Here is a 110,710-nt window from a genome sequence, read left to right on the forward strand (position 1 = left end):
GATCCGCGAAGGCGCACCTCCAGTGGATGGCCGCCTCGAACGGCATCCCGGCCTCCCGGGTGGACGAGGTGCTGCGCCTGGTCGGCCTGTCCGAGGTGGCCAAGCAGAAGGCGGGCGGGTTCTCCCTCGGCATGTCGCAGCGGCTCGGTCTGGCCGGTGCCCTGCTCGGGGATCCCAAGGTGCTCATGTTCGACGAGCCGGTCAACGGACTCGACCCCGAGGGCATCGTCTGGATCCGAAAGTTCATGCAGCGCCTGGCCGCCGAGGGGCGGACCGTGCTGGTCTCCTCCCACCTGCTGTCGGAGATGGCGCTGACCGCCGAGCACCTGATCGTCATCGGTCGCGGCCGCCTGATCTCCGACTCGTCGGTGCAGGATTTCGTCGACCACGCGTCGGAATCCTCGGTCCGCGTGCGCAGTCCGCAGCTCGACGCCCTGCGCAGCGCGCTGACCTCCGCCGGCCTGACCGTGCGCGAACCCAGCGGGGTGGACGAGGTCAAGCCCGCTCTGGTGGTGGCGGATTCCACCACCGAGGCCATCGGCGACATCGCCGCGCGTCACCAGATCGTGCTGCACGAGCTGTCCTCGCAGCACGGCTCGCTCGAGGAAGCGTTCATGAAGCTCACGGGCGACGACGTCCAGTACCACGGCGCGGACGATTCCGCCGGCGCCCGGACCACCACCGACACCATGGGAGGAGCACTGCGATGAGTGTGCTTGCCGCAGAACGAATCAAGCTGACCACGACCAAGTCGCCGTGGTGGTGCACCGTGGCGATCGTCGCCCTCGGGCTGGGCATCGCCGCGATCCTGGGCATCTCCGCCCGCTCGGCGTACGGCTCCTACGAGAATTCGCTCGCCTCGGGCAATCCGCCCGATTTTGAGCCCTTCCTGCCCACCGTCGCCGACAGTGTCACCGGCGTCAGCGGCTTCGGCGTACTGGTGCTGATGATCATGGCCGCCCTCGCCATCACCAGCGAGTACCGCTTCGGTCTGATCCGAACCACGTTCCAGGCCATCCCCTCTCGTGCCTCGGTGCTGGTGACGAAGTCCCTGCTGATCGGCGTCGTCGGTGCGGCCCTGTCCTTCGTCCTCGCGCTCGGTGGCTTCTATCTGGCCAAGTCCTTCGCCGGACCCGACGCCGGCCGGGCCTTGGTGCTCGAGGGCGGCGACGCGTGGCGCTCGATCTACAGCGTTCCGATCTACGCGTTCCTCTGCGTCTTCCTCGCGGTGGGAGTCGGTGCGCTGCTGCGTCAGTCGGCCGCGGCGGTGGCCCTGCTGCTCCTGTGGCCGCTGCTGGTGGAATCGTTGTTCAACCTGTTCGGCAGCATCGGCCGCGACATCATGCCGTTCCTGCCCTTCACCAACGCGAACAACTTCCTCGGCGCCCCCGGTGGGGTGGACTTCCACTGGGGTCCCTGGGCGAGCCTGCTGTACTTCGCCGCCTTCGTCGCGATCGTGTTCGGCGCGTCGATCGTGGTGGTGAACAAGCGCGACGCCTGACGGGCCCGCTCGGACCACCCGCGCGACCGGGCGGACCGCACTAAGGTGACGGCCATGAGGACGCAACGCACCCGGTTCGCGATGTCCGTCGCCGTCTGCGCCGTCGGCGCCCTGACGCTGGCCTCCTGCTCCGGTGAGAGCTCCACCGACGACCCCGCGACCACCTCGGTCACGGGGTCGTCGTCGTCGGCGCAGTCGTCCGGCGCCGCCGCCGACGGTCTCGGCGCCCCGGTCACCGGCGACGCGCTGGCGAACGCGGTCACACTCGACGCCGTCGTCGGGCACCTCGAGGAGCTGACGTCGATCGCCGAGGCGAACGGCGGCAACCGCGCCGCCGGCACCCCCGGATACGACGCGAGCGTGGACTACGTCTCCGGTCTGCTCCGCGACGCCGGGTTCGACGTCGAGACCCCCGATTTCTCCTTCGACAGCTACGACCTGCGCTCGAACTCGCTGCGCGCCGGTGACCGCGAGGTGCCGTCGAACGCGTTCACCTACTCGCCCGCGGGGACCGTCACCGCGCCGCTCGTGGTGGCGCCGACCGACGACACCCCGGGCTGCGAGGCCACCGATTACGACGGGCTGCCGGTGACGGGCGCCGTCGTCCTCGTCTCCCGCGGCAGCTGCCCGTTCGCCCAGAAGGGCATCGTCGCCGCCGACCTGGGCGCCGCGGCCGTGGTCGTGGCCAACAACGAGGACGGTCCGCTCGACGCCGGCACCCTCGGCAGCAAGGCCGACGCCCGCATTCCGGCCCTGGGCGTCAGCCGCGAGGACGGTGCGGCGCTGGCCGCCGGCGGCGGCGAGGTGACCGTCGCGGTCGATTCCGAGACGACCACCACCACCAGCCGCAACGTGATCGCGCAGACCACCACCGGGGACACCGACAACATCGTGATGGCGGGTGCCCACCTCGACTCCGTGCCCGAGGGCCCCGGTATCAACGACAACGGCACCGGCGTCGCCGCGGTGCTCGAGTCCGCCCTGCGCATGGGCGGTGCGCCCCAGACCACCAACGCCGTCCGCTTCGGCTTCTGGGGCGCCGAGGAACTCGGCCTCGTGGGGTCGACGAAGTACGTCGAGGGACTCTCGGACGACGACGCGGCCGCCCTGGCGCTGTACCTCAACTTCGACATGGTGGGGTCCAACAACCCCGGCTACCTGGTCTACGACGGTGACGACTCCGACCAGGAGGGCGCGCCCGCCGGCCCGGCCGGGTCGGACGCCATCGAGCGCACGTTCGAGGAGCGTCTCGCGGCGAAGGACGCCGACGGCACCGATTTCGACGGCCGGTCCGACTACGGGCCCTTCATCGAGCGCGGCATCCCGGCGGGTGGGGTGTTCAGCGGTGCCGACGACATCAAGACCGAGGAGCAGGCGGCCCGGTGGGGCGGCACCGCGAACGAGGCCTTCGATCCGAACTACCACACTCCCGAGGACACCCTGGAGAACGTGAATCGTGATGCGCTGGCGGTGAATTCGCAGGCCGTCGCCTACGGCATCGGCACCTACGCCGAGTCCGTGACGGGTCCGAACGGCGTGCCCGTGGGCGAGCAGCGCACCGCCGCGCGACAGAGCCAGTGAGTCGGGGCGAGTGAGCCCGTCCGCCCGCGAGGCGCTCCGCGCGGTGGTCGACACCGCGCGCACGGTGAACCGGACCGACCGCGTGGTCGACGCGGTCCGGAAACTGCGGGGCGTGCTCCCCGGGGACCCGACGTTCGGCGACCCGTTGTCGACGGCGGGACCGGGGACCGCGCGGTTGGTCGCCCGCGTCACCGACCGTCTGCAGAGCGAGGAACCCGGTGCGGCCAAGGAGGTCTCGCTCGGTGCCCTGCAGGTCTGGCAGGCGCTGCTCGAACGCACCGGCCGCGGTCGGGGTGAGCGCGACGTCACGATCGTGTTCACCGACCTCGTCGGGTTCTCGACGTGGTCGCTGTCCGCCGGCGACGCGACGACGCTGATCCTGCTCAAGCAGGTGGCGCGCGCCGTCGAGCGACCGATGCAGGACCGCGGCGGTCACATCGTCAAACGGCTCGGTGACGGTGTCATGGCGGTGTTCCCGAGTGCCGACAACGCCGTCGGGGCGGTCTTCGACGCGCGGGACGCGCTCGCTCGCGTCACGGTCGACGGGTACACCCCGCGCATGCGCGTCGGCATCCACACCGGTCGGCCGCGCGCGGTGGGGTCCGACTGGCTGGGTGTCGACGTCACCGTGTCGGCCCGGGTCATGCAGGCGGGCGCGGACGGCAACGTCATGATCTCGTCGGCGGCGTTGGACACGGTGTCCCCGGAGGTGCTGGCGGCGCTCCGCCTGTCCGCGAAACCCTATCGGCGGGGGTTGTTCTCGCCGAAGCTCGACGGCGTGCCGGAGGGGCTACGCATCAACCGGCTCGTGCAGGCGCCAGAGCGGTGACACCGGGCCGTGGCCGGCGCCGAGGTCGTAGGCCGCGGCCAGCGACCGGGTGACCCACTCCTTGCCGAACGCGACGGCGTCGGGCACCGACCGGCCGTGGGCCAGCGCGCAGGCGATCGCCGCGGCCAGGGTGTCCCCGCCGCCGTGGTCGTTGCCGGTGGGCAGCCGCGGCGAGGTGAACTCGAGCATGCGGTCGCCGTCGTAGAGCAGGTCGGTGCTCGTGGACGAGGTGCGCAGATGCCCGCCCTTGACCACTGCCCACTGTGCGCCCAGGCCGTGCAGCGCCTCCGCCGCGGCGCGGGCCGTCGCGTCGTCGACCACCTCGATGCCGGTGATGAGCCGCACCTCGTCGAGGTTCGGCGTGACCACCGTCGCCAGGGGGATCAACCGGTGCCGGACCGCGTCGAGCGCGTCGGCGTGCAGGAGCGAATCACCGTGCATCGAGGCGGACACCGGGTCGACGACGAGCGGGACGGCGGTGTCGCGGCCGATGCCGAGTTCGAGCGCCACGTCGGCGACCGCCTCGATGATCTCGGTGGAGGCGAGCATTCCGGTCTTGGCGGCGCCCACGCCGATGTCCGAGACGACGGTACGGACTTGATCGGCGACGATCTGCGGAGGAATCTCGTGGAACCCGCTGACGCCGACCGTGTTCTGCACGGTCACCGCCGCGACGGCGACGCAGGCGTGCAGGCCGCAGAGGGCGATGGTGCGCGAATCCGCCTGGATACCGGCCCCGCCACCCGAATCGGTGCCCGCGATGGTGAGGACGCGACGCGGCGTCTCGCCCGGGGCCGGCAGCGGCAGCAGGTGGGAGGCACTCACACCGCGGACCTTACCGGCGGGTGTTTCCTGTGAGTTCGCCTCGCATATCGCGGAGAGCCCGGCACGCCGACGGATGCTGTGGAATAGTGGTTCAGGTCACACGATCCGTCGTGCCCACCCTCGGCTGCCAGGAGATGCCATGCTGTCCGACGCTCCCGTCACCGAAGTCACGGACAACCCCCACCAGAACCGGTTCGAGCTCCGGCTGAACGGGGATCTCGTCGGCATCGTCGGCTACTACCCGGTGGAGACCGCCGGTCGGTCCCGGCGCGCTCCCGTCGTGAGTTTCCTCCACGCCGTCATCACCGAGGACTTCGGCCACCGCGGGCTCGCCGGGATCATGGTGCGCAGCTCGCTCGACGCCGCCCGGGGCTACGGGTGGAAGGTCAAGCCCGTCTGCACCTACGTGCAGCGTTTCGTGGCGGAGAACCCGCAGTACCGCGACCTGATGGCACCGGAGTAGTCGGCGCGACCTTCCCTGCCGGGTCGCGATTCGGCAACAGTCGTCACTCTGTTCACACAAGCCACAAATCTGTGTTCACAATGGTGTGATGAGTGACAGTCTCGTCGCCGACAATCCGGAACTGTCGCGTGTCGAGCTCACGGTCGACGGCGACCTCGCCGGGATCCTGGCGTACGACGTGATCGGCAGCACCGTGATCCTGCGGCACACCGTGGTCAAGGAGCAGTACGGCGACCACGGGTGGGCGGCCGTCCTGGTCCGCGGCGCCCTCGACATCCTCCGCATGGGCGACCTGCGCGTCTGGCCCGCGTGCGCGATGGTCCGACGGGTCATCGGCGCGGAGCCGGAGTACCTCCCGCTGGTCGCCGATCAGGATCCGGAGGCCGCCGAGGCCGACCGTGTGGCCGAGGCCGCGGAGGCCGACCGTGTCTCGGAGGCCGCCGAGAGGTCCACCACCACGGGCGCGTGATCGCTCGCACCCTTGCCTTTGCGCTCCTGCCGGTCGATCTCCGCGCCGGCGACCCGCGCGGCGAGGGCCGGTGAGGCGAGGACGAAGTCGATGCGCAGACCCTCGCGGCGCGGGAAGCGCAGCTGCGTGTAGTCCCAGTACGTGTAGACGCCCGGTCCCGGTGTGAACGGCCGCACGACGTCCGCGTATCCGGCGTCGACGACGGCCTCGAACGCCGCCCGCTCGGCCGGGGACGTGTGCGTCCGGCCCTCGAACAGCGCGGGATCCCACACGTCGTCGTCCGTCGGGGCGACGTTCCAGTCGCCGACCAACGCCACCTGCGCCTGCGGATCGGCGTCCAACCATGACCGGGCGTCGTCCCGCAGCGCGGCGAGCCAGTCGAGCTTGTAGCGATAGTGCGGATCGTCGAGGGTGCGGCCGTTGGGGACGTACAGGCTCCACACCCGCACCCCACCGCAGACGGCGCCCAGCGCGCGGGCCTCGACCACCGGCGTCTCCGCCGGGTCCTTGTGGAACCCGGGCTGGTGCTCGAACTCCGTGCGCACGTCCGTCAGGCCCACCCGCGAGGCGATCGCGACGCCGTTCCACTGGCTGTGCCCCACGTGGGCGACCTCGTAGCCGATGTCCGCGAAGCGCTGGTAGGGAAACTGCTCGTCCTTGCACTTGGTCTCCTGGATCGCCAGGACGTCGACGTCGGAGCGCCCCAGCCAGTCCACGATCCGGTCGACCCGGGAGCGGACGGAATTGACGTTCCACGTGGCGAGGCGCATGGGCGACAACGGTAGCGGGAACGGTCGGCCGTTCAGTCCGCCGGCTGCGCGTACCGGTAGCGGTGATGGTCGGTGAACCCCAGCCCGGCGTACAGCGCGGCCGCCGCACCGCCCCCCGACTCCACCTGGACGAGCGCGGTCGTCGCGCCCCGCTGCGCTCCCCACGACAGCGCGTCTCGACACACCGCGGCCGCGTGACCACGACGACGAAGGTCCGGACGCGTCGCCACCGCCGCGATGCTCACCACCCGGGTGCCGTCGGGCATGGCGGTGACGGCGGCCCGGGCGACCGCGGCGGTCTCGTACGACCCCTGCGGGTCGGGTCGCGACAGGAACGCGACGTCGCCGTCCCGCACGGCGGTGAGCACGTCCGGGACGTCCGCGAACCGGGGATGGTGGGCCGACCACGCGGCGTCGGGTGTCGCCGCGACGGTGCTGCCGGCCGCGGGATGTACCGTGGCCGGCGCGGTCAGCACCGAGACGTCGGGACCCGCCCGCCAGCCCGCCGGGATGCGCAGGATGCGATCGGGGAGGTGCAGCCGCGGGGTGAGGCCACGGTCGGCGTACCACCGGACCACCGCGGGGAGCGCAGCGAGCAGATCCCCCGTCGCCACCGTCGGATCCACCGGGAGGGCGGAGTTCGCCCGCTGGGACACCCCGTGCCCCGCGCGCAGCATCCAGCCGCCGACGAGGTCCTGCTCGACCCCCGGCCACGCATCGGCCGCAGCGCGCTCGAGTGCGCGGATCGCACTGGCGCGCACGGGTTTCGGTGGGATCGGCTTGCAGACCACGACGTCGCCGCGGGAAATCGCGACGGTCTCGCCCGACTCGCGGACGACGGTGAGCGTGTCCGGAGACAGGTCGGCCAGCACGCCGAGGACGTCGCTCAGCGGCGGCGCGCCCGCCGCGTCCTGCCGCCGGTACCGCACCACCACCCGGTCGCCGACGGAGACGCGCACGTCAGTCGTCGTCGTGACCGAACGGATCGGCGACGGTGCCGGGAACCCAGCTCAGGCCCGGCACGCCCCAGCCGTTCTTCTTGATCGCCTTCTTGGCCGCGCGGGCGTGGCGGCCGACCAGGACGTCGACGTAGAGGAACCCGTCGAGGTGGCCGGTCTCGTGCTGCAGCATGCGGGCGAAGAATCCGCGGCCCTCGACGGTGACGGGGTTGCCCTCCGCGTCCGTGCCGGTCACGCGGGCCCAGTCGGCGCGGCCGGTGGGGTACTGCTCACCGGGAACGGAGAGGCAGCCCTCGTCGTCGTCCTCCGGGTCGGGCATGGTCTCGGGGATCTCCGACGTCTCGAGAACGGGGTTGACGACCTCGCCGCGGCGGCGGGTGACGGTGCCGTTCTCGTCCTCGAAGGGGCAGTCGTAGACGAACATCCGCAGCGATTCGCCCACCTGGTTCGCGGCCAGGCCCACGCCCTTGGCGGCGTCCATCGTCTCGTACATGTCCGCGATCAGCTGCGCGATCTCGTCGGGCGAGGCCGTCACGGTCTGCGTGGGGGTGTGCAGCACCGGGTCGCCGACGATCCGGATCGGGAGGATGGCCATGGGGCAGAAGGTTACCGGCCCACCCGTCGCGGCGTGTTGGGCCCGCCGCGACCGTCGTCGCCGACCCCCGCGTGGTTAGATTGCCACCGAAGATGACACGGGTGTGATTCACCGCCCGTGATGCGGACGGACGAGGAGCGAGATGGACAGCGCTGCTGCGCGTAGTCACGGGTCCGAGGCCCCTGCCGACGAGCCTGACGACGGGCTCACGCGTCGGGAACACGACATTCTCTCCTTCGAGCGACAGTGGTGGAAGTACGCCGGCGCCAAGGAAGAAGCGATCAAGGAACTGTTCGACATGTCGGCCACCCGCTACTACCAGGTGCTCAACGCCCTGGTGGACAAGCCGGAGGCGCTGGCGGCCGACCCCATGCTGGTCAAGCGTCTGCGGCGTCTGCGCGCGAGTCGGCAGAAGGCCCGCGCCGCACGCCGCCTGGGCTTCGAGATCTGAGCCGTCGCCTAAGCTCGACCCCCGTGAGTACCCGCCCCGACGACACCTCCTCCGGCCCGCCGCTGCGGGCCCTGGCGATGGTGCTGCTGTCCCTCGCCGTCGTGTTCGCGGGCATCGGCATCTTCTCGCTCACCGGCTCGGATTCCGAGGACACGGCCGCCGCCCCGGCCGCGGACACGAGCGCCGTCCCGACCGCGACGGCCGCGCCGACGGGGACCTCCGCGCCCTCCGCGACAGCCCCGCCGTCGGCGACCTCCGGGTCGCCGACGACGACCACCACCGCGACGACGTCCGGATCGGCGTCCGGAGCGTCCTCCGCGAGCCCCATCCGCGTCCTCAACAACAGCGAGGTCTCCGGGCTCGCGGCCGAGACGGCCACCCGGCTCGAATCGGCCGGCTTCGCGGTCGGGGAGACGGGCAACTACTCCAGTGGAGTCATCGCCGCGTCGACCGTCTACTACGACCCGGCCGTTCCCGGTCAGCAGGCGCAGGCCGAGCGCATCGCGCGGACACTCGGTTTCGGGTCCGAGCCGCGCTTCGCCGGCATCGCGAACGCGTCGCCGGGGATCGTCGTCATCGTCACTCGATAGCGCCGACTAGAGTCGTCGGCGAGACCCCCGGGTACCAGACGGGGAACCGCACCACCGCCCGTTTCGTCCGGACGCAGGAGAAGAGTGACCATGGCCAGCTGGAAGCGCACAACGATCGTGGCGACGCCCCTCGCCGCCGTCGCCGTCCTCGCCCTCGCGTCGTGCAGCGCGAACGAGAACCCCAGCGACGTTCCGGGCACCACCCCTCCCGTCTTCACCAGTTCCGCACCTCCGGCCGACTACGCGGCGGAGCACGGCGGCGAGTCCCACGGTGGCGAGTCCCACGGCGGCGAAGGCGAGGGCGGGGACGCGACGGCGTCCGCCGACATGACCGGTGACCTGCGTGATCCGTCCGGCGCCTCCGTGGGCACCGTGTCCTTCACGGAGGAGGACGGGCACCTGAAGGTCACCGTCGAGGCGGAGGGCCTGACCCCCGGCTTCCACGGTCTGCACATGCACCAGAACCCCGTGTGCGAGCCGAACTCCGTCGCTCCCACCGGCGGCGAGCCCGGCGACTTCCTGTCCGCGGGCGGTCACCTGCAGGTGGGCGGCAACACCGGCCACCCCGCCAGCGGCGACCTCACCTCGCTGCAGGCGCGCGAGGACGGCACGGCCACCCTGACCACGACCACCGACGCGGTCACGCTCGACGACCTGTCCGGCGGCGTCGCGGTGATCGTGCACGCGGGTGCGGACAACTTCGCCAACATCCCCACGCGCTACACCCTCCCGGACGGTGCCGCGGTGCCGGACGCCACCACGTTGGCCACGGGTGACGCAGGCGGCCGTGTCGCCTGCGCCGTGGTCGAAGCCGAGTAGAGCGGCCGGTCCGGTCGAGGTTCCGTTCGTCGGGTCGGCGCGGTCGACCATCGGCGTGGAATGGGAGATCGCGCTCGTCGACAAGCAGACGCGCGATCTGTCCAACACCGCCGCCGAGGTCATGGACGGGGTGGGCGCCCTCGCCGAGAACCCCCGTGTGACCAAGGAGTTGCTGCGCAACACCGTCGAACTCGTCACCGACGTCTGCGACACCGTCGGCGAGGCGATGGACGATCTGAGCGAGTCGCTCGACCTCGTCCGCCGCGCGGCCGACCCACTGGGTGTCGACCTGTTCTGTTCCGGCACCCACCCGTTCGCCGAGTGGTCGTCGCAGCAGCTCACGCGGTCGCCGAACTACGACGAGCTGATCGAGCGCACGCAGTGGTGGGGTCGGCAGATGCTGATCTGGGGGGTGCACGTCCACGTCGGCGTGCGGTCCGCGGACCGGGTGTTCCCCATCCTCAACGCGCTCCTGCTGCAGTACCCGCACCTGCTGGCGCTGTCGGCGTCGTCGCCCACCTGGGCGGGCTCGGACACCGGCTACGCCAGCAACCGCGCCCTGATGTTCCAGCAGCTGCCCACCGCCGGACTGCCGTTCCAGTTCGAGACGTGGTCGCAGTTCGAGGGCTTCGTGCACGACCAGATGAAGACGGGCGTGATCTCCCAACTCGGCGGGATGCACTGGGACATCCGTCCGGTGCCGCGGCTGGGCACCCTCGAGATCCGGGTGTGCGACGGCGTTTCCACCAAGCGCGAACTGGCCGCGCTGGTGGCGTTGATCCATTGCCTCGTGGTCGATTACGACCGTCGGCTCGACGCCGGGGAGACCCTGCCGACCATGCCGCCGTGGCACGTCCAGGAGAACAAGTGGCGCGCCGCTCGCTACGGACTCGAGGCCGAGATCATCCTCGACGCCGACAGCAACGAGCGGCTGGTCACCGACGACCTGAACGATCTGCTGGAGCGTCTCGCCCCCGTCGCCCGCTCGCTCGGGTGCGCCGACGAGCTGGCTTCCGTCGCGGACATCCCCCGCCGTGGTGCGTCGTACCAACGCCAGCGCGCGGTGGCGCGGGCGAACGGCGGCGACCTGACCGCCGTCGTCGATTCCCTGATCGACGAGCTGCGTCAGCCCTGACGGTCGGTGTCGGCGGGGTCGTCGGCAGCGTCCCGGTCGTGTCCGTCGGCGTTCTCGGCCTTCTCGGCACCCTGGGCCTCGAGCTCGTCGACCATGAACAGGTCGGACCGCATCCGCTGTTCGCGGTAGGCGACCCGGCCGACCGTGTGGGCGATGATCGGGGCGGTGAGCACCGTGAAGATGCCCACGAGCGCGATCATCCAGATGTCCACGTTGCCCCGCAGGCTGTTGAACGCGCCCAGCAGGATGAGCACGAGCCCGACGACCTGAGGCTTGGTGGCGGCGTGCATCCGCGACAGTGTGTCGGGAAAGCGCACCACTCCGATCGCGGCGGTCAGGGCGAGCAGCGACCCGAGGAAGATCAGGGTTCCGGTGACGATGTCGGACAAGGTGCTCATCGGGGCTCGCTCTCGTCGGACCGGTCCGCGGAGTCACGTACCGGGGGATGGACGGGACGCCGGGCCGCTCGTGCCGTTTCCGGGGTGTCCGCCACGCGGAACCGGGCGACGCTCACGGAGCCGACGAAGCCCACGACGGCGAGGGCGACGATCGACGGGACCAGCGTGGTGTCGCGGCTGTAGACCGACCACACCATCACCCCGCAGATCACCAGGGCGATGAGCGTGTCGACGGCGGCGAGGCGGTCGAGCGAATTCGGTCCGGCCAGCAGGCGGTACGCCACGATGAGGCCGGCGACCGCGAGCATGACACCGGACACCGTGAGGACGACGGTCATCGGCGATCCTTCCCGTCGGGTCCTGCGGAGTAGTCGGTGGTGATGTCGTGCGCGGTCTCGACGACGGTGTCCTCGTCGTCTCGCGTCGTGTGCACCACGGCGGGGTGCCATTCGGAGTCACGCTCGAACGCGCGGATGAACGCGTCCTCGTAGACCCGGACGATCGTGCGGAACTGGTCGATCGCGTCGGGCTTGGCGACGTCGAGCACGTGGATGTAGAGCACGCGCTCGGCGCGGTCGATCTCCAGGACCAGGGTGCCGGGCACCATGTTCAGCGAGTCGACCATGAACGTGAGCACCAGGTCGGACTTGATGCGGACCGGGTACCGCAGGACGGCGTTGACCGGGTTCGGACCCGGACGGACGGCGGCCCAGGCGACCTGCACGCTCGACACCAGGGCGTAGTAGACGAGAACCCCGACCAACCGAACGACGGAGAGCGGATGCACGCGACCCTCGACCGGAACCGTGGGCAGGGCCAGCACGGTGGTGACGAACAGGGCGACGACGATGCCACCGGCGATGTTGGCGACGGACACGTTGCCCCAGAGGAGCACCCACACGGCGGTGAGCCAGGTGACCAGAGCTAGCTTGAGTGCGAGTTCGCGGTGCATCAGCGTCATCGTGGTTCCTCCCCGGTCGCGTAGGTGACGGGATCGTCGGTGCCGCCGAGGACCGCAGTGACGTAGACCGAGGGTGCGCGAAGCTCGTCGGCGGCGCGGTTGCTGATGCCGATGAACGGTCCGGCGAAGACCGTCAGGGAGAGGCCGACGGCGACCAATGCGATGGTGGGGGCCAACATGCCGGCGGGCATCCGACCCGGATCGTCGCGACTTTCGAACTCGACGTCGGTGGCGTTGTCGAGCAACGCCGTCGGCGAGTTGTCCGAGAGACCGCCCTCGGGGGCGTCGGCCCGCGCACGCCAGAACGCCTTGGTCCACACGCGGGCCACCACGTACAGCGTCAGTAGCGAGGTGACGACGCTGCCGGCGACGAGGATCCAGGCCAGGGCGGACGCCTTGTCCACACCGGCCTCGAGCAGCGCGACCTTGCCCACGAACCCGGAGAAGGGCGGGATGCCACCGAGATTGAGGGCGGGGATCAGGAAGATGATCGCCAGCAGGGGACTCGCGGCGGCCAGACCACCGAGGCGGCGCAGCGACGACGAGCCCGCCTGCCTGTCGATCAGGCCCACTACCAGGAAGAGCGTGGTCTGCACGAGAATGTGGTGCGCGACGTAGTAGACCGCGCCGGCGAGCCCCGCGGTCGAGGAGAGCGCCACGCCGAAGATCATGTAACCGATGTGCGAGACCAGCGTGAAGGACAGCAGACGTTTGATCTCGCTCTGCGCGATCGCACCGAGGATGCCGATCACCATCGTGAGCAGTCCGGCGATCATGAGGACGTTGTCCATCGACCCGTCGGTGAACAGCAGCGTGTGGGTCCGGATGATCGCGTAGACGCCCACCTTGGTGAGCAAGCCCGCGAACACCGCCGTCACGGGCGCAGGTGCCGTCGGATAGGAGTCCGGGAGCCAGGCGGACAGCGGGAAGACGGCCGCCTTGATGCCGAAGGCCACGAGCAGAATGGCGAAGAGGGCCATCTTCGTACCCTGCGGAACGTCGGGCAGGCGAAGGGCGAGCTGGGCGAAGTTGAGCGTTCCGGTCGCGGCGTAGACGACGGCGACACCGATGAGGAACACCATCGACGAGACCGCGGAGACCATCACGTACGACACACCGGCACGGACCCGCTCCGCGCTGGCACCGAGCGTCAAGAGGACGAACGACGCGACGAGGAGGACCTCGAAGCCGACGAAAAGGTTGAACAGGTCGCCGGCGAGGAACGCGTTGCAGACACCCGCGGTCAGGGCCAGGTAGGTGGGCAGAAAGATCGACACCGGCTGTTCGGCGTCACCGTCGCGAATGCCCTGACCGACGGCGTAGACGATGACGGCGAGCAGGACGACGGCCGACACCACCAGCATGATGGCCGACAGGCGGTCGACCACCAGAGTGATGCCGAACGGCGCCTCCCAGCCACCGATCTGCAGCGCGCTGGTGCCGTCGCGGTCGGCCAGGAAGAGCAGGAGCACGGACACCACGACCACGCCGACGAGGGCGGCGATGGTGACCGCGCGCTGTGCGCGCGGCTTGCGCCCCAGAATGAGCGTCAGGGCCGCGGCCAACAGCGGGATCAGGACGGGAAGGGGCGTCAGGGGACCCACCCACGAGGACGGCACGGTCATCGTCGTCCTCCGCCGGTGGTGGTGTCGTCGTCGTCTCGGAAGTGGCCCTCGTGCAGGTCCTCGTAGGCCACGAGGTCCTCGCGGTTGGCGATCTGATCGAGCGGAATGGGGTTACCGTCCTTGTCGAAGGCGTCGCCGGCCTCACCGGGCTCGCCGGTGACCGGGTCGTCGGACTTGTCGCGGTCGGGCGCTTCGGCCGGGCTGCGCCGCTGCGACACCTTGGTGTCCTCGGGGTCGTTCTCGACCACGTCCGCGACGTTGATCGTGTACGACCGGTAGGCGAGAGCCAGGACGAACGCGGCGATGCCCATCGTGATGACGATCGCGGTCAGGATCAGGGCCTGGGCCAGCGCGTCGGCGTCGCCGTCGGCGACCTCCGAGATGCGGCCGACGACGGGCGGATTACCGCCGGGGCCGCCGGAGGCGAGGATGAGCAGGTTGATGCCGTTGCTCATCAACAGCAGGCCGAGCAGCATCCGCACGATGCTGCGTTCGATCATGAGGTAGACACCGGTGCCGATCAGGACGGCCACCAGTGCCAGGACGGCGAGGTTCGCGCTCATTGCTGGCTCGTTTCGATCTGGGCGTCGAGGCGCGCGCCGAGGCTGCGCAGCACGTCGAGCACGAGGCCGACGACGATGAGGTACACACCGGCGTCGAAGAACAGGGCCGTGACCATCTTGATGTCGCCGAGCAAGGGCAGCGTCGCCTCGAACGTGGCCGAGGACAGCGCAGGCGCGCCCAGCAGGATCGAGGCCAGCGCGGTGCCGCCGGCGAAGAGCAGTCCGATGCCCAGAATCTTCCCGGCGTCGAACGGCAGGGTCTCGCCGAGCTCGTACCGACCGCCCGCCAGATAGCGCAGAACCAGCGCCAGACCGGCCGTCAGGCCGCCGGCGAAACCGCCGCCCGGCGCGTTGTGTCCGGCGAAGAAGAAGTAGATGGACAGCACCATCACGGTGGGGAAGACCAGGCGGGTGGTGACCTCGAGCACGAGCACACGGTGCTTCGGATCGATGAGGTCGCTGCCGGAGAGCCAGGTGATCTCGGAGGCCGCCTGGCGGGAGTCCATCGACGCGGGCGCGTCGGAGACGCGGGGTGCGCTGCCGAAGCGGCGATTTCGGAAGACGAGGCTCGCGACGCCGGTGGCGGCCACCAGCAGCACCGAGATCTCGCCGAACGTGTCCCACGCGCGGATGTCGACCAGGATGACGTTGACCACGTTGTTGCCGTCGCCGAGGTCGTACGCCAGATCCGGGAAGTAGTCCGCGATCGGGCGAGTGGTTCGGCCGTTCATCGCGAAGGCGCCGACGGCGGTCACCGTCAGACCCACGGCGGCGGCGAGCAGGATGCGCAGACCCTTGTGGCCGAACGAGCGGCCCTCGTCGATCTCCGCAGGAAGTTTGCGCAGCACCAGGACGAAGACGACCAGCGTGAGGGTCTCGACGAGGAACTGGGTGAGCGCGAGGTCGGGCGCGCCGTGGATGGCGAACAGCAGGCCGGCGCCGTACCCGGTGACACCCACGAGCAGGACCGCGGCCAGACGGTTCCGCATCACCGCGGCGCCGACGGCTGCGGCGATCATGATCGCGCCGATCACGAACTGCAGGGGTGAGTCGGCCAGTCGGGTCTCGATGCCCGTGCGGGTGTAGACCAGCAGCGAGATCAGCGGGAACAGCGCGAGCGTGCCGAGGATCAGCGCCTGCGTCCCCGGCAGTGAGCCGCGCTGCGTGGATCCCGTGATGCGCAGCGACAGCGAGTCCATGAGCTGCAGCGTGCGGTCGTAGATGCGGTCGGCGTTGAGCGGCGAGGGCGGCACGGCACGGGCGATCGACTTGTGCACCTTGTACAGCGCGATGCCCACCACGATCACCACCGCCGTCATGTACAGCGGGATCGAGAACCCGTGCCACAGCGCGAGGTGGTAGACCTTCGCGCCGTACGACGGCAGCGTCTCGGCATAGGGGGACAGCAGCCGGTCCATCACCGGCGCGGCGAGGCCGGCGGCCAACCCCAGGGCGGCGAGCATTACCGGCGGGGTGAGGAAGAACGCGCCCGGAGTGTGCATGCCCGCCACCGCGGCGCTCGGCGCGCGCAGCTTCTTGCGGCCGAAGGCGCCCCAGACGAAGCGCAGGCTGTACGCCACCGTGAGGATCGATCCGAGCACCATCACACCGAGGACCACCGCCGACGCGCCGGGACTCATCGCGTCGGAGTCGATGGCCGCTTCGAAGGCGGACTCCTTGCCGACGAACCCGAGGAACGGGGGCAGGCCCGCCATCGAGGCCGCGGCGACGACACCCGTCACGCAGAGGACCGGCGCCCGACTGCCCAGATGGGCGAGCTTGCGGACGTCGCGGGTACCGGTGTTGTGGTCGATGATGCCGACCACCATGAACAGGGCTGCTTTGAAGAAGCCGTGGGCCATCACCATCGCCAGTCCGGCGAGCATGGCCGTGCGCGTGCCGATGCCCACGATGGCGGTGAGGAAACCCAGCTGGCTGACGGTGCCGAACGCGAGCACCAGCTTGAGGTCGTACGCCCGAAGCGCGCGGTAGCCGCCCACGATCATCGAGGCCAGGCCGAGCGAGACGATGGTGACGCGCCACGGACCGGCGTCGGCGAACCCCGGCGCGAGCCGGGCGACCAGGTAGATGCCGGCCTTGACCATGGCCGCGGCGTGCAGGTATCCGCTGACGGGCGTGGGCGCGGCCATGGCGCCGGGGAGCCAGAAGTGCAGCGGCACGATGGCCGATTTGCTCAGCGCGCCGACCAGGACGAGGACCAGGCCCACGCCGGCGAGCCACCCGCGCGGCGCCGCGGCGACGACGTCCGAGAGGTTGTAGCTGCCGACCATCTCGCCCAGCACGATGATGCCCACGAGCATCGCCAGGCCGCCGGCGGTGGTGACCAGCAGGGCCTGCGTGGCCGCGCGGCGCGAGGAGGCGCGCTCGGCGTAGTGGCCGACCAGCAGGAACGACAACACCGTCGTCAGTTCCCAGAAGATGTACAGCATGAGCATGTTGTCGCTGGTGACCAGCGCGAACATGACGCCCGCGAACGCGACCATCTCGGCGGCGAAGATGCCGAGGCGCGGCTCGTCGTCCTCGAAGTAGCGAGCGCAGTAGACGAGAATCAACGTGCCGATGCCGAGGATGAGCACGCTCATGACGGCGGCGAGAGAGTCGAACCGCATGTCGATGTCCATCGACAGCCCGGGCACCCACTCGATGTCGAGACGCTGCTCGGTGTCCCAGTTCCCGATCACCCAGCCGAGGGCTGCCGCCGGCACCAGAGCGAGGGCGAGGAAGGCGTTGCGCCCCCACCACCGGACCAGCAGGGGGGCCACGACCGCGGCGACGGCGTGGGCGACGAGAACAGCAAGCAAGTGGCACTCCGTCGGTAGCGTGGGGGCGGCGGGGTGTCGGACGAATCGATGGCGCCGTGAGAATCCGGCGTTCCGGGACGACCGTGCAATCCCATCTTACGTGCCCGGTGACGGTGCCGTTCCGGCAGGGATACCCACGGGGGGTAGGGGTATACGGGCGATCAGCCGCGTCGGGACAGCGTGACCAGCCGTAGGACCGCCACCGCCGACACTCCGAGGAGTAGGTAGGTGGAGGTGGGGTCGACGGTCAGAAGTGTGTCGAGGCTGTTGTAGCCGAGGAGGCTGACACTTCCGGTTCCGTCGTCAGACTGGGAGATGGATGCGCCGAGAGACTCGGCGAGCTCGAAGTCGATCACTTGCCGCGGCACCGGCGCCGCCGTCGACAGCAGCAGCGCGAAGCCCGGCAGGGCGAGGGCGAGGGGCCGGACCGTCGGGTGTGGTGCGTGCGAGCCGGGTGACCCCGCCGCGCCGACGAGCAGGACCGGCAGGGCGACCGCCACGACACCCAGGGCGACGGCCGGGGCGGGCTCGACGTCCAGCAGGCCGGCGGTGGCGGGAGCGGCGGCGAGCGCCACGGCGGCGATCCACGACATGATGCGCCCGACCGGCAGCAGCCACGCCACGAGCGCCCCCACCACGAGCCCGGCGAGACCGACGGCGAGCAGCGCGGTGACGGACGACGCCGTTCGGGCCAGCGTGTTCCACAGGGCGACAGCAGCGGTCGTGGCGAGGACGGTCGCGACGACGGTGCGGGCGTCGGCTGCGTCCCAGCGGGCGGCCACGCGGTCGATCACGACGAGGGCGACGACCAGCGCGGCGATCGCGTAGGCCAGGGAGTACTCGCCGGCGCCCACGACGTCGACGCCGACCCGGCACACGACGGCGACGAGAACGGCGTAGAGCACGAGCCGGAGAAGGTCGCGGTTCGGCGCGTCGGGCACGTCGGGCACCGTCTCGGTCCGTCGCAGGTCCGGCCCCGGCAGGGTGGCGGCGGCGACGGCCGCGGCGACGGCGGCGCCGACGAGCCACCAGGCGGGCTCACCGAACACGCTGCTGCTGTCGATCCGCAGCGCCACGAAGCCGTCGGTGGTGGCCCGCGTCGAGGCGACGGCCAGTGCCGTCCCGCCGAGCAGGCCCGTCGCGAGTGCGAACCAGCCGAGGCGTGACCGGTGCACCCCGTGGAGGGCGAGTCCGAGCAGCACCCCTGCGGCCACGGATTTCACCCCGTGCAGGGCGATGAGCACGGACAGGCTCGCGGACTCGGGGATGGCGACCTTGGTGAACGCGAGCAGCACGATCGCGACGACGGCGAGGATCCACGGCAAGCGCCGCGCGCGTCCGGCGACGGCGAGGAACAGTGCCGCGACGACCACGGCCAGGACCTGGCCGACGATCGTCGCCGTCGACTGGGCGGACTGCCAGCGGAGGAGGTCGTCGACGCCGGCGGCGAACGGCCACTGCGCGGTGCGGGGACCGGACCATGCCACGGCGACGAGCGCACCGGACGCGCACGCGGCGACAGCGGGAACGGCCCCGGCGGCGGGGAGGTCGGCGCGCAGTCGTCTCACTGCATCGAACCTATCGGGTCCCGCTCGGCGCACCGGGAATGCGCGTCGGGCGGAGGGGGTTCGTACCCAGCATGACGACACTCGCGCAGAAGGCCACCACGCTCCTCGACCTGCACGTTCCGGGCACCCCGGTCATCCTCCCGACGGTGTGGGACGCCTGGTCCGCGAATCTGGCGGTCACGGCCGGGTTCTCGGCGTTGACGGTGGGTTCGCACCCCGTCGCGGACTCGGTGGGCAAGTCCGACAACGAGGGCATGACGTTCGAGGATCTGCTCACCCGCGTCCGACAGATCACCGCCGCGGTCGACGTCCCGATCTCCGTCGACATCGAGTCCGGCTACGGCGAGGACCCGACGCGGCTGATCGAGGGCCTGATCGACGCGGGCGCCGTCGGCCTGAACATCGAGGACACCGTGCACGGCGAGGGCGGCCGACTCCGCGAGGCGCAGGAGCACGCCGACCTGGTGGGCGCACTGCGCGCCGCGTCCGACGCCACCGATGTGCACGTGGTGATCAACGCCCGCACCGACCTCTTCGTCAAGCAGGTCGGCGACGAGAACGACCGCGTCGACCGCGCCATCGCCCGGATGAAGCTGGCGGCCGCGGCCGGCGCCGACTCCCTGTACCCGGTCGGGTTCCACTCCGACGACGACCAGAAGCGCCTCACCGCCGAGCTGCCCCTGCCGGTCAACGCCATCGGACACCCGGTGAAGAACACCCCGTCGGCGCTCGCTGCCCTGGGTGTCGGCCGGGTCAGCTTCGGTCCGCTGTTCCAGGCGGTGCTCGCCGAGCGCGCGACCGAGGTGCTCGGCGCCTGGCGCTGATCGCGTTCCTAGCGAGAGATGCTGTACGCCTGCAGCGCCGCGACCTGAGCGGCGTCCAGTGACGGCCGGACGGCGTCGCACGCCCGTGCGACGTCGTCCGCAGTCACCACGGCGGCGTCGACGTCGCGGCGCATCGCGGTGAGCGCAGCTTCCCGCAGCAGAGCGGCGCAGTCCGCGGCGGAGTAACCGTCGAGATCCTCGGCGAGAGCGCCGAGGTCGACGTCCTCGGCCAGCGGGACCGAGCGGCCTGCCGTCGCCAGAATGGCCCGCCGCGCGTCGGCATCGGGCGGCGGCACGAAGACCGCCTTCTCCAGTCGGCCCGGTCGCAGGAGAGCGGGGTCGATGAGTTCGGGCCGGTTGGTCGCCCCCAGGACGACGACGTCGCGCAGCGGCTCCACGCCGTCGAGCTCGGTGAGCAGCGCGGCGACCACGCGGTCCCCGACTCCGGAATCGCTGCTCTGGCCACGGCGAGGCGCCAGCGCGTCCACCTCGTCGAGGAAGATCAGCGACGGCGCGGAATCCCGTGCGCGCCGGAACAACTCGCGCACCGCCTTCTCCGACGAGCCCACCCACTTGTCCATCAGCTCGGCGCCCTTGACGGTGTGGACGCTGAGCTGGCCGGAACTGGCGAGAGCGCGCACCACGAAGGTCTTGCCGCACCCGGGCGGACCGTAGAGCAGAACACCACGCGGCGGCTCCACGCCGAGGCGGGCGAACGAGTCCGGGTGACGCAGCGGCCACAGGACCGCCTCCGTCAGTGCCTGTTTGGTCTCGACCATGTCGCCGACGTCGTCGAGCGTGAGACTCCCGACGACCAATTCCTCGGTGCCCGAACGGGAGAGCGGCCTGATGACGGCCAGCGCGCCGACGAGATCCTCCTGCGTCAGCACCGGCGCTTCGTCGGAGCGATGCGCGCGAGCTGCGGCCTGCACCGCGGCCTCCCGGCAGAGAGCAGCGAGGTCGGCCACCACGAAACCCGGTGTCCGGAGCGCGATCTCCCCCGTCGCAATCTTCTCGGTCGGCACGTCGCGCAACAGCACGTCGAGCAGGCGGGCGCGGCCGGCCGAATCCGGCAGGGGCAGTGTGAGTTCCCGGTCGACCAGCTCGGGATCGCGCAACCGCGCATCGACGGCGTCCGGGCGAGACGTCGTGCACACCAGGGCTGTTCCCGGTGAGTCGACGGCAGCGCGCAACCGGTCGAGCAGCAGCGTCGAGACGGGCTCGGTCTCGGTGGGCAGCAGCGCGTCGACGTCGGTCACGAGCAGCACGGTGGGTTCCCCCGCGGACCGGGCCGTCTCGATCACGCGGGAGACCGCGGCCAGCCGATCGTCGGCGGCGGTGGATCCCACCGAGGGGCCGTCGATCTCGACGATCCGGCGCGTCGCGGCGACGGCGCGCACCATCGTCGCTTTCCCGACGCCGCCGGGACCGGTGACCAGCACGCCCAGCCGCGCGGAGGCGCCCAGGGTGCGCAGCAGGTCGGGCCGGTCCAGCGCCAGTTCGAGCCACTCGCTCAGGGTGGCGGCCTGCTCCCTCGCTCCCACCAGATCATCGACGGCGACGGGTGGTTCCGACGTCTGCGGTTCGGGTTCGACGGCTCGGCCGGGCCGTGCGTCCGACGAACCGGACGGGGACGCCGCACCCGCACCTCGGGTCACCGACGTGTTCGGTTGGATGCTGACCGGCCCTGCGGGATCGGTCGAGGTCACCGTGAGCAGCTCGGTGGTCCACGCGACGCCGACGGTGCGCGCGAGTGTCGTCGAGACGGACGCCGTGGACGTGCCGGGGCCCAGGTCGCGGGGCAGGAGGGAGACCGCGTCGCCCGCGGTGACCACCTTGCCGAGCAGGGCGCGTCGCAACGTCACGTCGTCGAGCGCGGCCACAGCTGTCCCGCCATGCACGGTGACCGTGGTCCCGCCCGCCACCCGGACGGGACGGACGACCACGGTGGCGTTCTCGGTCAGGCCGGTGTTGGAGAGCGTGACGTCGTCGAGCAACGCGATCCCGCTGGTCGAGGCGGTGCTCGCGGCGACTCCACCGATGGCGCCGGCCGTCGCGGCGACTCCACCGATGGCGCCGGCCGTCGCGGCGACCACCACGGCCGTCCGGCGGGATCCGACGAGTTCCACCGCATCCCATTCGCGCAGCCCCAGGGCCGTCAACGCCTCGGGGTGGAGACGGACGATGCCGCGACGCGCGTCGGCGGCCGAGGTGGTGAGCCGGACGGTCAGGGACAGCTCGGGGGTGCTCACCGGTCGTCCCGCGGAACCGGTGGGCGCAGCCGCAGCCGCGCCGAGCTCCGACCGGCGCGCGCCGGGCGGCGTCGACGCACGATGCCCGGCCGTTCCCGACGCGCGGCCCGACGCACCGCGCGGCGCTCGGCGGGCTTGGCCTCCCACGTCTCCGGACGCGCCGCGACCCACCGCTTCGAGCGGATCGCGAACGGGATGTGCGCCAGGTACATCGCGATCAGCACGATGAGCAACACGAACGGGAAGGTGATCAGGGCTGCGCCGGCGACGCCGACCGCGACGAGCAGGATGGCGGCCATGCGCGGCGGCACGGACACGCTCTTGAGGGCCAGGGTGGGAATACGACTGACGATGAGCAGCGCGGACAGCACCACCCAGGTGGCGACGACGTAGTACGAGGACCACCACCCTGTGCCCCACTGTTGTTGCACGGCAAGCGGAGTCAGCGCGATCAGCGCCCCGGCGGGCGCGGGGACTCCCACGAAGTACTCCCCGGCGAACGCGGGTCGGGAGTCATCGTCGATGAGGGTGTTGAACCGCGCGAGGCGCAGGACGATCGACACCGCGTAGATCAACGCGATGACCCACCCGCCGCTGCTGCCCTCGAGCAGCGTCACGTACAGCACCAGGGCCGGGGCGACGCCGAAGGAGATCGCGTCGGCGAGGGAGTCGAGTTCGGCCCCCATGCGCGACGTCGCGTCGAGCATCCGCGCGATGCGTCCGTCGAGCGAATCGAGCACGGCCGCGGCGCCGATCATGGCCAGCGACAATCCGAGTCGGCCGTCGAGGCCGAATTTCACCGCCGAGAGCCCGGCGCACAGTGCGAGAACGGTGACCGCGCTCGGCAACAGCCGAACGGGGCCGGTGCGCCCACCCTCTCCGTCGGAGACGGTGGACTCCGCGGCGGCGATCACGGCAGTTCGGCGAGCACGGTCTCGGCGCCGACCGCGCGCTGGCCCGGCAGCACCGCCAGGCGGGATCCCTCGGGGAAGTAGGTGTCCACGCGGGAGCCGAAGCGGATCAGCCCGTAGGTGTCGCCGATGGTCAGGGTGTCACCCGCCGACGCCTGGTTGACGATGCGGCGAGCCAACAGGCCGGCGATCTGCACGACCGCGAGATCGTGTCCCGCCGGGGTCCGCAGGTGCATCGAGGTGCGCTCGTTGACCACGCTGGCGTCGGCGAGGTCCGCCGAGAGGAACTGGCCCGCCTTGTGGACGACGTCGATCACCTCGCCCGACACGGGGACACGCTGGACGTGGACGTCCAGCACCGACAGGAAGATGCTGACGCGCGGCAGCGGCTCGGTCCCGAGGTCGAGTTCCGCCGGGGGCACGGCGACGTCGACCAACGCCACCTCGCCGTCGGCGGGAGCGACGACGACGCCCGCCCGGTTCGGGGGCACGCGCGGCGGGTGACGGAAGAAGCCGGCCATCGCGCCCGCGGTGAGGAGCGAGGCGGTGCGTACCGCGCGGCGACGACGGCCGAGTGCGGCCACGGCGAGCGGTGCGGCGACGAACGGGGCGCCCGCAGGATGCAGCGGCGGAATCGACGAGCGGATCAGATCCACGACGTGGCCGAGACCGGTCGGTTCGGGGGTGCCTGCTGGGACGGGGCGTCGGGCCACGATCTCCTCTTACGTCGAACGGATGTGCCGGAGTGGGAAACCGACCGGGCCGCGGAGACGGCTCGGGGCCCCTCACGAGGTTACGTGAGGGGCCCCGAACGGTCCGGAGACGGATCAGACGCGCGAGCCGCGTCCGGTGACCGCCTTGACGATGAACAGCAGGATGCAGGCGCCGATGAGGCACGTGACGAAGCTGAAGATGATGCCGCCGCCCTTAACGTCGACACCGACCGCCTGCAGCAGGAATCCACCGAGCAGGCCGCCGATGATGCCGACGACGATGTTCAGGATGATGCCCTGCTGGGCGTCGGTCTTCATAATCTTGCTGCCGATCCACCCGGCGAGGCCGCCGATGATGATCCAACCGATGATGCCCAGACCCAACATGATGAACCTCTTCCGACTCGGTGACCGACCCGAGGTCCGGGTCGAACGTCGGCAATCGGCTACCCGAGCCCCCGTCCGGTGAAACGCAGCGCCCGGCCCGGGGGCATCACGATCGAGCCTCGAAACGGTCTCGAGGTCACGTCTGCGGAGCGACCAGCAGGACGGAATCCGTTTCTCCGTTGTCCGTGGTCACGAGCAACGTGCCGTCGGGCTGCGCCGAGACGGTCCGGATCCGACCGAACTCGCTCAGTTCGGGCAGGGTGGTCTGCTCGGTGACGGTGGTGCCGTCGTCGGACAGACGGAGCAGCAGCACCTGCTGACCCTTCTGCACTCCCACGGCGAGTGCCCCGTCCCAGGCGCCCCAACCCGATCCGGTCAGGAACGTTCCGGACGCCGTCGCCACGGTGCTCGGCCCCGAACTCCACACCGCGCCCAGCGCGCCCGGCACCCGGTCCGGATCGGTCATGGGCACCGACTCGTCGTACCCGGATCCACTGCGGTCCGGCGACCACCCGTAGTTGCCGCCGGGGGTCAACAGATTGACCTCGTCGTCGCGTGAACTGCCCTGCTCCACCGAGTACACCCGGCCGGTGCCGGGCTGCTCCGCGAGTCCCTGGACGTTGCGGTGACCGAGCGTGAACATCGGCGACGCCGGATCCGGATTGTCGGCCGCCGGCGCACCCGTGGCGGCGTCGACACGCAACACCTTGCCGCCCAACGAGTTCCGGTCCTGCGGAACCGACGGCTGCGCCGCGTCGCCCGTGCCGATCAGCAGCGTGCCGTCGTCGGCCGGGAGGATGCGGCACCCGCCGTGCCGACCCGTCGACACCGGGAACCCGTCGATCACCGTGCGCTCGCGGGTCAGGCCCGACCAGTCGGGGGCGACGGTCCACGCCACCACTCCGACGGAGCGGCCCCCGCCCGACTCGATGCCCTGGCACGTGTACGCGGTGCGGTCCTGCTCGAACCCGGGGGACAGCGCCAGCGCCATCAACCCGGTCTCCGACGACGCGACGAGGTCCGACAGGTCCGCCGACATCGGCGTGGGCTCCGCCCCCGGGCGCACCGCCGTGAACGAGCCGGCGCGCTCGGTGAAGAGGATCGTCCCGTCGGGCGCCTTCGCCACGTCCCACGGATGGTCGAGCCCGTCGGCCACCACCTCCACCGACACCGGCGGCGGTGCCGTGTCCGCGATCGGCGGCGCGGTCGTGGTGGCGGGACTGCTGTCCGCCCCCGCCTCCGAAAAACTGCACGCGGCCGAACTACACGCGGCTGCGGCGAGTCCCGCCGCGAGGGCGACGGCGGTCAGGGCGGCCGGTCGGCGAGTCATGCCTCCACCGTACGGACGCGACGCCGGATTCGTCCCGATCGCAGCGGTTACGACTCCGCGGCTGCCTTGATCTTGGCCAGCGTGGCGTTCATCCCCCGCTCGAGCTCACCGTCGAAGTTGCGCTGGCCACCGAACGCGACCCGGATGAGCAGGTTGGACACCGCCGTCGTTCCGCCCGGTGCCTCACGACGCTCGGTGACGCGGGTGCCCGTCTCCGTCGGCTCCAACTCGTAGGACCAGATCGTGTGGTTCTCCGTCACCCGGAACGCCAGCCGGCGCTCCGGCTCGAACCGGACCACCTTCGCCGACGTCGGCCAGACCAGGGGACCGCGCTTGTTGAGGTTGATCGTGCGGGTGCCCAGCTTCGGCTCGCCGCCCAGCACCGCCATCTTCTTGCACTGCGGGCTCCACTCGCCCATGCGCTTCAGGTCGGAGACCACCGCCCACACCGCGGCCGGTGGGGCCTGGACGTCGATGGTGGCGGACAGAGAGGTGGACATGGCGAATCGGTCCCGTCGTCGGTGTCCGTGACCGGACGTCACGGCATCGACCGCACTGTAACCGGACGCGAAGCCCGCGGGTGCGAACGTCAGGGCGCCACGACGTCGACGACGTGGATCCGCACGTTGCTGGGCGACACCCGGACCCCCACCACCTCGGCCAGGGCGTCGACGACGCGGGTCTCGATGGCCACGACGAGCTCGTCCAGGTCCTGCAGGTAGGGGATGGCGATGTCGAGACTCGCCCCGATCAGTCGTCGGCCGTCGACGTCGAGTTCCACCGCGCGGACCCGACTGGGCAGGCCGCCCAGAGCGCGGAGGACGGCCAGCCGGACCACGTGATCGCCGATCCGCAGCGTGTCGCCCGCGGCCTCGGACGGGAAGGCGGCGTCGATCGGGGTGGTGCGCCGAGTGGTGCGCCGGAGGGTCTCGAGGATGGCCGCGCTGACGGTCACCCAGGACGGGGTCTCCTCGTCCCGCAGCTCGCGCGCCGCGCGGTCGAGGATCGGGTCCGCACCGGCGCCGTCGTCGAGTGTCACCGCCATGGGGCCATCCTTTCGCTCAGAGTTCGTCGAGCACGGGTGACCTGTCCGCGGACCGCGGACGGGGACATCGACAGCGTCTCCCCGATCTCGACGTGGGTCATTCCCTCCACTTCACGGAGCAACCAGCACGATCGCTGGACTTCCGGCAGATCCGACAGCGCGCGGCGGAGAGCGACGAGGAAGTCGGAGCCGGTGGCGACCGAGGCCGGATCGTCGGCCGCGACGGCGTCGCCCACCGCGTCCTCGAACAACCAGTCCTCCGCGGGACGCGGCACGCGACGCCGCGTCGCGTCGATGGCCTTGTGGTTGACGATGCCGAACAGCCAGGTCCGCAGCGCCGATTCCGACCGATAGTGCTCGAGGCTCTTCCAGGCTGCGACGAACGCGTCCTGCACGATCTCCTCGGCCAGCCCGTCGTCACGCACCATGTTGCGGGCGAAGCGATACATCGCCGGGCCGTGGGTACGCACGAGAGTCTCGAACGCCGCCCGATCGCCGAGCGCGGCGGCGTTCACGAGGCCGGCGGAATCGTCGGTGCTCGCGGCGGCAGCGGAGTTCGTCGCCTGCATGCCCCCTATTCGGTTCCGCGGCGTCGTGGGACCTATCCGAGGGTTGAACGACGCTTTCTGTGGCATACGTCACACGGGTGCACGCTTTCCCGATCGAGCCGCGACCCACTCCCGACACCAACGACCTGAAAGGATGATTCGGAGATGACTGCATCGACCGGCTCGACCACCTCGGCGGCGAACTCGACCCTGGACAAGTCCACGAACGCCTCGTCCAGCGAGGGAACGGGCGCACTGGTCGCGTCCGACGGCCGCACCACCATTGCCGACGTCGTGGTCTCGAAGATCGCGGGCATCGCCACCCGTGAGGTCAACGGTGTTCACGCTGTCGGCGGCGGCGCCACCCGCGCCATCGGCGCACTGCGCGAGCGCATCCCCGGCGCCCGCGTCAACCACTCGCAGGGCGTGTCGGTCGAGGTCGGCGAGCGCCAGGCCGCCGTCGACATCGACATCGTGGCCGACTACGGCGTCTCCATCGCGGACCTCGCCGCGGGCATCCGCCGCAACGTCATCGACGCCGTCGAGCGCATGACCGGCCTCGAGGTCACCGAGGTCAACATCACCGTTCACGACGTCTACCTGTTCGAAGAGGACAACGACGACGACGAGCCCGCTCCCGCGCGCGTCCGATGACCGGCGCAGCTCCGGCAGGTGACGACATCGCCGACCGCGTGGCTGCGGCCGTGATCGCGGTTCCCGGCGTGGCGTTTCTGCACGGCGGCGTGTTCGGCGAGATCGGGACCTACCTGCCGGGGCGTCGCGTCGCGGGCGTCGCCGTACGGGACGACGCGACCGAGGTGCACATCGCCGTCACCACCGACGCGGTCGTGCGCGACACCGCCGACGCGGTGCGCAGAGCGGTGCGCGCCGTCGTCGACAAGCCGGTGAACGTCCTCGTCGAGGACGTCGTGCCGGTCGACTCGCCGCAGGCCGGGTCGGACCCGTCGGAGTCGAGCGAACCCGGCGGGGGTACTCCCGCCCCGTGACCGACGATCGACGACCGACGCACGACGAGCGCGCCTACCGGGACGCTCGTCGTGCGGCGGTTCGGGAGCATCACCCCGACGCGGGCGGCGACGCCGACGTCCTGATGCGAGTGCTCGCCGACATCGACCGACGATTCGGCGTCGGGGGCGAGCGGACTCGGCCGGCTCGCCCGGTCGACGTCGTCGTGGTCACCTCGACTCCCCGCCGGGTCCTCCGGCTCGTCCGCCGGGCAGGCAAGGCGCTCCCGCGCCGACGGACGTACGTCGACATCACCAGCCCCCAGCGCCCCTGAAATACCGGCCACGAGAACACCCGCACGGCCAACCGAGAACCGCCCCGCCCAGCCCACCCGAAATCCTCCCGCCCAGCCCACCCGAAATCCTCCCGCCCAGCCCCCCACCCCTCCACGATCGGAGCACCATGACCTCCTCCACCATCGGTTTGTTGGCCGGCTTGCTGCTGGCCGTCGCGGCTGCCGCCGGCGGGTTCACCGGTTTCCTGGTCGCGCTCGTGCTCGGGGCCATCGGCTTCGCCGTCGGCGCCTACCGGGACGGCAACTTCGATCCCGAATCCCTGCTACGCGGCCGCGGCCGTGGCTGATCGGAACGACGCGCGGAGTACGGGGGCGGACGTCGCCGACGCCGACCGGGCGCCCCTCGCCGAGCCCGGCGAGCGCGGGTCGCTCACCGTTCTCGACCGCGCGATCGAGCGCATCGCCGACGCGTCCCTCACCCGAACGTCCGGCATCGTGTCGGGCGGCGGCGCCTTCGGGCGCCGCCCGTCCCAAGTGAAGGTGACCCAGGAGGGTCGCGTCGTCCGGGCAGCGGCCGACTGCACCGTGAGCTGGCCGCGACCGGCCGTCGCCGTGGCCGACGACCTGCGACGCGACATCGCGCGCGGCATGACCGACTCCGGTCTGCACGCCGAGTCCGTCGACGTGCGGGTGAGCGACTTCGCCGCGCCCGGCGACCGTGACCTCGTCGCCTCCGCCGGGTCCACCGCCGACCTGCTGCCCGCTCCGCGACCGCTGGCCGCGCCCGCAGCGACGCCCTGGGCGTTGCTGTGGACCCTCGCGCTGCTCGCGGGAGCCGCGGTGCTGATCCGCGACGCTCTCGTGATGTGGAACGCCGTGCCCGGCGAGCCCTGGACGGCGACCGCCCTCGACTACCTCGACGGACTCGGGCCGCAGTCCTGGATGGTGCCGGCCGGCATCGCCGCCGCGGTCCTCGGCGTCCTCATGATCCTGGCGTCGCTGAAGTGGCGCGGCCGCCGGTACCGCCCCAGCGGCATTGCCGACGACGTCTGGATCCACCGCCGCGACCGCGCGAAGCTGACGGCATCGTCCACGGAGCCGTCGACCGGTACGACGTCCGCCGATGCCGATTCCGGTACCCCGACGGTCGCGGGTACGTCGTCGGCCGAGACCAAGGAGGCGACGTCGTGAAACGGAGCACCGCGTTCTTCGATCGGCTCGGCGTGTTGATTCTCGGGGCGGCTCTGGTCGCGCTCGGGGTGGGTGCGGCCCTGTGGCAGCGGGGGTCGTTGCCGTTCACGCTGGACACCCTGGACGTCGGCGTGGTCGCCGACCGTCAGCAGGACGCGTGGTGGCCGTGGGCGTTGGGCGGCGCGGGTGTCGTCCTCGTGCTGATCCTGCTCTGGTCCTTGCTGCGCCGACTTCCCTCGTCCGCCGGGCGCGACCTGACGCTGAGCGCGGACCCGTCGGTGCCGGGTTCGGTCACCGTCGATCTGCGTGCCGTCGCCAAGCAGGCCGCGGACGTCGCACGGGAACTCCCCGGGATTCGGTCGGCGCGGCCCCGCCTGCGGTGGGAGCGAGTCGACGGGACGCGCGTCCCGGTCGTCTCGATCATCGTGCGGACCGACGCGGAGGCCTCGCCGGCCGCTGCCGCGACCGAACTCGCCACGGTGCGGCGGCACGTCGCCGCGGTGGTGGGCGACGGCGCCGTGGCCGTGCGGATCCTGCTCTCGACCTGATTCGGACCGGTCCCGTCAGATCAGAGTGATCGCCGCCGCGACCACGGCCACCGCGCTGGGACCGCCCTGGATCGCGGCGGGACGGAGGAGCGCGCGGTCGGTGGCGGCGAGCACCGAGGCCGCCCCGGCCATCGATCCGCACGCGAAAAGCACGAGCGCGGCGCCGACGTGCCCGTCCCCGAACGCGAGCACCAGCGCGCCCACGGCAGCGCCGACGGCGAGGAACAGGTTGTACCAGCCCTGATTGAAGGCCCAGCGGCGCACGATCCGGGCCTCGGCGTCGTCGCGGACGCCGAACACGCGCCGTCCGGCGCTCTCGAAGGTCACGGACTCGAGGACGAAGATGTAGGTGTGGATCGCGGCGGCGACCAGCGCGGCGATCGTGGCGAGGGCGGTCATCTGCGCAGTATGCGCCCCGACGGCCGCCGACACACCGAGTCCGACACGCCGAGCCGCACAATGGTCAAACAATGGTTTGCGGGAAATTTTGTGGAGACCGTACAAACGAAACGAACGGTATCCATGACATTCGTGTTTGTGGCAGGTCACGAATTGTTACGAGGGTCTGCGTAATGGCTCGGGGCGGCGTACGCTCTCGTCAACGACCGGGATTGTTGTATCGCTCACGTTCCCGTACTCGTTACACCCAGTTTGGACGGCGTCCACGCGGCGCCTCGTATCGGGGAGATGCGGATGTACGAGCTACTCGAGAACCGACGTCCTACGGTCAACCCTGGCCACACCGACCTGGTGCGCGCCGTCTTCTGCGACGAATTCGAGGCCGGCGTGGACCGCGCCGCGCTCGAGTCGATCGACCACGGCGACATCGACCGGTGGGTCACCGACCTGCGCTACACCGGGCTCCTGCTGCCCGACGAGGTGGCCGCCATCGAACGCCAGTGGCTCACCGATCCCGCGGGACTCGTGTCCGCGCTGGTCGGTGGACTCGACGAGGTGTCCGCTCGCCGGACGGCACACCAGGACGCGCGCGTCAGCTTCGCGCGTCGTCGCTCCGCCGCGGTCTGAGTCGACGCGGTCCGATTCGGCGCGGGCTCGGCTGTGGTCGGGCCCGACCCGACCTGCCGGGGTGCGGTCAGCGGTTCTTGGGTGGCCGGTTGGTGCGTTCGCGCCGCTCGATCTCCTTCTCCTTCACGCGAGTCGCCTCGCGCTGGACCTCCACCAGGTTCGCGCGCTCGCGGATCAACCACTCGGGTTCCTCCCCGACGAGTGCGTCGATCTGCTCCTGCGTCATCGCGTCCGACACCCCGTTGCGGGCCAGCGCGGTGTTGGTGACCCTGAGTTTGCGCGCGACCACGTCGCGCGGGAACGGGCCGGTCGCCCACAGTTCCCGCAGCCACTCCGGCGGATCGGCGCGGAGCGCGTCCAGGTCCGCCCGACTGATGCTGCCGGAGCGGAAATCCTCCGGCGCCGCCGGCAGGTAGATGCCGAGCTTGCCCGCTGCGGTCAGCGGCTTCATCGTCTGGGACGCGTCTCCGGTGCTCACGGCACCACCCTATCGGGGTGCCGGTCCCGAGCGACCCATGCCTGTCGTACCGGTGACCTACCCTGATCGGGTGAACGATGCGACCGTCCTGCGCTGGTTCCTCGCGGTCGCCGAGATCGGCGCCTTCGGTCGCGCGGCGCGTGCGCTCTCCATCTCCCGGCAGCGCCTCAGTGCGGCGATTCGAGACCTGGAAGCCGACGTCGGAGAGCGCGTGTTCGTCACCGACGACGCCGGAACCCGCCTCACCCCGACCGGCGAGTCCCTCCTCGCTCATGCCCGTGCCGTCGTCGCGGACGAGGATCGACGACGCGCCGAGCCGGCCCGCGAGAGTCGGCGCGCGCTGCGTATCGGTTTCGTTTCCGGCGTCACCGTGACGAAGTGGACCCGCATCTGGGCGGAGCGATTCCCGGACACGGACCTGACCACCGAGGTGATCGAGCAGCCCGACCAACTGGCCGCGCTGCGCGACGGGCGGGTCGACATGTGTTTCGTCCGCGAGCCCGCCGGGCGCGAGGGTCTCCACGTCGTCCCGCTGTACGCCGAGGTGGCGGTGGTCGTCGTGCCGAAGGACCATCCCGTCGCGGCCTACGACGAGATCGCGCTCGCCGACCTCGACGGCGAATCGCTGCAGGACGCGGGTGACGACGTCGCCGTGACGCTGGAGATGGTCGCGGCCGGGGTCGGTCCGGTGGTGATTCCGCATTCCCTGGCCCGCCTCCACAGCCGTCGCGATCTGGTGTTCCGGCCGGTCACGGACGCGCCGTCGACGCAGGTGTTCCTCGCCTGGCCCGTCGACGACGACCAGGACGACACCGATCTGCGCCAGGAATTCCTCGGCATCGTGCGCGGCCGGTCCGCGCACTCCTCGCGCGCCGCCGCCGAGCGGACGGCGACGTCGCCGACCCACAGCGCTCGCGGACCGCACCGCGCCGGCGGCGGACGCACGACTGCCCGGCCTACCCCTCGGCGAAAGCGAGCACGATGACCGCGCCGAAGCCCGTGTTGCTCACGGTGGACGACGATCCGTCGGTGTCGCGGGCCGTGGCGCGCGATCTGCGGCGAAAGTACGGCGAGGGCTATCGCATCGTGCGCGCCGAATCGGGGGAATCGGCCCTCGACGCCCTGCGCGAGATCGCGCTCCGCGGTGACCAGGTGGCGGTGCTCCTCGCCGACCATCGGATGCCCGGGATGAGCGGGCTCGAGTTCCTCGAACAGGCCATGGACGTCTTCCCGCATGCGCGCCGCGTGCTGCTGACGGCGTATGCGGACACCGACGCCGCGATCGAGGCCATCAACGTCGTCGACCTCGACCACTACCTCCTCAAGCCGTGGGACCCGCCCGAGGAGAAGCTGTACCCGGTGATCGACGCGCTGCTCGAGTCCTGGCGCGGCGCGGATCTGCGACCGGTCACCGAGACCAAGGTGATCGCCGGCCGGTGGGCGTCGCGGTCCAGCGAGATGCGAGAGTTCCTCGCGCGCAACCGACTTGCGTACCGGTGGTTCCTTGCGGACGAACCCGAGGGCGCTCGGCTGCTCGCCGCCGCGGGCCGCGACGACCGCACGCTGCCCGTGGTCGTCTGCGCCGACGGGTCGTTGCTCGTCGATCCCACCGACACCGAACTGGCCGAGTACTTCGGACTGGGGACGACTCCCACCGAGGACTTCTACGACCTGGTCGTGGTCGGCGGCGGACCGGCCGGCCTCGGCGCGGCGGTCTACGGAGCGTCCGAGGGGCTGCGGACGGTCCTGGTCGAGCGCACCGCCACCGGCGGGCAGGCCGGACAGAGTTCCCGCATCGAGAACTACCTGGGATTTCCCGACGGCGTGTCCGGGACGCAGCTGGCCGAACGGGCCCGTCGTCAAGCGGTGAAGTTCGGCGCCGAACTGGTGACGACGCGCGACGTCGTGGGCATCGAGGTGGACGGGCCGGCCCGCGTCGTCCGGTTCGCCGACGGCGCGTCGATCGCCGCGCACGCGATCATCCTGGCCACCGGGGTCGCGTACCGGCGTCATCCCGCGCCCGGCGTCGACGACTTCGCCGGTCGCGGTGTGTTCTACGGCTCGGCGACGACGGAGGCGGTGGCGTGCTCGGATCGAGACATCTACGTCGTCGGAGGCGCAAATTCGGCAGGTCAGGCGGCGATGTACCTGTCTCGCTGGGCACGGTCGGTGACCATCGTCGTGCGGGCGCAGTCGCTCGAGGCGTCGATGTCGCACTATCTGATCCGGCAGATCGAGCAGAACCCGACCATTCGGGTGCGGGCGTGTACGGAGGTGGTGGGCGCGGAGGGCGACGGTCACCTCGAGCGCATCACGCTCCGCTCGGTCGACGGCGAGCACGAGACCGTCGAGACCGGCCACCTCTTCCTGTTCATCGGGGCTCAGCCGCGCACCGACTGGCTGGGCGAGGACGTGGTGCGCGACCGGCACGGGTTCGTGGTCTCCGGTCAGGATCTGACGGTGGACGGTGCCCGGCCCCGCGGATGGACCGCCGATCGCCCGCCGCACCACCTCGAGACCAGCGTGCCGGGAGTGTTCGCGGCCGGTGACGTCCGCGCCGACTCCGCGAAGCGCGTCGCGTCCGCCGTCGGCGAGGGCGCGATGGCGGTCATGCTGGTACACCGGTACCTGGCTCAACCCTGACGGACACCGACGGAAGGCCTGCGATGAGCGACGTCGTCGACTGCGATCCGGACGAGCTGCAGAGCCTGTTCCTGTTCGAATCGCTCACCGCCGAGCAGCGGGAGCAACTGTGCCGGTGCGGTCACGTCGAGGTCGTCGATCCCGGCCCGGTCTACGCCGAGGGTGACGACGCCACCTGCTTCTACGTACTGCTCGACGGCGAGATCACGCTGTCCAAGCTCTCCGGCGGCGAGGCCATCGAGATCAACCGGACGTCCGAGCGCGGCGTCTACGCCGGTGCGTGGCAGGCCTACCTCGGCGATCGTGCGCCGCAGCGGTACATGGCGTCGATGGACGTCGTGCGGCGATCGCGCTTCTTCGTGCTGGACGCCGACGTGTTCGGCGCCCTGATGCGCGAGTGGTTCCCCATGGCGGTCCACCTGCTCGAGGGGCTGTTCTTCGGGCAGCAGAACACCAAGGCCGTCATCGACCAGCGTGAACGGCTGCTGGCGCTGGGGTCGCTGTCGGCCGGACTCACGCACGAGCTCAACAACCCCGCCGCCGCGGCGGTCCGGGCCACCGCGGCTCTGCGCGACCGGGTCTCCCACATGCGTCGCAAACTGGCGGTGATCGCGTCGGGCAGCTACGACACCGACGCCCTCACCGCCCTCATGCGGCTGCAGGACCAGGCGGCCGAGCTGGTGGGCAAGGCGCCCGACCTGACACCGATGGAGACCGCCGACCGCGAGGACGAGCTCGGTGAATGGTTCACCGACCACGGCATCGCCGACGGGTGGGATCTGGCCCCGACCTTCGTCGCCGCGGGGTTGGACGTCGCCTGGCTGGACCGGGTGGCCGCGGACGCGGGCGACGGACTGCTCGAGAGCACGGTGCGGTGGTTGAACTACACCGTCGAGACCGAATTGCTCATGTCGGAGATCGCGGAGTCGACGACACGCATCTCCACGCTGGTGGGCGCGGCCAAGCAGTACTCGCAGATCGACCGAGCGCCCTTCACCCGCGTCGATCTGCGGATGCTGCTGAAGAGCACGTTGGTCATTCTGGCCGGGCGACTCGGCGACGGAGTCACCGTCGTCAAGGACTTCGACCCGGACCTGCCGGAGGTCGCCGCCTACGCCGCGGAGTTGAACCAGGTCTGGACCAACCTGATCGACAACGCGGTGGCCGCGATGGGTGGGACGGGCACCCTCACCGTGCGCACGCGGCGGGACGGCGACAACGCCGTCGTCGAGATCCGGGATTCCGGGCCGGGGATTCCCGCGGAGGTGCGGAACCGCATCTTCGAACCGTTCTTCACCACCAAGCCGGTGGGCGAGGGAACCGGGCTGGGACTGGACATCTCACGGCGCATCGTGGTGAACAAACACGGCGGCGACCTCTGGGTGGAGTCGGTGCCCGGAGACACCGCGTTCGTCGTCCGGTTGCCGCTGAACGGGCCACGTGGTCTTCCGGGCGCGGGCCCGGTGGAGGAGACGGAAGGCGAGGGGACATGAGCGAGCGGGCGATCGATCCGACGGTTCCGCCGAGCGGGCCGGGGTGCGTGGAGTGCGAGGCCGGCGGCGGGTGGTGGGTGCACCTGCGACGGTGCGCTCGGTGCGGGCACGTGGGCTGTTGCGATTCCTCGCCCGCACAGCACGCGAGCGCCCACGTCGCGGCGACGGGACATCCGGTGGTGCAGTCCTACGAACCGGGCGAGACCTGGTTCTGGGACTACCGCCGCGAGGTGATGACCGCGGGACCGGAACTTGCTGCGCCGCATCATCATCCGCGCGAACAGACCGTGCCCGGGCCGGCCGAGCGGGTGCCGGCGGATTGGCGCGATCACGTGCACTGACCCCGTCGCCGGGTGCGTACCGAATCGTTACGTCGTGCGTCCCTCGCGGCCGGGACGGGGCCGGTATGGTTCGCCCTGCACGTCCGCCCGCGGGCGGATTCTCTCGCCGTTGTTCAGGAGTACTTCGTGACGCTGTTCGCTGCCTTCTCGTCCGCCCGTTCCTCCCGCGTCCGCCGCGCCGCCGCTGCCGTCGCCGCCACCTCGGCCGTCCTGTCCTTCGGTGCGGTGCTCGGCACCTCGACCGCCGTCGCGGCTCCCGTCACGTGCGTCTCGCCCCCGTCCGCCAACGACATTCGCGTCGACGGGACGGCGAGCTGCGGGGCCAAGGCCACCGCGCCGGGCGTCGCGCGGTCGGACGCGAGCGACAGCGGCACCGCGGTCTCCGTCGCCGACGGCGGCGCGGCGAACGCGACGGCCACCGGCTTCGGTACGGCGCTCAGTGCGGTCTCCGGCGCCGGCACGTCCTACGCGTTCGCGCTCGGCGGCGGCATCAGTCGGTCGGCGGCCTCGAACGGTGGGACGGCCATCGCCGTGGCGGGCTACGGCGGCGGCGCGAGCGCGTCGACCGAGACGGGTGTGAACTGCGCCGGCCTCAACTCCTTCGCGCTGGACCTCTCGACCGGGCGGGCCTGCGTCGCCGGATTCTGACGGCGCCTCGAGGGCTTGCACTCGGCAGGGTCGAGTGCCAGAATCGGGCCTGGCACTCGTGTAGTGTGAGTGCCAGGTCGAAGAGGTGAGATCGGGAATCGTCGACACCCCTGGTCGTCCGTCGCGGGCACCGACTCGGCCGGAATTGGAATTGGAGCGGCCCCAACCGCGGTCGCTTCGCGTGTCACCCCCAATCCGGAGGATCACTTCGCAATGGCCAAGATCATCGCGTTCGACGAAGAGGCACGTCGTGGCCTCGAGCGTGGGCTGAACAGCCTCGCCGACGCAGTCAAGGTGACGTTGGGCCCCAAGGGTCGCAACGTCGTGCTCGAGAAGAAGTGGGGCGCCCCCACGATCACCAACGACGGCGTTTCCATCGCCAAGGAGATCGAGCTCGAGGACCCGTACGAGAAGATCGGCGCCGAGCTGGTCAAGGAAGTCGCCAAGAAGACCGACGACGTCGCCGGTGACGGAACCACCACCGCGACCGTCCTCGCTCAGGCACTCGTCCGCGAAGGCCTGCGCAACGTCGCGGCCGGCGCGAACCCGCTCGGCCTCAAGCGTGGCATCGAGTCCGCCGTCGCCGCCGTCACCGAGTCCCTGCTGAAGTCCGCCAAGGAGATCGACACCAAGGAGCAGATCGCTGCTACCGCCGGTATCTCCGCGGGCGACGCGTCCATCGGCGAGCTCATCGCCGAGGCCATGGACAAGGTCGGCAAGGAAGGCGTCATCACGGTCGAGGAGTCCAACACCTTCGGCCTGCAGCTCGAGCTCACCGAGGGCATGCGCTTCGACAAGGGCTACATCTCGGGCTACTTCGTCACCGACGCCGAGCGTCAGGAAGCCGTCCTCGAGGATCCCTACATCCTCCTGGTCAGCTCCAAGGTCTCCACGGTCAAGGACCTGCTGCCGCTGCTGGAGAAGGTCATCCAGTCCGGCAAGCCGCTGCTGATCGTCGCCGAGGACGTCGAGGGCGAGGCCCTGTCCACCCTCGTGGTCAACAAGATCCGCGGCACCTTCAAGTCCGTCGCCGTCAAGGCCCCGGGCTTCGGTGACCGCCGCAAGGCTCAGCTCGCCGACATCGCCATCCTCACCGGTGGCGAGGTCATCAGCGAAGAGGTCGGCCTGTCCCTCGAGGGAGCCGGACTCGAGCTGCTCGGCCAGGCTCGCAAGGTCGTCGTCACCAAGGACGAGACCACCATCGTCGAGGGTGCCGGCGACGCCGACGCCATCGCCGGTCGCGTCGCGCAGATCCGCTCGGAGATCGAGAACTCCGACTCGGACTACGACCGCGAGAAGCTGCAGGAGCGTCTGGCCAAGCTGGCCGGCGGCGTCGCCGTCATCAAGGCCGGTGCTGCCACCGAGGTCGAGCTCAAGGAGCGCAAGCACCGCATCGAGGATGCCGTGCGCAACGCCAAGGCCGCCGTCGAGGAGGGCATCGTCGCCGGTGGTGGCGTGGCTCTGCTGCAGTCGTCGCCGGCTCTGGACGGACTCACCCTCTCGGGTGACGAGGCCACCGGTGCCAACATCGTGCGCGTCGCCCTCGAGGCACCGCTGAAGCAGATCGCGTTCAACGCCGGCCTCGAGCCCGGCGTCGTCGCGGAGAAGGTCCGCAACCTCCCCACCGGCCACGGCCTCAACGCCGCGACCAACGAGTACGAGGACCTGCTCGCTGCCGGCATCAACGACCCGGTCAAGGTCACCCGCTCGGCCCTGCAGAACGCAGCGTCGATCGCGGCTCTGTTCCTCACCACCGAGGCCGTCGTCGCCGACAAGCCGGAGAAGGCCGGAGCGCCCGCGGGCGATCCGACCGGCGGCATGGGCGGCATGGACTTCTGAGTCCTGCTCCACTCGTTCGACGCCCGGTCCACCTTCGCGGTGGGCCGGGCGTCGGCGTGTGTGTGGTGAGTTCTTCGCCCGGGCGCGGTACACCCGGGTGGGGATGGCGAGGGCGCGAGTTCTGCCGCACGATCGTGTGTGAATCTGCGGATCCGCGGGCCCGGGCCCGATCGTGTGGGAAAACTCGCGCCCGAGGTGGCATCAGCCACGCGCCAGCGACCGGCGCCGCCGCACGACGGCCATGACCTCGTCGGCGACCGCATCGGGGGTCGCCAACACGGTCGCGACCGAGTACCTCAGCACCAACCACCCGTCGAGCACGAGGGCGTTCTGACGTTTCCGGTCGCTGGTGAACACCGCGGCCGCAGTGTGGAATTCGCGTCCGTCCACTTCCACGATCACGCGGGCTCGTCGGCAGACGAGGTCTCCGTAGAACGGGCCGACGGCGGCGTTGATCTCCATTCGGAAGGACCGGGCCGAGAGGGTTCGCGCCAGTAGCCGCTCGGCTTCGGACAGCGTTCCCGGGCAGGCGCGTCGGAGTTCCTCACGCAGGACCCGCATTCCGGCCTTGCCGCGGGCCTCGTCGCACAGGGCGGCCAGTGTGCGCCACTGAATCTTCAGGCTGAGCGCCCGGTCGATGATCTTCTGAAAATCCCGTCGGCTACGAGTGGTCGCCAGATCGAGGATCGCGTGCTCCGGAGACACGAGGGGAGTGTCACCGAGCAGTCGAACGTCGGTCAGGAGGCGTCGGTGAATGCGGACCCACGGCGGTCCACCCGCCGTCCCGGACGGGGGAACGGTGGCGTGGACCAGGTCGGGTTCGTCGTCCACCAGGCCCCACCACCAGGCGGCGGTGTCGTGGCTGAGGACGGCGTCCGGCTTCCAGAGGACGACTGCTTCGCAGCGTCCGCGATAATCGGGAGGCTCGGTGGAGTACACCCCGGGGAGCAGGCGGTGCAACGTCCCCCTGGCCACCCGCCGGTGGACGGTGGATTGATGCAGCCCTCCGGCGACGAGTTGAGCTCTGGTGACGACCCCCATGACCGAAGTGTGCTGCGGCGCTCGGGGCGCGAGGCCGCTCGTGTCGGAGCCCGGGGATGGTGCGACCACTGTCCCCGGGGCGCAGCAGAGGGGGTTGCGTGCCGCGGACTACACGCGAGTTCTGCCACACGATCGGGGCGCGGTCCGCGAATCCGCGGAACCGGTGACAATTCTGCGGGAGAACTCGCGCGGTCAGCGGCCGGGAACGTAGTGCCGGGGGCTGTCCCGCCGGTCCGGCAGGGGGAGGTTGCGGTCCGGGGTCTCGGGCAGGGGGGCGTCGGCGGGGAGCCGCCCGGCGGCGCGGTCGACACCGGCTCGGGCGCGGGGGTGCAGGCGACGGCGGGCGGGGACGAGGCGAAAGACCAGCTCGACGGCACGGCAGACGCGGCGGAACCAGCGCTCGTCCGCCGCGGACCAACTGTAGCCCAACAATTCTCGGACCGAGGGGTCGTAGAGCCCGACGGTTAGACGCACGGCGGACCGCGCGACGGCCGGCCGCAGCAGGGCCCACACGCGGGCCGGCAGCCAGGGCAGGAACGGTGGGCGCGGGAGCTCGGAGAGGTCCAGCACCACGCGGGCCGCGGGCGTGTCCTCGAGCACCTCGCGGCACATGTGGTCCCAGTAGCGTTGGAAGTCCGCGCGGGTGGCGGGGACGGGGCGCATGCTCATGCCGTACAGGGCGTACCACTGCCGGTGTTCGGCGAAGAGCTGCTCGTGCTGCGCCTCGGTGAGTCCGCCCATGAAGCACTCCGCGGTGCGCAGCGTGCCGACGTAGAAGGTCGCGTGGGCCCAGTAGAAGGTGTCGGGGTCGAGGGCGTGGTAGCGGCGACCCTGTGCGTCGACACCCCCGATGTCGTTGTGGTACCGGCGTATTCGGGCTGCTGTGTCGGCCGCACGTGCACCGTCGAAGACCACGCCGCCGATGGGGTAGAGCGAGCGCATGACCCGCTCCCACCGCTCGAGTTCGAAGGTGGAGTGTTCGGTGACCGCGGCGCCGAGGCCGGGGTGCATGTTCTGCATCGACCCGGCCCAGGGCCCCTGCAGCATGCCGCGCCAATCGCCGAAGTACCGCCACGTGAGCGAGTCCGGCCCGAGCGGCTGACTACACATGTTGTCACCGTAGAGTCGGGGCGCACGGCCGTCAACGGTGAGGACGAGGGTGGACCTGGAGGCGAGACGCGCGCGCCGACGTGAGGCGCTGCGGGCCGCGGGCGTGGAGCTGCTCGGGGCGGCCGAGGGGCCGTCGGTGAGTGTGCGTGCCGTCTGTTCGCGCGCGGGCCTCACCGAGCGGTACTTCTACGAGAACTTCGCCGACCGCGATGCCTTCGTGCGGGAGGTCTACGCCCTGGTCGCCGACCGGGCGCAGCAAGCACTGGTCTTCGCGGTCGGTCGGGCGCGACGGCCGTCGGAGCGGGCTCGCCGCGCGGTGCACGCCTTCACCGACCTGGTGCTGGACCGCCCCGAGTACGGGCGCGTGCTGCTGTCCGCCCCGTTCGGCGACAGCGCGCTCGGCCGCATCGGCACGCGCACCGTGCCGCACTTCGTGGCTCTCGTGGAGGCGCAGCTGCCGAGGGAGACGGACGCCGCGACCAGAACGCTGACGGCCACCGCCGTGGTGGGCGCGCTGACCTCGCTCTTCACCGCGTTCCTGGACGGTGACCTGCCCGTCGACCGCGCCCGCTTCACCGAGCACTGCGTCGCCGTGGTTGCCGCCGCGGGCCGCGGGGAATGGTGACGAGCATGGTGGCTGCGGGCGTCCTCGACATCGCGTTCGACCGGTACGGCGATCCGTCGGGCCGGCCGGTGGTCCTGCTCCACGGCTTTCCCTACGACACCCGCTCGTACGACGACGTGGCCCGCCTCCTCGCCGAGTCCGGTCACGACGTCGTGGTCCCGTACCTGCGCGGCTTCGGCGCCACCCGGTTCCTGGACGACGCCACCCCGCGCTCCGGGGAGCAGGCGGCGCTGGCGCACGACCTGCGAGAGCTGATCGCCGCCCTGGGTTTGGACCGCCCGATCGTGGCGGGCTACGACTGGGGCGGCCGGGCCGCGTGCGCGGTGGCCGCGCTGTGGCCCGACGAGGTGTCGGGCCTGGTCAGCGCGTCCGGCTATCTGATCCAGGCGGGCGCACTCGCGACGCCGGCACCACCGCACCTGGAGAAGCGGTACTGGTATCAGTACTACCTCCATTCGGAGCGGGGTCGGGCGGGATTGACCGCCTACCGTGCCGAGATCGCCCAGACGTTGTGGACGGACTGGTCGCCGACGTGGCGGTTCGGCGACTCCGAATTCGCCGCCACGGCATCGTCGTTCGACAATCCGGACTTCGTGGACGTCGTCGTGCACAGCTATCGGCACCGGCACGGGATGGCCGAGGGGGACCCGGCGTACGTGGCGACGCAGGAGCGCCTGGCGGCGGGTCCGTCGATCGACGTTCCTACGGTGGTGCTCGATCCCACGGAGGACACCGTCGCCGCGCTTTACGGGACTCTCGATCACGCCCGGCACTTCACGCACCTCGTCGACGTGCGCGAACTGGACTGCGGCCACAACCCGCCGCAGGAACTGCCCGGCCGGTTCGCGGACGCGATTCGTGCTCTCGACGAGTCGCTGACCTAGGCTCGGGCGATGGCGGCGTCTCCGGCGATCGAGTTCGAGGTGGGCGGCCGCACGGTGCGGGTGTCCAATCCCGATCGTGTCTACTTCCCGGCCAGCGGGGCCACCAAGCGCGACCTCGTGGAGTACTACCTGTCGGTGGGCGACGGCATCGTCACCGCGCTGCGCGAGCGTCCCTGCATGCTGCACCGATTTCCCGACGGCCTCGCGGGCGAGAAGGTGCACCAGAAGCGGTTGCCCCGCGGTGCCCCGGACTGGATGGAGACGGTGCGGGTGACGTTCCCGCGGTACAACCGCACCGCGGACGAGCTCTGCGTGACCGAGTTGGCGCACGTGATCTGGGCGGTGCAGATGTCCACCGTCGAGTTCCATCCGTGGAACAGCCGTCGGGCGGACGTGGAGAGCCCCGACGAGTGGCGGATCGACCTCGATCCCATGCCCGAGTGCTCGTTCGACCGGGTGCGGCGGGTGGCGGGGGTGGTCCACGAGGTGCTGGACGAGCTCGGCGCCGTGGGCTGGCCGAAGACTTCCGGTGGTCACGGGCTGCACGTCTACGTGCGGATTCGGCCGGACTGGGGATTCGGCGACGTGCGTCGGGCCGCATTGGCATTCGCCCGCGAGGTGGAACGACGTGCTCCCGACGACGTGACGACGACGTGGTGGCGCAAGGACCGGGACCCGTCGAAGGTCTTCCTGGACTTCAATCAGAACGCCCGCGATCACACCATCGCGTGTGCGTACTCGGTGCGCGGCACCGAGCGGGCGACGGTGTCGACGCCGGTCCGGTGGGACGAGATTCCCGATGTCTCGCCCGACGACTTCACGATGCACACGGTGCCGGCGCGGTTCGCCGAGCTGGGCGACCTTCACGCGGGAATCGACGACGCGGTGTACGACCTCCGGCCCTTGGTCGAGTGGGCGGAGCGGGACGAGCGGGCGGGACTGCACACCCCCGAGGAGTGAGATCGGCACGTCGCGAACCGGGCGTACTCACGCGTCCTCGGCGCGATCGTCGTGACCCCTCACCAGCGCGTTCGGTCTGTTTTCGTCATCCGTTCGGACGGTTCTTCGACGCGAAACCGGGCGCATAACCTGTTTCTGTGGCAGAATGCGTACAAATCGTACAAATGCAGTCAAGCGGTTCGTTACGGCGTCGGGGGATGCGAACGGGTCCGGGTCACGACGCCGGGCCGGCACGTGTCGTGAGAAGCCACCGACTGCCGTCCCGAAGGAGTGCCGAAAGTGCTGTGTCGCCTCTGCGGGTCGCGTGACCTCGAGAGCGTCCTCGACCTGGGTGCCACCCCGCCGTGCGAATCGTTCCTCACGGCGGACCGCCTCGACGATCCCGAGCCCACCTACCCCCTCCACGTCCGCGTCTGCCGCGACTGTCTGCTGGTGCAGATCCCTGCCCTGGTCAGCCCGGACGACACCTTCACCGAGTACGCGTACTTCTCGTCCTTCTCGTCGAGTTGGGTCGAGCACGCTTGCCGTTTCGTCGACGAGGCGGCCGAGCGGATGGCCCTCGGGGTGCGCGACGACGCCTTCGTGGTGGAGGTGGCCAGCAACGACGGCTACTTGCTCCGGCACGTCGTCGAGCGTGGAATCCGGTGTCTGGGAATCGAACCCAGCGTCAACGTCGGTGCCGCGGCACGCGACGCGGGGGTCCCCACCGAGACGGCGTTCCTGAACCCGGAGACCGCCGCCCGAGTGCGGGCGGACCACGGGCCCGCGTCGTTGGTGGTGGCCAACAACGTCTACGCCCACATTCCCGACGTCCGCGGTTTCACCGAGGGGCTGCGCACGCTGGTGGCGGACGACGGGCTCGTCTCCATCGAGGTGCACCACGCACTGAAGCTCGTGGCCGAGGCGCAGTTCGACACCGTCTACCACGAGCACTTCCAGTACTGGACGGTGCTCACGGCCATGCGCGCCCTGGAGAAGGGCGACCTGACGGTGATCGACGTCGAGTCGCTGCCGACGCACGGTGGATCGATCCGCCTGTGGGCGACACCGTCCGCGAACGCCGGCCCGCCCAGTGAGCGCACCCTGGAGATCCTGGCGGAGGAGCGACGGGCCGGTCTGCACGCGGTGGAGGGTTACCGCGGCCTCGAGTCCGCCGCCCGCGATGCCCGCGCCGCCGTACTGGGGTTCCTGCTGGAGTGCCGTCGTCGGGGCGAGCGCGTGGTCGGCTACGGCGCACCGGGCAAGGGCAACACGCTCCTCAACTACTGCGGCGTCCGCCCCGACCTGCTCGAGTACACCGTCGACCGGAACCCGTACAAGCACGGCCGCTTCACCCCGGGCACCCGCATCCCGATCCACCATCCGGATCGGATCGCGGCCGACCGCCCCGACGTGGTGCTGGTGCTGCCGTGGAACCTCGAGCGCGAGCTCACCGACCAACTGCGATACGTCGGCGAGTGGGGCGGCCGGGTGGTCTTCCCGCTGCCGACCCTGCACACCGCCGATCTCTCCCGCGTCACCCTGCCCACCGACGAGCCCGTGGAGGCACTGTCATGAAGGTCGTTCTGTTCTGCGGCGGATACGGCATGCGGATGCGCAACGGGGACGGGGACACCATCCCCAAGCCCCTGCAGATGGTCGGTCCGCGACCCCTGCTCTGGCACATCATGAAGTACTACGCGCACTACGGGCACACGGAGTTCGTCCTGTGCCTGGGCTACGGCGCCGCGGCCATCAAGCAGTTCTTCCTCGACTACCACGAGGAGGAGTCCAACGACTTCGTGCTGCGCGACGGCAAGGTGGAGCTGCTGGCCACCGACATGAGCGACTGGTCGATCACGTTCGTCGACACGGGTGTCGAGTCGCCGATCGGCGAGCGTCTGCGCCGGGTGCGCGAGCACCTCGGGGACGACGAGTACTTCCTGGCCAACTACTCGGACGTGCTGACCGACGCCCCGCTCGACACGATGATCGAGAAGTACCACGCGTCGGGTGCGGTGGCGTCGATGTTGGTGGTGCCGCCGCAGTCGAGTTTCCACTGCGTGGACGTGTCGGAGGCCGGCGAGATCAAGGAGATCGTGCCGGTCAGCCGATTCCCGATCTGGGAGAACGGCGGATATTTCGTCCTCAGCCAGGCCGTGTTCGACCACATCCCACCGGGCGGCGATCTGGTGGGCGACGCGTGCATGGCGCTCGCCGGCCGGGGGGAGCTGTTCGGCTACCGCCACGACGGCTTCTGGAAGCCCGCCGACACGTTCAAGGAGCGCGCGGAACTCGACCTCGACTACGGACGCGGCATCCGCCCGTGGGCCGTGTGGGAGCGATCCGCACGGGCGTCCGCCGACGTCGCATGATCACGCTCTCACCGGGGCCGATTCGATCGGTGGCCGTGGTGGGCGCCCATCCCGACGACATCGCGATCGGCGCGGGCGGCACCCTGTTGACGCTCTGCGCGTCGTCGGTCACCGAGGTCCACGCCCTGGTGCTCACCGGCGGCGGAACCGACCGTGAGGACGAGGAACGGGCCGCGTTGGCGGACTTCTGTTCCGGCGCCACGGTGCACCTCACGGTGCTCGGCGTGCCGGACGGGCGGTCACCGCAGCACTGGAACACGGTGAAGGAGGGCCTCGAGGCGTTCCGACGCACGTGCGAGCCGGACCTGGTGCTCGCCCCCCAGCGTGCGGACGCGCACCAGGATCACCGCCTGCTCGCGGAACTGGTGCCCACCACGTTCCGGAATCATCTGGTGTTGGGCTACGAGATCGTCAAGTGGGAATCGGACCTGCCGAGCACTCCGGTCCTGATTCCGTTGCAGGACAGCGTGGCTCGGCGCAAGGTCGAGCTGCTGGCGGCGCACTACCGCTCGCAGCACGGCCACGACTGGTACGACGACGAGACCTTCCTCGCGGTGGCGCGGCTCCGGGGCGTGCAGTGCCGTAGCCGGTACGCGGAGGGATTCGTCGTGGAGAAGATGCTGCTGACCGTCGGCGGCGCAGGACATTTCGAGGTGGAGCGGTAATGCACGTACTCGTCACCGGACATCAGGGGTATCTCGGCACGGTCATGGTGCCGCTGCTCATCGAACGCGGTCACACCGTGGTCGGTCTCGACACGGGCTGGTTCGCCGACTGTGTCCTCGGCCCGGCGCCGGCGGAACCCGACGTGCTGCGGCTCGATCTGCGGGACGTGACCGTCGACCACCTTCGGGGATTCGACGCCGTCGTCCATCTCGCGGCGTTGTCCAACGACCCCCTCGGCACGCTGGCGCCGGACATCACGCACGACATCAATCACCATGCGTCCGTGCGGCTCGCGCGCGCGGCCAAGGACGCCGGGGTGGAGCGATTCCTGTACGCGTCGACCTGCTCGGTGTACGGCGCCGCCGGCGCGGACGCCGTCACCGAGGACGCCCCGCTGCGTCCGCTCACGCCGTACGCGGTGAGCAAGGTGCGCGTCGAGGACGACGTCGCTGCGCTGGCCGACGAGGGTTTCACGCCGGTGTTCCTGCGCAACGCCACGGCGTTCGGCTTCTCGCCTCGACTGCGGGCGGACATCGTGGTCAACGACCTCACGGCGTCGGCCGTGCTCACCGGCCGGGTGGTGGTGAAGTCCGACGGCACCCCGTGGCGTCCGCTGGTGCACGCGCGCGACATCGCGGCCGCGTTCGCCGCGGCTCTCGAGGCGCCTGCAGCGCGGGTGCGGGGTCGGGCGCTGAACATCGGGACCGAGGCCAACAACGTCACCGTCGCGCAGATCGCGGAGACGGTCGCCGAGGTGACGGGTGCGGAGGTGGTGATCACCGGCGAGTACGGAGCGGACCCGCGCTCGTACCGGGTGGACTTCTCCGCGGCGCGGCAGATCCTGCCGGAGTTCGTGGCCCACTGGGGCATTCGCGACGGCGCGGTGGAGTTGGCCGAGTCGTACCGGCGCCACGGTCTCACGGCGGACGCTCTGTCGAACCGCTTCACGCGTCTGGCGCGCATCACCGAACTCCAGCGCGTCGGCGAACTCGACGCGACCTTGCATCGCACCGCCGCGGCGACATTGCATCGCACCGCGATGGCGGCGCGCCATGGCTGACCCGAGGCCGCACCGGTCAGCGCGCGAGCAGATCCGCCCACGAGCCGGCCGCCGCATCGCGGGCGCTGAGCGACTCGGGTGCGGCGCGCCAATCGATCGCGAGCTCCGGATCGTCCCAGCGCACCCCGACGTCCTCGGTGGGATCGTGCGGCCGGTCGATGCGGTAGCAGACGTCCGCGGTGTCGCTCAGCGTGAGGAACCCGTGCAGAAAACCCGGTGGCACCAGCAGGTGCGCGAACTCGACGTCGTCGAGCACGACGGTGTGAGACCGGCCGCGGGCGGGGGAGTCGGGCCGCGCGTCGACCACGACGTCCTGCACGGCGCCGTGAGCGCACCGCACCAGCTTGGTCTCGCCGCGGCCGCCGCGACCGTGCAGTCCCCGGAGAACGCCGCCGGCGGAACGGGATTGGGAATCCTGGCGGAAGTCCGCCGCCCGGACGGACAGGCCGGTGTGTTCCGCGACGGCGGCGTCGAAGATCGCCGTGTCGAAGGTCCGCGTGAAGAAGCCGCGATCGTCGCGGTGGGGAGTGGGCAGGAAGACCAGGACGTCCGGCAGGGGCGTGGTGACGACGCGCATGTCTCCAGTCTGACCCGGGTCGACCGAACGGTCGCGTCGTGACCGCGTTCTGCCGAGTCTGCGGCGCGGCGGACCCCACGACGGTGCTCGATCTCGGGACGGTGCCGGCCGCCGATCACTTCCCGCCCGCGGAGACCGACCCCGAGACGGATCCGCGGCACGTCCTGCAGCTCGCTCTGTGCACCGCGTGCGGTCTGGCCCAGCTGCCCGGCGACGACACGACGGCGGACGAGCCCCGGGGGGTCGAGCCGGACGCGGTGCGTATTGCCGGCGAGCGAGCCGTCGAGGAGATCGCGGCGCGCGGCTGGCTCACCGAGACGACAGTCGTGCGGGAATACGGCAGCCCGCACGGTGGATCCTGGCTGCCGGGCCTGCGAGCCCGCGGCGTGCGCGACGCGCTCCCGGCCTCCGCGGACGACGCGAAGGCGACCCTGATCGTCGACGGTCTCGGCCTCATGCACGAGGCGGATCAGGCTGCGGCTCTCCGGGAACGGTCGGCTCGGCTCGCGCCCGGCGGGGTGTTGGTGCTGCAGATCCATTCGCTCGGCACCATCCTGCGACAGCGTCAGTGGACGTCGGTGCGGCACGGCCACTTCGCCTACTGGTCGCTCACCGCCCTGCAGCGGGCGCTCTACGCCGCGGGGCTCGTGCCGACCGGCTGCTGGGAGTCCGAGCTGTACGGCGGCACGCTGCTGGTCACGGCTCGACCGATCGACGCCGACGTGCGCGCCGTGGGCGCCGATCTCGCGTGCGCTCGCCGCGTGCTGGCCGACGAGCAGCTGCTCGGCGTGACCGATCCGGCCGCGCTGGCCGGGCTGGGCGACGCCCTGATCGACGAGGTGTCGGCGCTGCGTCGGGCGGTCGACGACGCCGCGTCCGCCGGGGTGTCGGTCGCCGCCTACGGCGCGGCGTCCCGCGCGGTGGCCCTGTTCGCGCTGGCGGGTGTCGACTCGTCCACGATTCGGGCGACGGTCGACGCCTCTCCCGCGAAGTGGGGTCGGCGCATGCCGGGGACGACCGTGCCGATCGTCGGTCCCGACTGGTTGGCGACGACCCGGCCGGACCGCGTCGTCGTCACCGTTCCGGATCTGCTCGCCGAGGTCTCCGCCGCGCATCCGGACGTGGCGTTCGTCGACCTCGCCCTCCTCACGGAAGGACGACGCGCATGACCGCACCGCTGTCGGTCTGTATCCCCGCCTACCAGGCGGGTCGAACGCTGGGCACCACTCTGCGTTCGGTTCTCGCCGAGGACGTCGACATGGAAGTGCTGGTGCTCGACAACGCCAGCACCGACGACACCGGTGAGATCGCCCGCTCGTTCGACGATCCGCGGGTGCGCGTGGAGCGCAACCGTCGGCTGTTGTCGATCGGGGACAACTGGAACGCCGTGGTCCGGCGATCGACCGGGCGACTGGTCAAGGTGGTCTGCGCGGACGACGTGCTGCGTCCCGGCGCGCTCGCCGGGCAGCAGGCCGTGCTGGACGACCCGGCGGTGTCGGTGGTGTCCTCGCGGTTCGAGGTGATCGACGAGGACGGCGCGGTCAAGGAGACCGGGCTGGGGCTGCCCGGCCTGCTCGGCCGCCGGCCCGGCAAGGACCTGGCCGGGGTGATCGTGCGGCGTGGGCCGGCGGAGTTCGGACCCACCGCGGCCACGATGTTCCGGCGGGACCTCTACGACCGCGTGGGCGGATTCCGCGGTGATCTGGTCTTCCCGATGGACGTCGATCTGTTCGCACGCATGGGCGCGTTCGGTGACTTCCACGGCGTCGACACGGTGGACGCCGCCTGGCGGGACTCGACGTTCAATCTGTGCAGCCGCACGTCGAGCTACAGCAAGCTCAGCGAGTCGATGCGCATGCATCATCGTCTGGCGCGGGAGATGCCGGACTACGTGCGGCCGAGCGACGTGGTGGCCGGGGATCGACGGATCCTCGGTGCCGTGCTCACGCGGGTGCAGGTGCGCGCGGGAGCGGTGATCCGCGGACTGCGGCGGCGCTGACGGTGCGACTGCTTCGCGACGTCCTGCTCGTCGGCTTCGGCACGTACGGGCAGTTCCTCGTCACTCTGATCACCCTGCCGCTGACGGCCCGACTGCTCGGCGCCGAAGGGGTCGGGCTGGTCGCGGTGGGTATGTCGGCCTACTTCCTGGGGTCGGTCCTGGTCGATCTCGGTGCCACGCAGTACTTCTCGGCTCGGGTGCACGATGCGGACCTCCCGCGTGTGCGCGGTGCCTACGCCGTGGTCCGCACCGCGATCTTCGGGGCGTTGGTGGTCGCGCTCGCCGTCGGGTGGTCCGCCGGCCTGCACGGCGCTCCGCGCATGCTGCTGGTGGGGGCGGTGGCGGGCGGCATCTGGTCGTTGTCGGAGGACTGGCTGCTGATCGGCCACGGACGTTTCGGTGCCTCGACGGCCTATCAGGCCGCCGGTCGGGTCACCTATCTGGTGATCCTGCTGCTCGCCCTGCCGCGGTTCCCGACGCCGGAGGTCGCGCTCGCCTGTCTCGGTGCGTCGTCGTCGGTCACCGTCGCGGCGACCTGGATCGACGCCGAGCGCCGCATCGGGCGACTGCAACCGACTGTCGCCGTCGGGTCGGTCCTGCGCACGGCCGCACCGGTTCTCGCGTCCCGGCTGCTGCTCACCGGGTACGGGCAGGGCGGGGCCGCCGCCTACTCGGCGGTGCTGAACGCGGCGTCGCTGGGCGTGTTCTCGGCCGCGGACCGCCTGGTGCGCGCCGGGCAGTCGGTGCTCGACCCCATCGGATTCGCCCTGCTGCCCCGCATGGTGCGGCGCAGCGGCGACGCCGACTTCGACCGCCGCGTCCACCGCGGCGCGGTGGGCTGCGTCGCGGTGGCCGTCGTCGCGGCCGCGGCGATCACCGTGGCGGCGCCCCTGGCCGTGCGCGTCGTCTACGGTTCCGGGTTCGAGCAGGCCGTGGACCTCCTGCGCATCATGGCGTGGATCCTGCCGGCCACGACGCTGACCTCGTACGTGACCACGGCCGTGCTGCCCGCGCGGCGGCGGACGTCGACGGTGCTCACGGGCGCCGTCGTCGGCGTCGCCACGGCGGGCACTGCCCTGGCGATCACCGCCGTCACCGGATCCGTCCTGACGATGGTTCTGGGGGTGCTGGTGTCCGAGTGGGCGGTCGCCACCTGGTTCGTCGTCACGGCACTGCGGTCGCCCCGGCCCCCCTCCACCCCGGCGGTCGCCCCGACCCACCCGAATTCACCCGGCGCCCCGCCCGTCCCGACGACCCGCGAGGTGTCCCGATGACTCTCCCCCGTTCCACGGAACTGCAGGACCGACTGCACCGCCTCGTACCCGGCGGCGCCCACACCTACGCCCGCGGCTCGGACCAGTACCCGGAAGGACTGGCTCCGGTGCTGACCCGCGGCGCGGGTGCCCGCGTGTGGGACGTGGACGAGCGGTGCTACGTCGAGTACGGCATGGGTCTGCGCTCGGTGACCCTCGGCCACGGGCACCCCGGGGTGGTGGCCGCGGTGACCGAGGCCGTCGCGGCGGGGACCAACTTCTCCCGCCCCACGGCCCTGGAAGTGGCTGCGGCGGAGGACTTCCTACGAACGGTTCCCACGGCCGAGATGGTGAAGTTCGCGAAGAACGGCTCGGACACCACCACCGCGGCGGTGCGCTTGGCCCGCGCGGCGACCGGCCGCACCGACATCGCCGTGTGCCGGCAGCCGTTCTTCTCGGTGGACGACTGGTTCATCGGTACCACCGAGATGAACGCCGGCATCCCGGCGAGCGTGGTGCACCGATTTCCGTACAACGACGCGGACACGCTCGATCGGCTGCTCACCGAGCACGACGTCGCGTGCGTGGTGATGGAAGCGGCCGGCGCGTTGGCCGAACCGGAGCCGGGGTACCTGGAATCTGTTCGTGCCCTGTGCGATCGGCACGGTGCGGTGCTGGTGTTCGACGAGATGATCACCGGATTCCGGTGGTCGGCGGCGGGTGCGCAGTCCGTGTACGGCGTGACCCCGGATCTCTCCTGCTGGGGCAAGGCGATGGGCAACGGTGTCCCGATCTCGGCACTCGCCGGTCGACGCGACCTCATGCAGCTCGGCGGGCTGGACACCGATGCCGATCGCGTGTTCCTCCTGTCCACCACGCACGGGCCGGAAACGTTGGGGCTGGCCGCCTTCCGCGCCGTCGTCCGGACCTACGAGACGGAGGATCCGGTGGCGGCGATGGAGCGGGCGGGCGCGCGACTCGCCGGGGCCGTGACGGACGCGTGCACCGAGGCGGGCATCGGCGACCACGTCCGCGTCCAGGGCCGACCGAGCTGCCTCGTCTTCACCACCGCCGACGCCGACGGTGCTCCCTCCCAGGCCTTCCGAACGTTGTTCCTGCAGGAGCTGATTCTCCGTGGCGTGCTCGGGCAGTCGTTCGTGGTGTCCGCGGCGCACACGGACGAGGACGTCGACCACACCGTGGACGCCGTCCGCGGCGCCGCCGAGGTGTATCGCCGCGCGCTCGAGGCCGGGACGGTCGACGGCCTGCTGCGCGGCCGTCCGGTGGCGCCCGCGATTCGGCGCACCGCGGCACCGCGCCGCCTGCTCGACCGCTAGATCCCGGCCACCGCGGCGCGGCCGGCCCGCACCGCACCGTCGAGGTAACCCGGCCACCGGTCCGCCAGATCGGTTCCGGCCCAACGGATCCGCTCGGACTCGAGGTCGGCGGCCCGGAACCGCCCGCCCGACGGGGGCAGGGCGGTGGGAGCGCCGCGCAGCCACGGCTCGGCGGACCAGGTGATGTCCGCCGTCTCGCGGGGCCGGGCTGCGGCGTCCCCGTAGAGGCGGACGAGTTCGCGGAGCACGATGTCCCGCCGGTCGGGTCGGGCGAAGAGCTCCGCTGCTGCGCGGCCGCCGCTGAACGCGACCAGAACCCCGACGTCGGACCGGTCCGGGTGGCCGTCCACCACCATCTGCAGTGGGCCGGACGTCAGCAGAGCGGTCCCGGTGAGTCCCGCGCCGCGCCACCAGGGCCGGTCGTAGACGGCCACCGTCTTGGCGTACTCGCCCATCCGGCTGTGGGTGAGGCGTAGTCGAATCACCTCCGGGAGTGGAGGATCGAACTCGACGGCCGGAACTTCGGGTAGCGGAAGCGCGAGCACCACGTGCGACGCGCGCACCGTCCGGCCGTCGGCGTGGACGGTGACACCGTCGTCGTCGTGCTCGATCCGACGAACGGGGGCGCCCGTGACGACGTCACCGCGGATACCCGCGGCCACCGCGTCGATCAGGGCGGTGGTCCCGTCGACGAAGAAGCGTTCCTGCGCACCGTCCCGCACCGACGCGATGGACCGCAGCCCGTCCGCGGCGGCGAGGTAGTCCAGGACCGCCTGTGCGGGGACCTGATCCGGGTCCGCCCCGAAGATCAGGCGGAAGAACGTCAGGGCGACGCCCTGCGCGACGGGGGTGCGGAACCACCGTTCGGTGAGGGGCAGCGCGGTCTCGAGCGGGCTGGGCCGGTCCCGCCGCACCGCGAGGGCGAGGCGGGCCACCCCGACGCCCACCGCCGCGAGGTCGCGCGGCGGCAGCAGCGGCAGCTCGAGCGCGTGCCGCCGCACCCGGTCCGCGGTGGCGAAGATCTGCCGGGACCGGCGGTTCGGCAGCGGCTCGGCGGCTGTCGCGATGCCGAGCTCCGCGGCGAGGGTGAGCACCGCGTCCTGCGACCCGCCCACCCAGTGGGCGCCGAGATCGACGTGCGCGCCACCGATCGTCCGGCCGAGAACTTTGCCACCCGTACGGTCCGCTGCCTCCAACACCGTCACGGCGATTCCGCGCCTGCTCAGCTCTCGGGCCGCCGTCAGTCCCGACAGTCCGGCCCCCACCACCACGACGTGCGTCCCCATGGGCGGACCCTACCGCAGCGACGCCGTGCGCCGATGTCGGGAAACTCCGAACGTGCGTGCATGTCATTGTGGTGCAGCACTTTTCGTTCGTAGCGTCGGTGCTGCCGGGCGCACGATCGCGCCGGCGTCAGGCATACGACGACAGGAGGAACCATGCAGGCACGACGACGATCGACCCTCGGCGGTGGTCTCACCGTCGCCGCGATCGCGTTCGGTGTGTGGAGTACGGTCGCCGCGGGCACCGCGTCCGCCGAAACGGTGACACCGCCAGCGATCGCGCAGGCACCATCGGCCGAGTACACCGTCCCCGAGTACACCGCGGCCGGGTGCATTCTGAGCAACGACGACGGGGGCTGCGTCGGATCGGGCGTGTATTCGCAGATCACCAGCGGTGGATCGAAGGGCGCCGCTGCGGGCGCGGTGGGTGGGTGCGTCACCGGGGCCGCGGCGGGTGGAGTGGGCTGTGGCCCGGGTGCCCTCACCGGTGCGACGGGTGGACTTGTGGCCGGAGCAGTAGGCGGCGTGTTGGGAGGGTTGTTCTGATGGAAACGGTACTGACCGTGGTGATTCCGTTCGTGGTGGGGGCGCTGGGTGTCCGTCTGAACCAGCGTCACCGGGCGGGCGACTTCTGAGCGCCGTGCCGACGGACTGCGAGCCGGTCACGTGGACGGTCCGCGTCGGTCTCGACGTCGCGGCGGACCGATTGGCCGCCCTCACCGGCGGTCACCGTCTCATCGTCCGGGACGGTGAGATCCAGCTCCGTCTCGGCAGCGTCGTGCTGTATCGGCTGCTGGGCGTCCGTCTCGTGGCGTCCCGCTTCCCGGTCGAGGTGCGGGCGACCGCGTCGGGCGACGGGGTGCGGGTCACGGTGCGCAGCCGCGACCCATGGACCCCGGTCCGCACGGACCGTGAGCGGCGGGCCTACGCGGATCGGGTGGCGGCCGTCCGATCCGCGATGATCCGGTGACGCGGGAGCCGGGGCCCCGGTTCGACGAGACCGTCGTGCTGGCCGTCCGGGACCTGACGCTGCGGGTGGGCACGCGCACGCTCGTTCGCGGCCTCGACCTGACTGCCCGGCCCGGTGACGTCGTCGCCGTGACGGGTCCGAACGGGACGGGGAAGTCGACCGTGCTGCGCACCCTGGCGGGACTGCGGCGGTCCGAACCGGGGGCCGTCGCGTACGGGCCTGCCGTCACCGAGGCGGCGGGCGGTGATCGCAATGGAATCGGTTACGCCGCGGCGAGCCTCTCGGCACCCGGCGCCCTCACGACCGTCGAGTTCCTGCGGTTGCTGGCTCGACTGCGTGGGGTACGGGAGACGGCGCCGGACGCGTTCGGCCTCGGCGCGTGTGCCGCGACGCCGATTGCCTCCTTGTCGACTGGAGAGCGGAAGAAGGTCGGCGTGGCGGCCGCAGTGCTGCACCGGCCGGCCCTCGTGATCCTCGACGAACCGTTCGAGGCCCTCGACGAGGACTCCATGGACGTCGTCACCCGGCAGATCGAGGGCGTCCGACGGCGCGGCGGCGCGGTGGTGCTCTGCACGCACCGCGCCGAGCGCACCACCGACGTCGCGACGAAAATCCTTCGGCTCGGTGAGTCGGGGTCGAGCCCCGACGCGGACACGACATGACGGTGACCGCCGCCGCGGCGATCGTCGCCGCGCACCACCCCGGGGCACGTCGCCCGATCGCCCGCAGTGTGGCGTGGTTCGCGGCCGAATTCGTGGCCGCGGCGCTGACGACGGCGGTGCTTGTCACGGTCAGGATCCCGTCGTCGGACGCCGTCCGTCTCACGCTGCTGACGGTCGCGGCGTGGCCGTGGTGGTCCGCCCTCGCCGGATCGACGTTCCCGCCGGCGCCGAATTTCGTTCTGCCGCAGTATCTTCGTGGCGTGCCGATCTCCGGCCGGGCGTTCGTCGCAGGTGCGGTGACGGCGCGGCTGTGGGCGGCTGTGCGCGGCGGCCCGGCGGTGGTGCTCGGTGCGGGCGCCGGGGCCTCGGTCTCGCTCGGGTCGGCGGTCCCCGTGATCGTCGCGGGCGCGGCGGTGTCGATCCGGGCCGTGACGGCCGTCGCGGCATTGCTGCCCGGCCGCGCGCCGCGCCTCGTCCTGGCGGTCGGCGCGGGGGTCGTCACCGCGGCGGGTGCCAGGGGCCCCGTGATGGCGATTCCGGTTTCCGTGGTGGCAGCGACGATCGTGACGGCCGTCGCGATCCGCCGTACCGACGCCGTGTTGAGCAGTGTTGACGACGGAGGGACCGAGGTGCCCGGCGAGGTGCGGTGGGGCAGATTCCCCGTGATGCGGGCCGTCGTGATCGAGCTGGTCCGGTCGCGGCGGTGGGGCGAGGTGTTCCCGCCCGCTGTGGCCACGGCGGGCGTCGGGGCGGCCGCGCTGACCGGAACCGAACTGGTGTCGGTCCTGGCCGTTCCCGCGGTGCTCGCGACCACGGGCCTCGCCCACTGTGTCTGGACGTGCCCCGAAACGGTCGGCGCCATCGTGACCGTGCCCGACGGTCTGCGGCGCTACCTGTCCGCGCGCGCCGCGGTGGCGTCGGTGCTCGCGGCGCCGTGCGCGATCGCTGCGGCCGTGGCGATCGGACGCACCGACGGGGTGGCGAGCGGCGTCGTCGTGATCGCGGTCTTCGTCGGGTGTGCCCTGCGGGCCGGGTGGCGCGCGCCGACCACGCGGGGCCCGGCGGCGCGCCCGATCTTCGTGGACCTGCTCGTCACGGCGGTGGCGTCGTCCGTGCTGCTCGGACTGGCGTCGTCGACACCCGCGACGACGGGGTGGGCGATCACCGCGACCACCTGCGTGTCGGTGGCCGCGGCCGCGGTGATTCTTGCTCGTCGCCTGCGCGACGGGGGTGCGGCGTGGCACGCGGCGGTCGCGTGAGCCGCACCCCCGGCCGTCGTCAGAGCGTGCGCGTCAACCGATCCGCGAGGAGTTTGGCGAACGACGCCGGGTCCTCGAGCTCGCCGCCCTCGGCGAGAAGGGCCGTGCCGTACAGCAACCGGGCGGTCTCGGTGAGCTGCTCGGTGTCCTTCTTCTCCGCGTGCGCCTTCTCCAGCGCGGTGATGAGGGCGTGATCCGGGTTGATCTCGAGGATGCGCTTGGTCTTCGGTACGGCCTGACCCGATGCGCGGTACATCTTCTCGAGGGTGGGGCTGAGGGAGAAGTCGTCACCGACGATGCAGGCCGGCGACGTGGTCAGGCGCGTCGAGAGGCGGACCTCCTTGACGTCGTCGGACAGGGCCTCGGCCATCCAGGAGGTGAGGTCCGCGAACTGCTCCTTCTTCGCGTCCTGCTCCTCGGACTTCTCGTCGTCACCGAGATCGACGGCACCCTTCGCGATGGAGCGGAAGGCCTTGCCGTCGAACTCCGGCACCGAGCCGGTCCACATCTCGTCCACCGGGTCGGTGAGGATCAGCACCTCGAGGCCCTTGGCGGCGAACGCCTCCATGTGCGGGGAGTTCTCCACCTGCTGACGGGTCTCGCCCGTCATGTAGTAGATGGTGTCCTGGCCGTCCTTCATGCGAGAGACGTAGTCCGCCAACGTGGTCGGCTTCTCGTCGCTGTGCGTCGAGGCGAACGACGACAGGCCCAGGATGGTCTGCACGTTGTCCGGATCGGAGAGCAGACCCTCCTTGAGCGCGCGGCCGAACTCCGACCACAGCGTCGCGTACTTCTCGGGCTCGTTCGCCTGCAGGTCCGAGATCGTCGACAGGACCTTCTTGGTGAGGCGACGACGGATCGCGCGAATCTGCCTGTCCTGCTGCAGGATCTCGCGGGAGACGTTCAGCGACAGGTCGGCCGCGTCGACCACACCCTTGACGAAGCGCAGGTACTCGGGGACGAGCTCCTCGCAATCGTCCATGATGAAGACGCGCTTGACGTAGAGCTGGATACCGATCTTCGACTCGCGCATGAACAGATCGAACGGCGCCCGCGTCGGAACGAACAGCAGCGCCTGGTACTCGAACGTGCCCTCCGCCTTCATCGGGATGACCTCGAGCGGCTCGTCCCAGGCGTGGCTGACGTGGCGGTAGAACTCGGTGTACTCCTCGTCGGAGACGTCGTCCTTCGAGCGCGTCCACAGCGCCTTCATGGAGTTGATCGTCTCGTCCTCGAGGGTGGTGGTCTTCTCGTCACCCTCGCCGGTGGTCTTCTCCACCTGCATGCGGATCGGCCAGGCGATGAAGTCGGAGTACCGCTTCACCAGCTCGCGGATCTTCCACTCGGACGTGTAGTCGTGGAGGTGGTCCTCCTCGTCCGCGGGCTTGAGAGCGAGCGTCACCGACGTGCCCTGCGGGGCACCCTCGACCTCCTCGATGGTGTACGTGCCGGCGCCCGACGACTCCCACTTGGTGGCCGTCGTCTCGCCCGCCTTGCGCGTGACGAGGGTGACGGTGTCGGCGACCATGAACGTCGAGTAGAAGCCGATGCCGAACTGGCCGATCAGCTCCTCGGACGCGGCGGCGTCCTTGGCTTCCTTCAGCTTGGCGCGGACCTCCGCGGTACCGGACTTGGCGAGCGTGCCGATGAGGTCGACCACCTCGTCGCGGCTCATGCCGATGCCGTTGTCCCGCACGGTGAGCGTGCGGGCGTCCTTGTCGATCTCCAGATCGATGTGCAGATCCGAGGTGTCGACGCCGAGGTCCTTGTCGCGGAACGCCTCGATGCGCAGCTTGTCCAACGCGTCGGACGAGTTGGACACCAGCTCACGGAGGAACGAATCCTTGTTGGAGTAGACCGAGTGGATCATCAGGTCCAACAGCTGCCGGGTCTCGGCCTGGAACTGCAGTTCTTCGACGTGCGCGGTCACGGATCTTCTCCTGATCGAATGCCGGGTGGACGGGGTCTGACCGGCACATTCTAGTGCGCCCGGCCGGACGCCTTCCGCCGTGCCTCGGCCAACCGGTGGCCACTGGCGATGATCCCGATGTGGCTGAAGGCCTGCGGGAAGTTGCCCAGGAAGGACCCGTCGGTGGGATCGATCTCCTCGCTCAGGAGACCGAGATGATTGGCCCGCGCGCACAGCGAGTCGTACAGCTCCTCCGCCTCGTCGAGGCGGCCCTGTCCGGTGAGGTTGTCGACGAGCCAGAAGGAGCACAGCAGGAACGCGCCCTCCTTGCCCGGCAGGCCGTCGGACGATTCCTCGTGCAGGTAGCGATAGAGCAGACCGTCCCCCGCGTCGAGCCGGCGGCGGACCGCGTCGACGGTCGCCACCATGCGGGGATCGTCGAAGTCGACGATCCGGCGCAACGGCAGCGCCAGGAGCGACCCGTCGAGCCCGCCGCGTCCCTCCCCGTCCGTCGCGAGCTGTTCGGTGAACGTCTCCCCGTCCGGGTCGAACGCCCGCTCGAGCAGGGTCTCACGGATCTCCGATGCCGCCTGCCGCCAGCGGTCGAGATCGGCGTCCCGGCCGGCGATCTCGGCGATGCGGATCGCCCGGTCGACCGCGACGTGGCACAGGGCGACCGAGTACGTGAAGGGGCGTCCGGAGTCGCGGATCTCCCAGATGCCGTGATCCGGGACCGTCCAGTTCTCGATGGCCTGCTCGGTGAGCGAGGTGAGGATGCCCCACAGGTGATCGTCGATGGGCCCGCCTGCGCGCGCCCACTGGAAGGCGACGTCGAGAAGCTCGCCGTAGACGTCGTGCTGGGTCTGCCCGGCCGCGCCGTTGCCCCACCGCACCGGCGCGCTGCCGCGCCAGCCCCGCAGTCGTTCGTCGGAGGTCTCCTCGGGCGGCTGACCGCCGTCGAGGGCGTACATGATGGACGGTCCGCCGTCCCGGTCCGCACACGCCAGCGTCCAGGACAGGAACGCGTCCGCCTCGCTGGTGAGTCCGATGCGGCGGAGCGCGTAGGTGGAGAACGCGGCGTCGCGCACCCAGGTGTAGCGGTAGTCCCAGTTGCGCACGCCGCCCACGTGTTCCGGCAACGACGACGTGGCGGCGGCCATGATGCCGCCGGTGGTCGAGTGGTCCAACAGCTTGAGCGTCAGCGCGGACCGGCGCACCAGCTCCCGTTGCGGCCCTTCGTACGTGACGTGCCGCATCCACCGTCGCCACGCGGCGGCGGTCTGGTCGACGAGGGAGGACGGGTCCAGCACCGTCCGCAGTCGGGTGTCGCCGGACCAGTGCAGGGACACCACGACGATCTCGCCCGCGTGCCGTCGCACGGTGGTGCCGAGACCACCGTCGTCGTCCGTCTCGAGGTCCACGGAGCACAGCACGCGCAGCGGAAGATCCGGATGCGACTCGGTGTTCACGGCCCACCCGCCGGCGTCGGGCCGGTAGCGAGTCGATGCGGTGGGCTGCAACCGAATTCGCAGGTCGACGACGCCCGAGGTCACGCGTGCGACGCGCAGCAGTTCGCCGCGGGAGGCCGAGGCCAGCTCGGTGAGGTCGGCCCCCGACCGCAACGTCATCGCGTCGGTGACCTCCACGGTGCCCTCCGGCCCGACCAGGGTGGTGACGAGCACGCCGGTGTCCTCGAGGTACCGCTGCCCGCCCTCGACCAGTCCCACCGGGTCCACGTCGAAGGATCCACCGCGCTCGGCGTCGAGGAGGCGCGCGAAGAGCGGCGGACCGTCGAAGCGCGGCAGGCACATCCACGGAACGGTGCCGTCGCGGGCCACCAGGGCGCAGCTCTGCCCGTCGCCGATCAGGCCGTGGTCCTCGATGGGCAGGTGGCCCTGCTCGGGGGCGAACGGTGCGGTGGGCGGGGAGCCGAACGGGGCGGTGGGCGGGGAGCCGAACACGGTCACGGTGTGGCCTTTCCGGTGGGTGTCTCGGGTGGGTCGGTCGGCTCGTGTGGGTCGAACTGCTCAGGTGGGTCGAACAGCACGACGAGCAGTGCGTCGAGGTCCGCGAGTTGCTCGCGGACGGGCATGTCGCGGTGGAGCACGTGGACGTCCAGCCCGGTCGAGGTGAGATCGACCGACAGCGAACCCGGTGTGAGAGAACCGAGGTCGGCGAGCAGGACGCGGCCGAGCGGGGACGCGACGCGGACGGGGACGTGATCGTCGACGGGATCGATGTCGAGACGGCGGCCCAGTACTCGGCGGCCCACGTCGAGTCCGCCGGTGACGGAATGGACCAGAAACCAGCGCAGCACGCCGACGCCGGCGCGCAGCCGTGCGGGCCAGGGGTGGCGGTCCCGCCGCGTCGGGCGGGTGAGCGCGAGGGACACCGCGGTGGCCACCACGACGACGGGAACGCCGTAGTACCAGAGTCCGTCGCCCTGCGTCATCAGCCACCAGACGAGCGCGAGCACGCTGCCGCGCAGGAGGAGTGCTCGGATCGCGGTCACGCGATCACCACCAGCAGGACGGCCAGCGCGGCGACGGTGACGACGGCCGCGCCGGAGATCGCCCACCGCGACAGTCCCCGTTCGGCGTCGTCGACCACCGTGCTGCGCCGGAGCGGACCGACCGCGTCGACGAGGCGGGCGCCGACGGCGGCAGAGCGGCCCGCCCCCACGGTGACCAGCGCTCGGGCGGCGCGGCCGGCGATGCGTTCCTCGGGGACGGCGAGGTCCCCGGCGGGAATCAGGCTGCCATCGGGGTGAGCGAGCCTCGGCGGCAGGAACTCTCGTTCCGCGAGGATGCCGACGACGGCCGCGATCACCAGTCCGATCAGGATGGGCCACGTGGCGTCCCACAGGGTCACGAGGTCGAGGCCGGGCACGGTGACCACGTCGGACCACCTGTCGGCGAGGGCCCAGGTGGCCACCGTGCCGGCCACGGTGAGCAGACACCAGGAGACGAGTGAGACGTCGACTCGGCGGGCGGGTCCGGTCCGGCCGCGCAGCAGGACCCAACCCGCACGGGCGAGCAGCAGGGTGGACACGGTGCCGACCCAGGGCAGCAGATCGACCAGTTCCACGCCGCCGAGCGAGGCCGGGGCGACGGCCTCCTTGGCGGCGTACTTGGCCACCGAGCCGGATCCGAACGGGGCGCCCGCGACGGCCAGTGCCAGCACGGCCAGGACCGCCAGGACGAGCGGTCGGGCGCGACCGGCGCCGTGCCGCTGCCAGACCGAGACCCCGAGGAACAGGCCACCTTTCGCGACGCCGTGATGCACCGCGTAGACGACGGCGGCCAGGGCGCAGACGTCGGCCAGCTCGGGCTGGGTGAGGGCGATGCCCACCAGTACCGCGAGGAACCCCATCTGCGAGATGGTGCTGTAGGCGAGCGGGACCTTGGGGTCGGCGTGCAGCACCCCGAGGGGGAGCGCGGCGAACGCGCCGACCAGTGCGAGGACCACCAGCGTCGTGCCCCACCCGGGAAGCGCGACTTCGCCCAGCGGCAGGAACGTCAGCCAGCCGAACAGTCCGGCTTTCACCATCGCCCCGCTCAGCACGGCGCTCGCCGGTGGCGGCGCCGCGGGGTGCGCCAGCGGGAGCCAGACGTGGAGGGGGACGGTGCCTGCCTTGATCCCGAAGCCGATCAGCAGCAAGGCGAGGATCGCCGGCCGGTGCTCGGACGCGGCGACGGCGGCCGGGGCGTCGACCACCTCGCGGCCCCCGGCGTTCACCACGAGCACCAGTCCGCACAGCACGGCGAGCTCCGAGAGCATCGTCAGCGCCAGGTAGACGCGGCCGGCTCGGCGCGCGGACTCGCTGCGGGTGTGGACGACGCAGCCGAACGCCGCGACCGACATCAGCGCGAAGGACAGATAGAAGGTCACGGTGTCGGCGGCGACGAAGACGCCCGCGTTGCCGACGAACGCGACCAGCAGGAAGCCGGTGAGCAGATGCCGTCGATCGGGTCCCCCGGCCGCGACCGCCGCCAGGGCGCCGGCGTAGAGCACCACGGCCAGCAGCAGCAGCGGCCGACCGAGCGGCGTCACGGTCAGCGAGGTGCCGAGCAGCAGCCACGGCACGTCCACCGACCCGGCGGACGGACCGAGCAGAGCGAGCAGCCCGGCGGGAGCGACGGCGATCGGCGCGACGGTGACCAGCGGCCGGCGCCGCCGGACGGGTGCGACCAGCAGCGCGAGCACCACCAGGGCCGGGAGGGAGACGGCGGCGATCCAGAGGACGGCAGCGAGAGTCGACACGGGGGTCACAGGCACGGAGGTCACAGGCCGTAGATCCCTTCCGTGATGATGCGCGCGAGGTTCAGCGGCGAGTAGATCCACCCCGCGACCAGGCCCACCACGACGGTGGCCACCGCGGTGACGGCCGCGGGAACCAGCAGGGTCGGCGGTGCTTCGATGCCCGTCACGCGCTCGTGCTCGCCGGTCTTCCACCACAGGCGGTAGACGATCGGGAAGAAGTAGGCGGCGTTGAGCAGACTGGACGTGACCAGGACGCCCAACACCCAGGGTTGCCCGGCCTCGACCGACCCGACGGCCAGGTACCACTTGGACAGGAACCCGGCCATCGGCGGAATCCCGATCATGCCCACCGCCGCGACGGTGAAGGCGGCGCTGGTGACCGGCATGCGACGGCCGACGCCGTCGAGCTCGGAGATGCGGGTGATGCCGAGGACCACCGCGAACAGGCCCGCGCAGAAGAACATGGTGATCTTCATCAGGCCCTGATTGACGATGTGCGCGATGCCGCCGGTGGTCGCCGTCGCCGAGACGATCGCGACGCCGAGCGTCACGTACGCGACCTGACTCACCGTCGAGTAGGCCAGCCGGGCCTTGATGCCGTCCTGCCGCAGCGCCATCACCGAGCCGTAGACGATCGTCGCCGACGCGAGCACCGCCAGCGGCGTCAGGACACCCAGCCGCTCGGCCACCTCGACTCCGTAGGTGTAGTCGACGAGCAGCACGATGCCGAACACACCGGCCTTCACCACCGCGACGGCGTGGAGGAGAGCGCTGACCGGCGCCGGCGCCACCATCGCCCGCGGCAGCCACCCGTGGACCGGAATCAGGGCGGCCTTGACGGCCAGTCCGGCCACGATCAGCGCGAAGATCGCCGTGGCCGCGACGGGCTCCCGGGCGGCGAACTCCGTCATGGCGTCGCTGCCCCGGTCGGCGAAGTCGATCGAGCCCACGCGTTCGGTCAGCCACACCACCCCGATCAGCAGGGGAACCCCGCCGATCAGGGTGTGGATCAGGTACGTGCGGGCACCGGCGATCGCGGCGGCCGACCGCTCGTGCACCACCAGGGGGTAGGTCACCAGGGTCAACAGCTCGTAGAAGATCACGAAGGTGACGGGATTGCCCGCCAACGCAATTCCCGTGGTGGCCACCACGCACAGGCTGAAGAACCCGAAGAACCGGCTCCGTCCGGGAGTGTCGCGGAAGTACCCGACGGCGTAGATCGTCGTCACCAACCACAGCACCGAGGACAGCGCCAGGAAGTAGAGAGCGAACGGCTCCACGCGGAGCACCAGGTCGACCCCGGGGACGAATTCGCTACGCCACTCGAAGCGCTCGCCGTCCACGGCGGCCGGGATCAAGGCGGCCACCAACGCCACCTTTGCCGCCGCCCCACCCAGGTTGAGCGTGGTGCGCCACCGCGTGGCGTCGTCGGGCAGCAGGAAGATGACCACCGCGGGAATCAACGACGTCGCCAGGACGGCGAACGGAATCAGCCCGGCGGACATCAGAAGACGCCCACCGTCGTCGTCGCGAGCCATCCGGCGGACGCGACACCGGCGATCCCCGCCGCGACGGCGGTGCCGAGCGTGGCGACGGTCATGCGGACGGGGACGGGCGTGTCGGTGTCGGTGTCCGTGCCGGCGCCGGTCTCGCGCTCGGCGAAGAACACCGCGAGGACCCGCACGGTGTAGGCCGCGGTGAGGAGTCCGCCGCCGAGCAGCGCGATCAGCCACCACCACTGACCGGACTCCAGCACGGCCGTCAGCAACTGCCACTTGCCCGAGAACGCCAGTGCGGGAGGAAGTCCGGCGAGCGCGACACCCGCGACGCCGAACGCGAGCACCGCACCGGGGTTCGTGACGACGGCGCCGCGCAGCGCGGTGATCTCGTCGGTCCCGCGGGCGTGCAGCAGGCATCCGGCCGCCATGAACATCGCCGACTTCGCCACCGCGTGCGCCGCCACCATGGCGACGGTGCCCTGGACGGCGAGCTCGGCGACGGCACGCGCCGCGTCGTCGGCCTCCGGCTGAAGGGCCGGAACCAGCAGGGGCAGAAGCAGAACGAAGTATCCGACCTGCGCCACGGTGGAGTAGGCGACGACGCGTTTGAGACGGGCCTGGCGCAACGCGGCGAGCGAGCCCCACAGCACGGCCACACTGCCCACCGCACCGACCAGGCCGGCGAGGGCCGTGGTGGCCGCGTCGGCCGGCAACGACGTCCACAGTCGGTACAGCACGAAGATCGAGGCCTTGATCACGACGGCGGACATGAGCGGACTCACCGCCGCGGGCGCGCCGGCATGGGCGGGCGGCAACCACGCGTGCAGCGGCACCAGCGCGGACTTCAGAGCCAGGCCGACGGTGGCGAGGATCAGGACGGTGGCGACGAGGGTGCCGTCGTCGGTCGGATCGCGCAGCGCGTCCTGCACCAGACGGAGGGAGAGGGTGCCGGTGCGCGCGTACAGGAGGGCGACGGCCAGCAGGAACCAGAGCGACCCGGCGACGGCCACCAGCAGGTACCGAAAGGCCGGGGCCGCAGCGCTTCTGCCGCCGAGGGCCACGCATCCGACGGCGGCGACGGTGACCAGTTCGAGAGCGACGTAGGTGTTGAACAGGTCCGCCGCGACGTAGACCGCGTTGAGCCCCGCCCACAGCGCCTGGGACAGCGCCCAGAAGAACGGTGTGCCGCGGGCGGCGGACGACCCCGAGGCGAAGACGGTCACCACCAGCACGACGACGGCGGTGACGAGGACGAACGCCGCCGAGAGACCGTCCGCGCGCAGGGCGATGCCGACGGGCTCGGCCCACCCACCGAGCTCGACGACGACGGGGCCGTCGGTGGAGACCTGCAGGGTCAGCGCCACCGCTGCGATCACGCCGGCGAGCGCGGTCACCCCGGCGGCGACCGCGCCGAGGCGGGGGACCACGGCGACGAGCGTCGCGACGAGGGCGGGGACCACGACGAGGGCGGGGAGCAGGGACGTCACGGCGCGCTCCCGTCGTCGTCGCTGCCACCGTCGTCGAACCGACGGACGAGCACCAGCCCGAGGCCCGTGACGGACACGGCGATGACGATGCCGGTGAGGACCAGCGCGTGCAGCACGGGATCCGGCGGATCGGTGCGTGCCGCGAGGGCGATCAGCACCAGGAAGACCCCGGCGCCCGCGATGTTGAGGGCCACCAGTCGGGTGACGGTGTCCCGCACGAACAGCAGGCGCACCGAGCCCAGCGCGAACACCAGGAGGCCGAGCGCGACGAACCACTCCGGGCGCGTCATGCTCGCGTGCTTCCGGCCAGCGCGAGGACAGCCAGGCAGACGCCGATGGACACCGCGAGCACCGCCTCGAGAGCGACCACCGCCGTCCCTCCCCAGGGATTCTCGAGGGTGAGCCAGCCGGTGGTGAGGGCGGTTGCCAGGGCCACCACGAGGAACACGGCGGACCCGACGGCCAGCAGCAGGCGTGTGGTCCGCGCCGAGGGAAGGCGGACCGTCCCGGTGAGCACCGTCAGCAGCACGATACCGGTGACGACGGCGCCGGACTGGAACGCGCCGCCCGGTCGGTCGCTGCCGGCGACCAGCAGCCAGGCCGCGAGGACGACGAGCACCGGAGTGAGAACGGCCACCGCCACGGTGAGGACGGGGCGTCGATCGACGGGCACGGCCAGCGCGGGCGCCGCGTCGCGCAGGGTGGACACGGCGGCCAGGGCGGCGACGGCGAGAACGACGATCTCGAGCATGGTGTCGTAGGTACGGAAGTCCAGCAGCACCGCGGTGACCGGGTGTGCGACGACGCTCTCCGGCAGGGCCCCGGTGGCCGCGTCGCCCGTGAGTGCCGGCGCAGCCGACCGCATCGCACCCGTGGCGACGGCGGTGAGGGCAACGCCGATGCCCACCGCCAGAGCGCCTTCCGCGACGTCGACGGCGCGGTGGGATCGGGGCACCGGCGTCGCCCTGCGGGTGCGTCCCGCGACGACCGTCGCCATCAGCGCGCCCGTCACACCGGCGGCGAGCGCGGCTTCCGCCAGGGCGACGTCGGGAGCTCCCAGGCGAGCCCAGAGCGCGGTGAGCAGAACGCCGAACCCCAGGAACACGGTGACGGACGCGGCGCGGTCCCGGTGCCAGAGCGCGACGACGGCTGTGACCAGCACGCCCGCCGCCAGAAGCGCGTCGAGGACGACGGTCGGGCTCATCGGTCCTCCGTCCGATCGGAGGCCAGCAGTGCCGCCGTCGTCGCGGACGCGCCGAGGGCGAGGATCCACACCGCCACCATGAGGAGCGCCGACGCGACCGATCCGCTGACCAGCGCGAGTCCGAGCACCACCAGGCCCAGGCCGAGGTTGTCCGCCTTGGTCAACGCGTGCAGTCGACTTCGCCTGTCCGGCAAACGAATCAGACCGACGGTCCCCACCGTGAAGAACGCGACCCCGACGGTGACGAACATCGCCGCGACGACGTCGAGAACCACACTCACGCTCACGGTCGGCCCCGTTCGTGCACCACCAGGGACACCACGATCACCGGCGCCAGCGCCACGGCCACGGCGGCGACCACCCGCAGCGCCGGCTCGTCGACGGTGTGGGCGAGCACCAGCAGCACCGCTGTTCCGGTGGTGGACAGCAGGATCAGACCGGCGATGCGATCACGGACGTCGGGGCCGCGGGACACCCGAAGCACACCGACCAGAAGGTTCGCCGCGAGCACGACGGCCGCGACGGTCAGGAACGTCTCCAGGGCGTCTCCTCGGTCGGGCAGCGGACGGAATGCACACCGTATTCGATGCGGGTCCGAAAAGGGACGGACACGACATCGGGTCGACGGCGTGCGTCCGTCTCGGCGCCACGACCGGGCGTGGTTGCCCACAGGTCGCCCGTCCGGACGGGATCCCGTCGATACGGCCGAGTTGTGTGCACCCGCGCCCACTCCATCGGGCCCGGCGCGAGCTCAGCGCACCTCGACGGTGGTCCGCACGGCCGTCGAGGAGGGGGCTGCGGGCGTGGAGCCGAATCCGAAGCGCACCGGCGGTTCGACCCGGGTGAGACCGCCCAGGTCGTCCCCGCGCCAGGACGCGGACGCCGACACGATGCGGTGCTGGCCGCGCGCGCCGTAGAACTCGCGCCGCCCACCACCGGCGGTGCCCCGGGTGCGGACGCCGGACAGCAGGACGCGCGCGATCGGGTCGCTCAGGGTGCAGAACCACGGGGCGGTGACGACGGCGTCGGGCATCACGGCGAGCAACCGACCCAGCAGGGTGACCGATCCGACCGTGAACCCGAGTCGGAGGTCACCGGCCTCGACGCTCACCCGGTCGTCCACCCGCCGGTGGACGACGTCGACGATCTCGTGCCGATCGAACGTGTAGGTGGCGGTGACGAAGTCGCGGACCTCGGGGGACGGGGCGAGCAGCAGGCGCTCGCCGTCGGCGAACTCGACCATGACGTCGGTGAACTCGCCGAGCGGCGACGCCGTCCAGTGCCCCACCACGAGGCGGGTGCCGCTCTGGGTTCCGAAGCCCGAGATGTCCCCGTCGAAGACGTACCTGCTCACCGCAGTGAGCGTAACCACCCCACGGCAGGTTCGGTTTTCGACGGAACCGGGCATCCCCCGCGCATGGCTGACTCCGGTGCGACCACCCCGACCGTCTTCGTTCTCTTCGGCGCGACGGGTGACCTCGCCAAACGCATGGTGCTGCCCGCCTTCTACGAGCTCGCGCAGGAAGGTCTGCTACCGGACGACTGGGCCCTGATCGGCAACGGGCGCGGCCGGAAGACCGACGACGAGTTCCGCGCCCACGTGCGCGACGCCCTCGAAAAGTTCGGCCCCGGAGAGGGTGTCGAGACGATCGACGAGACGGTGTGGTCGGACTTCGCGGAGCGCGTGCGCTTCGCCGGCGGCGGCTTCTCCGTCGACGACGCGGGCGATCTGCCGTCGGTGGTCTCCGACGTGACGGACGAGCTCGGCGGAGACGTCCAGCTGGTTCATTACATCGCGTTGCCGCCGTCGACCTTCCTCGACTACACAGCGGCACTGGGGGAGCACGGACTGGCCGAGGGTGCTCGGGTGGTCTACGAGAAGCCGTTCGGCACGTCGCAGGAGAACTTCGAGAAATTGGATGCGGCGGTGCACGAGGTTCTCGACGAGAAGCAGGTGTATCGCATCGACCATTTCCTGGGCAAGGAGAACACCCAGAATCTGCACATTCTGCGATTCGCCAACGGCATGGTCGAGGGCATCTGGAATCGCGAGCACGTCGAGCAGGTCCAGATCGACGTGCCGGAAACCCTCGACATCGACGACCGCGCCGAGTTCTACGACGCCACCGGCGCCGTGCTGGACATGCTGGTGACCCACCTGTTCCAGGTGGCGGCCGAGGTGGCGATGGAGCCGCCGCCGAGCCTCGGCGCCGACGATCTGCAGACCGCGCGGGAATCGGTGATCGCCGCCTTCCGTCCGCTGGACCCGGAGGAGGTGGTGCTCGGTCAGTACCGCGGCTACACCGAGGTCGAGGGCATCGCGGACGACTCCACCACCGACACCTACGTCGCGGCGCGGCTGTGGGTGGACACCGACCGGTGGCGGGACGTGCCGTTCCTGCTCCGCACGGGAAAGATGTTGGGCACCAGCACACAACGCGTGTCGCTGGTGTTCCGCCGCCCCGACGGTCCGGTGAAGCACCTCCCCGAGGACGGCGCAGTGCTGTCGTTCGACCTCTCCGGTGACGGCCGCGTGGACATCGCGATGACCGTGAAGGAGCCGGGCCCCGGCGAGGATCTGGGCATCGGCCGCATGTCGCTCGACCTGTCCACGGTGTCCGACGCCGAACCGCTCTCGCCCTACTCGCGCCTCATCCTCGACGTGCTGGACGGCGACCGGTCGCTGTTCACCCGCCCCGACGGACTCGCCAAGGTGTGGGAGGTCGCCGCGCCTCTGCTGAACGCGCGCCCGGACGTCTCCCCGTACGAGCCGGGGTCGATGGGCCCGGACGAGGCGACGGCCCTCGCGACCCCGTGCGGATGGCTGGTCGACGAGACGAGTTGATCGACCGACCCGTTCGGCGCCGCGGAAACGGTGATTTCGACCGCCAGAAGGCGTGCACCGAGAATGGTGACTTTTCGGACGAAAGGGCGTTCGCGATGCGGCCGATCGTGATTGATTCGAAGGCGTTCACAGGTTGCCCGCATCCGGCGCGGTGATCGCCTCCGAGAAAGGAACGAACGGCAGATGGAATTCCTCGACACTCTTCTCGAGACCCTGTCCGGCGGATTCGACGCGATCTTCGAGAGCTTCTTCGACAGCATCGGCGACCTGTTCTCCGGCCTGCTCGACGGCGCCGACACCGGAAGCGGGAGCAGCAGCAGCGGCGGCGACCCGACCTGACCCGACGGGCGATCACGCCCCACGCGAGCCCCGCCTGACAGAGGCGGGGCTCGCGTCGTTCACACGGCCGTCACCGCGTCGTTCCCGGCGGCTCGTACCGTGCCGGGCGTGACCGATCCGTCGACGCTGCTCGCCCGCCCCGACGCCCCGTCCGCCCCGTCTGCCCCGTCCGCCTGGTCCGTTCGCGACGACGACGACGACGATCCCGTTCTGGTCGCGCCGGACGGCCGCGCCGTCGACACGTGGCGCGAGGGATATCCGTACGACCACCGCCTGCCCCGCCTCGAGTACGAGGGCACCAAGCGTCTGCTGCAGATCGAGCTGCTGAAGCTGCAGAACTGGATCAAGGACACCGGCGGCCGACACGTCATCGTCTTCGAGGGTCGCGACGCCGCCGGCAAGGGCGGCACCATCAAACGTTTCACCGAGCATCTCAATCCGCGTGGGTCGCGAGTGGTCGCGCTCGAGAAGCCCTCGGCCCGCGAATCGACCCAGTGGTACTTCCAGCGGTACGTCACGCATCTGCCCGCCGCCGGGGAACTCGTCCTGTTCGACCGCTCCTGGTACAACCGCGCCGGCGTCGAGCGCGTCATGGGCTTCTGCACGGACGAGGAGTACCGGCGCTTCCTCGTGCAGGTCCCGCTGTTCGAGCGCATGCTCGTCGACGACGGCATCCATCTGACCAAGTTCTGGTTCTCGGTGTCGCAGTCCGAGCAGCGCACGCGGTTCGCCATCCGACAGGTGGACCCGGTACGGCAGTGGAAGCTCTCCCCGATGGACCTCGCGTCGCTGGACAAGTGGGAGGCGTACACGCGGGCGAAGGAGGACATGTTCCGCCTGACCCACACCGACCACGCCCCGTGGATCACGGTGAAGAGCAACGACAAGAAGCGCGCCCGACTCGAATCGATGCGCTTCGTGCTCGACCGGTTCGACTACGCCAACAAGGACCACGAGGTGGTGGGTCGGCCGGACCCGTCGATCGTGGGCCCGGCCGATCCCGACGCGGATTGATCGCCCGACGCCCGACCGATCAGGTCAGCATTCGCCACAGGAAGGTGAAGGCGAGGGCCGAGGTGAAGGCGAGCTGCGCGTTGTCGGCGGCGCCGCCGTGGCCGCCCTCGATGTTCTCGTAGTACGAGACGTCGTGGCCGTACTCCTCGAGACGTGCGGCCATCTTGCGGGCGTGGCCGGGGTGGACCCGGTCGTCCCGCGTGGACGTGGTGACGAGCACCGGCGGATACGTCGGGCCGGACTCGCCGGGGCGCCGCACGTTCTGGTAAGGCGAGTACTCGGAGATGACTGCCCAGTCGTCGGGGTCGTCCGGATCGCCGTACTCCGCCATCCACGACGCGCCCGCGAGCAGCAGGTGATAGCGCTTCATGTCGAGCAGCGGAACCTGACACACGATGGCGCCGAACAACTCCGGGTACTTCGTCAGGGCGATGCCCATGAGCAGTCCGCCGTTGCTGCCGCCGCGTGCACCGAGGCGGTCCGCGGTGGTGATGCCGCGGTCGACGAGATCCCGGGCGACGGCCGCGAAGTCCTCGTGCACCTTGTGCCGACCGGCCACCCGGACGTCGGTGTGCCACGCCGGTCCGTACTCGCCGCCCCCGCGCAGGTTGGCGACGACGTACGTGCCACCGCGTTCGAGCCAGGCGGCGCCGACGATGCCGCTGTACGACGGCGTGAGCGACACCTCGAAGCCGCCGTACGCGTAGAGCAGCGTCGGCCCGGGTGCCGGCTCGGTCTCGCTCGGATCGTCGGTCCCGGCGTCCGGGCGCGCCCGGTGGACGACGAAGTACGGCACGCGGGTGCCGTCCTCGGACGTCGCGAAGAACTGGTCGACGGTGAGCCCGTCGGCGTCGAAGAAGGCGGGGGATCGCCGTAGCACCTCGCGCTGTCCCTGCACGGTCCCCCACACCAGAGTCGACGGCGTCACGTAGTTGCCCACGTCGAGGAAGAACTCGTCCCCACCGTCGTCGGGATCGGTGCCGACGATGCTCACCGACGCGTTCTCGGGCAGGCCGGTGAGGCGCTCGGTCTCGAGTCCGTCGTCGTTCAGCGTGACGACGACGACCGCGGACCGCACGTCCTCGAGCACGACGAGGAGCAGGTGGTTCTCGGTCCAGGCCACCTGGTGCAGCGAGGTGTGGGCGTCGGGTCGGAACACGGTGCGCACCCGACGGTCGCCGGCGATCCAGTCGTCGATGCGCGCGACGAGCAGCGTGCCGGCCGGGTGCAGGACGCCGTCGAGCGTCCATGCGGTGGTGATGCGGATGGTCAACCATTCGCGGTGGAGCGACACCGACGCGTCGGTGGGGGCGTCGATACGGATCGGTCGATCGTCGGGGCCGAGGACGGAGACCTCGCTGTCGAAGAACCCGGTCGCCCTCGAGACGACGGTGCGGGTGTGACCCTCGGTGGGGTCGAACCACACCGACACGGCGACGTCGGTGGGGTCGCCCTCGACCACCACGGGCGCGTCGTGCAGTGGCGTGCCGCGCCGCCACCGTTGCGCCCGGCGGGGATAGCCGGACGTGGTGAGGCTGCCGGGCCCGGTGTCCGTGCCGACGTAGACGGTGTCGGCGTCGATCCACCCGATGTCCGTCTTGGCCTCGGGAACGGTGAAACCGCCCTCGGAGGCGGGGACGAAAGCCCTTTTTTCCAGGTCGAATTCACGGATCACCGTGGCGTCCGCGCCGCCGCGGGAGAGCGCGATCAGGGCGCGGTCGAAGTCGGGCCGACGAACCTGCGCGCCGGACCACACCCAGTTCTCGTCCTCGTCGGCGGCCAGGGCGTCGAGATCGAGCACGACGTCCCACTCCGGATCGTCCGTGCGGTATCGCTCGAGGGTGGTCCGCCGCCAGAGCCCGCGGGGGTGGGCGGCGTCCTTCCAGAAGTTGTAGAGATGCTGCCCCCGGCGCCGGACGTACGGGATGCGCGCATCCGTGTCGAGAATGTCGCGCAGGCGCTGTTCGAGGCGGGCGAATTCCGCGTCGTCGGCGAACTCGGCGAGGGTCCGGCGGTTGCGAGAGGTCACGTGTTCGAGCGCATCGGCGCCGGTCACGTCCTCGAGCCAGAGGTAGGGGTCCGTCACCGGCCCCATTGTGCCCGGCTGTGGGCGGCCACACCCGACTGCGAGAACCGTCCGTTGATCGAACAATGGCAACAAAAACGGGGAAATGGTAGGTTTGAGCCACAGAACAGCCACGCCCGCCCTGTCACGGCCGGGCCGACCGGAGGTCAACCCCATGTCCGTGTCTCACGAGACGGCTCACGAGACGGCTCACGAAACGACGCGCGAGACAACGCGCGAGACGGCGCGTCCCCGGCCGTTCGGAACGACCGCTCGGGCCTCGTCCGTCGTACGCCAGTCATTCGAACCCCTGTCCGTCGAACCCTCGAGCGCGGGCACTCTGGTCTGCGTCGCCGCCGATCGCGCCGGGTCTCAGGCCGTTCAGGACGCCGTCCGCACCGTTCTGCCGGCCGCCACCGTGCGGGCGGTCACGGGTGCGAGCACCGTCGACGTGCTGGGCTTCGATCGGATCGTCGTGGTCGACGATCCCGGTGCGGACCGGCACTGGCGCGCCGCGGACATCGCTCGACTCGTCACGACTGCCGACGGTGTGGGCGTGGGCATGGTCGTCGGCACGCGGCGCGGCCGACGTGGCCTGCGCCTGCTCGCGGACCGGGTGGCGGCGTCGATCCTGCGGTCACCGGTGTCCGATCCCGGGTCCGGCCTGCGCATCTACTCCGGCGACGCGGTCCGGTCCACCGGCGCCACCACCGTGCCGGTCGGCGACCTGCGTGGCCGGCTCCGCTTGGCGCGGGAGATCCATGCCCGTCACTGGATGGTGCACGGCCTGGCCGTCACCACGGCGTCGACCTCGCGGCCGGCGGCGGCGGAACTCGTCCGCGCCGCGGTGGGAGTCGACCGGGAGCGCCACGGGTAGCGAGCGGGAGCGCTGTTCGGCGTCGTGACATGCTGACCCACCATGCGCCTGTGGGAACAGCACACCTGCCTGCCGCTCGACCCGGAGGCGGACATCACGCCCCTCACCCGGTACGGCACCGGCGCCTACCTGTCGGTCAACGTCGGTTACTCGCCGCAGGACCGGGCGGCGAGCACCGCGATGATCTCGGCGTGGACGGACCGTGCATCCCGCGATCCACGCTTTCGTCTGGTTCACACGGTGGACGACGTGGACCGCGCGTGGTCCGACGGTGTGCTCGGGCTGGCATTCGACCTCGAGGACTCGGCGCCGCTGGACGGTGATCTCGACAACGTCGCGTACTTCGTGGGCCTGGGCGTGCGGTCCCTGCTCCCGACCTACAACCACGAGAACGCCGCGGGCTGTGGGTGTCTCGACGCCGTCGACACCGGTCTCACCGCCCACGGACGCGACCTCGTGCGTGCGATGAACGCGGCCGGCATGGCCGCCGACGGCTCGCACTGCTCGCGTCGTAGCGGACTGGACATCGCCGCGATCACCGAGCGCCCCATGATCTACAGCCACTCGAATTTCGCTGCGCTGTGGGAACACCCGCGCAACATCACCGACGACCAGGCGCGCGCGTGCGCCGACACCGGCGGCGTCGTCGGCATCAACGGCGTCGGAATCTTCCTCGGTGTCAACGGGATCGACGACGGCGCCGCGCGGGTCGAGGCGATGGCGGACCACGTCGAGTACGGCGTGGAGCTCCTCGGCATCGACCACGTGGGCGTCGGGTCGGACTTCTCGTTCGACCACGAGGACTTCGTCGCCGAGGTGGCAGCGCACCCGGACGCCTTCGGGCCCGAGTACACCGCCTACGGTCCGCTGCAGTGGGTTCCGCCGGAGGACACCCGCACCCTGCCGAACGTTCTCCGCTCGCGAGGGTGGGACGACGCCGCGGTCGACGCCGTCGTCGCCGGTAATTTCCGGCGCGTCGCGGGCGAGATCTGGGTCTGACTCCTCAGGACACCGGCGTCAACCGGAAGATCGGGAATCGCCGACCCTCCGCCGTCGTCAGGTAGTCGAGGAAGCCGCTGGACGCCGCGGTGAACCGGTCCCACCGCTGCGTCCACGCCGACGGGTCGGACCCGTCGGCGTCGATCTCGGTGACGTCCACCTCCACCGTCCGCACCTCGTCCGTCCCGGGCGTCGCGCCGGGCACCTCCATCTCGATCCGCGGATGCGCGCGGAGGTTGTGCACCCACGCGGGATCCTTGGGCGAGCCCGCGGCCGACCCGACCACCAACCACGAGTCGTCCTCCCGCAGCGCGAACAGCGGGTTCAGCCGGACCTCGCCGCTGCGTGCGCCGATGGAGTGCAACACCACCAGGTTGTCCCCGAAGCCGGCGGTGGACACCCGGCCGCCGTTCTCCCGGAACTCGCCGATGATCTGTTCGTTGAAGTCGGTCATGCCGTCATCATCGCGCCCCGCGGCCGGTCGCGGGGCGTGATCACGGGGACTCCGGGGTACCCGAGCAGTACCGCAAGTCGAGACGAGGAGTTCCCACGATCATGAGTGCAGTTCCCACCGTGTCCCTGAACGACGGCCGCAGCATCCCCCAGCTGGGCTTCGGCGTGTTCCAGATCGAGCCCGAGAACACCGCCGACGCCGTGCGGACCGCCATCGAGGTCGGCTACCGGCACCTCGACACCGCCCAGATGTACGGCAACGAGGCCGAAACGGGGCAGGGTGTGCGCGATTCCGGCGTCGACCGCGACCAGGTGTGGATCACCAGCAAGCTGAACAACGGCTTCCACCGCCCCGACGACGCCCGCCGCTCCTTCGACGAGACCCTCGAGAAGCTCGGTACCGACTACGTCGACCTGTTCCTCATCCACTGGCCGCTGCCCACCCGCTACGACGGCGACTACGTCTCCACCTGGAAGGTGCTCGAAGAGTTCCAGCGTGACGGCCGGGCCCGCAGCATCGGCGTCTCCAACTTCCAGGTGCCCCACCTCGAGAAGCTTGCCGCGGAGACCGACACCGTGCCGGCCGTCAACCAGATCGAGGTGCACCCGTACTTCGGCAACGAGCAGGTGCGGGCCTACGGCTCGGAGCACGGCATCGCCACCGAGGCGTGGTCGCCCATCGCCCAGGGCAAGGTGCTGGACGATCCCGAACTCGAGCGCATCGCGAAGGACGTGGGCAAGTCCACCGCCCAGGTCACGCTGCGGTGGCACATCCAGCGCGGGGACATCGTCTTCCCCAAGTCCGTCACCCGCGAGCGCGTCGAGGCCAATTTCGACATCTTCGACTTCGAGCTCGACGACCGGCAGATCCAGGAGATCTCCGCGCTCGACAAGGGCGAGGACGGCCGCACGGGTCCCAACCCCGACACCTTCGACATGATCCCGGACTGAGCCGAGCGAGGAAACACTACGAACGAAAACCCCGCTGGTTGGACCGCGCCTCGTGTGTCGGAGGCAACGGGACTAAGGTGAGGCACCGTGACCTCACACTATGACGTCGTCGTCCTCGGAGCCGGTCCCGGTGGATACGTCGCTGCCATCCGCGCGGCGCAGCTGGGCCTGAAAACCGCCATCGTCGAGCAGAAGTACTGGGGCGGGGTGTGCCTCAACGTGGGATGCATCCCGTCCAAGGCTCTGCTCCGCAACGCCGAACTGGCGCACCTGTTCACCAAGGAGGCCAAGCAGTTCGGCATCTCCGGTGACGTGTCGTTCGACTTCGGCGCTGCCTACGATCGCAGCCGCAAGGTCGCGGAGGGCCGCGTCAAGGGCATCCACTTCCTGATGAAGAAGAACAAGATCGACCAGTTCGACGGGAAGGGCTCGTTCACCGACGCCAACACCATCTCCGTCGAGCTGAGCAAGGGCGGGACCGAGACGGTCACGTTCGACAACGCGATCATCTCCACCGGCAGCACCACCAAGCTGCTGCCGGGCACCTCCCTGAGCGAGAACGTCGTCACCTACGAAGAGCAGATCATGACCAAGGATCTGCCGGGGTCGATCCTCATCGTGGGTGCCGGCGCGATCGGCATGGAGTTCGGCTACGTCCTGAAGAACTACGGCGTGGACGTCACCATCGTCGAGTTCCTCGACCGTGCGCTCCCCAACGAGGACGAGGACGTCTCGAAGGAGATCGCCAAGCAGTACAAGAAGCTCGGCGTGAAGATCATGACCGGCGCCGCGGTGCAGAGCATCGACGACGACGGCAGCAAGGTCACCGTCGCAATCAAGAACAACAAGTCCGGCGAGACCGAGACGGTCACCGTGGACAAGGTCATGCAGTCCGTGGGCTTCGCTCCCCGCGTCGAGGGCTACGGCCTGGACAAGACCGGCGTCGAGCTCACCGACCGCGGCGCGATCGCCATCGACTCGGTCATGCGCACCAATGTCCCGCACATCTACGCGATCGGTGACGTCACCGCCAAGCTGCAGTTGGCGCACGTCGCCGAGGCGCAGGGCGTCGTCGCCGCCGAGACCATCGGTGGGGCCGAGACGCTGCCGATCGACGACTACCGCTTCATGCCGCGCGCGACGTTCTGCCAGCCGCAGGTGGCCAGCTTCGGTCTCACCGAGGCCCAGGCCAAGGACGCGGGCCACGACATCAAGGTCGCCACGTTCCCCATGACGGCCAACGGCAAGGCGCACGGCCTCGGCGATCCGACGGGCTTCGTCAAGCTCATCGCGGACACGCAGCACGGCGAGCTGCTCGGCGGCCACCTCATCGGCCCCGACGTCTCCGAGCTGCTGCCCGAGCTCACGCTCGCGCAGAAGTGGGATCTGACCGCCACCGAGCTGGCCCGCAACGTCCACACGCACCCGACGCTCAGCGAAGCCCTGCAGGAGGCCATCCACGGTCTCGCCGGGCACATGATCAACTTCTGATCGTCCGACGTGAACACCCCGGCCGCTCGCGAGCGGCCGGGGTGTTGCCGTTCCCGCTACGTGTAGTCGCGGGGAATACGCAGGGTGCGAATCGTGGTGGCGAGCCCGTCGTACTGCGTCACCAACAGGACGAACTCGATGCGCTGACGGTCGGTCAGGTACGCCCCGAGCCGCGTCCACGTGGCGTCGGCGAGGTCCTGCTCGACGAGGAGTTCGTCGACGGCGGTCACGACGGTCCGAGCCCGCTCGTCGAGGTCCCCGTGCGTCCCGGCGTCGGTGTGCTCCAGTGCCGCGATCTCCGCGGCGGTGAGGCCGGCCCGCCGCCCGAGCCGGCGGTGGTGGTCCTGCTCGTACCCGCACTCGCGGACGGCGGCCACGCGGAGGATCACCGTTTCCGCGTCCCGCCGGGCGAGCGTGCCGAAGGGCATCAGCCGGGCGCTGTAGACCAGCCACGCACGGAACAATCCGCGGGTCTGCCCGAGCGTGGAGAACAGATGCATGTCCGGTGCCCCCACCACACGGCTCGCGAGGCGCGCGATCGCGAAGTTGATCGGGCGGAGCGTGGACAGCGTGCCAGCGGGGATGCGACCGGTCATGCGGCCGACGCTACGGGACCGGCCCGTCACCGGTCCCGCAGAACGTACGGTGACACCGAACTGCGATGGGCGTCGATGTCGAGCGCCTTCCCCAGCGGCGGGAACGCGCGCTGGGGGCAGTGCGCGCGTTCGCACACCCGACACCCCGCGCCGATCGGGGTCGCGCCGCGCGCGGTGTCGAGGTCGAGGCCGTCGGCGTAGACGAGTCGCGACGCGTGCCGCAGCTCGCACCCGAGGCCGATGGCGAACGTCTTGCCGGGCTCGCCGTACCGCGCCGCGCGTCGTTCCACGGTGCGGGCGATCCACAGGTAGCGACGCCCGTCGGGCATCTCGGCGATCTGCGTCATGATGCGGCCGGGGTAGGCGAAGGTCTCGTAGACGTTCCACAGCGGGCACGTGCCGCCGCTCGACGAGAAGTGAAACCCGGTGGCGGACTGGCGTTTCGACATGTTGCCGGCGCGGTCGACGCGGACGAAGGAGAACGGCACGCCGCGTAGCGACGGACGCTGCAACGTCGAGAGTCGGTGACAGACGGTCTCGTAACTCACGGCGTAGTAGGCCGACAGCCGCTCGATGTCGTAGCGGAAGTCCTCGGCCACCTCGTGGAACCTGGTGTAGGGCAATACCGTCGCCGCGGCGAAGTAGTTCGCCAGCCCCAGGCTCGCGAGCGCGCGGGACTCCTCGCCGGAGAAGTTGCCCTCGTCGACCAGACGGCGGATCAGATCGCCGTTCTCCAGGTAGGCGAGCTCGGCGGCGAAGCGAAAGACCTTCTGCCCACCGGACAGTCGCGGCGAGATCTCGAGCAGCCGGGTGCGGGGATCGAACCGATGCAGCACGCCCTCGCCGAGGTCGATGCGCTCGACGATGTGCACGTCGTAGAGGTTGCGGAGCCGCTTGGCGATCTCCGCGGCGATGTCGGCTCGGTGGAAACGCAGCCGGTTGGCCAGATCCTCGGCGGCGGTGTCGAGTTCGTCGAGATAGTTCTGGCGCCGGTAGAAGTAGTCCCGGACCTCCTCGTGCGGTTTGGAGATCGCCCCGCTGCCACTGCCGTCGGCGAACCGGTCCTCGGTGGCCGCCGCCAGCTGTGCGGAGGTGTTGCGGTACCGGCTGTGCATGTCCACCATCGCCCGCGCAAGGCCGGGATGCGCGGAGACGAACGCCGCCAGCTCGTCGACGTCGGTGGGCACGGCGACGTCCTGGTCGAGCGTGACCTCGCGGAGTTCGGCGATCAACCGCGTGTCGTCCTGGGTGGAGAAGAACGTGGTGTCGACGCCGAACGCCGTCGTGATGCGGGTGAGGACGGCGGCGGTGAGGGGCCGGACGTCGTGCTCGATCTGGTTGAGGTAGCTCGCGGAGATGTCGAGGCGCGCGGCGAGGGCGGCCTGGGACAGTCCGCGCTCGACGCGCAGCTGGCGCAACCGCGCGCCGACGTACGTCCGGGCCATGGACCGAGCCTAGAAGCCCCGCCGACGGGGGCAAACAGTACGAACGTACGGTGACGTCGGTCACAGTGCGCGCCGGCGCCGAGTGCGGCGCCGGCGACGGCATGGGGCCCGCGCGCCGCCGACGGACTTTCGTTCATTTCGTTCCCGACGTGCGACGATGCGGTTACCGGCGGGTAGGTCGGCGGCGTCTTGGCGACGCCGATCTTCGCAACATTCGCAGTATGCTCGTACTGCTTAGCCGAACTTTACAGTCTCAGCAGGTAGACACCATTTTTCGCCTGTGCCATCGTGGTCTCGTACATCCGATCCGCCTGACAACCCTGCGAAGACCCTGCGGGGTCGGCGCACGTGGCCGTCGGCGGACGAAACCGAAGAGACGGAGCTGTCGATGTCGACCACCGGTACCCCCAGGACCACCGAAGAGATCCAGAAGGATTGGGACACCAACCCTCGCTGGAAGGGTGTCGAGCGCAACTACACCGCCCAGCAGGTCACCGACCTCCAGGGCACGGTCGTCGAGGAAGCGACCCTCGCGCGTCGCGGCTCGGAGATCCTCTGGGACCTCGTGAACAACGAGGACTACATCAACTCCCTCGGTGCCCTCACCGGCAACATGGCCGTGCAGCAGGTGCGCGCCGGCCTCAAGGCCATCTACCTCTCCGGCTGGCAGGTCGCCGGTGACGCCAACCTCTCCGGCCACACCTACCCGGACCAGAGCCTCTACCCGGCCAACTCCGTGCCGTCCGTCGTGCGCCGCATCAACAACGCGCTGCTCCGCGCCGACGAGATCGCCAAGATCGAGGGCGACACCTCGGTGAGCAACTGGCTCGCCCCCATCGTCGCCGACGCCGAGGCCGGCTTCGGTGGCGCGCTCAACGCCTACGAGCTGCAGAAGGCCATGATCGCCGCCGGCGCCGCCGGTGTGCACTGGGAGGACCAGCTCGCCTCGGAGAAGAAGTGCGGCCACCTCGGTGGCAAGGTGCTCATCCCGACGCAGCAGCACATCCGCACCCTGACCTCGGCTCGCCTCGCGGCCGACGTCGCGGACGTCCCGTCGGTCATCATCGCCCGCACCGACGCCGAGGCCGCCACGCTCATCACCTCCGACGTCGACGAGCGCGACCGCGAGTTCCTCGACGGCACCCGCACCGCCGAGGGCTTCTTCGGCGTCAAGAACGGCATCGAGCCCTGCATCGCTCGCGCCAAGGCCTACGCCCCCTACGCCGACCTCATCTGGATGGAGACCGGCGTGCCGGACCTCGAGGTCGCCAAGAAGTTCGCCGAGTCGGTGCGCGCCGAGTTCCCGGACCAGCTCCTCGCCTACAACTGCTCGCCCTCCTTCAACTGGAAGGCGCACCTGGACGACGCCACCATCGCGAAGTTCCAGCGCGAGCTCGGCGCGATGGGCTTCAAGTTCCAGTTCATCACCCTCGCCGGCTTCCACTCGCTCAACTACGGCATGTTCGACCTGGCCCACGGCTACGCCCGCGAGGGCATGACCGCCTTCGTCGACCTGCAGGAGCGCGAGTTCAAGGCCGCCGCCGAGCGTGGCTTCACCGCCATCAAGCACCAGCGCGAGGTCGGTGCGGGCTACTTCGACCGCATCGCCACCACGGTCGACCCCAACACCTCGACCGCCGCCCTCAAGGGCAGCACCGAAGAGGGCCAGTTCCACTGAGCTGAGCCGCCTCTCCGAGGTTTCTTCGCACCAGTCAGGCGGTCCGCAGCTTCCGTTGCGGGCCGCCTGACTCGTACCCATGGGCTTCGCCCGTACCCCAGCAGAGTTACCCCCCACCTCGCCTGCCGCCGTCGTCGCGTTCGCGTTCACGGCCGACGGCGAACGAAGGAGTTCGTAGTGTCCAGCGAGAAGATCGAGCGCGTCGGCATCGTCGGCGCCGGGCAGATGGGTGCCGGCATCGCCGAGGTGTGCGCGCGCGCCCGCGTCGACGTCCTGGTGTTCGAGAAGACCGCCGACCTCGTCGACGCCGGTCGTGCCCGCATCCGCAAGTCCCTCGACCGCGGCGTCTCCAGCGGCAAGATCACCGAGCGCGAACGTGACCAGGCCGCCGACTGCCTGCGGTTCACCACCGATCTCGCCGACTTCGCCGACCGGCAGATCGTCGTCGAGGCCGTGCTCGAGAACGAGCGCATCAAGACCGAGATCTTCGCCGAACTCGACCGGGTCGTCACCGACGCCGACGCCGTGCTGGCCTCCAACACGTCGTCGCTCCCCATCACCCGGATCGCCACCGCCACCACCCGTCCCGAGCGCGTGGTGGGGCTGCACTTCTTCAACCCCGTACCGGTGTTGCCGCTGGTCGAGCTGATCCCGTCGCTCGTCACGTCCGACGCGGTGGTCGCCCGCGCGGAACGCTTCGCGGCCGACGTACTCGGCAAGCAGGTGGTCCGCGCGACGGACCGATCCGGCTTCGTCGTCAACGCGCTGCTGGTGCCGTACCTCCTCGCCGCCGTCCGGATGGTGGAGTCGGGCTTCGCCACTCGCGAGGACATCGACAAGGCGACCGTGCTCGGCCTGGCCCACCCGATGGGACCGCTGACCCTGTCCGACCTCATCGGTCTCGACACGGTGAAGTCCATCGCCGACTCGATGTACGAGGAGTACAAGGAACCGCTGTACGCCGCTCCGCCGTTGCTGCTGCGCATGGTGGAGGGCGGTCTGTTGGGCAAGAAGACCGGTCAGGGCTTCTACACGTACGAGAACGGACGCATAGTGTCCTGACCGGCGACGATCGACACCCTCGCGGACACCTCACGACGGCCCGACCCCCCGTTCCCACCGACTCGGTGGGAAGTCCCGGGGGGCCGGGCCGTCGTCTGTATCCCGTCACGGAACCCCGCGCAAACCGACCTCGATCCTGTTTCGGGCCGCTACGTTTTCGGAGGTTCGCGGAAGGGTCGCGGACCGGGGGGAACAGCACACACCGGGGGGTCACCATCGCCGGCACCGAAACCAGGTCACGGTCCGAGTCGCGGGCAGGCACGTGGGCGCGATCGCGCGTCGTCACCAGCATGCGCACGTTCGGACGGTTCGCCGACCTGACCGCCGCCGCGTTCGGCTATCTCGCCCGCGATCTCGTGGCGCTGCGATTCGCCTGGCGGGAGGCGCTCGATCAGGCCTGGTTCATGGTCACCGTGACCGTGCTGCCCGCCGTCCTGGTGTCCATCCCGTTCGGCGTCATCGTCTCCGTCCAGGTCGGCAGCCTCACCTCGCAGATCGGCGCCACCTCCATCTCGGGTGCTGCGGGCGGACTGGGCGTCATCCGTCAGGGCGCGCCGATCGTCACCGCGCTGCTGCTCGGCGGGGCCGCCGGCTCCGCCATCGCGGCGGACCTCGGTGCCCGCACCGTGCGCGAGGAGATCGACGCGATGCGCGTCATGGGCATCGACCCCGTCCGCCGCCTCGCCGCGCCGCGACTGGCCGCGATGATCGTCGTCGCGCCCCTGCTCTGCTCGCTGGTGATCTTCATCGGCCTGGTGTCCGGCTACGTGGTCAACGTCGGATTCCAGGGCGGGACGCCCGGCAGCTACCTCGCGTCGTTCGCCTCCTTCGCCTCCACCACCGACCTGGTGGTCTCGATGGTCAAGGCGGAGATCTTCGGCATCATCGTCGTCCTCGTCGCCTGCCAGCGCGGGTTCGAGGCCACGGCCGGACCGCGCGGCGTCGCCAACGCGGTGAACGCGTCCGTCGTCGTCGGGGTGATCGCGGCCTTCGTCGTCAACGTCCTGGCCACCCAGTTGGTGACCATGTTCTTCCCGCAACGGCTCGGGTGACGCGATGACCGTCGCACGCTACTCACCGCTCGGCACCTCGGGCCTGCGCCGCTCGGGCGCCCGCGTGGTCCGCATGCCCCTCTCGGCCGCCGAGCACCTGGGCCATCAACTCACCTTCGTGTGGCAGGTGCTCGCCGCCGTCCCGCACACCCTGCGCGCGTACCGCCGGCAGACGATGCTGGTGCTCACCGACATCAGCTGGGGCAGCGGCAACCTGGTCGTCGGCGGCGGCACGGTGTCGGTGCTGGTGATCCTCGGTATCGCCGTGGGGTCGTCCATCGGCATCGAGGGATACAACGCGCTGAACCTCGTGGGCATGGGTCCGCTCACCGGATTCATCTCCGCCTACGCCACCACCCGCGAGCTGGCCCCGATGATCGCGGCCATCGGCTTCGCCTCGCAGGCCGGGTGCCGCATGACCGCCGAGATCGGCGCGATGCGAATCTCCGAGGAGATCGACGCGCTCGAGGTGGTCGGCATCCGCTCGATCCCGTTCGTCGTGACCACCCGCGTGATCGCCGGCGTCCTCACCATCGTGCCGCTCTACCTGCTGACGCTGGTGCTCGCGTACGTCTCGTGCGCGCTGATCGTGAACCTGTTCGGCAACCAGTCGTCCGGCACGTACGACCACTACTTCTCGACGTTCCTCAGCCTGCCGGACCTCGGCTGGTCCCTGCTGAAGGCCACCGTGTTCGTCGCGGCCGTCATCCTCATCCACGGCTATCAGGGCTACTACGCCACCGGCGGTCCGGAGGGTGTCGGCCGTGCGTCGGGGCGGGCCATCCGTGCCTCGCTCATCGTCATCGTGGTGCTCGACATGATCATGACCGTGGTCATCTGGGGTGCCGACGTCGGCATCAGGATCTCGGGGTAGCGGCATGGCAGTCTTCGACGACCTGTCCAAGCGGTCCGCCGGACCAGGGGCGCTGCGCCTGCGCGGCCTCGCCGTCGCGGTGGTGCTGGTGCTGCTGGGCGTGGTTCTGACGAACTACGCACGCGGCGAGTTCGAGTCGCGGTTCGACGTGACCTTCGACAGCACGAGCATCGGCGACGGCCTCGCGGTCGGATCCGACGTCAAGTACCGCGGCCTGCCCGTCGGGCGGGTCGACGAGATCGAGGCCGTCGGCTTCGGCCGGCAGCGCGTGCACGCCCACCTCGAGCCCGACGTCGCCGCGGTGCTGACCGACGACCTCACGGCACGGTTCTCCTCGGCCACGGTGTTCGGCGCGACGGTCATCGAACTGTTCTCCGAGGGGGAGGGACGGCCGCTGACGGCGAACGCCACCGTCGAGCTCGGCGAGGACAGCGAGACCGCCACCGTCACCGGCGTGTTCCGCCGCCTCGCCACCCTGACCGACGTGCTCGATGCCGACAACACCAACCGGGTGGCCGACCTCGCGTCGCGGGTGTCGACCAACTTCGGCGACGGCCTGAAGCCCTTCTTCGACACCGCGCAGATGATGGCCGAGACGCAGCGGTCCCCGCTGTCGTGGAAGCTCGTCCGCGGCGCCGAGCTCGGCGACGGTCTCCGCGAATCCATCGGCCCGTTGGTCGACGTGATCGCGCAGGTCGTGGACTCGAGCGAGTACTTCGAGAATCCCGTGAACCGGGACCGGGCCATCAAGGCGATGAACGGTCTCGGCGGCGGGCTGAGCATTCCTCTGGGAGATCTGTTGCGGGAGAACCAACCGTATCTGGCGCCGCTGCTCGACACGTTGCTGGACGTCCTCATCCCGGTGGCCCTGTCCGCCGGCACCCTCGCCCCCGCCTACCAGCGGGTGCCGAACGTCCTGCAGGGCGTCGAGGACGCGTTCCCGACGGTCGACGGACGCACCCAGCTTCAACTACAGGTGATCGTGAACTCGATGCCGACGATGGCGGGACCGGTCGAGGCGTTCCTGGGCCGGGCGGGGGCGACGCCGTGAGCCGGTCCTCCGCCGTGGGCTTTCCCGTCGCGACGGTGGTCAAGCTCGCCGTGTTCGCGCTGGTGGCGATCCTCTGCCTCGTGCTGATCGGGAACGCGCTCGGGGGCAGTACCGGCCCCGACCGTGCGCGATTCGATGCTCGGTTCGACGACGTCTCAGGCCTGTACACCGGCGACGACGTGCGGCTGTCCGGCGTGCTGGTCGGTTCGGTCACCGGGATCGACCTCGACGGGGACCGCGCCAGGGTGAGCTTCGAGGTGGACGGCAACCGTCCCGTCACCAGCACCACCAAGGCCGCGGTGCGTTACCAGAACCTGCTCGGTCAGCGGTACCTCGAGCTGATCCAGGACGACACCGCGGGGACGCCGCTCGCGTCCGGCGCGTCGTTCGCGCCCGAGAACACCGTGCCCTCGTTCGACATCACCACGCTGTTCGACGGCTTCCAGCCGATCTTCGAGACCATCGACACCGAGCAGGTCAATCGCTTCACGCAGAACGTGCTGGACCTGGTGCAGGGCGACGGGGCCGGACTAGGGCCGGTCCTGCGGGATCTCGACGGCCTGACCACGTACGCGAAGGAGCGCGAGCAGATCATCGTGCTCCTGGTCCGCAACCTCGGGGCGATCTCCGGCGTGGTCGGTCAGCGGTCCGAGCAGCTCGGCCGGCTCTTCGCGGAGCTCGATCGCGTCGTGTCGACCTTCGCCGACAAGGCGGACACGCTGATCGCCAATCTCGACGACATCAACGCGGGGCAGGGTCCGTTCCTGAACATCGCCGAGCAGCTCCGAGACACCTACGACTCCGAGTACGGGCCCGTCGACTCGGTGTTCCGTCGGCGGGTGCCGGGGGCGAAGCAGATCGTCGACCTGCTCGCGTTGGTGCCGAGTCTCCTGCGCGGGGTCGACCGGTCGCTGCAGTCCGGTGGCGCCGAGGGGCAGCCGACGAGTGGCCCGGGCGAGGTCTACGCCTGCTCGTCGGGCCAGGCCGACATCCCGGGCATCGGCTCGGTCGTGCTCGGCACTCAGCGATTGGTGGTGTGTCGATGAGTTCGCTCCGAGCGGGCAGTCAGACGGTGTGGGGCCTGGTCGGTGTGGTGGTCGTGGTGCTCGCCGTGGTCGCGACGACGATCGTCTACGTCCTGCCGCTGGGTCACCGGACCTATACGGCCGCGTTCGAGAACACCGGGGGAGCCCACGCCGGCGACGACGTCCGCATCGCCGGAATCTCCGTGGGCACGATCACCGGGATGCGGCTGGCCGACGACCACGTCGAGGTGTCCTTCGAGGTCCGCGAGGACGTCGAGCTCGGCGACGCGACGTCGATGGGCGTCCGGCTCCTCACGCCGGTGGGCGGTCACTACTTCGCGCTCCGCCCCGGCGGAACGGGCGAGTTGCCGGACGGGCGCATCCCGATCGAGCACACCACGGTGCCGTTCTCCCTCTCCGACACCGTGGAGGCGGCCACGCCCATCCTGCGCGATCTGAACGGAAAGACGTTGCGCGAGAACATCGTCGAGCTCGACGCGGCCGTGCAGGCGCAGCCCGAGTCGATCCGCCGGATCACCGACAACCTCACGTCCCTGACGGCCGCCCTGGCGGACAGCCAGGACGATCTGACCCGCGGCCTGAACGTCACCGACGAGTACCTCGGTGCCCTCGCCACGGACCGGGAGGTGCTGCTGTCCTTGCTGAACAAGCTCGCCACCATCACCTCGAAGCTCGGCGCCAAGCGGGCCGACGTGGTCGCCGCGTCGGAGAAGCTGCGACGCCTGTTCACCCTGTTGCACCGGCCGATCGTCGCGCTCGACCAGGGGCTGGGCCCGACCATCGAGGAACTCGAGGCGCTCGCCGCGACCCTGCGCGAGCAGACCGTGACGCTCGACGACGCCATCACCGCCGGGCGCGAGTTCACCGATTCCATGTCCGAGATCTTCGCGACCGACGCCGGCGCCGTCGTCGATCGCGGTGACGACGTCATCACGGGCACCACGCTGTGCGTGCCCGTGCCCGGAAGGGGGTGCTGACGTGGCCGGAACACGCAAGGTCGTGATCGTCGGTCTGGCCGCCGTCCTGGTCGTCGGAGCCGGCACCGCGGCGTCGTCCGCCGCCAGGCTCGTCACGACCACCCGCACCGAGATGTGCGCGGACATGACCGACTCGGTGGGCCTGTACGAGGGCAACAACGTGACGATGCTCGGCATCCCGGTGGGGGAGGTCCGCCGCATCGAGCCACGCGGCGACCACGTCCGCGTCACCATGGCGGTGGACGAGACCCTCGCCCTGCCGGCGGACGTCGGCGCCGTCACGCTTTCCGACTCGATCGTCACCGACCGTCGCCTCGAGCTGACCACGCCCTACCGGGACGGCGCGCGATTCGACCGCGAGACGTGCATTCCGCTCGACCGCACGCGGACGCCGATCGGCATCAGCGACACCCTCACGGCGGTGAACGATCTGGGGGCCGAGCTGCTGGGGACGACCTCCACCACCGATCCGGTCGCGCCGCGGCCGCCGGAGGAGCAGTTGCTCGGCGACACGCTCCGGGCCCTGGACACCGCGCTCGAGGGCAGCGGGGACGAGTTGGGCACGGCGCTGTCGCAGATCTCGGCGCTGGTGGGCAATCCGGCGAACAAGGACACCCAGGTCCGCCGGATGATGGACAACATCGACCTGCTGACCACCACCCTGATCGAGAGGTGGCCCGACATCGCGCTGCTCGTCGCGAACCTGAAGCAGGGACTCGGTGCGGCGGGGGAGTTCTCGGAGAACTTCGCCACGGGCATCGACCGCACGGTCGAGTTCCTGCCGATCCTCGAGCGCGTGCTCCCGAAGGTCGCGCCGACGCTCTACCGGGTGCTCGACGTCGTGATCCCGATTGTCGCGATCGTGGTCAACCGAGCCGGCGACATCGCCAGCATCCTCTCCCGCGTCCCGCGGGCCGCCGAGCAGACGGCCTCGCTCACCGACCCCGCCACCGGCGCGGCCCGGTTGACGTTCGTTCCGCCCGAGGTCGCGTCCGCCGACGGGACTGTCGCCGTCGACCTCGTCCCGATGATCCTGGGAACGGCAGGCACCCGATGACACGACACTCGAGATTGCTCCTGCGCGCGGTCGCCGCGGGTATCGCCGCCGTGACGGCCTTCTCCGTCGCCGGCTGCGGCGCGTCCATCGCGGACCTGCCGCTGCCGGGCAGCTACGTGCCCGGTCCGACGTACCGGGTGGACATCGAGTTCTCCTCGGTGCTGAACCTGCCGGACCGCGCCAAGGTGGTGCTCGACGGTGTCGACGTGGGACTGCTGAACTCGGTGACGTTGGTCGGCAACACGGCCGTCGCCGCCGTCGACATCGACCGGACCGTCGACCTGCCCGCGGCCACCCGGGCGGAGCTGCGCCAGGGAACCATCCTCGGCGAGATCTACGTCTCGCTCCAGCGACCCGCGCCGGATGCCCCGCAGGGCGGCACCCTGCAGGACGGGGACACCATCCCGCTGGAGCGGACGGACCCGGCGGACAACGTCGAGGACGTCCTGCGCGGGCTGTCCGAGGTGGTGGCCGGCGGCAACATCGTCGACTTCCAGCGGTCGATCGACCGGTTCAACCGCGCGATCCCCCCGCCCGAGACGGTGGATCTCATCAACGAGAAGGCGCGTCAGGCGCTCACCGACCTGTCGAACGGCGACGCGGAACTCGACCGCATCCTCGGCGCTGCGGAGACGGTGTTCGACTCCTTCCAGGCCCGGACCGACACGCTCGACACGATGCTGACCACCGGGCCCGAACGCGTTGCCGGACTCGCGGACTCGCTGCTCGTCGTCGTCGACTCCCTCATCGACCTCGGCTACATGTCCCGGAGCATCGGGGGCGTGATCAACCCGGTGTACGGCGACCTCCGCTCCGTCATCTCGACGATCCAGCCGATGGTGCGCACTCTCGCCACGGCCGACCTGACCGCGCCGATGCTGGCGTCGCGCATGGACGCCCTCCTGCGGGAGCGGTTGGTGCCGTTCTTCTCCGGAACGCCGAACGTGCGGATCACGTCGGTGTCCGGTCCGCCCGCACCCGGCGCGGCGCCGGTGGACCGGGCGAACGAGATGATCGCGGTCCTCCGCGGGATCGGATTCGTGCGATGAAGTCATTGTTGTCCGTGGGCGCGTTGACGGCGGTCGCCGTGCTGGGCGTCGCCTATCTCGCGCTCGGAGTGCTGGACATGGATCCGCGGCGGGACCACCTGAGCATCACCGTGCCGCTCACCACCTCCGGTGGCCTGATCGACACCTCGCAGGTCACCCTGCGCGGTGCCGCGATCGGACGGGTCGAACGCATCGACGCCGGCCGCGACGGTCTCGAGGCCGTGGTGCGGGTCGACGCCGCCGAGCCGATCCCGCAGGACACGGAGGTGCGCGTGTCGAACCTCTCCGCGGCCGGCGAGCAGTTCCTCGACTTCCGTCCGCGTACCGCCGACGGGCCGTACCTCGCCGACGGTGACACGGTCGACACCGGCAACGTGGTCGTCTCGCCGAGCGTCAGCGACACCCTGGCCGTGGCCGAGGCGCTGACTCGGGAGATCGACTCGGAGGCGATCGGCGGCATCGTCGACACGCTCGACACCGCGACGCGCGGACGGGAGCCGGAGATCGACAACATCGTCGAGGTCCTGCGCCTGCTCTCGCTCACCCTGCGCGACAAGCAGGACGTGGCCCGCAGCCTGTACTACAACCTGCAGGTTCTCGGCGAGAACGCCTACGCCGACTCGTTGGGTCCGCGCCTCGCCGACATCGTGCCGGAGCTCGAGCTCTCGGGCAGCGGACTCGAGCACCTCATCGGCTCCTATCAGGACTACTCCTACGTGGGCGAGACCGTGTGGGACGGCGAACTCGCCCGACTGGTGCCGAAGATCTCCGAGTACCTCGGCCCGCTCCTTCCCGACATCGGGTACATCGCCACCGTTCTCGGCCCGGCCACCCGGACCATTCGCCCCGTGCGCGTGGACGCGGGTTCCCTCGTGACCATGCTCGAGCAGGTGTTCCCGCGCGGTGGTCCCGCCCGCGTCGCGGTCACCCTGCCGCCGAACTGACCCACCGCAGACGTGATCCGGCCGCCCCGTTTCCGGATCGAAAGGACAACCATGACCACTCGAGTCGACACCGACCTTTCCGAGTCCGACTTCGTCGACCGCGACGGCGCCGGGGAATCCACGGCCGAGTCGGCCACCGAGTCCGGCATTCCTGCCGAGTCGACCGGCGGTCCGACGGGCCGCACCCGCGGGGGTCGTCTGACCGTGGTGCTCGCCGTCGTCGCCGTGCTCGCGGTGATCGCCGCTGCGCTCGCCGCCTGGCAGTGGCGGTCGGCCGCGGGAGCGCTGGACGCCGAGCGGGCGGCCGACGCCGACCGTGCCGCCGCCGTGGACGTGGCCCGCGGGTACACCGAACGGTCCCTGACCTACGACCACACGAACGTCGACGGCTTCTTCGCCGGTGTCGAGGAGGGCACGACAGACGCGCTGCGAGAACGCTTCGACGGCGTGCGCGAGGTCCTGACGCAGATCATGACCGACTCGCAGGTGGTGGCCTCGGGAACCGTGAACGCCGCCACGGTGACCGCGCAGGACGGCAACGTGTACACCGTGAAGGTCTTCGCCACGCAGACCACGCAGAACCTGCAGCAGCCGGAGCCGGGCGCCGTCCCGACCCTGCTCACGGTGACCGTGGAGAAGAACGGCGATCAGTGGTTGGTGTCGGACTACGGGGCGGACACCGGAGCGGCGTAGCCGCGACCGTGTCACCGGAGCGGCGTAGCTACCTCTTGCGGCCGGTGACGAACTGCGCCGCGCCGTGGATGCGCTGCTCCACCGCCTCGAAGCCCGCTCGGTGCAGCACGTCGGTGAAATCGTCGGCACCGAACACCGTGAGCCCGCTCGGACGGACCGCCGTCGCCATGGCGTCGGCCACCACGGCGGGACCGCGGCGCACGGTGGTCATGACGGCGAGGCGGCCACCGGGCCGCAGGACACGCACGAGTTCGGCGAACACCCGCATCGGTTCGGGGACGAGGTAGAGCGCGGCGTAGCAGCAGACGGCGTCGACGGAGCCGTCCTCGAAGGGCAGCTCGCGGGCGTCGCCGAGGACGTAGGCGACGTGGTCGGCGAGATCGGTGCTGCCGGTGCTGTCGGTGCGCACTGTGCGGGCCGTGTCCCGGGCGGCGCGGGCCAGCATCGGTTCGGAGGCGTCGAGGCCGACCACCAGGGCGTCGCGGCGGCCGGCGTCGGCGAGGGACTCGGCGAGGAACCGGGTGAAATTGCCCGGTCCGCAGGCGACGTCCAGCACGACGCGCGTGCCGTCGTCGACGAGTCCCAGATCGCGGACGGCGAACGTGCGCTCGACGTCGACGGTGGGTCCGCTCACGCCCATCCAGAGACGGAAGAGCGGGCGCCAGGCCCGTTCGTAGATCGTGGCGAGGGGACCGAATCGCATGAGGCGCTGGGCGGCTCGTAATTCGGTGGGGCCGTTCTCGGGTCGGCGGACGTCGAGGACGCCGTCGGCGCGAAGGGTGCTCGGGGTGTCGGGACGGAGTAGCGATCGGGTGCGGTCCACAGCGCGCGCGTCGGCCATGAGAACACGGTAGGTGGGGTACTACAGTTCGGCCATGGCATCCATCACCCTCCCCACCGTCGCCGGAGTCGCGTTGGCGGCGACGGGCGCAGCGCACTTCGTGGCTCCCGACGCCTTCCGTCCGATCACCGAGCCGGTGTTCCCGGACGACACGCGGACGTGGACCTACCGAAACGGGGCGTCGGAACTGGCGATCGGGACGGCGATCGCGATCCCCGCGACGCGGAAGATCGGTCTGGTGGGCCTGGCCGTCTACGTCGGCTTCCTGGGATTCCGCGCCGCCACCGCCTGACCGGACAGAACCGCGCGGTACCCCAGCGACCGACCGGACCACACCGCGTCGACACGCGGGAGTTTTCGGACGACACGGACATTCCGAGGTGACCCTGGCCCGGTGTTGTTTACGAGTCAACGATGCACGGGTAGGCATGTGGACATGTCCACAGCTACCGCTTACCAGGCCACCGCACCCGATGCTCCGCTCGAGAAGACCACCATCGAGCGACGCGAGCTCGGCCCGCACGACGTCCTCATCGACGTCAAGTTCGCAGGCATCTGCCACTCCGACATCCACACCGCGCGCAACGAGTGGGGCGGCACCACGTACCCCGTCGTGCCCGGCCACGAGATCGCCGGCATCGTGGCCGAGGTCGGCTCCGAAGTCACCACCCGCAAGGTGGGCGACCGCGTCGGTGTCGGGTGTTTCGTCGATTCCTGCGGCAAGTGCGAGGCGTGCCAGGACGGGGACGAGCAGTACTGCACCAAGGGCGTGGTGCAGACCTACAACTCGGAGACCTACGAGGGCGAGTTCACCCACGGCGGCTACTCGACGCAGATCGTCGTGACGGAGCGCTTCGTCCTCGGCATCCCCGAGGGCGTCGACCTCGACGTGGCCGCGCCGCTGCTGTGCGCCGGCATCACCCTGTACTCCCCGCTCAAGCACTGGGGTGCGGGCCCGGACAAGAAGGTCGCCATCATCGGCATGGGCGGCCTGGGCCACATCGGCGTCAAGATCGCCCACGCCCTCGGCGCCCACGTCACCGTGCTCAGCCAGACGCTGAGCAAGGAGGAGGACGGCAAGCGCCTTGGTGCCGACGAGTACTACGCCACCAAGGACACCACCGCGCTGAAGGATCTGCGCGGGAAGTTCGATCTGATCCTGAACACCGTCTCGGCCAACCTGCCGATGGGCGACTACCTGGGACTGCTCGCCCGTAACGGCACTTTGGTCGAGCTGGGCGTGCCGGAGAAGCCGCTCGAGGTGCCGGCGTTCAACCTGCTGGCCAACCGACGCTCGTTCGCCGGCTCGATGGTCGGCGGCATCGCCGAGACCCAGGAGATGCTCGACTTCTGCGCCGAGCACCACATCGGCGCCGAGATCGAGGTCATCCCCGGCGAGAAGATCAACGAGGCCTACGACCGCGTCGTGAAGTCGGACGTGCGCTACCGCTTCGTCATCGACACCGCGACTCTCTGATCGCCCGTAGCAACCGCGACTCTCTGATCGAACCGTTCGAAGGCAGCGCCGTCAGCTCTCCCGGAGCAGGCGGCGCTGCTCTTCGACGTCGAAGTCCGCTGCGGGCCAGTCGAGGTCGAAGCCGTGCAGGGCTTCGACGAGCAGTTCGGTGACGGCCACCCGGCTGTACCACTTGCGGTCGCAGGGCACCACGTGCCACGGCGCGTACTCGGTGGAGGTTCGCTCGAACACCGCGTCGTAGGCGGCCATGTAGTCGTTCCAGTAGCCCCGCTCGGCGACGTCCGACGGGTCGAACTTCCAGTACTTGTCCGGCCGCCGCAGGCGTCGCGCGAGCCGTTCCCGCTGCTCGTCCTTCGACAACGCCAGTGCGACCTTGATCAGGGTGGTGCCGGACTCGACCACGCGCTTCTCGAACGCGTTGATCTCGTCGTAACGGGTCTCCCACACCTCGCGGGGCACCATGTCGTGCACCCGCACGATGAGCACGTCCTCGTAGTGCGAGCGGTCGAACACGCCGATCTGTCCCGCGCGAGGCAGCGCCTTCTCGACTCGCCACAGGAACGGGTGGGCACGCTCCTCCTCCGTGGGCGCGGCGAAGGACGTGTGGTCCACACCCTGCGGTTCCACTTGCCCCAGAACGTGTTTGACGATGCCGCCCTTGCCGGAGGTGTCCATCCCCTGCAGCACGAGCAGCACGGAGCGGTGATCGCCGGAGCGTCCGTTCGCGTACAGCTTCTCCTGCAGTTCGCGCAGATCGGTGGCGCGCGAGCCCAGCCACGCCTTGCCGTCCGATTTCGAGCCGGTGAACCCCGGCTTGGCGTAGGTGTCGACGTCGGCGAAGGACACCGACGGGTCGACGCGCAGGATCTCGGTGGCCGATCCCGACCACCCGGTGCTCGCACTCATGGCGAGCACTGTAGGGCGCGCGACCCGCCCGGTGCAGTTCTTCGCGCGGTTGCGCTAGTGCAGCTCTTCGCGCAGTTGCGCGAGCGTACGAGCGAGCAACCGCGACACGTGCATCTGCGAGATGCCCATCTTGTCCGCGATCTGCGTTTGCGTCATGTTGCCGAAGAACCGCAGCAGCAACACGTTTCGCTCGCGCTCGGGCAGCTTCTCGAGCAGGGGACGGAGCGCCTCGTGGTTCTCGACGTTCTCCATCTCCTTGTCGTAGTCACCCAGGGTGTCCGCGAGGGAGAGTCCTTCGGAGTCGCTGCCGCTCGACGCGCTGTCCACGGACAGGGTCTGGTACGCGTTGCCGGCCGTGAGACCCATGGCGACCTCGTCCCGGTCCAGATCCAGGTACTCGGCCAGTTCGGACACGGTCGGGGACCGGCCCTGCGTCTGCGACAGATCCGCCACCGCCCGCGAGAGCTGCAGATGCAGTTCCTTCATACGGCGGGGCACGCGGACGGCCCACCCGGCGTCGCGGAAGTGACGACGGACCTCGCCCATGATCGTCGGCACCGCGAAGGACACGAAGTCCGAGCCGCGCTCGACGTCGAACCGGTCGACCGCGTTGACCAGGCCGACGCGCGCGACCTGCACCAGATCGTCGTGCGCCTCGCCGCGGCCGTCGAAGCGGCGGGCGATGTGCTCGGCGAGCGGGAGGCACCGGGTGACCAGCTGATCGCGGAGGACGCGACGCTGCGGGTCGCACTCGGGCAGAGCGCCGATGGCCGAGAACTTCTCCGCGACGTCGGCGTACTCGTCGGCCGACCGGCGGGACTTGCTCTTGCGTTCGCTGGTCGTCACTCGTCCAGGCCGTGCTTGCGCTTGGAGAACTCGATGGTCGTGGACACCACGCCCTCGTGTTCGGTCTGGGAGGTGGACACCGTGTCGGTCAGCGCGTTGAGCACGTGCCAACCGAAACCGCTGGCGTCGAGATCGGCGCCGGGTTCGGTGGTGGTGGTGACGGCGACCTCGAGCACGTCGGGACCGGGCGTGAACGCGCAGACCAGACGGGCACCCGGCGTGGCGCGGACGATGAGGCGGCTGCACGACTCGTCGATGGCCAGGCGGATGTCCGCGATGCTGTCGAGGTCGAAGTCCTCCTGTGCCGCGAGGGCCGCAGCGACCGCACGCGTGACGGAGAGCTGGCTCGGGTCGGCGAGCACTCCCAGCTCGATGGTCGACGCCGACCCGGCGGAGTCGGGGTCGGTGGTGATGGCCCGTGTCATGAGGTTTCCCGCTTTCCGGTCCCCCGCGCGGACGGTGCGCGGCGGACGCTCTGCTGCGAATGTATCGGTGGCCGACCGGTGCTTCCTCGGCGGGTACCCACGGTGGACGACAGGCCCACCGCGACGGAGTACCGGGAGGGGCTACCCGCGGCCCCGAATCGGGAAACCGGTTGGCATCGAGTTCCAACCGGCGTAGGTTCGTCAGCAGGTTGAGTCAGCAGCCGACGTACGAAGCACCGTCGATGGTTGCCGTAGATCCCTTTTCTCGAGTCCCCCGCCTTTCTCTCGCGGCCGGACATCTCCCGCCGGGACTGCTCTTCGCGCAGTCCACTCCGGGCGGCACCCGCAGATCCGTGCTCAGCAGCTCGATCGGCACTTGGAGTCACTCATGACCGTTTCGACGATCGCATCCGATCCCCGTACCACCGTTCTTCCCCTGTCCGACGGAACCCTCACCGTCAGCCGCACCGACACCACGACGACGTACCGGGTCGGCGGCAGCATCGACCTTGCCAACGCGGCCGACCTGCGTGACGCCCTGCGCGACGCGCCCGCCGACGACGTGGTGCTCGACCTCACCGCCGTCGACTTCTTCGGCACCGCCGCGCTCACGGTCGTCGCCGCGCTCGACATGGCGTGCGAGGACCGGGGCAGCCGTCTGACGCTGCGGGTCGGCGACGCCGTCGCCCGCGTCATGGGGGCCGCTCGGTGGGAGCCGTCCGCTCACGTGGTCGACGTGCGCGGATAACGCGCCGGCAGGACCGACCCGTGGCCCCGATCGGATTACTCCGGTCGGGGCCACGGGTAGTCTCGGCCCATCATGAACCCCGATTCGTCGGACCCGGTCGTGGCGCTCCGCGAGGTGGCCTTCTGGCTCGAGCGCGCCCGGGCGGAGACGCGCCGAGTGAAGGCCTACCGCAACGCGGCCGATGTGCTCGCGGCCCTGACCCCCGAGCGTCGGGCGGAGATCGCGCGCCGGGGTGACTGGACGTCGCTCCGTGGTATCGGACCGAAGACGGCCGCCGTGGCCGCGGCCGCCGCGGCGGGGGATGTGCCCGACTATCTCGCGGAGTTGCGGGCCGACGCCGAACCGATCGGCCCGCATGCCGGCGGCGAGTTCTCCGCCGCGGCGATCGAGCTCGCCGCAGCGGTCCGCGGTGACTTGCACACGCACTCGAACTGGTCGGACGGGGGCAGCCCGCCGGCGGAGATGGCGGCGACCGCGCGTCGCCTCGGCCGCGAGTACTGGGCGCTCACGGACCACTCGCCGCGCCTGACCGTCGCGAACGGCCTGTCCGCGGACCGCCTGCGAGACCAACTCGAGCTGCTCGCGGATCTGGCGCTCGAGGTCGAGGCGGACGACGACACGCCGTTCCGCATTCTCACCGGGATCGAGGTGGACATCCTCGACGACGGCGGGCTGGATCAGGAGCGGGACCTGCTCGTCGACTTGGACGTGGTGGTGGCCAGCGTGCACTCGCACCTGCGCGCCGACAGCGCCACCATGACCGCGCGCATGATAGCCGCGGTCACCGACCCGGACGTCGACGTGCTGGGCCACTGCACGGGCCGGTTGGTCGAGGGCGGACGCGGTACCCGGCCGGAATCGACGTTCGACGCCCGAGCGGTGTTCGAGGCCTGTCGCGACGCCGGCACCGCCGTCGAGATCAACAGTCGGCCGGAACGGCAGGATCCACCGGAGCGGCTGATGGAACTCGCGCTCGAGATCGGCTGCCTGTTCGCGATCGACACCGACGCGCACGCGCCCGGCCAACTGGACTGGCTGGGACTCGGCTGCGCCCGGGCGGCGGCCGTCGGCATCCCGCCGGAGCGCATCGTCACCACCTGGCCGGTGGACCGGTTGCTTGCCTGGACCGCGGACCGACCGTGACCGACGCGCTGGTGGCGGCCGTCGCCGCCGTGGCCGACACCGCCGCCAACGGGGTGATGATCGTCGAGTCCGGCGTGCTCCGCTACGCCAATCTCTCGGCGCGGGACTCGCTGGCGCCGGGAGCGGACGCGATCTCCCCGGTGCTGGCCGGCATCGTCGACGCGGCCCGCCGCAGCGGCTTCTGGTCCGGCGCCGTGACCGACCCCGCGGAGGTTCCGGGCGAGCTGGTCGCGTCGGCCTGGATGGTCGACGCCGGCCGGGGATCCGACATCGCGATGGTGGTCGTCAGCCGCACCTCCGTCTCGCCCGACCCGCCGGGAGAGGTCGACCTGCAGGACGTCTCCGGCGACGTGCGTCGACGCGTGCAGGAACAGCGGGTGGTGTCCGCCCTCCATCGCATCTCCGTCACCGGCAGCACGGACCACCTGGCCAATGCGATCCTCGAGACGGTGCCGCCGTTGTTCGACGCCGAGCACGTCCTCATCCTGCGGCCGAGCCCGGACGGCGAGAAGATGGCGGTCCTGGGCGCGACCGGCCGCACCACCGAGGATCTCGACGGGGTGCAGGTCCGCGCGAGCGGGATCGCCGGATACGCGATGCGCGAGGGTGGTCCGGTCGTGTGCGTCGACACGGCCCGCGAGACGCGATTCGACACCTCCGAGATGCAGCAGTTCGGCCTGCGCAGTGCGGCCGCCGTTCCGGTTCCGGGGTCGCCCGAGAACTGGGGCGTCCTCGCCGTCTACCGCGAATCGACCGGTGTGGTGACGCCGGACGCGCTGACGGTGCTGATCATCCTGGCCGACGTGCTGGGGGCCGCCGTGCACCGCACCGACCTCGAGAACCGACTGCGGCACCGCAGTCTGATCGACCCGGTGACCTCGCTGGACAACCGCACGTCGGGATACCGCCGTCTCGACGACGCTCTCGCCGTCGGACGGGCCGACGGTCGTCTGACGGCGGTGGTGCTGATCGACCTCGACGGGTTCCGCAGCGTGAACGAGACCTTCGGCTTCGCGGCGGGTGACGCCCTGCTGGCCGCCGTGGCGCCCGTCCTCAGCGGCGCCGCACGACCGGGTGACGCGGTGGCCCGACTCGGGGCGGACCAGTTCGCGGTCGTCTGTCCCGGCCTCACCAGCACGTTCGACGCGACCGCGCTGGCCGCGTCGATGCTCGCCGTGTTCGCCGAGCCCATCTCTGTGGACGGCCGCGACACCGTTGTCACCGCGTGCGCCGGCGTCGCTGTCGGGCACGGCCACCGAACCGCCGCCGACCTGGTCCGTGAGGCGGACATCGCCGTGAGTGCCGCGAAGCGTCGCGGACCGGGCCACGTCGAGGTCTTCGACTCCGCGGCCGGTGGCGCGTTGCAACGACGCTGGGCCGTCGCGACCGACCTGCGGGCCGCGATCGACGCGGACGAGATGACCGTCGTCTACCAGCCGGTGTTCGACATCGAGATCGGCGTCCTGGTCGGCGTCGAGGCGTTGGCGCGGAGGACGTCGCCGACACTCGGTCCGTTGGGTCCCGACGAGTTCGTGCCGGCGGCCGAGCAGGCCGGGCTGATCGCGGCGCTCGGGGAGCGGGTGTTGCGGCGCGCATGCCGAGATGCCGCCGCGTGGCAGCGCCTGCTCGGCGCGGGCGCGGAGCGCAGACCGCCCTCGGTCGACCTGCGGGTGAACGTCAGCCCCCTGCAGCTGCGGATGCCGGGGTTTCTCGCCACCGTGGACGACGCGCTGGCCGACTCCGGACTCGATCCGTCCACGTTCGGCATCGAGATCACCGAGTCGGTGTGGCTCGAGGACAGCGACACCGTGCGGGCGGCGCTGCGCGGCCTGCACGAGCGTGGGATACGAATCCTGTTGGACGACTTCGGTGTCGGGCAATCGTCGCTGGGCTCGGTGACGCGCTTCCCGCTTCTCGACGGCGTGAAGATCGACCGATCGTTCGTCGCGGGACTGCCGGTGGCGCGATCCGAGGCCGTCATCGGGGCGGTGGTGTCCGTGGCCGAGGCGTTCGGCCTGGACGTGATCGGGGAGGGCGTCGAGACGCCGGAGCAACTGGCGACCCTGCTGCGCTGCGGGTGCCGACGCGCCCAGGGCTATCTGCTGGGTCGCCCGACCGACGCCGACTCGGTCGCCGAGCTGGTGCGCGCGGGCGGGATGCTCGCCGCCTCGAACCCGTCCCCCTAAGCTCGGGGCATGGCACGGAAGTACGCGACCGCCGAGCGCGTCGACCTCGAGACCCTGCACCGCTTCGTCGCCGACCGGCATCGGGCGACGCTGGTGACCCATCGTCGGTCCGGTGGCCTGCAGATCTCGCCGGTGACGTGCGGTCTGGACGACGCCGGGCGCATCGTGATCTCCACCTACCCGCAGCGGGCCAAGACGGTGAACATCCGCCACTCGTCGTCGGTGACGCTGTGCGTCCACTCCGACGACTGGGACGGACCCTACGTGCAGATCGACGGCACCGCCGAGGTGCTCGACCTGCCGGATTCGGTGGAGCCGCTGGTCGATTACTACCGCTCGATCGCCGGCGAGCATCCGGACTGGGACGAGTACCGCGAGGCCATGCGTACTCAGGGCAAGTCGATTCTGCGCATCTCCATCGACACCTGGGGGCCGGTGGCGACCGGAGGTTTTCCGGCCCCCACCGACGAGTCCTGAGTCAGGCCCCGCTCGGACGCCCCTCCGCCTCGGCCACCGCGGTGACCAGGGCCTTGCCGAACGCCGGCAGGTCGTCGGGGTTCCGGCTGGAGATCAGGTTGCCGTCCACCACGACCTCCTCGTCGACGACGGTGCCGCCGGCGTTGCGAATGTCGGTCCGCACGCTCGGGTAGGACGTCAGGGTGCGTCCGCGCACGACGTCGGCCTCGACCAACGTCCACGGCCCGTGGCAGATGACGCCGACCGGACGTCCACTGCCGACGAAGTCCCGGACGAACGCCACGGCGTCGGCGTCGGTACGCAGGGCGTCGGGATTGGTGGTGCCGCCGGGCAGCACCAACGCGTCGTAGTCGTCGATCGACGCGTCCGCGACCACGGCGTCGACCGCGAAGGTGTCCGCGGGGTTCACGTCGGACTCGTAGGCCTGGATCTCGCCGTGGGTCAGAGAGATCAGCACGGTGGTGGCGCCGGCCTCCTCGAGGGCGGTCCGGGGATCGGTGAGCTCGGCCTGCTCCACACCGTCGGTGGCCAGGAAGGCCACGGTGCGGCCGGTGAGCGAGGGGGATGCGGTCGATTCGGTCATGTCAGCAGAGCTACCCGGGCGCGGGGGACCGGAAACGGCGCCTCGGCCCGGCCACGACCGTGCCGCCGCGGGTGACTCCCGCCACCTCGGCCGGTGCGGAGATTGAGGCCCCGCCCCGTCGGGTACCGGGATGGCGAACGCCGAACGCGACACGAATGAGGACTTCCCGTGAACGAGGACCCCCGGTGACGACCGTGCCCCCGCCGGTAGAATCGTCGGCCCGAGCGGCGGAGACGGCCGAGGCCACCTGCCTCTTCGAATCCGCCGGCGCGGGCGCCGTCGTGCTGCTCGCCCTGTGCGTGGGCATGGCGCTGTTCGTCGCCGCTGCGCTGAGCTCCGTGGCGCTCGGCGCACTCGTCGGAGTGCTCATGATCGGCACGGCCGGGGTCATCGCCGTGACCGTGCCGATCGACAGGACCGGCTAGACCGGACCGAACCGCCGCAGTGACCGGACGAGCGAGAGGAGCGACCCCGTGACCCAGCCGACCGAGAACAGCACCGAACTGCCGATCGAGGATGCTCTCGAGCAGCAGCGAGACCTGACCCCCGACGCCGCCGACCTGCCCGGGTCGCTGTCCCGGCTCGAGGTGTCGGACGCGGACTTCGTCGAGCAGAATCTCGACGTCCCGCTGGACGACGACGACTACGACCGGGGCTGACCCGCGCTGTCGTCGACGGCGCGGTCCACGAGCGGGTGGTCGACCGAGTTGAACCGTGCCGGCGACCCGCCCGCGGCGGCGACGCCATGGATGCCGCCCCACACCATCATCGTGAGGTAGTCGATCAGATCGGTCGCCGACATCGACCGGTTCGAGATCCACCAGTGCGTGGCCAGCTGGACGCCGCCGACGATGCCGTAGGCCCACGGCAAGGACCCGCCGGAGTCCATGTCCATGCGGCGCAGCCGTTCCCCGAGCACGGTCGAAAGCAACTCGGCGATCATCCGCTCGGACTCGGCCACGACGTCGCGGTTCGGGCCCGAGCTGGTGCTCATCGCGTAGAGGTAGACCTCGGGATCGTCGGCGACGGTCTCGACGTACGCGGTGACCACGCGACGGGTCAGGTTGTACTCGTCGACGTCGACGGCGATCGCCTCGTAGATGCGGGGCGCGAGGGTGGTCTCCACGTACCGCTCGAGCGTGGCGTTGGTCAGATCGTTCTTGTCGGTGAAGTACCGGTAGAGGACGGTCTTCGAGATGCCGATCTCGGACGCGATCTCGTCCATGCCGATGGACCGCCCGCGGGCGCGGATGGCGGCCAGGGTGCCGTCGACCAGCTCTTCCCGGCGCGCGATCTTGTGCTCGCGCCACCGGCGCTTGCGGCCGTCCGGCTTTCCGTCCCCGTCGTCGGCCTCGGCTGCCGATCTGCTCGCCACGCGTGGTTGCTCCGTCCCGATCCGACGCACTCATCCGATCCGGTCGGGATCGGCGCACGTGTTCGACGCTCACGGCCCTGGTCGGGCGCGCCCGTCCAGTTTAGTGCCCGCGGTGACGGGCAGAATGGGCCGGTGCAACTGATGAGCTTCGACGAGGACGTCAAGCGGCGGGATCTCCGCAGAATGAAGGGCGTCGCGACGGGCTTCCTCGTGTTCGCCACCGTCGTCTACCTCTACTGCCGCTGGCAGGAAAGTCGCGGCGCGGGCGACTGGGTGGGCTACGTGCGCGCCGCCTCCGAGGCGGGCATGGTGGGTGCTCTGGCGGACTGGTTCGCGGTGACCGCCCTGTTCCGGCATCCGCTCGCGTTGCCCATTCCGCACACCGCGATCATCAAGCGCAAGAAGGACCAGCTGGGCGCGAGCCTCGGCTCGTTCGTGGGAACCAACTTCCTCGCCGTCGACGTCGTGACGCAGAAGGTGCAGGCCGCGCGGGTTCCCTTGCGGCTCGGGACCTGGCTGGCCGAGAAGAAGAACGCCGAGCGCGTCGCCGAGGAGACGGCCACCGTGCTGCGCGGCGTCCTCGACGTGCTCGACGACGAGGACATCCAGCAGGTCATCGACAACACCATCGTCAAGCGACTCGGCGATCCGCAGTGGGGCCCGCCGATCGGGCGAGTGCTCGCGTCGTTGCTCGAGGAGAACCGGCAGAAGCCGCTCGTCGACCTGCTGGCCGAGCGTGCCCACGAGTGGGCGCAGAACAGCCTGCCGACCATCGATCGGATCGTCAGTCGCGATTCCCCGTCGTGGTCGCCGAAGTTCGTCGACGTGCTGCTCGGCGAGCGCATCCACCGCGAACTCGTCGACTTCACGTGGAAGGTGCGCTCGAACCCGCAGCACGAGTTGCGTCTGGCGGCCGACAAGTTCCTCGTCGACTTCGCGAACGATCTGCAGCACGATCCGGAGACCATCGCCAAGGCCGAGTCGATCAAGTCGGAGATCATGGGCCGCGACGAGGTCACCGGGCTGGCCGCGGCGTCGTGGAAGGTGGCCAAACGGCTCATCGTGGACTCGGTCGACGATCCGAACAGCACGCTGCGCGCGACCATCGCCCAGAACGTGCAGAAGTTCGGGCTGCGGCTGCGGGACGACACCGCCGTGCGGGAGAAGGCCGACGGGTGGTTGCTCGCCGGTGTGCGCTACATCGTCGAGAACTACACCGACGAGATCACCACCGTCATCACCGACACGGTCGCGCGCTGGGACGCCGACGAGGCGTCGCGGAAGATCGAACTGCAGGTCGGGCGGGATCTGCAGTTCATCCGTATCAACGGCACGGTCGTGGGGTCGCTCGCCGGACTGGCCATCTACACGGCGTCGGACCTGCTCTTCGGGCACTGACGCGCCGGTGTGATCGGCGTTACGTACGCACTGCTAGCAAAGTGCTTGCTCTTGCTAGCACCCCTCGTTATCGTGGTCTTCGCACGGCACGGCCGATCACGGGAGGTGCAGCGATGGCGAACTCGGACACCGACGGCGGTGGCGACGCGCAGTCGTCTCCCGGCGATCTCGCGGCGCGAGTCGTCAGCACCGCGACGTCGGACATCGGGAGCTTCATCCGGTCGCAGCGGGAGTCGGCGCAGGTGTCCCTGCGTCAGCTCGCCCAGACGGCCGGTGTCAGCAATCCGTATCTGAGTCAGATCGAACGTGGGCTGCGCAAGCCGTCCGCGGAGGTTCTGGCCTCGATCGCGAAGGGTCTTCGGGTGTCCTCGGAGGTCCTCTACGTGCGCGCCGGTCTGCTCGAGGAGCGGCCGCACAGTCCCGTCGTCGACGCTGTTCACGGCGACGAATCCATCACCGAACGGCAGAAACAGGTGCTGCTGGAGATCTACTACTCGTTCCGGCGTGAGAACGACGCCGGACCCGAGGACGAGACTCCCGGCCGCACCCCGATGACCCCAACGACCACAGGAGAGTGACATGACCGATCCCAAGTTCGACAACGTCAAGACCCCGCTGTACGCCGCCGTGGGTGCCGGCGACGCCGTGGTGCAGGCCGTGGCCGACGTGGTGGCCCAGGTCCGCAACCGCGCCGAGAGCACGCAGGCCGACGTGGGCGACCGCGTCGACACCGCCCGCGCCCGCCTCGCGGACCTGCAGGAGGACGTGACCGAGAGCGTCGAGACGCTCCGGAACCGGCTCGAGGCACTCCCGCAGGAACTGCCGGAGGAGATCGCCGAGCTGCGCGAGCGCTTCACCCCGGAGGAGCTGCGCAAGGTCGCCGAGGCGTACCTCAAGGTGGCGTCCGACCTCTACACCGCTCTCGCGGAGCGCGGCGAGGAGACCGTCGAGCGCATCCGCAAGAACCCGCAGATCGAGGAGGGCCTCGAGCGCGCCAACAAGGCCGCCAACGACGCCGTCGACCTCACCGAGGACACCCTCGGCACCGTCGCCTCGCAGACCCGCGCCGTCGGTGAGCGCGCCGCCGCACTGGCGGGCCGCGCCTCGACGCGAGTCCAGGAGGGCGCCGACGAGGCCGCCGAGGCGATCAAGGACGGCGCCGACGAGGTGAGCGAGAACCTCGACGAGGCCGGCGACAAGGCCAAGGCGACCGGCCAGAAGGCCTCCGACAAGGTCTCCGGTGCCGCCGGCACGGTCGAGGGCAAGACGCGTAACGACGCGAACTCGCCCATCAAGAAGACCCCGGCCAAGAAGACCACCCCGGCCGCGAAGTCGACCACCCCGGCGAAGAAGACCCCCGCCAAGAAGGCCGCCCCGGCCAAGAAGAGCACCAGCTGATCGGCACCGCCGACGCGTCCCGGCCCCCGCGCACCGCTCGTGCGCGGGGGCCGCGGTCGCTCTAGAATCGGACGTATGCCCCTCGCCACCAGCGCGACCAGCGCCATCGAGTACGTCCTGCAGCTCATCGCGCTGTTCGGTGTCGCGTTCGCGTTGTTCCACGCCGTCCGTCAGCGCGGGGACGCGTTCACCGCCGCGGACAAGCTGAGCAAGCAGGGATGGATCGCGATCCTCGTCATCGCCCTGCTCGTGCTCCTGGTGGTGCCCGTCATCAACTTCATCGGCATCATCGCCGTCGTCGCCATGGGTGTGTATCTGGTGGACGTCCGCCCGAAGGTCGACGACATCCAGCGCGGACCGCGCTGGTAGGTCAGGCCCGGCCGGTCGCGGTCAGCCACAGCAACGCCACGTTCAGGGCCACGATCGCCCCGGTGGCCAGCGTCGCCAGGGTCACGGTGGTGCGCGAGTTCACCCGGTCGCCCATGACGCCGCGGTCCGACGTCAGGCGGACCAGCGGGATGAGGGCGAACGGGATGCACATGCTCAGCACCACCTGACTGAGCACGAGAGCCAGCGTGGGATCGACACCCGCACCCAGCACGATCAGCGCGGGAATCAACGTCAGGACGCGCCGGAGCTGCAGCGGGATCCGCTTGCGCAGCAGGCCCTTCATGATCTCCGCTCCCGCCGCGCAGCCGACGGCGGTCGAGGCGAGGCCCGACGCCAGCAGTCCCACGGCGAAGACCGCGGCCACCGACGGCCCGAGCGTGCTCTGAATCGCGGCATGCGCGCCGTCGATGGTGTCGGTGCCGTCGCGGCCGAGCAGCGAGGACGCCGCGAGCAGCAGCATGCCGATGTTCACCGTGCCCGCGACGATCAACGCGAACGTCACGTCCCACTTGGTCACCCGCAGCAGCCGATCCAGCTTCACGGGATCCGTCTCCACCCCGTGCCGATCTCGCGCCAACGCCGAGTGCAGGTAGATGGCGTGCGGCATCACCGTAGCGCCCAGCATGCTTGCGGCCAGCAGGACCGACCCGCTGCCGTCGAAACCGGGAATCAGGCCGCCCGCGACTCCGGCGGCGTCGACATCGCTGAAGAACAGACCGGTGAGGAAGCCGACGGTGATCACCGCGAGCATGCCGATGACGACGAACTCGAACGTGCGCTGGCCGCGTCGGGACTGGACGGCCAGCACGATCATCGACACCACGCCCGTGATCAGGCCACCGATCGGAAGCGGGATGCCGAAGAGCAGCCGCAGGGCGATGGCTCCGCCGATCACCTCGGCGATGTCGGTGGCGACGGCCACCGCCTCGGCCTGCACCCAGAACGCGCGTCGTGGCCACGGGCGCATCCGGTCGCCGAGAACCTCGGGCAGGGACCGCCCGGAGACCAGGCCGAGCTTGGCCGACAGGTACTGCACGAGCACCGCCATCGCGTTCGCGGCCACCAGCACCCACACCAGCAGATACCCGTACCGCGCGCCGGCCGTCAGGTTGGCCGCGACGTTGCCCGGATCGACGTAGGCGATGGCGGCGACGAACGCCGGGCCCAGCAGCATCACCGAGCGGGTGCGGCCGGGAACCGCCGCACGAAACGCGAGTCGATCGGACATGGCGGTCAGTGTAGGGGACACCGGACGCAAGAGTTCGGCTACCCGAACATTGCCGGCTCAGCCTGGTCTCAGGTGCGCGGAGGACACTGCCCACCATGCCCGCCTTCCGGCGCACCCGGTGGCCGCACACCGTCCGGCGGAGGTGGTGGCCCGACACCGCACGGTGGTCCCTGGTCCACCGACTGCGCGTGCAGATCGGCCTCACGACCATCGTCCTGCTGGCCGGCTTCTCGCTCTGCACTCACGTCGCCGCCCAGCATCTCCTCTCCTCGCGCGTGCAGACCGAACTCACCTCGCGCATCACCGGCATCGTCACCGCCTCCGCCACGGAACAACGCCTCGCGACGGCCACCACCCTGTTCCGGCCGATGGACGGCAGCGCCCCGGTCGACGCGATCTACCGTGACGGCGCGCTCCTCACCTCCTACCCGGTGGGCGGCCACGGCCCGTTCCTGGCCTCCGACGGCGGACCGTCGTCCCTCGCCCGCGAGCTCGCGTCACGCGCGACCGACACCGTCGCGTTCGTCGACGTCGGGGACTGGACCATCGGCTACGTGACCGCTCCCGGCACCGGGAGCGACGGCGACGCCGGGGGACCGGCGAGCGTCGTCATGGTCGCCAACTCCCTCGACACGCTGCACGCCCAGCTGCGCCGACTCGACGTCGCGCTGGTCATCTTCACGGCGGCGGTGTGGCTGGTCGCCTACGTGCTCACCGCCGTCGTGCTGACGACGGGGCTCCGGCCGGTCCGGCGGCTGCGGCTCGCGTTCGAGCGGGTGGTGACCACGGCGGACCTCGCGCCGGTGGCCGTCGTCGGCGACCGGGAACTGGCGGCGCTCGCGGTGCGGTTCAACGCGATGATGGACGCCGTCGACTCCTCGAACCGCGCGCAGAAGGACCTCGTCATCGCGGCCGGGGAAGACCTGCGTCAGCCGCTCGCCGATCTGCGCGAGCGCCTCGATCGCGCGGAACGCGACCCGGACGACACCACGATCTACCGCGACGCCGTCGCCCGGATCGACGATCTGACCGCCACCGTCAACGGGCTGGTCGACGGTGCGCGACGGGCGGCGGGGAGCGATGTCACCGAGAAGCCGAGAAAGACGTGACCTAGGGTTACGGCCATGTCCACGGAGAAGAAATCCGTCGTCCGGGCCGTTCCCGTGCTGGCGGGCGCCCTCGTGATCGGTGGCGTCCTGCTCCGCCGCCGACGCTCGTCGCCGCCACCGTCCGCGCGGCTCGCGGACACCGACGTGCTGCTGCGGGCGCCCGACGTCGCACCGCGCACGGTCGACGTCGTCACGGACGACGGTGCCCGGCTCCGCGTTCTCGAGTACGGCGATCCCGATGCCACCCCGATCGTCCTCAGCCACGGGTGGACGTGCTCGGCCGACTTCTGGGCGCCGCAGATCAACGACCTCGCCGACAAGTACCGCGTCGTCGTCTACGACCAGCGCGGCCACGGCCGCAGCGAGGTCGGGACGCGTCCACTGGACCCCGACGTCCTCGGCGACGACCTCGCCGCCGTACTCGCCGCCACCGTGCGCCCGGGTGCACCCGCCGTGATCGCCGGACACAGCATGGGCGGCATGTCGGTGATGTCCTGGGCATCCCGATACCCCACCCAGGTACGCGAGCGGGCCAAGGGAATCCTGCTGGCCGACACGGCGAGCGACTCGCTGGTCCGCGAGACGACCGTCATCCCGTTGCCGCCCGGTGTACCGCAGGTGCCGGCCCGTCTCGCGGCGTCGGTGCTGGGATCGGCCCTGCCGTTGCCGGCGACCCGGCTGTCGACGCGAGCGCTGCGCTACGCCACGATGGGCGCCCGATCCACCCCGGCGCAGGTGGCGTTCTGCGAACGCGTCGTCCGGGACTGCGCCCCGCGGACCCGCGGGATGTGGGGAGCCGTCCTCAGCACCGTCGACATCGTGGACGCGGTGACCAACATCGACGTGCCCACCGTCGTGGTGGTGGGAACCGAGGACCGCCTGACGCCGCCGATCCAGTCCCGTCGTCTCGCGGAGAAGCTCGACCGCGCGAACGTGCTCGACGAGCTCATCGAACTGCCCGGCGTCGGCCACATGGCGTCGGTCGAGGCGATCGCGGAATTCGACGCCGCCCTGGTCCGGTTGGCCGACCGCTAGCTGAACACCACCGTCTTGCGGCCGTGCACCAGGACGCGGTCCTCGAGGTGCCAGCGCAGTCCGCGCGCGAGGACCAGTTTCTCGATGTCGCGGCCCTGACGGACCATGTCCGACACCGCGTCGGCATGGTCGACGCGGATGACGTCCTGCTCGACGATCGGACCCGCGTCGAGTTCCGCCGTCACGTAGTGGCAGGTGGCGCCGATGAGCTTGACTCCGCGCGCGAACGCCTGGTGGTAGGGCCGCGCGCCGACGAACGACGGCAGGAAGCTGTGGTGGATGTTCAGGGCTCGACCCGCCCAGTGGTCGCACAGGTCCTCGGGCAGCACCTGCATGAACCGCGCGAGCACCACGGCGTCGGGATCGTAGGAGTCGACCAACTCCCGCAGCTGGGCGAACGACGGCCCACGCTCGGCCGGGTCGGACGGGAACGGCACGTGATGGAACGGGGTCCCGTGCGCCCGGGTGACCGCCTCGAGGTCGGGGTGGTTGCCGATCACGGCGTCGATGGTGGCCGGCAGCTCGCCGCCGGCCGCGCGGCCGAGCAGATCGTGGAGGCAATGTCCCTCCTTGCTCACCAGCAGGACCACACGCTTGCGGATCGACGAGTCGTGCACGGCCCATTCGGTGTCCGGCCCGATCTCCGCCGCCACGGTGGCGAAGCGCTCCCGGAGCTCGTCGACCCCGATGTCGATCGACGCGGCGTCCACGGCCTGACGGGTGAAGAACCAGCCACTGTCGGCGTCGGCGTGATACGCCGCCTCGACGATGGATCCGCCCAGGTCGGCGAGGAACGTCGCGATGCGCGCGACGATGCCCGTGCGGTCGGGACAGCCGAGGGTGACGACGTAGCGGGAGGCGTGCGACATGCCCGACAGTCTTTCACCGAGCGCGGAGCTGGTTCGCACCGGTCGCATGCGAGCATGGCCACCATGGAGCTCACCCGCGACGCCGTTGCCCGACTGGTCGATCACACCCTCCTCAAGCCCGAGGCCACCGACGCCGACGTGCGGGAGCTGGTCACCGAGGCCACCGAGCTCGGCGTGCTGGCGGTGTGCGTGTCGCCGTCGATGCTGCCGCTGCGGAACACCGGTGACTTGGTGGTCGCCGTCGTCGCGGGCTTTCCGTCCGGTAAGCACCACTCGTTGATCAAGGGCTCCGAGGCCCGCCTGGCGGTGCAGCAGGGTGCCGCCGAGGTCGACATGGTCATCGACGTCGGCGCCGCCGTCGCGGGGGACTTCAACGCCGTGCTGGCCGACGTGATCACCGTGCGCGAGGCCATGGGCGACACCGCCGTCCTCAAGGTCATCATCGAGTCCGCCGCGTTGCTCGCGTCGCCGCAGGGCGAGACCGCCGTGGTCGAGTGTTGCCGGGCCGCCGAGCGCGGCGGTGCGAACTTCGTCAAGACGTCCACCGGCTTCCATCCCGCCGGCGGGGCGTCGGTCCGGGCGGTCGAGCTCATGGCCGAGACCGTCGGGGGACGCCTGGGCGTCAAGGCGTCCGGTGGCATCCGCGACGCCGACACCGCGCACGCCATGATCGAGGCCGGCGCGACCCGCCTCGGGCTCTCGGGCACCCGCGCGGTGCTGGACGGATTCCCCGTCAGCAGCTGAGAGCCTGCTCGCCGCTGTCCGCCTGCGCCGGAGGGATCTGGTACTGCCCGCCGGAGAGGGTCAGCTCGATCCCGGTGTCGGTGACGGTCAGGGTGTCCGGCGTCATGCCCAGCGGGAACGTGGTCAGGCTGTCGGTGAGGATGCCGACGACGCTGTCCGCCAGATCCGTC

At 70.6% G+C, this 110,710-nt stretch carries 120 protein-coding genes and 1 pseudogene (2 of these 121 only partly in view); 72 read left to right on the forward strand and 49 right to left on the reverse strand.

The window, feature by feature from the left end:
• The 4 genes in view from A3Q40_RS00500 to A3Q40_RS00515 are tightly spaced (at most 54 nt apart) and all read left to right on the forward strand, a layout consistent with a single transcriptional unit that may run on beyond the window.
• On the forward strand, window positions 1-710 hold the 3' portion of the coding sequence (locus tag A3Q40_RS00500; protein WP_068104786.1) for an ABC transporter ATP-binding protein. The gene continues 262 nt to the left of window position 1, outside the view; the window shows 710 of its 972 coding nt (coding positions 263-972); the start codon falls outside the window, past its left edge; the stop codon is at window positions 708-710.
• Complete coding sequence (locus A3Q40_RS00505) at window positions 707-1,501, forward strand: ABC transporter permease (protein ID WP_068099340.1); 795 nt, start codon at window positions 707-709, stop codon at window positions 1,499-1,501. The genes A3Q40_RS00500 and A3Q40_RS00505 overlap by 4 nt, the downstream gene beginning before the upstream one ends.
• A gap of 54 nt (window positions 1,502-1,555) precedes the next feature.
• Window positions 1,556-3,082: a M28 family peptidase gene (locus tag A3Q40_RS00510; protein ID WP_201132906.1), complete on the forward strand. Its 1,527-nt coding sequence runs from the start codon at window positions 1,556-1,558 to the stop codon at window positions 3,080-3,082.
• 10 nt (window positions 3,083-3,092) lie between these two features.
• Complete coding sequence (locus A3Q40_RS00515; protein WP_068099341.1) at window positions 3,093-3,911, forward strand: adenylate/guanylate cyclase domain-containing protein; 819 nt, start codon at window positions 3,093-3,095, stop codon at window positions 3,909-3,911.
• On the opposite strand, the gene thiD is transcribed toward A3Q40_RS00515, so the two are convergent.
• A complete protein-coding gene (thiD, locus tag A3Q40_RS00520) occupies window positions 3,873-4,736 on the reverse strand; it encodes a bifunctional hydroxymethylpyrimidine kinase/phosphomethylpyrimidine kinase (RefSeq protein WP_235606383.1) in 864 nt (287 codons plus the stop codon). The two genes, A3Q40_RS00515 and thiD, sit on opposite strands and share 39 nt — an antisense overlap.
• A gap of 139 nt (window positions 4,737-4,875) precedes the next feature.
• On the opposite strand from thiD, the gene A3Q40_RS00525 reads away from it, so the two are divergent.
• Both A3Q40_RS00525 and A3Q40_RS00530 read left to right on the forward strand, forming a co-directional pair.
• On the forward strand, window positions 4,876-5,199 hold the full coding sequence (locus tag A3Q40_RS00525; protein WP_068099342.1) for a GNAT family N-acetyltransferase: 324 nt from the start codon (window positions 4,876-4,878) through the stop codon (window positions 5,197-5,199).
• An 88-nt stretch (window positions 5,200-5,287) separates the two neighbouring features.
• Window positions 5,288-5,668: a GNAT family N-acetyltransferase gene (locus A3Q40_RS00530; protein WP_068099343.1), complete on the forward strand. Its 381-nt coding sequence runs from the start codon at window positions 5,288-5,290 to the stop codon at window positions 5,666-5,668.
• Here the strand turns inward: A3Q40_RS00530 and A3Q40_RS00535 are convergent.
• From A3Q40_RS00535 to A3Q40_RS00545, 3 genes are read right to left on the reverse strand one after another with little or no spacing between them, the layout of a single operon-like run.
• Entirely contained in the window at window positions 5,569-6,438 is an 870-nt protein-coding gene (locus A3Q40_RS00535; RefSeq protein ID WP_082833685.1) for an exodeoxyribonuclease III, read from the reverse strand. The two genes, A3Q40_RS00530 and A3Q40_RS00535, sit on opposite strands and share 100 nt — an antisense overlap.
• A gap of 32 nt (window positions 6,439-6,470) precedes the next feature.
• On the reverse strand, window positions 6,471-7,397 hold the full coding sequence (locus A3Q40_RS00540) for an N-acetylglutamate synthase, CG3035 family (RefSeq protein ID WP_068099344.1): 927 nt from the start codon (window positions 7,395-7,397) through the stop codon (window positions 6,471-6,473).
• Between the two features lies 1 nt (window position 7,398).
• The gene (locus tag A3Q40_RS00545; protein WP_068099345.1) at window positions 7,399-7,992 is read right to left on the reverse strand and encodes a peptide deformylase; all 594 of its coding nucleotides are present in this window, start codon (window positions 7,990-7,992) and stop codon (window positions 7,399-7,401) included.
• Between the two features lie 142 nt (window positions 7,993-8,134).
• Here A3Q40_RS00545 and A3Q40_RS00550 point away from each other — a divergent pair, with 142 nt between their 5' ends.
• From A3Q40_RS00550 to A3Q40_RS00565, 4 genes are all read left to right on the forward strand, one after another.
• Window positions 8,135-8,443: a DUF3263 domain-containing protein gene (locus A3Q40_RS00550; RefSeq protein WP_068099346.1), complete on the forward strand. Its 309-nt coding sequence runs from the start codon at window positions 8,135-8,137 to the stop codon at window positions 8,441-8,443.
• A 23-nt stretch (window positions 8,444-8,466) separates the two neighbouring features.
• On the forward strand, window positions 8,467-9,033 hold the full coding sequence (locus tag A3Q40_RS00555) for a LytR C-terminal domain-containing protein (RefSeq protein ID WP_371831471.1): 567 nt from the start codon (window positions 8,467-8,469) through the stop codon (window positions 9,031-9,033).
• 90 nt (window positions 9,034-9,123) lie between these two features.
• Entirely contained in the window at window positions 9,124-9,852 is a 729-nt protein-coding gene (sodC, locus tag A3Q40_RS00560; protein ID WP_068104791.1) for a superoxide dismutase[Cu-Zn], read from the forward strand.
• Window positions 9,821-10,987, forward strand: a complete 1,167-nt coding sequence (locus tag A3Q40_RS00565; protein WP_082834030.1) for a glutamate--cysteine ligase — start codon at window positions 9,821-9,823, stop codon at window positions 10,985-10,987. Before sodC ends, A3Q40_RS00565 begins: the two co-directional genes overlap by 32 nt.
• On the opposite strand, the gene mnhG is transcribed toward A3Q40_RS00565, so the two are convergent.
• From mnhG to A3Q40_RS00600, 7 genes and pseudogenes are all read right to left on the reverse strand, one after another.
• Window positions 10,978-11,385 carry a monovalent cation/H(+) antiporter subunit G gene (mnhG, locus tag A3Q40_RS00570; protein WP_068099347.1) on the reverse strand — a complete coding sequence of 136 codons (408 nt, stop codon included), beginning with the start codon at window positions 11,383-11,385 and terminating at the stop codon, window positions 10,978-10,980. The genes A3Q40_RS00565 and mnhG overlap by 10 nt on opposite strands.
• A gap of 86 nt (window positions 11,386-11,471) precedes the next feature.
• A pseudogene (locus tag A3Q40_RS00575) lies at window positions 11,472-11,723 on the reverse strand (monovalent cation/H+ antiporter complex subunit F); the annotation flags it as partial.
• Window positions 11,720-12,346 carry a Na+/H+ antiporter subunit E gene (locus A3Q40_RS00580; RefSeq protein WP_068361547.1) on the reverse strand — a complete coding sequence of 209 codons (627 nt, stop codon included), beginning with the start codon at window positions 12,344-12,346 and terminating at the stop codon, window positions 11,720-11,722. The pseudogene A3Q40_RS00575 and the gene A3Q40_RS00580, both read right to left, overlap by 4 nt.
• Window positions 12,343-13,971, reverse strand: coding sequence for a Na+/H+ antiporter subunit D (locus tag A3Q40_RS00585; RefSeq protein ID WP_068099348.1), 1,629 nt, complete (start codon window positions 13,969-13,971; stop codon window positions 12,343-12,345). The genes A3Q40_RS00580 and A3Q40_RS00585 overlap by 4 nt, the downstream gene beginning before the upstream one ends.
• A complete protein-coding gene (locus A3Q40_RS00590) occupies window positions 13,968-14,534 on the reverse strand; it encodes a Na(+)/H(+) antiporter subunit C (protein WP_068099349.1) in 567 nt (188 codons plus the stop codon). Before A3Q40_RS00590 ends, A3Q40_RS00585 begins: the two co-directional genes overlap by 4 nt.
• Entirely contained in the window at window positions 14,531-17,356 is a 2,826-nt protein-coding gene (locus A3Q40_RS00595) for a Na+/H+ antiporter subunit A (RefSeq protein ID WP_068099350.1), read from the reverse strand. The genes A3Q40_RS00590 and A3Q40_RS00595 overlap by 4 nt, the downstream gene beginning before the upstream one ends.
• Window positions 17,357-17,517: 161 nt before the next feature.
• The gene (locus A3Q40_RS00600; protein ID WP_068099351.1) at window positions 17,518-18,924 is read right to left on the reverse strand and encodes a hypothetical protein; all 1,407 of its coding nucleotides are present in this window, start codon (window positions 18,922-18,924) and stop codon (window positions 17,518-17,520) included.
• Window positions 18,925-18,995: 71 nt separating this feature from the next.
• On the opposite strand from A3Q40_RS00600, the gene A3Q40_RS00605 reads away from it, so the two are divergent.
• Window positions 18,996-19,748: an isocitrate lyase/PEP mutase family protein gene (locus tag A3Q40_RS00605; protein ID WP_068099352.1), complete on the forward strand. Its 753-nt coding sequence runs from the start codon at window positions 18,996-18,998 to the stop codon at window positions 19,746-19,748.
• Window positions 19,749-19,756: 8 nt separating this feature from the next.
• Here A3Q40_RS00605 and A3Q40_RS00610 read toward each other — a convergent pair whose 3' ends face one another.
• From A3Q40_RS00610 to A3Q40_RS00645, 8 genes are all read right to left on the reverse strand, one after another.
• Entirely contained in the window at window positions 19,757-22,000 is a 2,244-nt protein-coding gene (locus A3Q40_RS00610; protein WP_068104794.1) for an AAA family ATPase, read from the reverse strand.
• Window positions 21,997-22,911 carry a CDP-alcohol phosphatidyltransferase family protein gene (locus tag A3Q40_RS00615; RefSeq protein ID WP_068104795.1) on the reverse strand — a complete coding sequence of 305 codons (915 nt, stop codon included), beginning with the start codon at window positions 22,909-22,911 and terminating at the stop codon, window positions 21,997-21,999. The genes A3Q40_RS00610 and A3Q40_RS00615 overlap by 4 nt, the downstream gene beginning before the upstream one ends.
• Complete coding sequence (locus A3Q40_RS00620; protein ID WP_068099353.1) at window positions 22,911-23,624, reverse strand: phosphatidylserine decarboxylase; 714 nt, start codon at window positions 23,622-23,624, stop codon at window positions 22,911-22,913. The genes A3Q40_RS00615 and A3Q40_RS00620 overlap by 1 nt, the downstream gene beginning before the upstream one ends.
• Window positions 23,625-23,738: 114 nt before the next feature.
• Window positions 23,739-24,011 carry a GlsB/YeaQ/YmgE family stress response membrane protein gene (locus A3Q40_RS00625; RefSeq protein ID WP_068099354.1) on the reverse strand — a complete coding sequence of 91 codons (273 nt, stop codon included), beginning with the start codon at window positions 24,009-24,011 and terminating at the stop codon, window positions 23,739-23,741.
• A gap of 136 nt (window positions 24,012-24,147) precedes the next feature.
• Entirely contained in the window at window positions 24,148-25,341 is a 1,194-nt protein-coding gene (locus tag A3Q40_RS00630; RefSeq protein ID WP_068099355.1) for a PQQ-dependent sugar dehydrogenase, read from the reverse strand.
• Between the two features lie 47 nt (window positions 25,342-25,388).
• A complete protein-coding gene (locus A3Q40_RS00635) occupies window positions 25,389-25,841 on the reverse strand; it encodes an SRPBCC family protein (RefSeq protein WP_068104799.1) in 453 nt (150 codons plus the stop codon).
• A gap of 89 nt (window positions 25,842-25,930) precedes the next feature.
• Entirely contained in the window at window positions 25,931-26,386 is a 456-nt protein-coding gene (locus A3Q40_RS00640) for a hypothetical protein (protein WP_068099356.1), read from the reverse strand.
• The gene (locus A3Q40_RS00645; RefSeq protein WP_068099357.1) at window positions 26,377-26,955 is read right to left on the reverse strand and encodes an RNA polymerase sigma factor; all 579 of its coding nucleotides are present in this window, start codon (window positions 26,953-26,955) and stop codon (window positions 26,377-26,379) included. Before A3Q40_RS00645 ends, A3Q40_RS00640 begins: the two co-directional genes overlap by 10 nt.
• Before the next feature lie 144 nt (window positions 26,956-27,099).
• Here A3Q40_RS00645 and A3Q40_RS00650 point away from each other — a divergent pair, with 144 nt between their 5' ends.
• From A3Q40_RS00650 to A3Q40_RS00675, 6 genes are all read left to right on the forward strand, one after another.
• Window positions 27,100-27,588, forward strand: coding sequence for an Asp23/Gls24 family envelope stress response protein (locus A3Q40_RS00650; RefSeq protein WP_068099358.1), 489 nt, complete (start codon window positions 27,100-27,102; stop codon window positions 27,586-27,588).
• Window positions 27,585-27,941 (forward strand): hypothetical protein, encoded by a 357-nt coding sequence (locus tag A3Q40_RS00655; RefSeq protein ID WP_068099359.1) that lies wholly within the window; start codon window positions 27,585-27,587, stop codon window positions 27,939-27,941. The genes A3Q40_RS00650 and A3Q40_RS00655 overlap by 4 nt, the downstream gene beginning before the upstream one ends.
• Window positions 27,938-28,234, forward strand: a complete 297-nt coding sequence (locus A3Q40_RS00660) for a hypothetical protein (RefSeq protein WP_068099360.1) — start codon at window positions 27,938-27,940, stop codon at window positions 28,232-28,234. The genes A3Q40_RS00655 and A3Q40_RS00660 overlap by 4 nt, the downstream gene beginning before the upstream one ends.
• A 128-nt stretch (window positions 28,235-28,362) precedes the next feature.
• On the forward strand, window positions 28,363-28,542 hold the full coding sequence (locus A3Q40_RS00665; protein ID WP_068099361.1) for a DUF2273 domain-containing protein: 180 nt from the start codon (window positions 28,363-28,365) through the stop codon (window positions 28,540-28,542).
• Window positions 28,535-29,386: an Asp23/Gls24 family envelope stress response protein gene (locus A3Q40_RS00670; protein ID WP_068099362.1), complete on the forward strand. Its 852-nt coding sequence runs from the start codon at window positions 28,535-28,537 to the stop codon at window positions 29,384-29,386. Before A3Q40_RS00665 ends, A3Q40_RS00670 begins: the two co-directional genes overlap by 8 nt.
• Complete coding sequence (locus A3Q40_RS00675) at window positions 29,383-29,934, forward strand: hypothetical protein (RefSeq protein ID WP_068099363.1); 552 nt, start codon at window positions 29,383-29,385, stop codon at window positions 29,932-29,934. Before A3Q40_RS00670 ends, A3Q40_RS00675 begins: the two co-directional genes overlap by 4 nt.
• A 15-nt stretch (window positions 29,935-29,949) precedes the next feature.
• Here the strand turns inward: A3Q40_RS00675 and A3Q40_RS00680 are convergent, their stop codons facing one another.
• Window positions 29,950-30,333: a DUF1304 domain-containing protein gene (locus A3Q40_RS00680; RefSeq protein WP_068099364.1), complete on the reverse strand. Its 384-nt coding sequence runs from the start codon at window positions 30,331-30,333 to the stop codon at window positions 29,950-29,952.
• A gap of 294 nt (window positions 30,334-30,627) precedes the next feature.
• Between A3Q40_RS00680 and A3Q40_RS00685 the strand changes: the two genes are divergently transcribed.
• Complete coding sequence (locus tag A3Q40_RS00685) at window positions 30,628-30,960, forward strand: hypothetical protein (RefSeq protein WP_068099365.1); 333 nt, start codon at window positions 30,628-30,630, stop codon at window positions 30,958-30,960.
• Between the two features lie 67 nt (window positions 30,961-31,027).
• Here the strand turns inward: A3Q40_RS00685 and A3Q40_RS00690 are convergent, their stop codons facing one another.
• Window positions 31,028-31,438: a DUF5997 family protein gene (locus tag A3Q40_RS00690; protein WP_371831483.1), complete on the reverse strand. Its 411-nt coding sequence runs from the start codon at window positions 31,436-31,438 to the stop codon at window positions 31,028-31,030.
• Window positions 31,439-31,508: 70 nt separating this feature from the next.
• Between A3Q40_RS00690 and A3Q40_RS00695 the strand changes: the two genes are divergently transcribed.
• From A3Q40_RS00695 to groL, 6 genes are all read left to right on the forward strand, one after another.
• Entirely contained in the window at window positions 31,509-32,423 is a 915-nt protein-coding gene (locus A3Q40_RS00695) for a LysR substrate-binding domain-containing protein (RefSeq protein WP_235606384.1), read from the forward strand.
• A complete protein-coding gene (locus tag A3Q40_RS00700; protein ID WP_068099367.1) occupies window positions 32,420-34,081 on the forward strand; it encodes an FAD-dependent oxidoreductase in 1,662 nt (553 codons plus the stop codon). Before A3Q40_RS00695 ends, A3Q40_RS00700 begins: the two co-directional genes overlap by 4 nt.
• A 23-nt stretch (window positions 34,082-34,104) precedes the next feature.
• Window positions 34,105-35,574, forward strand: coding sequence for an ATP-binding protein (locus tag A3Q40_RS00705; RefSeq protein ID WP_068099368.1), 1,470 nt, complete (start codon window positions 34,105-34,107; stop codon window positions 35,572-35,574).
• A complete protein-coding gene (locus tag A3Q40_RS00710; RefSeq protein ID WP_068099369.1) occupies window positions 35,571-35,915 on the forward strand; it encodes a UBP-type zinc finger domain-containing protein in 345 nt (114 codons plus the stop codon). The genes A3Q40_RS00705 and A3Q40_RS00710 overlap by 4 nt, the downstream gene beginning before the upstream one ends.
• A 126-nt stretch (window positions 35,916-36,041) precedes the next feature.
• Window positions 36,042-36,563, forward strand: a complete 522-nt coding sequence (locus A3Q40_RS00715; RefSeq protein WP_069972883.1) for a DUF6764 family protein — start codon at window positions 36,042-36,044, stop codon at window positions 36,561-36,563.
• A gap of 213 nt (window positions 36,564-36,776) precedes the next feature.
• Window positions 36,777-38,402: a chaperonin GroEL gene (groL, locus tag A3Q40_RS00720; protein ID WP_068099370.1), complete on the forward strand. Its 1,626-nt coding sequence runs from the start codon at window positions 36,777-36,779 to the stop codon at window positions 38,400-38,402.
• Between the two features lie 201 nt (window positions 38,403-38,603).
• Here groL and A3Q40_RS00725 read toward each other — a convergent pair whose 3' ends face one another.
• Entirely contained in the window at window positions 38,604-39,443 is an 840-nt protein-coding gene (locus A3Q40_RS00725; protein WP_068099371.1) for a DUF559 domain-containing protein, read from the reverse strand.
• A 192-nt stretch (window positions 39,444-39,635) separates the two neighbouring features.
• Complete coding sequence (locus A3Q40_RS00730) at window positions 39,636-40,553, reverse strand: oxygenase MpaB family protein (protein ID WP_068099372.1); 918 nt, start codon at window positions 40,551-40,553, stop codon at window positions 39,636-39,638.
• Window positions 40,554-40,602: 49 nt separating this feature from the next.
• On the opposite strand from A3Q40_RS00730, the gene A3Q40_RS20000 reads away from it, so the two are divergent.
• The 7 genes from A3Q40_RS20000 (at window position 40,603) to A3Q40_RS00765 (ending at window position 47,102) form a co-directional block, all read left to right on the forward strand.
• Entirely contained in the window at window positions 40,603-41,178 is a 576-nt protein-coding gene (locus tag A3Q40_RS20000) for a TetR/AcrR family transcriptional regulator (RefSeq protein WP_068099373.1), read from the forward strand.
• Window positions 41,179-41,183: 5 nt separating this feature from the next.
• Window positions 41,184-42,062, forward strand: coding sequence for an alpha/beta fold hydrolase (locus tag A3Q40_RS20005; RefSeq protein ID WP_201132910.1), 879 nt, complete (start codon window positions 41,184-41,186; stop codon window positions 42,060-42,062).
• 9 nt (window positions 42,063-42,071) lie between these two features.
• Window positions 42,072-43,022 (forward strand): non-homologous end-joining DNA ligase, encoded by a 951-nt coding sequence (gene ligD, locus A3Q40_RS00745; RefSeq protein ID WP_068099375.1) that lies wholly within the window; start codon window positions 42,072-42,074, stop codon window positions 43,020-43,022.
• A 279-nt stretch (window positions 43,023-43,301) separates the two neighbouring features.
• Window positions 43,302-44,579 carry a class I SAM-dependent methyltransferase gene (locus A3Q40_RS00750; RefSeq protein ID WP_068104805.1) on the forward strand — a complete coding sequence of 426 codons (1,278 nt, stop codon included), beginning with the start codon at window positions 43,302-43,304 and terminating at the stop codon, window positions 44,577-44,579.
• Window positions 44,576-45,376 carry a glucose-1-phosphate cytidylyltransferase gene (locus A3Q40_RS00755; protein ID WP_068099376.1) on the forward strand — a complete coding sequence of 267 codons (801 nt, stop codon included), beginning with the start codon at window positions 44,576-44,578 and terminating at the stop codon, window positions 45,374-45,376. The genes A3Q40_RS00750 and A3Q40_RS00755 overlap by 4 nt, the downstream gene beginning before the upstream one ends.
• On the forward strand, window positions 45,373-46,041 hold the full coding sequence (locus A3Q40_RS00760; protein ID WP_068104806.1) for a PIG-L deacetylase family protein: 669 nt from the start codon (window positions 45,373-45,375) through the stop codon (window positions 46,039-46,041). Before A3Q40_RS00755 ends, A3Q40_RS00760 begins: the two co-directional genes overlap by 4 nt.
• The gene (locus A3Q40_RS00765) at window positions 46,041-47,102 is read left to right on the forward strand and encodes an NAD-dependent epimerase/dehydratase family protein (protein WP_068099377.1); all 1,062 of its coding nucleotides are present in this window, start codon (window positions 46,041-46,043) and stop codon (window positions 47,100-47,102) included. Before A3Q40_RS00760 ends, A3Q40_RS00765 begins: the two co-directional genes overlap by 1 nt.
• A 16-nt stretch (window positions 47,103-47,118) precedes the next feature.
• Here A3Q40_RS00765 and A3Q40_RS00770 read toward each other — a convergent pair whose 3' ends face one another.
• A complete protein-coding gene (locus A3Q40_RS00770) occupies window positions 47,119-47,679 on the reverse strand; it encodes a dTDP-4-dehydrorhamnose 3,5-epimerase family protein (protein WP_068099378.1) in 561 nt (186 codons plus the stop codon).
• 38 nt (window positions 47,680-47,717) lie between these two features.
• Here A3Q40_RS00770 and A3Q40_RS00775 point away from each other — a divergent pair, with 38 nt between their 5' ends.
• The 4 genes from A3Q40_RS00775 to A3Q40_RS00790 are packed head-to-tail and all read left to right on the forward strand — an operon-like array spanning window position 47,718 to window position 52,268.
• A complete protein-coding gene (locus tag A3Q40_RS00775; protein WP_068099379.1) occupies window positions 47,718-48,848 on the forward strand; it encodes a class I SAM-dependent methyltransferase in 1,131 nt (376 codons plus the stop codon).
• Window positions 48,845-49,678, forward strand: a complete 834-nt coding sequence (locus A3Q40_RS00780; protein WP_068099380.1) for a glycosyltransferase family 2 protein — start codon at window positions 48,845-48,847, stop codon at window positions 49,676-49,678. Before A3Q40_RS00775 ends, A3Q40_RS00780 begins: the two co-directional genes overlap by 4 nt.
• 2 nt (window positions 49,679-49,680) lie before the next feature.
• Window positions 49,681-50,952: a lipopolysaccharide biosynthesis protein gene (locus A3Q40_RS00785; protein ID WP_068099381.1), complete on the forward strand. Its 1,272-nt coding sequence runs from the start codon at window positions 49,681-49,683 to the stop codon at window positions 50,950-50,952.
• On the forward strand, window positions 50,949-52,268 hold the full coding sequence (locus tag A3Q40_RS00790) for a glutamate-1-semialdehyde 2,1-aminomutase (RefSeq protein ID WP_068099382.1): 1,320 nt from the start codon (window positions 50,949-50,951) through the stop codon (window positions 52,266-52,268). Before A3Q40_RS00785 ends, A3Q40_RS00790 begins: the two co-directional genes overlap by 4 nt.
• Here A3Q40_RS00790 and A3Q40_RS00795 read toward each other — a convergent pair.
• Window positions 52,265-53,554 (reverse strand): flavin monoamine oxidase family protein, encoded by a 1,290-nt coding sequence (locus A3Q40_RS00795; RefSeq protein WP_068099383.1) that lies wholly within the window; start codon window positions 53,552-53,554, stop codon window positions 52,265-52,267. The two genes, A3Q40_RS00790 and A3Q40_RS00795, sit on opposite strands and share 4 nt — an antisense overlap.
• A 153-nt stretch (window positions 53,555-53,707) precedes the next feature.
• Between A3Q40_RS00795 and A3Q40_RS00800 the strand changes: the two genes are divergently transcribed.
• From A3Q40_RS00800 to A3Q40_RS00815, 4 genes are all read left to right on the forward strand, one after another.
• Window positions 53,708-54,097, forward strand: a complete 390-nt coding sequence (locus A3Q40_RS00800; protein ID WP_068099384.1) for a hypothetical protein — start codon at window positions 53,708-53,710, stop codon at window positions 54,095-54,097.
• A 94-nt stretch (window positions 54,098-54,191) separates the two neighbouring features.
• A complete protein-coding gene (locus A3Q40_RS00805) occupies window positions 54,192-54,521 on the forward strand; it encodes a hypothetical protein (RefSeq protein ID WP_068099385.1) in 330 nt (109 codons plus the stop codon).
• A complete protein-coding gene (locus A3Q40_RS00810) occupies window positions 54,518-55,183 on the forward strand; it encodes an ABC transporter ATP-binding protein (protein ID WP_068099386.1) in 666 nt (221 codons plus the stop codon). The genes A3Q40_RS00805 and A3Q40_RS00810 overlap by 4 nt, the downstream gene beginning before the upstream one ends.
• Complete coding sequence (locus A3Q40_RS00815; protein WP_068099387.1) at window positions 55,180-56,442, forward strand: hypothetical protein; 1,263 nt, start codon at window positions 55,180-55,182, stop codon at window positions 56,440-56,442. The genes A3Q40_RS00810 and A3Q40_RS00815 overlap by 4 nt, the downstream gene beginning before the upstream one ends.
• Before the next feature lie 19 nt (window positions 56,443-56,461).
• Here A3Q40_RS00815 and htpG read toward each other — a convergent pair whose 3' ends face one another.
• The 11 genes from htpG to A3Q40_RS00870 all read right to left on the reverse strand — a co-directional run bounded on the left by htpG (window position 56,462) and on the right by A3Q40_RS00870 (window position 68,158).
• A complete protein-coding gene (htpG, locus tag A3Q40_RS00820) occupies window positions 56,462-58,372 on the reverse strand; it encodes a molecular chaperone HtpG (protein WP_068099388.1) in 1,911 nt (636 codons plus the stop codon).
• A gap of 50 nt (window positions 58,373-58,422) precedes the next feature.
• A complete protein-coding gene (locus A3Q40_RS00825) occupies window positions 58,423-60,318 on the reverse strand; it encodes a glycoside hydrolase family 15 protein (RefSeq protein ID WP_235606385.1) in 1,896 nt (631 codons plus the stop codon).
• A complete protein-coding gene (locus A3Q40_RS00830; RefSeq protein WP_068099389.1) occupies window positions 60,315-60,863 on the reverse strand; it encodes a Na+/H+ antiporter subunit E in 549 nt (182 codons plus the stop codon). Before A3Q40_RS00830 ends, A3Q40_RS00825 begins: the two co-directional genes overlap by 4 nt.
• Window positions 60,860-62,638, reverse strand: a complete 1,779-nt coding sequence (locus tag A3Q40_RS00835) for a proton-conducting transporter transmembrane domain-containing protein (RefSeq protein ID WP_201132912.1) — start codon at window positions 62,636-62,638, stop codon at window positions 60,860-60,862. Before A3Q40_RS00835 ends, A3Q40_RS00830 begins: the two co-directional genes overlap by 4 nt.
• Entirely contained in the window at window positions 62,635-64,152 is a 1,518-nt protein-coding gene (locus A3Q40_RS00840) for a complex I subunit 5 family protein (RefSeq protein WP_157889454.1), read from the reverse strand. Before A3Q40_RS00840 ends, A3Q40_RS00835 begins: the two co-directional genes overlap by 4 nt.
• Window positions 64,119-65,600, reverse strand: a complete 1,482-nt coding sequence (locus tag A3Q40_RS00845) for a complex I subunit 5 family protein (protein ID WP_068099390.1) — start codon at window positions 65,598-65,600, stop codon at window positions 64,119-64,121. The genes A3Q40_RS00840 and A3Q40_RS00845 overlap by 34 nt, the downstream gene beginning before the upstream one ends.
• Entirely contained in the window at window positions 65,597-65,890 is a 294-nt protein-coding gene (locus tag A3Q40_RS00850) for an NADH-quinone oxidoreductase subunit K (RefSeq protein WP_068099391.1), read from the reverse strand. The genes A3Q40_RS00845 and A3Q40_RS00850 overlap by 4 nt, the downstream gene beginning before the upstream one ends.
• The gene (gene mbhE / locus A3Q40_RS00855) at window positions 65,887-66,804 is read right to left on the reverse strand and encodes a hydrogen gas-evolving membrane-bound hydrogenase subunit E (RefSeq protein WP_068099392.1); all 918 of its coding nucleotides are present in this window, start codon (window positions 66,802-66,804) and stop codon (window positions 65,887-65,889) included. The genes A3Q40_RS00850 and mbhE overlap by 4 nt, the downstream gene beginning before the upstream one ends.
• Window positions 66,801-67,091, reverse strand: coding sequence for a cation:proton antiporter (locus A3Q40_RS00860; protein WP_222675029.1), 291 nt, complete (start codon window positions 67,089-67,091; stop codon window positions 66,801-66,803). Before A3Q40_RS00860 ends, mbhE begins: the two co-directional genes overlap by 4 nt.
• Window positions 67,088-67,315 carry a hypothetical protein gene (locus A3Q40_RS00865; protein ID WP_235606386.1) on the reverse strand — a complete coding sequence of 76 codons (228 nt, stop codon included), beginning with the start codon at window positions 67,313-67,315 and terminating at the stop codon, window positions 67,088-67,090. Before A3Q40_RS00865 ends, A3Q40_RS00860 begins: the two co-directional genes overlap by 4 nt.
• Before the next feature lie 240 nt (window positions 67,316-67,555).
• Window positions 67,556-68,158 (reverse strand): hypothetical protein, encoded by a 603-nt coding sequence (locus A3Q40_RS00870; protein WP_068099394.1) that lies wholly within the window; start codon window positions 68,156-68,158, stop codon window positions 67,556-67,558.
• A 63-nt stretch (window positions 68,159-68,221) separates the two neighbouring features.
• Between A3Q40_RS00870 and A3Q40_RS00875 the strand changes: the two genes are divergently transcribed.
• The 3 genes from A3Q40_RS00875 to ppk2 all read left to right on the forward strand — a co-directional run bounded on the left by A3Q40_RS00875 (window position 68,222) and on the right by ppk2 (window position 71,002).
• Entirely contained in the window at window positions 68,222-69,649 is a 1,428-nt protein-coding gene (locus A3Q40_RS00875) for a glucose-6-phosphate dehydrogenase (protein WP_068099395.1), read from the forward strand.
• A gap of 183 nt (window positions 69,650-69,832) precedes the next feature.
• Window positions 69,833-69,988 carry a hypothetical protein gene (locus A3Q40_RS20010; RefSeq protein ID WP_157889455.1) on the forward strand — a complete coding sequence of 52 codons (156 nt, stop codon included), beginning with the start codon at window positions 69,833-69,835 and terminating at the stop codon, window positions 69,986-69,988.
• Window positions 69,989-70,114: 126 nt separating this feature from the next.
• The gene (gene ppk2 / locus A3Q40_RS00880) at window positions 70,115-71,002 is read left to right on the forward strand and encodes a polyphosphate kinase 2 (protein WP_068104814.1); all 888 of its coding nucleotides are present in this window, start codon (window positions 70,115-70,117) and stop codon (window positions 71,000-71,002) included.
• A 19-nt stretch (window positions 71,003-71,021) separates the two neighbouring features.
• On the opposite strand, the gene A3Q40_RS00885 is transcribed toward ppk2, so the two are convergent.
• Window positions 71,022-73,097 carry a prolyl oligopeptidase family serine peptidase gene (locus A3Q40_RS00885; RefSeq protein WP_068099396.1) on the reverse strand — a complete coding sequence of 692 codons (2,076 nt, stop codon included), beginning with the start codon at window positions 73,095-73,097 and terminating at the stop codon, window positions 71,022-71,024.
• A 145-nt stretch (window positions 73,098-73,242) separates the two neighbouring features.
• Here A3Q40_RS00885 and A3Q40_RS00890 point away from each other — a divergent pair, with 145 nt between their 5' ends.
• Together A3Q40_RS00890 and A3Q40_RS00895 are read left to right on the forward strand one after the other, a co-directional pair.
• Entirely contained in the window at window positions 73,243-73,944 is a 702-nt protein-coding gene (locus A3Q40_RS00890) for a hypothetical protein (protein WP_068099397.1), read from the forward strand.
• Between the two features lie 42 nt (window positions 73,945-73,986).
• The gene (locus A3Q40_RS00895) at window positions 73,987-74,943 is read left to right on the forward strand and encodes a dipeptidase (RefSeq protein WP_068099398.1); all 957 of its coding nucleotides are present in this window, start codon (window positions 73,987-73,989) and stop codon (window positions 74,941-74,943) included.
• 4 nt (window positions 74,944-74,947) lie between these two features.
• On the opposite strand, the gene A3Q40_RS00900 is transcribed toward A3Q40_RS00895, so the two are convergent.
• Window positions 74,948-75,397, reverse strand: a complete 450-nt coding sequence (locus A3Q40_RS00900) for a nitroreductase/quinone reductase family protein (RefSeq protein WP_068099399.1) — start codon at window positions 75,395-75,397, stop codon at window positions 74,948-74,950.
• A 101-nt stretch (window positions 75,398-75,498) separates the two neighbouring features.
• On the opposite strand from A3Q40_RS00900, the gene A3Q40_RS00905 reads away from it, so the two are divergent.
• Together A3Q40_RS00905 and lpdA are read left to right on the forward strand one after the other, a co-directional pair.
• A complete protein-coding gene (locus tag A3Q40_RS00905; protein WP_068099400.1) occupies window positions 75,499-76,347 on the forward strand; it encodes an aldo/keto reductase in 849 nt (282 codons plus the stop codon).
• An 87-nt stretch (window positions 76,348-76,434) separates the two neighbouring features.
• A complete protein-coding gene (gene lpdA, locus A3Q40_RS00910) occupies window positions 76,435-77,838 on the forward strand; it encodes a dihydrolipoyl dehydrogenase (RefSeq protein WP_068099401.1) in 1,404 nt (467 codons plus the stop codon).
• A gap of 56 nt (window positions 77,839-77,894) precedes the next feature.
• Here lpdA and A3Q40_RS00915 read toward each other — a convergent pair whose 3' ends face one another.
• Window positions 77,895-78,434 carry a carboxymuconolactone decarboxylase family protein gene (locus A3Q40_RS00915; protein WP_068099402.1) on the reverse strand — a complete coding sequence of 180 codons (540 nt, stop codon included), beginning with the start codon at window positions 78,432-78,434 and terminating at the stop codon, window positions 77,895-77,897.
• Between the two features lie 26 nt (window positions 78,435-78,460).
• Window positions 78,461-79,879 (reverse strand): acetate metabolism transcriptional regulator RamB, encoded by a 1,419-nt coding sequence (gene ramB / locus A3Q40_RS00920; RefSeq protein ID WP_068099403.1) that lies wholly within the window; start codon window positions 79,877-79,879, stop codon window positions 78,461-78,463.
• Between the two features lie 388 nt (window positions 79,880-80,267).
• Here ramB and aceA point away from each other — a divergent pair, with 388 nt between their 5' ends.
• The 11 genes from aceA to A3Q40_RS00975 all read left to right on the forward strand — a co-directional run bounded on the left by aceA (window position 80,268) and on the right by A3Q40_RS00975 (window position 91,362).
• The gene (aceA, locus tag A3Q40_RS00925; protein ID WP_068099404.1) at window positions 80,268-81,557 is read left to right on the forward strand and encodes an isocitrate lyase; all 1,290 of its coding nucleotides are present in this window, start codon (window positions 80,268-80,270) and stop codon (window positions 81,555-81,557) included.
• A gap of 177 nt (window positions 81,558-81,734) precedes the next feature.
• Window positions 81,735-82,619, forward strand: a complete 885-nt coding sequence (locus A3Q40_RS00930; RefSeq protein WP_068099405.1) for a 3-hydroxybutyryl-CoA dehydrogenase — start codon at window positions 81,735-81,737, stop codon at window positions 82,617-82,619.
• Between the two features lie 290 nt (window positions 82,620-82,909).
• Entirely contained in the window at window positions 82,910-83,671 is a 762-nt protein-coding gene (locus A3Q40_RS00935) for an MlaE family ABC transporter permease (RefSeq protein ID WP_068099406.1), read from the forward strand.
• Window positions 83,672-83,675: 4 nt separating this feature from the next.
• On the forward strand, window positions 83,676-84,545 hold the full coding sequence (locus A3Q40_RS00940; protein WP_068099407.1) for an MlaE family ABC transporter permease: 870 nt from the start codon (window positions 83,676-83,678) through the stop codon (window positions 84,543-84,545).
• Between the two features lie 4 nt (window positions 84,546-84,549).
• On the forward strand, window positions 84,550-85,596 hold the full coding sequence (locus tag A3Q40_RS00945; RefSeq protein WP_068099408.1) for an MlaD family protein: 1,047 nt from the start codon (window positions 84,550-84,552) through the stop codon (window positions 85,594-85,596).
• Window positions 85,593-86,642, forward strand: coding sequence for an MCE family protein (locus A3Q40_RS00950; RefSeq protein ID WP_235606387.1), 1,050 nt, complete (start codon window positions 85,593-85,595; stop codon window positions 86,640-86,642). Before A3Q40_RS00945 ends, A3Q40_RS00950 begins: the two co-directional genes overlap by 4 nt.
• Complete coding sequence (locus tag A3Q40_RS00955; protein ID WP_157889456.1) at window positions 86,639-87,619, forward strand: MCE family protein; 981 nt, start codon at window positions 86,639-86,641, stop codon at window positions 87,617-87,619. Before A3Q40_RS00950 ends, A3Q40_RS00955 begins: the two co-directional genes overlap by 4 nt.
• A 1-nt stretch (window position 87,620) precedes the next feature.
• Window positions 87,621-88,676 (forward strand): MCE family protein, encoded by a 1,056-nt coding sequence (locus A3Q40_RS00960; protein WP_068099410.1) that lies wholly within the window; start codon window positions 87,621-87,623, stop codon window positions 88,674-88,676.
• A complete protein-coding gene (locus A3Q40_RS00965) occupies window positions 88,673-89,725 on the forward strand; it encodes an MlaD family protein (RefSeq protein ID WP_068099411.1) in 1,053 nt (350 codons plus the stop codon). The genes A3Q40_RS00960 and A3Q40_RS00965 overlap by 4 nt, the downstream gene beginning before the upstream one ends.
• Window positions 89,722-90,669, forward strand: coding sequence for an MlaD family protein (locus A3Q40_RS00970; RefSeq protein WP_068362587.1), 948 nt, complete (start codon window positions 89,722-89,724; stop codon window positions 90,667-90,669). The genes A3Q40_RS00965 and A3Q40_RS00970 overlap by 4 nt, the downstream gene beginning before the upstream one ends.
• 51 nt (window positions 90,670-90,720) lie before the next feature.
• Entirely contained in the window at window positions 90,721-91,362 is a 642-nt protein-coding gene (locus A3Q40_RS00975; RefSeq protein WP_068099413.1) for a hypothetical protein, read from the forward strand.
• Window positions 91,363-91,390: 28 nt separating this feature from the next.
• On the opposite strand, the gene A3Q40_RS00980 is transcribed toward A3Q40_RS00975, so the two are convergent.
• Window positions 91,391-92,203, reverse strand: coding sequence for a class I SAM-dependent methyltransferase (locus tag A3Q40_RS00980; protein WP_068099414.1), 813 nt, complete (start codon window positions 92,201-92,203; stop codon window positions 91,391-91,393).
• Between the two features lie 34 nt (window positions 92,204-92,237).
• Here A3Q40_RS00980 and A3Q40_RS00985 point away from each other — a divergent pair, with 34 nt between their 5' ends.
• Entirely contained in the window at window positions 92,238-92,495 is a 258-nt protein-coding gene (locus A3Q40_RS00985) for a hypothetical protein (RefSeq protein ID WP_068099415.1), read from the forward strand.
• Between the two features lie 144 nt (window positions 92,496-92,639).
• The gene (locus A3Q40_RS00990; RefSeq protein WP_068104817.1) at window positions 92,640-93,680 is read left to right on the forward strand and encodes an NAD(P)-dependent alcohol dehydrogenase; all 1,041 of its coding nucleotides are present in this window, start codon (window positions 92,640-92,642) and stop codon (window positions 93,678-93,680) included.
• A gap of 51 nt (window positions 93,681-93,731) precedes the next feature.
• On the opposite strand, the gene A3Q40_RS00995 is transcribed toward A3Q40_RS00990, so the two are convergent.
• The 3 genes from A3Q40_RS00995 to A3Q40_RS01005 are packed head-to-tail and all read right to left on the reverse strand — an operon-like array spanning window position 93,732 to window position 95,857.
• Entirely contained in the window at window positions 93,732-94,586 is an 855-nt protein-coding gene (locus A3Q40_RS00995; protein ID WP_068104819.1) for a PPK2 family polyphosphate kinase, read from the reverse strand.
• A gap of 54 nt (window positions 94,587-94,640) precedes the next feature.
• The gene (locus tag A3Q40_RS01000; protein ID WP_068099416.1) at window positions 94,641-95,432 is read right to left on the reverse strand and encodes a SigB/SigF/SigG family RNA polymerase sigma factor; all 792 of its coding nucleotides are present in this window, start codon (window positions 95,430-95,432) and stop codon (window positions 94,641-94,643) included.
• Window positions 95,429-95,857 carry an ATP-binding protein gene (locus tag A3Q40_RS01005; RefSeq protein WP_068099417.1) on the reverse strand — a complete coding sequence of 143 codons (429 nt, stop codon included), beginning with the start codon at window positions 95,855-95,857 and terminating at the stop codon, window positions 95,429-95,431. The genes A3Q40_RS01000 and A3Q40_RS01005 overlap by 4 nt, the downstream gene beginning before the upstream one ends.
• A 388-nt stretch (window positions 95,858-96,245) precedes the next feature.
• On the opposite strand from A3Q40_RS01005, the gene A3Q40_RS01010 reads away from it, so the two are divergent.
• The 4 genes from A3Q40_RS01010 (at window position 96,246) to A3Q40_RS01025 (ending at window position 100,411) form a co-directional block, all read left to right on the forward strand.
• Window positions 96,246-96,605 carry an STAS domain-containing protein gene (locus A3Q40_RS01010; protein ID WP_068099418.1) on the forward strand — a complete coding sequence of 120 codons (360 nt, stop codon included), beginning with the start codon at window positions 96,246-96,248 and terminating at the stop codon, window positions 96,603-96,605.
• A gap of 72 nt (window positions 96,606-96,677) precedes the next feature.
• A complete protein-coding gene (locus A3Q40_RS01015) occupies window positions 96,678-97,748 on the forward strand; it encodes a PHP domain-containing protein (protein ID WP_068099419.1) in 1,071 nt (356 codons plus the stop codon).
• Window positions 97,745-99,934, forward strand: a complete 2,190-nt coding sequence (locus tag A3Q40_RS01020; protein WP_068099420.1) for a putative bifunctional diguanylate cyclase/phosphodiesterase — start codon at window positions 97,745-97,747, stop codon at window positions 99,932-99,934. Before A3Q40_RS01015 ends, A3Q40_RS01020 begins: the two co-directional genes overlap by 4 nt.
• 9 nt (window positions 99,935-99,943) lie before the next feature.
• Window positions 99,944-100,411 carry a PPOX class F420-dependent oxidoreductase gene (locus A3Q40_RS01025; protein ID WP_068099421.1) on the forward strand — a complete coding sequence of 156 codons (468 nt, stop codon included), beginning with the start codon at window positions 99,944-99,946 and terminating at the stop codon, window positions 100,409-100,411.
• A 1-nt stretch (window position 100,412) separates the two neighbouring features.
• On the opposite strand, the gene A3Q40_RS01030 is transcribed toward A3Q40_RS01025, so the two are convergent.
• Window positions 100,413-100,994 carry a type 1 glutamine amidotransferase domain-containing protein gene (locus A3Q40_RS01030; protein WP_068099422.1) on the reverse strand — a complete coding sequence of 194 codons (582 nt, stop codon included), beginning with the start codon at window positions 100,992-100,994 and terminating at the stop codon, window positions 100,413-100,415.
• Window positions 100,995-101,179: 185 nt separating this feature from the next.
• On the opposite strand from A3Q40_RS01030, the gene A3Q40_RS01035 reads away from it, so the two are divergent.
• Together A3Q40_RS01035 and A3Q40_RS01040 are read left to right on the forward strand one after the other, a co-directional pair.
• Window positions 101,180-101,419, forward strand: coding sequence for a hypothetical protein (locus A3Q40_RS01035; RefSeq protein WP_068099423.1), 240 nt, complete (start codon window positions 101,180-101,182; stop codon window positions 101,417-101,419).
• A 48-nt stretch (window positions 101,420-101,467) separates the two neighbouring features.
• A complete protein-coding gene (locus A3Q40_RS01040) occupies window positions 101,468-101,653 on the forward strand; it encodes a hypothetical protein (protein WP_068099424.1) in 186 nt (61 codons plus the stop codon).
• On the opposite strand, the gene A3Q40_RS01045 is transcribed toward A3Q40_RS01040, so the two are convergent.
• Complete coding sequence (locus A3Q40_RS01045; protein WP_068104821.1) at window positions 101,638-102,369, reverse strand: TetR/AcrR family transcriptional regulator; 732 nt, start codon at window positions 102,367-102,369, stop codon at window positions 101,638-101,640. The two genes, A3Q40_RS01040 and A3Q40_RS01045, sit on opposite strands and share 16 nt — an antisense overlap.
• A gap of 141 nt (window positions 102,370-102,510) precedes the next feature.
• Here A3Q40_RS01045 and A3Q40_RS01050 point away from each other — a divergent pair, with 141 nt between their 5' ends.
• The 4 genes from A3Q40_RS01050 to A3Q40_RS01065 all read left to right on the forward strand — a co-directional run bounded on the left by A3Q40_RS01050 (window position 102,511) and on the right by A3Q40_RS01065 (window position 105,534).
• Window positions 102,511-103,767, forward strand: a complete 1,257-nt coding sequence (locus A3Q40_RS01050) for a DUF445 domain-containing protein (RefSeq protein ID WP_082833692.1) — start codon at window positions 102,511-102,513, stop codon at window positions 103,765-103,767.
• 113 nt (window positions 103,768-103,880) lie between these two features.
• Complete coding sequence (locus tag A3Q40_RS01055) at window positions 103,881-104,345, forward strand: helix-turn-helix domain-containing protein (RefSeq protein ID WP_068099426.1); 465 nt, start codon at window positions 103,881-103,883, stop codon at window positions 104,343-104,345.
• 1 nt (window position 104,346) lies between these two features.
• On the forward strand, window positions 104,347-105,165 hold the full coding sequence (locus A3Q40_RS01060) for a heparin-binding hemagglutinin (protein WP_068099427.1): 819 nt from the start codon (window positions 104,347-104,349) through the stop codon (window positions 105,163-105,165).
• Window positions 105,166-105,240: 75 nt separating this feature from the next.
• On the forward strand, window positions 105,241-105,534 hold the full coding sequence (locus A3Q40_RS01065) for a DUF2516 family protein (protein ID WP_068099428.1): 294 nt from the start codon (window positions 105,241-105,243) through the stop codon (window positions 105,532-105,534).
• A gap of 1 nt (window position 105,535) precedes the next feature.
• On the opposite strand, the gene A3Q40_RS01070 is transcribed toward A3Q40_RS01065, so the two are convergent.
• The gene (locus A3Q40_RS01070) at window positions 105,536-106,783 is read right to left on the reverse strand and encodes an Nramp family divalent metal transporter (RefSeq protein WP_068099429.1); all 1,248 of its coding nucleotides are present in this window, start codon (window positions 106,781-106,783) and stop codon (window positions 105,536-105,538) included.
• 95 nt (window positions 106,784-106,878) lie between these two features.
• Between A3Q40_RS01070 and A3Q40_RS01075 the strand changes: the two genes are divergently transcribed.
• Together A3Q40_RS01075 and A3Q40_RS01080 are read left to right on the forward strand one after the other, a co-directional pair.
• Window positions 106,879-107,892 (forward strand): HAMP domain-containing protein, encoded by a 1,014-nt coding sequence (locus A3Q40_RS01075; protein ID WP_082833693.1) that lies wholly within the window; start codon window positions 106,879-106,881, stop codon window positions 107,890-107,892.
• 15 nt (window positions 107,893-107,907) lie between these two features.
• A complete protein-coding gene (locus A3Q40_RS01080) occupies window positions 107,908-108,927 on the forward strand; it encodes an alpha/beta fold hydrolase (protein ID WP_068099431.1) in 1,020 nt (339 codons plus the stop codon).
• Here A3Q40_RS01080 and purU read toward each other — a convergent pair.
• Entirely contained in the window at window positions 108,924-109,796 is an 873-nt protein-coding gene (gene purU / locus A3Q40_RS01085) for a formyltetrahydrofolate deformylase (RefSeq protein WP_068099432.1), read from the reverse strand. The genes A3Q40_RS01080 and purU overlap by 4 nt on opposite strands.
• Before the next feature lie 54 nt (window positions 109,797-109,850).
• Here purU and deoC point away from each other — a divergent pair, with 54 nt between their 5' ends.
• Window positions 109,851-110,540, forward strand: a complete 690-nt coding sequence (deoC, locus tag A3Q40_RS01090) for a deoxyribose-phosphate aldolase (protein ID WP_068099433.1) — start codon at window positions 109,851-109,853, stop codon at window positions 110,538-110,540.
• Here the strand turns inward: deoC and A3Q40_RS01095 are convergent.
• Window positions 110,530-110,710: the 3' portion of an LmeA family phospholipid-binding protein gene (locus A3Q40_RS01095; protein WP_157889457.1), read on the reverse strand. The gene runs 569 nt beyond the window's last position; the window shows 181 of its 750 coding nt (coding positions 570-750); its start codon lies off the right edge, out of view; the stop codon is at window positions 110,530-110,532. The genes deoC and A3Q40_RS01095 overlap by 11 nt on opposite strands.

The organism is Rhodococcus sp. PBTS 1 (assembly GCF_001620025.1).
Taxonomy (GTDB): domain Bacteria; phylum Actinomycetota; class Actinomycetes; order Mycobacteriales; family Mycobacteriaceae; genus Rhodococcoides; species Rhodococcoides kroppenstedtii.

Bases quoted from the DNA above. Each gene is read 5' to 3' on its own strand.
- A3Q40_RS00710 (WP_068099369.1), top strand. From the start codon at position 35,571: ATGAGCGAGCGGGCGATCGATCCGACGGTTCCGCCGAGCGGGCCGGGG.
- A3Q40_RS00885 (WP_068099396.1), bottom strand. From the start codon at position 73,097: ATGGGGCCGGTGACGGACCCCTACCTCTGGCTCGAGGACGTGACCGGC.
- A3Q40_RS00970 (WP_068362587.1), top strand. From the start codon at position 89,722: ATGAAGTCATTGTTGTCCGTGGGCGCGTTGACGGCGGTCGCCGTGCTG.
- A3Q40_RS00800 (WP_068099384.1), top strand. From the start codon at position 53,708: ATGCAGGCACGACGACGATCGACCCTCGGCGGTGGTCTCACCGTCGCC.
- A3Q40_RS00640 (WP_068099356.1), bottom strand. From the start codon at position 26,386: ATGGCGGTGACACTCGACGACGGCGCCGGTGCGGACCCGATCCTCGAC.
- A3Q40_RS00955 (WP_157889456.1), top strand. From the start codon at position 86,639: ATGAGTTCGCTCCGAGCGGGCAGTCAGACGGTGTGGGGCCTGGTCGGT.
- aceA (WP_068099404.1), top strand. From the start codon at position 80,268: ATGTCGACCACCGGTACCCCCAGGACCACCGAAGAGATCCAGAAGGAT.
- A3Q40_RS01070 (WP_068099429.1), bottom strand. From the start codon at position 106,783: ATGTCCGATCGACTCGCGTTTCGTGCGGCGGTTCCCGGCCGCACCCGC.
- A3Q40_RS01050 (WP_082833692.1), top strand. From the start codon at position 102,511: ATGAGCTTCGACGAGGACGTCAAGCGGCGGGATCTCCGCAGAATGAAG.
- A3Q40_RS00790 (WP_068099382.1), top strand. From the start codon at position 50,949: ATGACTCTCCCCCGTTCCACGGAACTGCAGGACCGACTGCACCGCCTC.
- A3Q40_RS00815 (WP_068099387.1), top strand. From the start codon at position 55,180: ATGACGGTGACCGCCGCCGCGGCGATCGTCGCCGCGCACCACCCCGGG.
- A3Q40_RS00890 (WP_068099397.1), top strand. From the start codon at position 73,243: ATGTCCGTGTCTCACGAGACGGCTCACGAGACGGCTCACGAAACGACG.
- A3Q40_RS01080 (WP_068099431.1), top strand. From the start codon at position 107,908: ATGTCCACGGAGAAGAAATCCGTCGTCCGGGCCGTTCCCGTGCTGGCG.
- A3Q40_RS00535 (WP_082833685.1), bottom strand. From the start codon at position 6,438: ATGCGCCTCGCCACGTGGAACGTCAATTCCGTCCGCTCCCGGGTCGAC.
- A3Q40_RS20010 (WP_157889455.1), top strand. From the start codon at position 69,833: ATGGAATTCCTCGACACTCTTCTCGAGACCCTGTCCGGCGGATTCGAC.
- A3Q40_RS00985 (WP_068099415.1), top strand. From the start codon at position 92,238: ATGGCATCCATCACCCTCCCCACCGTCGCCGGAGTCGCGTTGGCGGCG.
- A3Q40_RS01055 (WP_068099426.1), top strand. From the start codon at position 103,881: ATGGCGAACTCGGACACCGACGGCGGTGGCGACGCGCAGTCGTCTCCC.
- A3Q40_RS00590 (WP_068099349.1), bottom strand. From the start codon at position 14,534: ATGAGCGCGAACCTCGCCGTCCTGGCACTGGTGGCCGTCCTGATCGGC.
- sodC (WP_068104791.1), top strand. From the start codon at position 9,124: ATGGCCAGCTGGAAGCGCACAACGATCGTGGCGACGCCCCTCGCCGCC.
- A3Q40_RS01075 (WP_082833693.1), top strand. From the start codon at position 106,879: ATGCCCGCCTTCCGGCGCACCCGGTGGCCGCACACCGTCCGGCGGAGG.
- A3Q40_RS00705 (WP_068099368.1), top strand. From the start codon at position 34,105: ATGAGCGACGTCGTCGACTGCGATCCGGACGAGCTGCAGAGCCTGTTC.
- A3Q40_RS00725 (WP_068099371.1), bottom strand. From the start codon at position 39,443: ATGGGGGTCGTCACCAGAGCTCAACTCGTCGCCGGAGGGCTGCATCAA.
- A3Q40_RS00765 (WP_068099377.1), top strand. From the start codon at position 46,041: ATGCACGTACTCGTCACCGGACATCAGGGGTATCTCGGCACGGTCATG.
- A3Q40_RS00630 (WP_068099355.1), bottom strand. From the start codon at position 25,341: ATGACTCGCCGACCGGCCGCCCTGACCGCCGTCGCCCTCGCGGCGGGA.
- A3Q40_RS00580 (WP_068361547.1), bottom strand. From the start codon at position 12,346: ATGACGCTGATGCACCGCGAACTCGCACTCAAGCTAGCTCTGGTCACC.
- A3Q40_RS00770 (WP_068099378.1), bottom strand. From the start codon at position 47,679: ATGCGCGTCGTCACCACGCCCCTGCCGGACGTCCTGGTCTTCCTGCCC.
- A3Q40_RS00685 (WP_068099365.1), top strand. From the start codon at position 30,628: ATGTACGAGCTACTCGAGAACCGACGTCCTACGGTCAACCCTGGCCAC.
- ligD (WP_068099375.1), top strand. From the start codon at position 42,072: ATGGCGGCGTCTCCGGCGATCGAGTTCGAGGTGGGCGGCCGCACGGTG.
- A3Q40_RS00995 (WP_068104819.1), bottom strand. From the start codon at position 94,586: ATGAGTGCGAGCACCGGGTGGTCGGGATCGGCCACCGAGATCCTGCGC.
- A3Q40_RS00895 (WP_068099398.1), top strand. From the start codon at position 73,987: ATGCGCCTGTGGGAACAGCACACCTGCCTGCCGCTCGACCCGGAGGCG.
- A3Q40_RS00760 (WP_068104806.1), top strand. From the start codon at position 45,373: ATGATCACGCTCTCACCGGGGCCGATTCGATCGGTGGCCGTGGTGGGC.
- A3Q40_RS01015 (WP_068099419.1), top strand. From the start codon at position 96,678: ATGAACCCCGATTCGTCGGACCCGGTCGTGGCGCTCCGCGAGGTGGCC.
- A3Q40_RS01060 (WP_068099427.1), top strand. From the start codon at position 104,347: ATGACCGATCCCAAGTTCGACAACGTCAAGACCCCGCTGTACGCCGCC.
- A3Q40_RS00990 (WP_068104817.1), top strand. From the start codon at position 92,640: ATGTCCACAGCTACCGCTTACCAGGCCACCGCACCCGATGCTCCGCTC.
- ramB (WP_068099403.1), bottom strand. From the start codon at position 79,879: ATGGCCCGGACGTACGTCGGCGCGCGGTTGCGCCAGCTGCGCGTCGAG.
- A3Q40_RS00700 (WP_068099367.1), top strand. From the start codon at position 32,420: ATGACCGCGCCGAAGCCCGTGTTGCTCACGGTGGACGACGATCCGTCG.
- A3Q40_RS00850 (WP_068099391.1), bottom strand. From the start codon at position 65,890: ATGACGCGCCCGGAGTGGTTCGTCGCGCTCGGCCTCCTGGTGTTCGCG.
- A3Q40_RS00650 (WP_068099358.1), top strand. From the start codon at position 27,100: ATGACTGCATCGACCGGCTCGACCACCTCGGCGGCGAACTCGACCCTG.
- A3Q40_RS00840 (WP_157889454.1), bottom strand. From the start codon at position 64,152: ATGGCTCGCGACGACGACGGTGGGCGTCTTCTGATGTCCGCCGGGCTG.
- A3Q40_RS00545 (WP_068099345.1), bottom strand. From the start codon at position 7,992: ATGGCCATCCTCCCGATCCGGATCGTCGGCGACCCGGTGCTGCACACC.
- A3Q40_RS00635 (WP_068104799.1), bottom strand. From the start codon at position 25,841: ATGTCCACCTCTCTGTCCGCCACCATCGACGTCCAGGCCCCACCGGCC.
- A3Q40_RS01010 (WP_068099418.1), top strand. From the start codon at position 96,246: ATGACCGTTTCGACGATCGCATCCGATCCCCGTACCACCGTTCTTCCC.
- purU (WP_068099432.1), bottom strand. From the start codon at position 109,796: ATGTCGCACGCCTCCCGCTACGTCGTCACCCTCGGCTGTCCCGACCGC.
- A3Q40_RS00625 (WP_068099354.1), bottom strand. From the start codon at position 24,011: ATGTTGGGTCTGGGCATCATCGGTTGGATCATCATCGGCGGCCTCGCC.
- mnhG (WP_068099347.1), bottom strand. From the start codon at position 11,385: ATGAGCACCTTGTCCGACATCGTCACCGGAACCCTGATCTTCCTCGGG.
- A3Q40_RS00655 (WP_068099359.1), top strand. From the start codon at position 27,585: ATGACCGGCGCAGCTCCGGCAGGTGACGACATCGCCGACCGCGTGGCT.
- A3Q40_RS00915 (WP_068099402.1), bottom strand. From the start codon at position 78,434: ATGACCGGTCGCATCCCCGCTGGCACGCTGTCCACGCTCCGCCCGATC.
- A3Q40_RS01025 (WP_068099421.1), top strand. From the start codon at position 99,944: ATGGCACGGAAGTACGCGACCGCCGAGCGCGTCGACCTCGAGACCCTG.
- A3Q40_RS00795 (WP_068099383.1), bottom strand. From the start codon at position 53,554: ATGGGGACGCACGTCGTGGTGGTGGGGGCCGGACTGTCGGGACTGACG.
- A3Q40_RS00780 (WP_068099380.1), top strand. From the start codon at position 48,845: ATGACCGCACCGCTGTCGGTCTGTATCCCCGCCTACCAGGCGGGTCGA.
- A3Q40_RS01030 (WP_068099422.1), bottom strand. From the start codon at position 100,994: ATGACCGAATCGACCGCATCCCCCTCGCTCACCGGCCGCACCGTGGCC.
- A3Q40_RS00510 (WP_201132906.1), top strand. From the start codon at position 1,556: ATGAGGACGCAACGCACCCGGTTCGCGATGTCCGTCGCCGTCTGCGCC.
- A3Q40_RS00605 (WP_068099352.1), top strand. From the start codon at position 18,996: ATGACGACACTCGCGCAGAAGGCCACCACGCTCCTCGACCTGCACGTT.
- mbhE (WP_068099392.1), bottom strand. From the start codon at position 66,804: ATGAGCCCGACCGTCGTCCTCGACGCGCTTCTGGCGGCGGGCGTGCTG.
- A3Q40_RS00980 (WP_068099414.1), bottom strand. From the start codon at position 92,203: ATGGCCGACGCGCGCGCTGTGGACCGCACCCGATCGCTACTCCGTCCC.
- A3Q40_RS00875 (WP_068099395.1), top strand. From the start codon at position 68,222: ATGGCTGACTCCGGTGCGACCACCCCGACCGTCTTCGTTCTCTTCGGC.
- A3Q40_RS00940 (WP_068099407.1), top strand. From the start codon at position 83,676: ATGACCGTCGCACGCTACTCACCGCTCGGCACCTCGGGCCTGCGCCGC.
- A3Q40_RS00900 (WP_068099399.1), bottom strand. From the start codon at position 75,397: ATGACCGACTTCAACGAACAGATCATCGGCGAGTTCCGGGAGAACGGC.
- A3Q40_RS00530 (WP_068099343.1), top strand. From the start codon at position 5,288: ATGAGTGACAGTCTCGTCGCCGACAATCCGGAACTGTCGCGTGTCGAG.
- A3Q40_RS00525 (WP_068099342.1), top strand. From the start codon at position 4,876: ATGCTGTCCGACGCTCCCGTCACCGAAGTCACGGACAACCCCCACCAG.
- A3Q40_RS00945 (WP_068099408.1), top strand. From the start codon at position 84,550: ATGGCAGTCTTCGACGACCTGTCCAAGCGGTCCGCCGGACCAGGGGCG.
- A3Q40_RS01005 (WP_068099417.1), bottom strand. From the start codon at position 95,857: ATGACACGGGCCATCACCACCGACCCCGACTCCGCCGGGTCGGCGTCG.
- A3Q40_RS00975 (WP_068099413.1), top strand. From the start codon at position 90,721: ATGACCACTCGAGTCGACACCGACCTTTCCGAGTCCGACTTCGTCGAC.
- A3Q40_RS00645 (WP_068099357.1), bottom strand. From the start codon at position 26,955: ATGCAGGCGACGAACTCCGCTGCCGCCGCGAGCACCGACGATTCCGCC.
- A3Q40_RS00585 (WP_068099348.1), bottom strand. From the start codon at position 13,971: ATGACCGTGCCGTCCTCGTGGGTGGGTCCCCTGACGCCCCTTCCCGTC.
- deoC (WP_068099433.1), top strand. From the start codon at position 109,851: ATGGCCACCATGGAGCTCACCCGCGACGCCGTTGCCCGACTGGTCGAT.
- A3Q40_RS00505 (WP_068099340.1), top strand. From the start codon at position 707: ATGAGTGTGCTTGCCGCAGAACGAATCAAGCTGACCACGACCAAGTCG.
- A3Q40_RS00755 (WP_068099376.1), top strand. From the start codon at position 44,576: ATGAAGGTCGTTCTGTTCTGCGGCGGATACGGCATGCGGATGCGCAAC.
- A3Q40_RS00665 (WP_068099361.1), top strand. From the start codon at position 28,363: ATGACCTCCTCCACCATCGGTTTGTTGGCCGGCTTGCTGCTGGCCGTC.
- A3Q40_RS00680 (WP_068099364.1), bottom strand. From the start codon at position 30,333: ATGACCGCCCTCGCCACGATCGCCGCGCTGGTCGCCGCCGCGATCCAC.
- A3Q40_RS00935 (WP_068099406.1), top strand. From the start codon at position 82,910: ATGCGCACGTTCGGACGGTTCGCCGACCTGACCGCCGCCGCGTTCGGC.
- A3Q40_RS00965 (WP_068099411.1), top strand. From the start codon at position 88,673: ATGACACGACACTCGAGATTGCTCCTGCGCGCGGTCGCCGCGGGTATC.
- A3Q40_RS01065 (WP_068099428.1), top strand. From the start codon at position 105,241: ATGCCCCTCGCCACCAGCGCGACCAGCGCCATCGAGTACGTCCTGCAG.
- groL (WP_068099370.1), top strand. From the start codon at position 36,777: ATGGCCAAGATCATCGCGTTCGACGAAGAGGCACGTCGTGGCCTCGAG.
- A3Q40_RS20005 (WP_201132910.1), top strand. From the start codon at position 41,184: ATGGTGGCTGCGGGCGTCCTCGACATCGCGTTCGACCGGTACGGCGAT.
- A3Q40_RS00730 (WP_068099372.1), bottom strand. From the start codon at position 40,553: ATGTGTAGTCAGCCGCTCGGGCCGGACTCGCTCACGTGGCGGTACTTC.
- A3Q40_RS00905 (WP_068099400.1), top strand. From the start codon at position 75,499: ATGAGTGCAGTTCCCACCGTGTCCCTGAACGACGGCCGCAGCATCCCC.
- A3Q40_RS00550 (WP_068099346.1), top strand. From the start codon at position 8,135: ATGGACAGCGCTGCTGCGCGTAGTCACGGGTCCGAGGCCCCTGCCGAC.